This window comes from Flavobacterium sp. (genome assembly GCF_036782315.1).
GTDB lineage: Bacteria > Bacteroidota > Bacteroidia > Flavobacteriales > Flavobacteriaceae > Flavobacterium.
This window is the reverse complement of the sequence record NZ_DAIPZK010000006.1, coordinates 1-115343: the sequence shown is the minus strand read 5'-3', so window position 1 is coordinate 115343 and position 115343 is coordinate 1. Positions and strand designations below refer to the sequence as shown.

Here is a 115343-nt window from a genome sequence, read left to right as displayed (position 1 = left end):
CATGGTTATTGCCTTTAGAAACTCGGAATTTTCGATTTTTTGGAAACCAAATATCAAATTCTTTTTTATAATCAAAAGTGTAAGTAGCATTGATATTCACTACGCCATAAATTCTAAAATACGCTTTAGAAATAGCGAAGTTGATAGTGTCGATATATAACAAACCACGTAATCGATTTGTGTTTAGTTTTTTTGGTTCAAAATAGATGCGATAAGCAGTTCTTCCGTCAATTTTTACCGTATCAATTAACTTATAGTTGTAAAGTCTGCGACCAAAATTAGAAATTGGATTTTGTACCGGAATTTCTAAAATTTCAAAAGGATTTTCATAAACCGAGTAGGAAATTAATTTCAATCCCAAGTATTCATATATTGGTTTTTCAAAGCCCGCCATTCGGGTAGCAAGTATGGTTTCTTTGCTTTGTTTTTGGTTATATTGAATTAAATTAACTTTTTCCGTCTGATATAAATGTTGCTTTTCTGAGAATTTTTTGAACTTGTAGTTCGTAGAATCTAATTTCATTAATGGTTTTCTCAGTAATCTTTTCTTGTAAATCGTATCAATTTTAGAAGAAATACTATCTGGGTTTGCCGTTATTTGAACGTATTCATAGTTTTTATATTGAAAACTCGATAAACCTTTTTCAGGATCGTTTGACTTTCGGTTTTCAATTACTTTTTTGATGATATTATTGACTTCAATGTCGGTGTAAATTTCGGCTTTCTTTTCGTTTAAGTCGTTTACTAGTTTTATGGTAATAGTAACAACTTTTGGCTCAGGATAGGTTATTTTTTCATAATATCCTTTAAAGTTAACTTTTATAGGAAGTTTGTAATCTTTTATTTCGATTGTGAATTTTCCTTCCCAATCGGCATTGAATTTTGTATTGTTGTATGTAATAGCAGCAAAAGCGATTGGCACTTTTGAATCAAAGTCAATAACTTGTCCTTTAATTTTGGTTTGTGCCACAAAACTATTGGTTATAAAGAAGCACAAAAAAAGCCAAAAATATTTCATGTAAGTAATTTCAAGTATTTCTACAAATATATTGTTTTTTTAGTTCAATAATACGTTGTTTAACCTTGCATCTGTTGTAAAATAAAAAACTCCCAATTTTACATTGAGAGTTTAGATTATATTATAGCAGTTCTGTTGAAATTAGATTTTTGCAAAATTATACTTTCATGATTTCTGCTTCTTTCACCGCAAATAAATCATCAATTTTTTTGATGAAAGCATCCGTTAATTTCTGAACATCTTCTTCTGCTTTTTTGCAGATGTCCTCAGCAGTACCATTTTTTTCTTCTTTTTTGATATCGGTGTTTGCATCTTTTCTGTGATTTCTGATACCAATTTTTGCTTCTTCTGCCTCGTGTTTCGCTTGTTTTACTAAGTCGCGTCTTCTTTCTTCCGTTAAAGCAGGAATGTTAATGATGATGTTTTCACCATTATTCATTGGGTTTAACCCTAAATTAGCAATCATAATTGCTTTTTCAATTGGACCCAACATGTTTTTTTCCCAAGGTGTAACTGTCAACGTTCTTGCGTCAGGAGCATTGATATTAGCCACTTGAGAAATAGGTGTTTGAGAACCATAATAATCCACAAAAACACCACCTAACATTTGCGGTGAAGCTTTTCCAGCTCTAATATTTAAGAATTCTTTTTCTAAATGAGCAATAGAACCATTCATGGCTTCTTTTGCACTGTCTAAAATAAAGTTAATCTCTTCTGTCATATCTTTAAATTTTTACTTCGTACTTCTAATTTTGTACTTTGTGCTTATATTGTTACAGTTGTTCCTATTGTTTCACCTTCGCAAACTTTTAATAAGTTACCATCTTTATTCATATCAAATACAATAATAGGTAATTTATTTTCTTGACTTAGTGTGAAAGCTGTCGTATCCATTACATTTAACCCTTTTGCTAATACATCTTCAAACGAAATATAATCAAATTTCACCGCATCTGGATTTTTTTCTGGGTCAGCATTGTAAACACCATCTACGCGAGTTCCTTTTAAAATTACATCAGCTCCCACTTCAATTCCTCTTAAAACAGCAGCGGTATCCGTTGTAAAATATGGATTTCCTGTTCCAGCTCCAAAAATTACAATTCTTCCTTTTTCTAAATGACGTGTAGCTCTTCTTTTAATATATGGTTCAGCAATAGCTTCAATTTTTAATGCAGTTTGTAAGCGCGTTTGCATACCTGCTTCTTCTAAAGCCCCTTGTAAAGCCATTCCGTTGATTACTGTGGCTAACATTCCCATGTAATCTCCTTGCACTCTGTCCATACCATTACTAGCACCAGCAACTCCTCTAAAAATATTTCCACCGCCAATTACAATGGCAATTTCAATTCCTTTATCGTGAATTTGTTTGATTTCTTGAGCGTATTCTGCAAGACGTTTGGGATCAATACCATATTGTCTGTCGCCCATTAAAGCTTCACCGCTTAATTTTAGAAGAATTCTTTTATATTTCATTAGTTGAATCGTTTATCTGAAAACAGATTTAGTTTTACTTTTGTTCTTGAATTTGAAATTGTCCCGAAGCTTCGGGATTGAACTTTAATGGTGCAAATATAGTTAAATCGGTTTTTTCTAAAAAAAATGTTGGAACAATTATAAATTTAATTCTTGAAATGATTTTTTTGCGGCATTATATCCAATTTCAAAAATAGTATCCATCTTTGTTTTTCGGGTTTCAAATGTGCTATAATTTGTTAATTCTTTAGGCTCTATAACCCAATCACACAAATTGAATTTTTGATAATTAAAGTTGGCATATAACAAATCAAATGCTCTACTTGTAACCGCTTTTATTGATTTCAAATCTTTTGATTCAATGTTTTGAATTGGACTCACATAAACACCAATCAAATAATCGCACCTTCCTTGTAAAATATCTGTTGGAAAATGATTTAAAATACCGCCATCGCTATACAATTTCTTATTGATTTCGTAAGGCGATAACATTCCAGGAAATGATGAAGAAGCTAAAACTGCATCAATAAGTTTTGTTTCAGTATTAAAAATTTTGAGTTTTCCTTTAACTAAATCTGTAGCGGTGATGTAAGTAGGAATTTTTAAATCGCCAATAGTTGTTTCTCCCAATATATCTGCAAAATAACTTTTAAAGGATTCCGAATCAATCAATCCCGCTTTTTTGAAGGTGAAGTGTTTCCAGTGAAAAAAGTAAATTGACTTAAAGAATTCTAGAATTTCTTCGGGCGTTTTTCCAAAAGCAAATAATCCTCCAACAATAGCGCCTGCACTAGTTCCGGCAATACAAGAAGGTTGTATGCCTTGTTCTGTTAAAAATTGCAAAACTCCAGCATGAGCAATTCCTTTAGAACCGCCACCCGATAAAACAATTCCAGTAGATTTTGATGCTATTTTCATGTGTAACATTTCTTACAGATAATTATCAAAATTAGAATTAAATTTGCCAAATAAAGTTAAGAAGATGATAAATACTATAAAACAAGCATTAGAAAACAGCTTTTCGTATGCTGATTACCGAAAAAAAGTAACAAGTTTAATTGCTGAAGGGAAGTCTACTGGTCATACTCAAACAGAAGATTTATTGAAATATTCTGAATTAAATGAAACAAGAATGAATCGGTTGGAGAAAACTATTGAAATAACCCCAGAAACAAAAAATAAACTTGAAAACCTAGACAAAAAGTACATTTGGTTAGTATTAAGCGAAGGTTGGTGTGGCGATGCGGCTCAAATAGTTCCAGTGATACATAAAATGGCTGAAGTATCAGATAAAGTAGAATTAAAAATTGCTTTGCGCGATGATAACGATGCTTTAATGCAATATTTTTTAACGAATGGCGGAAAAGCAATTCCTAAATTAATCATTTTAGATGCGGAAAGTTTAGAAGTTATTGCAGATTGGGGACCAAGACCAGCAGGAGCTAAACAATTGATTTTAGATTACAAAGCTGCCCATGGAGTAGTTGATGAACCAGCCAAAATTGAATTGCAAAAATGGTATTTACACGATAAAGGAATTTCTATTCAGAATGAAATCGTGGAAATGCATGAGCAAGTTTTGAGTTAATTTTTTTTGGAACACAGATTAAAGAAATTTTAAAAATTATCTTATTTCCATAATCTGTGTTCCTGAAAATAAAAATTTATTTTACTGTTCCAATAATTTTTAATTTATCAGAAGTGGAAATTCCACCAGGGTTACAACCTAGTTGACCTTCTGGGATTTCCATTTTTAGTTTTTGGTAATAATCTGCCCAAACTTCAAAGAATTCGTTCGATTTGGGTGATTTAAAAGTCATTGGAAATAAATCAAACAATGGTTTTTTGTACGAATGCAAAAAAGCATCATATATCAATTCCGAACAGTAATATTTTCCATTGTCGTATAAATATTCATCATCATAAGGAACCCCAACTTGCTGCAACGAAAACAAAATGGCTTCTGGAATGTATTTGCGGAATTTTCTTTTTAATCTTCCTACATACATTTCTTCTTTTGTGTAAGTTTTGAAGATTTCGTAGGGTGTTACTTTTACCGCTTTTCCAGCAGCTTCAATTACAAAAATCGAATCGTTTTTGATGTAAACCATTCCTAAATGGCTAAAATCTTTTCCTTGATAACCTTCGGTAACTTCGTTTATAGCTTCGCAAAGTGGCCCGCAATTCATGGATTGAAACAATAAATCACCTGTTTTTAGTTTTACATTTTGTGAAAAACTAAAAAAAGAAATTAGAAGGAATAAATTGGAAAGTTTAATTTTCATTGTTTATTTCTTTTTCAAAAACTTCAGGTGTAACAGCATCTTCTACATTATAATTACCAATTTTCGTTCTTCGAAGTGCTGTTAAATGCCCTCCTGATTGTAAGGCTAAACCAAAATCATAAGCTAACGAACGAATGTAAGTGCCTTTACTACATTTGACTCTAAAATCGATTTCTGGTAATTGAACTCGGGTGATTTCAAATTCGTAAATTGTAGTTTTTCTCGATTGAATTTCGACTTCTTCACCTGCGCGTGCGTGTTCGTATAAACGTTTTCCATCTTTTTTAATAGCCGAAAAAACGGGTGGTTTTTGATCGATTTCCCCTAAAAACTGTTTTGTAGTTTCTAAAATCAAATCTTCAGTAATATGTTCGGTTGGGAAAGTGGCGTCGATTTCGGTTTCTAAATCATATGATGGAGTAGTGGCTCCTACAAAAATAGTTCCTGTATATTCTTTTTCTTGTGCTTGAATTTCGGTTATTTTCTTTGTGAATTTTCCCGTACAAATAATCAATAAACCTGAAGCTAAAGGATCTAGTGTGCCAGCGTGACCAATTTTGAATTTCTTAGGTAAATCGTATTGACGCTTTAAAATATATTTCAATTTATTCACCGCTTGAAACGATGACCAAGTTAATGGTTTGTCAATTAAAAGTACTTTTCCAGCTAAAAATTCTTCGGCACTCATTATTTGTATAAATTAAAGTACGCTAATAATAGAATTCCAGCTACAATTCTATACCAACCCCACGGTTTGAAACCGTATTTTTTGATGATTTCAATAAAAAACTTGATAGCTAAAACCGCTACAATAAAAGCCACAACATTTCCGACGATAAACATTTTTGTGTTTTCGGGTGTTTTTAAAATCAATTCGTACCCTTTTAAACCACTTGCTTCATATGATTTTAAAAAGATAGAATAACACGTAACAGCTAGCATAGTTGGTACTGCTAAAAAGAATGAAAATTCGGCCGCAGCTTGTCGGGTTAGTCCTTGTTGCATACCGCCAATAATACTTGCTGCACTTCGGCTCGTGCCTGGCATCATGGCTAAACATTGCCAAAAACCAATAGTTACCGCTTTTTTTATGGTAATATCTTCTTCTTTAAAAATAGTAGGATTCTTAAAAAATCTATCAACAAATAATAAAATGATTCCACCAATGATAAGTACAATTGCAATTGGTGTTGGGTGTTCTAAAACCGCTTCAATTTTATCGTCAAATAACTTTCCTAAGATTAAGGCTGGAATAACGGCAAAAGCTAATTTAATAAAGAATTGAAGTTTAGAGAAATCGAAAAACTTCTTCCAATACAAAACTACAACTGCTAAAATAGCCCCAAATTGAATAGAAACTTGAAACAGTTTGGTGAATTCTTCTTTTTCAATTCCAAAATAAGAACTCGTAAAAATCATGTGTCCCGTTGAAGAAACGGGTAAATATTCTGTTAAACCTTCAATGATAGCAATAATTATAGCTTGAAAAATATCCATAAAGTCTGTCTTACTTCTTCGGATTTTTTAAAATCGAATAAATCGTAATTCCGAATCCAATTAAAACTACCGTTGGAGCTAAACGAATTCTTCTGAAACTAAATAATTCTTCACTATTGAAAACGTTAGGATCTTCGCTTCCGCCACCACTCATTAGGATAAATCCAAGTGCAATCACAGCTAATCCCACTAAAAGAATTTTATAATTTACTTTGTCAAAAAGAAATTCGGGTTTGTTATTATTTTCCATTTTTATATTTTTTAAATTCACTGAACACCTTTTACGGAACACTGAATACTAATAAAGATCGTCTGTTTTTAAATTCAAGAAACGTTGTGTGGCAAAGAATGTACTAATCCAAGTAATTAGAATTCCAACTCCTAAAACACCTGTAATTACAATTCCAAGCGAAACATAGTCTTTTGCAATGCCTAAACTTGGGAATAAGCCATCTACATAAATAGCCAAAGCAATTATTCCGATAATAGCTAATCCAGAACCAATTAATCCTAATTTAATACTTCTCCAAATAAAAGGTTTTCTGATGAACGATTTTGTAGCGCCTACCATTTGCATGGTTTTAATAGTGAATCGGTGGGAGTAAATCGATAATCGCATAGAACTGTTGATTAATAACATCGCTACAACCGTTAAAATTCCACTGATGATTAAAATCCAAAAAGTAATTTTAGTAACGTTTTCGTTTACCATATCTACTAATTCTTTATCGTAGATAATCTCGGTAACCATTTCGTTTTTACGAATATTACGTTCTATTTTCTTAATGCTATCGGCATTAACGTAATCGCCTTTCAAGTGAATATCAAAAGAGTTTTGAAGCGGATTGAAGCCTAAAAACTCCATAAAATCTTTTCCTACGATATCTACATTGTTTTTAGCGGCACTGTCTTTATGAACAAATGCGTATTCTTTTATGAATTTTGCATTTTTCATTTCGGTATCAAAATTACTAATGATTGAATCGTTAGCGTCATTATCAAAGAAAACGGTCATAGGAATGTTTTCTTTAAAATCGTTGGTTATCTTTTTAGAATTAATTACAAAAAGTCCTAATGCTCCTAAAAGGAACAATACTAAAAAGATACTCAATACTACCGAAAAGTAGGATGAAATCAAACGTCGTTTGTTGTAATTTTCAAAAGATGATGCCATATAAATCTATTTAAGCCGTAAAAATAGTAAAGAAATTTTGTTTACATAGAATATAACAACAAAGTTTTAACTTTAGTATTTATAATCAGTAAATTTGAGACTTAAAAAATGATATAAATGACTTTACAAAATAAGATTTTAGTGCTTTCTTTCTTTTTTACATTAACAACATTGGCACAAGGAAAAATATTTCCTTATAGGGAAGGAAGTTCATGGGGATTGTGTGATGAAAATGCAAAAGTTTTAGTAGCTCCAAAATATGAAGCAATAAAGAATATTAGTGGTAAATCATATGATTTTTTTGAGGCAGTATTGGGTAAAAATGTTGGAGTTTATTTGGGTTCGAAAAATATTATTCCTATAGAATTTCAAGATTTAAGATATATTTCGCACAATTTAATAGTGGCTGTAAAGAAAGATTCTTTAAAAAAAGAAACACATTATTTATACAATACATACGGAGAATTCTTAATTGACCAACCACTTTCTTTTTTAAAAGGAATTAAAGGTAATGACAAACGTTATGATAATAGTTTTATTATTGGATTTTACATCAGGAATTTAGAAGGAAAAGAATCATTAGTAAATATAGATCATTATAATAACAATAAGTTAATTTACATTATAAAAGATGTTTTTTCAATAGAGTTAGACAATAAAAAATCAAAAGAAGAACTAGCAATTGCTTATGTAAAACAAACGGCAACAAGTGCGGTTGAAACTAAATATTTTAGAGTAGATGGAAGTCAAATCATTCTTTTAGATGAGAAAAAAGATAGTCAGTATATTTTAGATAATTCGGGTAAGAAGAAAAATAGATACGATGATTATGATACTAGTATTGTAGTTCCCAATATAGATAGTGAAATGGCTGTTGAAGAACCTAGAGCTTTTTCGAAAACTGGCTCAGGAAGTGGAGATGGGCCAGGAAGAGGGAATACTACGAGAAAAACGCCAAAAGGAACTTCTTACTACAAATATGTTTTAAAAGAAAACCAAATAGAAGTTGAGGTTTCAAACAATGTCAAAAAAAATGTAAAGCTTATAAAGTTTCCAATTAAAGCAGATAAAATAGAAATTTTTAAATCAAAAGGCCTTATAGTAGACGAAAAATCATTTTCTGATTCCACACAATCTTACTTTAATTATATTATTTACCAAAAGAAAAATAAATACGGTTTAGTCTATCAATTTCCATTTCAGAAAAGTATGGAATATGATTTCTTAGAACCTATGAAGTCTGAAAAAAAATTTAATTATAGTTTAAAAAATTATTTCAAAGTTGGAATTATAGACAAGAAGACCAAAACGATGAAATATGGCGTTATTGATACTAAACACAATGTTGTTTTACCATTTGAATATGAAGAAATAAAAGTCGGATATACCATAACTCCTATGGTAAAGGAACAAGTTTTTTTGGTAAAGAAAAACAATTTGTACGGATTAATTTCGGAAAAATTATTGGGAACAAATGCTGATGCAAAAGAAATAAAATTACCGATTGAGTTTGATAGCATCGAATTCAATTCAGAAAATCAAAGTTTCTTGAGAGTTAAAAAAGGGAACCAACATTCGGCTTACATCAGTTATTACAGTAATTCTGATTATGTTCTAACATTGTTACCTTCTTACTATCCTTATTTAGTTAAAGAAATTAGATATGCCATCGGAAGCGGAAAAAAAGGAATTTCATTGTTAGAATCTATAGATTATGTAGCTCTAGAAGACGAAAAAGGAAACTTCAAAGGTTACGCCAATCCAAACGGAATACTATATTTTAAAGATTAGTTTTATAAAAGTTTTATAAAATGTATTTTTGCACCGAAATTTTAGTTTCAAGGTCCAAGTTTAATAGAACTTTTTAACCTGAAACTTGAAACAATAACAAATGACTTGAGCTTGCGAAAGCATGAGACCTTAATAAAGAATAAAAACGTCGAATGAAATATTTCCATAACGAAATCGAAGCCAAATGGCAACAATATTGGGCAGAAAACCAAACTTTTGCCGCAAAAAACAATTCAGATAAACCTAAGTATTATGTATTAGATATGTTTCCGTATCCTTCTGGAGCTGGGTTACACGTAGGACATCCGCTAGGTTACATTGCTTCTGATATTGTGGCACGTTATAAAAGACATCAAGGATTTAATGTGTTGCATCCACAAGGTTACGATTCTTTTGGTTTGCCAGCGGAACAATATGCGATTCAAACGGGGCAACATCCAGAAAAAACAACTCGTGAAAACATTGCACGTTACCGTGAACAATTGGATAAAATCGGATTTTCGTTTGATTGGAGTCGTGAAGTGCGTACCTCAAATCCTGATTATTACAAACATACACAGTGGATTTTCATTCAATTATTCGAATCTTGGTACAATAAAACTACGGATAAAGCAGAAAGTATTTGTACGTTAATTCAAGAATTTGAGAAAAACGGAAATGCGAATGTAAATGCCGTTTGTGACGATAATATTGTGTCATTTTCAGCAGCAGAATGGAACTCATTTTCATCAAAACAACAACAAAAAATCTTATTACAATATAGATTAACTTATTTAGCCGAAACTGAAGTTAACTGGTGTCCAGCATTAGGAACCGTTTTAGCGAATGACGAAATTGTAAACGGTGTTTCAGAACGTGGCGGACATCCTGTAATTCGTAAAAAAATGACACAATGGTCAATGCGAATTTCAGCTTATGCCGAGCGTTTACTCCAAGGTTTAGAAACTATCGATTGGAGTGAATCTATCAAAGAATCACAAAGAAACTGGATTGGAAAATCAGTTGGTGCTGCTGTGACTTTCAATGTAAAAAATCATGATGCAGTAATCGAAGTATTTACAACGCGTCCTGATACCATTTTCGGAGTAACGTTTATGACGTTAGCACCCGAGCACGAATTGGTTGCTACAATCACAACTCCAGAACAAAAAGCAGCGGTGGATGCTTACATTGAAGCTACTGCAAAACGTTCGGAAAGAGAAAGAATGGCAGATGTTAAAACCATTTCAGGAGTTTTCACGGGAGCGTATGCCGAACATCCTTTTACGAAAGAACCAATTCCAGTTTGGATTGGCGATTATGTGTTAGCAGGTTACGGAACTGGAGCTGTTATGGCGGTTCCTTGTGGCGATGAGCGTGATTATGCTTTCGCGAATTTCTTCAAAGGAGTTCACGGTATGCCTGAAATTAAAAACATTTTCAACCAAGATATTTCAGAAGCGGCTTACGGAGAAAAAGGCGGTTTCGAATTAGTAAATTCTGATTTCTTAAACGGATTGGATTACAAAACCGGAACGAAAAAAGTAATCGAAGAATTAGAAAAAATTGGAGCAGGAAAAGCAAAAGTAAATTACCGTTTACGTGATGCTGTTTTCTCTCGCCAACGCTATTGGGGTGAACCTTTTCCAGTATATTATGTGAACGGTTTACCACAAATGATTGATAAAAAACATTTACCAATCGTACTTCCAGAAGTTGAGAAATATTTACCAACAGAAGACGGCCAACCACCATTAGGTAACGCAACGGTGTGGGCTTGGGATACTGAGAAAAATGAGGTGGTAAGCAATGATTTGATTGATAACGTAAAAGTTTTTCCATTAGAATTGAATACCATGCCAGGTTGGGCAGGTTCTTCTTGGTATTGGATGCGTTATATGGATTCTCAAAATGAAAGTGATTTTGCTAGCGAAGACGCATTAAAATATTGGGAAAGCGTAGATTTATACATAGGAGGAAGCGAGCACGCAACTGGACATTTATTGTATTCTCGTTTTTGGAACAAATTCTTAAAAGATAGAGGTTTCGCTCCAACAGAAGAACCATTCAAGAAATTGATCAATCAAGGAATGATTTTGGGAATGAGTGCTTTTGTTTACATTATGTATCAACATGTTCAAATTGTTGACACAAGTGAATTAGTTAAATCATTAAAAGTAAAAAAGAAAACTTATTTATTATCAAAAAAGATATATGGTGATTTAATTAATAAAATTAACAACTCAGAAATTGAGAGAATTAAAGAGGAAATTTTAAATGAGTATATAAAAATTGGAGTTAAAAGTGCTGTTTGGTTTGATGCAGAACCATTGGCTTTGCCTATTCATGTTGATTTGTCTTGTATCAATGACATCACCAACGAATTAGACATCGAAAAATTCAAAGCCCATCCATTATATTCAGATTATAAAGATGCGGAATTCATTTTAGAAGATGGTAAATACATTGTAGGTCGCGAAGTTGAAAAAATGTCAAAATCAAAATACAACGTAGTCAATCCAGATGATATTTGTAACGAATATGGTGCCGATACGTTGCGTTTGTACGAAATGTTTTTAGGGCCGTTAGAGCAAGCCAAACCTTGGAATACGGCTGGAATTACTGGAGTTTACGGCTTCTTGAAAAAATTATGGCGTTTGTATTTTGATGACAACGGTTTAAACATCACCAATGACGAACCAACAGCGGAAATGTACAAATCACTACATAAAACCATCAAAAAAGTTACTGAAGATATCGAGAATTTCTCTTTCAATACATCGGTTTCACAATTTATGATTTGTGTGAATGAGTTGGCGCAACAAAAATGCCATCACCGTGCGATTTTAGAACCGTTAGCAATTTTAGTTTCTCCTTATGCACCTCATATTGCGGAAGAATTATGGAGCGCTTTAGGTCACGAAGGTTCAATTGCAACTGTTGCTTTTCCAAAATTTGAAGAAAAATATTTAGTAGAATCAGAAAAAGAATATCCAGTTTCGTTCAATGGAAAAATGCGTTTCACGATCAAGTTGCCTTTAGATTTAACCGCAGCTCAAATCGAAGAAATCGTAATGGCTGATGAAAGAACACAAAATCAATTACAAGGAAGAACACCAAACAAAGTGATTATCGTTCCAGGTAAGATTATTAATTTGGTGGGATAATTTATGGAAACAATTCAAGAACAAAACAAAACTAAAGGATTAAAATTATATTCTCAAAGAGCTATTAGTATTGCAACTTTTTTAGGCGGCCCATTAGCGGCTGGATATTTGGTAAGAGAGAATTATTTGGAATTAAATAAACCTGATGAAGCTAAAAAAGCATTTATATATGGTTTACTAACTACAGTTGCTGTTTTTGGTTTTATATTCATAATGCCTGAAAGTATTATGGAGAAAGTACCAAATCAAATAATTCCATTAATTTACACAGCAATCATTTATTATGTTGTTGAGCAAACTCAAGGGGAAACATTAAAGTTGCATAAAGAATTAGGAAATGAGTTTTATTCTGGATGGAAAGCGGCTAGAATTGGTTTTGTGTCATTGTTGCTTTTAATTACACTTATTTTTGGTTATTTTTTTCTTTTTGAAAATGAAGGAAATCTTCTTGAGTATGATAAAAAGATGGAACTTTATTCTAAAAACGAAACAGCCTCTTTAGAATTTTATAGTTTCCTTGAAACAGAAAATCAAGAAAAACTTCTTATTAGGCTGAATAGAGATGTAATTCCAAAATGGGTTGAGAACAAGCAAATTATCAAAGAAGTATCAAATTTGGATGGATTGCCAAATGAAATTATTGATAAAAACAAAATACTTTTAAATTATACCGAGTTGAGATTGCAAGCTTTTGAATTATTTAAGAAAGCAATCCAAGAAAACACCGATAATTATAATAATGAATTAGATAAAATTCATGTTCAAATAGAACAAGAATTAAATAAACTAAACGAATAAAATTTCAAAACCCAAACTCAAAAAGTTTGGGTTTTTTGTAACATTTTACATTTTTTACGTATAACTAATAAATTACAATGTCAACTTGTCATTAGAGATAATTTGGCTTAGAATTTGTTTGTAATAAAAAATAAAAAGAAAAGTTATGTTAGGATATTATGTTATGCTTGGAGCAATAGCTCTAGTAAGTTGGATTGTAAGCTCTCGTTTGAAGAGCAAGTTTGAATACTATTCAAAAATTTCTTTACGCAATGGAATGAGCGGTGCAGAAATAGCAGAGAAAATGCTTCACGACCACGGAATTTTTGATGTAAAAGTCATTTCAACACCAGGAAGATTAACGGATCACTACAATCCATTGGATAAAACTGTAAACTTATCAGAAGCAGTTTACAATCAAAGAAATGCAGCTGCGGCTGCAGTTGCGGCTCACGAAGTTGGGCATGCAGTACAACATGCTCATGCTTATAGTTGGTTAACAATGCGTTCTAAAATGGTGCCGATAGTGAATATTTCGTCAAGTATGTCGCAATGGTTAATTATGGGTGGTATTATTTTAGGTTTAGCTTCAAAATCTCCTATTGGTTTTTATGTAGCGGTTGCTGGTTTAATTTTAATGGCAATTGCAACATCATTCAGTTTTATTACACTTCCAGTAGAGTACGATGCAAGTAACAGAGCTTTAGCTTGGTTAAAAAATAAAAACATGGTAAGCCAGCAAGAGTATGCAGGTGCCGAAGATTCATTAAAATGGGCAGCAAGAACGTATGTAGTTGCCGCTTTAGGAGCTTTAGCGTCTTTATTATATTGGGCTTTCCAGATTTTAGGTTCGAGAGAGTAATTAGTTTGCTAGATATTATATTTTAAAACCCAAATTCGTTTAGAGTTTGGGTTTTTATTTGTTCTTGATTTTTAAATTTGAAATTACAATTGTATTTGTCTTTCAATTTGTTGTTCTAAAGAAATGTAGGTTTCTGTTCTCGAAACCCCATCAATAGGTTGGATTTTCTTGTTGAGTAATTGCATCAAATGTTCGTTATCGCGACAAATGATTTTTATTAAAATACTCCAATTTCCAGTAGTATAATGACATTCCAAAACTTCTGGAATCTTCTTCAATTCTTTCACCACTTCTGGATTACTTGATGCTTTTTCTAGATATATCCCGATAAAAGCCATCGTGCTATAACCCAAAACTTTCGTATCCACAATAAATTTTGAACCCGAAATCACTCCAGCTTGTTCTAGTTTTCTTAGTCGTTGATGAATCGCAGCGCCCGAAATCCCAATTTTATTCGCAATCTGTAAAATAGGTTTACGCGCATCTTCCATCAAATCACGAAGAATTTCTTTGTCAATTCCATCGATTTCAATTTGTAATTGATTTATTTTCATATGGTGTGAATTTGAAAGTAAAAATACAAAATTGATTTCAAAAGGAATAAAAAAATCCGAAACCAATTACGATTTCGGATTTTCTATTTTGAATTATAATTACTTAATTCTTTATATTTAGTGGATTGTAACCTAAATAGGGAACTTCAGTTTCTTTGAAAATTACGCCGTAATCTTCTAATTCTTTCAAGATTGGATTGTATACTTCTTTTGTAATTGGGAGTTGTACGCCTGGTGTTGTAATTTCCTTGTTTAAGATTTTTAATGTTGCTATAGCCACTGGAAGTCCAACAGTTTTTGCCATTGCTGTATACGTTTGATCGTCACCAATGCAAACCATGGTAGAATCAATTTGTTTTTTCTCGCCGTTTAATTCGTAACCAAATTTGTGATACATCACAATCATATCTTTATCATTTGGTTCTAAAGCCCATTTTTCTGACAAGATTTTTTCTAAAATTTGTGCCGGAGTTGCTTTTACTAAACCAATTTTTTTGTTTGGATTGAATAAATCGATTTCAACTAGTTTATCCCAAATAATATCATCTTGGTCAATTTTTTGCGCGTGACGTAATTTAATTTCAACAGTATCAGTCGGGTGATAAGGTAAAAACGAATTCGTAAATTCACGATACGTCATGTTTTCCGAATTGTCAATTGTGTATGAATCGTCTGTCATGCCTAATTGCACTAAAATATCCCAAGCTCTTGAATACCCAACTCTTCTGATAGTTCCTCGGTAACAAGTTAAAGCATCATCTAATCCGTAAACGCTTCTGTATTTTAAAGAATCACGATTAGCGTAAGCTTCGAATCTTCCGTAACCTTCAACTTCTAAAAACTCGGTTCTTCTGAATAATTTGGTGTAAGGGATGTATTTGTAAGTTCCTTCTTGAATAAATTTTGCAGCGCCACCTTGTCCAGCTAATACTACATTTCTAGGGTTCCAAGTAAATTTGTAATTCCATAAATTGTTGTCGCTTTCAGGAGCCACTAATCCGCCACAGAATGATTCAAATAAAATGATGTTTCCGCCTTTTTCACGAATTTCATCCAATACTTTCATTGCACTCATATGATCGATTCCTGGGTCAAGCCCAATTTCATTCATAAAGACTAACCCGTTTTCTTTAGCTGCAGCATCTAATTCTTGCATCGCTGGGCTGATATAAGATGCGGTTACCATATGTTTTTTGTAGGTAATACAATCTTTTGCAACTTCTAAATGTAAATGCGCTGGCAACATTGAAACTACAACATCTGCTTTTTGAATTTCTTCTTTTCGTTGTGCTTCATTAAAAATATCAAAAGCAATCGCTCTAGCATTTTTGTGATTTTTGGTCTTTTGTTTTGCCAATTCTTCCGACAAATCGCCAATAGTAACCTGAAGATTTTGTGCTTCGGAATGGTCTAATAAATATTTTATAAGAGATGAAGCAGAACGCCCTGCTCCAATGACTAAAATGTGTCTCATTTGGTAAAATCTGAAAATATCACACGAAGATAGTAAAATGTTATATTTATAAAAATAAATTCTTGATTTATGACATAATTTAACATAAAAACTTTTGCTATCTTTGGTCACAAATTATACAAAATGGATAAGAAAATACTGTTGGTTGCTGCTTTTTTGGGAGTTACAGCAATAATTTTAGGAGCTTTTGGTGCTCATGGTTTAAAAAAAGTACTTTCGATGGAGCAATTGGCAACATTTGAGGTAGGAGTGCGTTATCAAATGTATCATGCTTTGTTTCTTTTGTTTGTTGGAACATTTGCCTTTCTTGGAGAAAAAGAACGTACAATTATTTTTTATTTGACAATCACAGGGGTTTTGTTTTTTTCAGGTTCCATTTATTTTTTGGCAACTAATACCATCACTAATTTGAAGACAAAATTTTTAGGACCCATAACACCAATTGGAGGTTTATTCTTGGTTGCTGCTTGGGCGTACTTATTTTATACTGTTTTGTCTAAAAAACAATAATTTAAAACGGTATCTCAAATTTAATTTATAATTTTGCACTTTATTTAAAACACAACATAACCTAATTTTATGGATACGAATGCTCAAACTACGAAATCGATTTCGTTAGAAAAGTACGGAATCGTTAATGTATCAGAAATCATATACAATCCTTCATACGATTATTTATATAATGAAGAATTAAACCCAACTTTAGAAGGGTTTGAAAGAGGTCAGTTGTCAGAACTTGGCGCGGTAAACGTAATGACAGGTGAATTCACAGGTCGTTCTCCTAAAGATAAATATATTGTTAAAGATAGCGTTACAGAAAACACAATTTGGTGGAATTCTGATAAAGCAGCTAACGATAACAAACCTATTTCTCAAGATACTTGGAATGCTTTAAAAGAAACTACAGTAAAGCAATTATCGAATAAAAAATTATACGTTGTTGACGCTTTTTGTGGTGCAAACGAAAATACAAGATTGAAAGTTCGTTTCATCATGGAAGTTGCATGGCAAGCTCACTTTGTAAAAAATATGTTCATTCGTCCAACAGAAGCTGAATTAGAAAACTTTGGCGAGCCAGATTTCGTAGTAATGAACGGTTCAAAAACAAGTTTCAAAGATTACGCTGCTCACGGATTAAATTCGGAAGTATATATCGCGTTCAACTTAACTGAGAAAATCCAATTAATTGGAGGGACTTGGTACGGTGGAGAAATGAAAAAAGGATTGTTCGCTATGATGAACTATTACTTACCATTACAAGGAATTGCTTCTATGCACTGTTCTGCTAACAAAGGAAAAGATGGTGATGTAGCTGTTTTCTTCGGATTATCTGGAACAGGAAAAACTACTTTATCAACAGATCCAAAACGTGAATTAATCGGAGACGACGAACACGGATGGGATAATGATGGTGTTTTCAATTTCGAAGGTGGATGTTATGCAAAAACTATCGATTTAAGTAAAGAAAACGAGCCAGATATCTTTGGAGCAATCAAAAGAGATGCGTTGTTAGAAAACGTAACCATTGATGCAAACGGAAAAATTGATTTTAAAGATGGTTCAGTTACACAAAACACTCGTGTTTCTTATCCAATTTATCATATTGAAAATATTGTAAGACCAGTTTCTAAAGCAGGTCATGCTACTAAAGTTATTTTCTTAACGGCAGATGCATTCGGAGTAATGCCTCCTGTTTCTAAACTAACTCCTGAGCAAACAAAATATTACTTCTTATCAGGATTTACTGCTAAATTAGCAGGAACTGAAAGAGGAGTAACACAACCAGAACCAACATTCTCAGCTTGTTTTGGAAAAGCATTTTTAACATTGCATCCAACCAAATACGGTGAAGAATTAGTTAAGAAAATGGAGCAACACAATGCTACAGCTTATATGGTTAACACAGGTTGGAACGGAACTGGAAAACGTATTTCAATTAAGGATACTCGTGCCATCATTGATGCTATTTTAGATGGTTCAATTGAGAACGCAGAAACTAAAACAGTTCCAGTATTTAATTTTGTAGTTCCTACAGCTTTACCAAATGTTGATACAAATATTTTAGATCCAAGAAATACCTATCCAGATGCTGCTGAATGGCAAACAAAAGCAGAAGATTTAGCTTCAAGATTTATCAAAAACTTCGTTCAATATACAGATAACGAAGAAGGTAAATCACTAGTAGCAGCTGGTCCTCAATTGTAATCTAATGAAATTTATATAGAAAAGTCCCGAAAATTTCGGGACTTTTTTTGTTTCATATTATAAAAAACCCCAAATTCATTATTGAATTTGGGGTTTTAAGTATTTCTGAGGGGGTGATTTTATTTTCCTTTATTTGCTTCCGTAATATATTTCTCTAAAGCTCCAGTCATTGATGGAGTTCCAGGGCTAGGTGCCATAATGTCAACTCGTAAACCGTGCTCTAAAGCTTCTTTTTGAGTAGTACTACCAAAAACTGCAATACGAGTATTATTTTGTTTGAAATCAGGGAAGTTTTTAAATAATGATTTGATTCCAGTAGGACTAAAGAAGGCTAAAACATCGTAATACACATCTTTTAAATCCGATAGATCACTCATTACTGTTCTATAGAAAGTACCTTTTGTCCAATCAACTTTCAAAGCATCCAATGTAGGTGGTACATCAGCATTTAATTGATCAGAAGAAGGTAATAAGAACTTCTCGTCTTTATATTTTTTAATAAGTGGCGACAAATCAGCAAAGTCTTTTTGACCAACATAAATTTTTCTTTTTCTATAAACCACATAACGTTGTAAGTAGAAAGCTACGGCTTCAGACTGACAAAAATACTTCAAGTCCTCAGGAACTTTGTAGCGCATTTCATCTGCTACTCTGAAAAAATGATCAACAGAGTTTCTACTGGTTAATATGATAGCGGTATAGTTGTTTAAATCGATTTTTTGAGCGCGAACTTCTTTAGCAGGAACACCTTCTACGTGGATGAAAGGTCTAAAATCTATTTTGACTTTCAGTTTATTTTGAAGCTCAAAATAAGGAGAATTTTCTACTTTAGGCTCTGGTTGTGAAACTAATATTGTTTTCACTTTCAAATTTGACATATTTCTCTCTAATTTTTTGTAAACCAATTATAAATAAAATAGTAAGGTGCTATTTCAAGGGTGCAAAGATACAAAATAAAATAAAATATTTTACGTAATAGTAAATTTTGATATAATTTCAATGCAACCAAGTAAGTAGTAACGTTTATAGTGATTAGTATAATCAATAATGTCCAAAAGAACCAATTAGCATTTAATGAATTGTAAAACAAAATGATGTTTACAGGCAATAAAATGAATCCAAAATAGGCTCTATAATTGACTTTTAACAAGTTGAATTGTTCGTTGAACTCTTCAATTTTAAATGCGGTTGCAATAATTTTTTCTATTAAAAACTTAGAAAGGATAAATACCGTTAAAAAAGTAAAGATTTGGATGTAAATAATTAAATTGGTCTTTTCGGCTCTATCAAATTGATCGAGTACTAATAAAGTAAAGAAAGAAAACGAAATCAGTTGCAATACAAACATCGAAATGGTAAAACCGCTCATTAAATTACTGCTATCACGATAAATTTTAGTGTATTTATCGGAATATGCTAATCGAACAAACTCATTAAATCTTACCGATGATATGGTTTTATTAATCGCAATTATAGCCACACAAATAACAAACAAGATGGTCGCCCAGTCTTTGCTTTCAATAATTCGATCGTGTAATTGAATTGCTAACATATGAGCGCAAAATTACAAAAAATAGTGTCATTTTCATTATTATAAAATTATTAAGAATTGTCAACTAGAAATAGCTTATTTTTGCAATTAAAATATACGATTTTTTATGGCTCAAGGTGTTGTTATAATTCCTACGTTTAACGAAATTGAAAATATTGAAGCGATCATAAAGGCAGTTTTGGCTTTGCCTTCTCAGTTTCATGTTTTAATAGTAGATGATAATTCACCTGATGGTACAGCTGTAAAAGTGAAAGAAATGCAACAGGAATTTCCTTCGCAACTTCATTTAGAAGTCCGATTGAAAAAAGCAGGACTAGGCACAGCCTATGTGCATGGATTCAAATGGGCGCTTTCAAAGGGTTATACATATATTTTTGAGATGGATGCCGATTTTTCACACAACCCAAATGATTTAGAAAAATTACTAGTTGCTTGTAAAAATGGTGCTGATGTAGCTATTGGATCAAGATATTCAAACGGAGTAAATGTGGTAAATTGGCCATTAAGCCGTGTTTTGTTATCTTACTTTGCATCGGTTTATGTAAGAATGATTACTGGTATGAAAATTGCTGATGCCACAGCAGGATTCAAATGTTATAGAAGAATAGTTTTAGAAACCATTAACCTCGATAGAATTAAATTTGTGGGTTATGCGTTTCAAATAGAAATGAAATATCGTGCTTTTGTTAAGAATTTTAAGATTGTAGAAGTGCCAATCATTTTTACAGATAGAACAAAAGGACAATCAAAAATGAGCAGCGGAATTATTCGTGAAGCCGTTGTTGGAGTGATAATGCTTAGATTACGTAAAATATTTAATAGATTATAATGAGTACTTTTTTAATTCGAAATGCCAAAATTGTAAACGAAGGAGTTGTTTTTGAAGGGGATATATTAATTGAAAACGAATTTATAAAAGAAATAGCCGAAAAAATAAGTCCAAAATCCTCTGATTGTGTTATTATTGATGCAGAGGGGAGTTATGTAATGCCTGGAGCTATTGATGATCAAGTGCATTTTAGAGAGCCAGGTCTTACCCATAAAGGAACTATCGAAACAGAAAGTAGAGCAGCTATTGCAGGAGGAATCACTTCTTTTATAGAACAGCCAAATACAGTCCCAAATGCTGTTACACAAGAACTTTTAGAAGATAAATACCAAATTGCTTCTCAAACATCATATGCAAATTATTCGTTTATGATGGGAGGAACTAATGATAATCTCGAAGAAATCTTAAAAACGAATCCAAGAAATGTAGCAGGATTAAAACTTTTTTTGGGTTCTTCCACGGGAGATATGCTCGTAGATAGTTCTGCTTCATTAGAGAAAATATTTTCAAGTACTAAATTATTGATTGCTGTACATAGTGAAGACGAAACTATAGTAAAAAATAATTTAGCGAAGTACAAAGAAATTTACGGAGATGATATTCCAGTAGAAAAACATCCCGAAATTAGAAGTGTTGAAGCATGTTATAAATCAACAGAAAGAATTATTGATTTAGCTAAAAAAACTGGAGCCAGACTTCACGTTTTTCATATTTCAACCGCAAAAGAACTCGATTTATTTACCAATAAAATTCCATTAGAACAAAAACAAATTACTGCAGAAGTGTGTATTCACCATTTATGGTTTACAGATGCAGATTATGATACTAAAGGGTCTTTAATTAAATGGAATCCAGCTGTAAAAACGCAAGCAGATAAAGATGCTTTATGGAAAGCACTATTAGATGATAGAATTGATGTAGTTGCAACTGATCATGCACCTCATACTCTGGAAGAAAAATGCAATCCTTATTTGACTTGTCCTTCTGGTGGACCATTGGTTCAGCATGCTGTTGTGGCAATGTTTGAGGCACATCATCAAGGAAAAATTTCGGTAGAAAAGATTGTAGAAAAAATGTGTCACAATCCGGCCAAAATTTTCAAAATCGAAAAACGTGGTTTCATTAAAGAAGGATATTATGCTGATATTGCTATTGTAAATGCCTACTTGCCATGGAACGTGAAGAAAGAAAATATTTTATACAAATGTGGTTGGTCTCCGTTTGAAGGGTATAATTTCAAATCAAGAGTAACACATACTTTTGTTAATGGAAAATTAGTTTATCACAATGGTAAAGTAAAAGAAATTAAAGCAGGACAACGTTTATTATTTGAAAGAGAAGCATAATGAAGCAACTACTTTTTTTATGGGTTAGTTTATTGTTGTTTTCTTGTTCTAAGAACCCAGCACCTAATCCCGATAATTTATTGGATGAGGAAGTAATGGTAGATATTATTTACGATATTTCAATACTTCAAGCAATTGATGGCTCAATGCCCTACAAGCTAAATGAGTATAATATTGAAATGGATAAATATATTTTTGAAAAATATAAAATTGATAGTGTAACATACCGACAAAATCAACGCTATTATGCAGCTAATCCTCGAAAATATAAAAAAATTTATAAAAAAGTAATGGAGAGATTAGAACAAGAAAAGGCTAAAATGGATGTAGATTTAAACAAAAAAGCGGTTGAAGAAGGGAAAGCTATTTATGAGCCTGTAGAATAGTTTTTAAATAACTTTCTTTTTTTTGAAAAGTAATTTGTAATTCTGATTCAATTTTGAAAGTATCAAAAGTGGTTCTTGAATAAGAGGCAATAGCTGTATTTCGAGTTAATTTTCTTTTTCGATTTGCTATTTTTGAAATTAACCAATCCAAACGCCATGCAATTGCCATCATAGGCTTTTTTGCTTCAATGCTTGGTTTTTTTACGTTCAATTCTGCTGCAATAAAATCGAGCAATTCTTTTGTAGAAATGTTTTCGCCCACTAAAGTATAACGTTCTCCATTAACATTACTTTTCATTAATTGAATCATACATTTCACAACATCTTCAACTGAAATAATTCCAATATTACCTTTAGTATAAAATGATAATCCTTTTTTAACGGATTGAATAATTACATCACTTCCTTTTTTTGGAAAGCCATATCCAAAAATTACACCCGGATTCACAATTACGACTTCTAAACCTTCTTGATGTCCACGCCAAACTTCCATTTCAGCACCGTATTTCGTAATAGCATAATCACTGTGCAATTCTTCTGGATTCCATTCGGTTTCTTCTGTGATAGTAGTTTCGTGTTCTTTGGGGTTTCCTAAAGCTGCAATTGAACTTACGTGACAAAGTTTTTTGATGCCAAAATCAATACAACAATTCACTACGTTAGCAGTTCCTTCAATGTTAATTTTTCGAAGTTCGTCTTCGTCGCTCGGGTCAAACGAAATCAAAGCAGCACAATGATAAACATGAGTGACATTTTCAAAAGCAATTTCTAGCGAAGGAATATCCGTAATGTCGCCTTTTGCCCAATGAATTTTATCAAAAAGCGCGGTTTGATTATGAAAAGCAAAAACATTTTTGACTTTTTCAATTTGTTTATCCGAACGAAATAATGCTTTTACTTCCTCATTTTCTTGAAGAAGTTGCACTAATAAATGCGAACCTACTAATCCTGTTGCTCCTGTGACTAAAATCATGTTGTAAAAATAGCAATTCTTTTAAAAACGGACTAACTTTTAAACCTTCAAACTTTTAAACTTTTAAACTAAAAACTATCTTTGCCCAAATTATTTTAAAATCATGAAAAATTTTATTGAAGAAGTGACTTGGAGAGGAATGCTCCACGACGTAATGCCAGGCACAGAAGAACATTTGATGGAGCAGATGCGTGTGGCGTATGTGGGTATTGATCCAACCGCCGATTCATTGCATATAGGACATTTAGTTGGAGTAATGTTGTTGAAACATTTCCAATTGAGTGGTCATAAACCATTGGCTTTAGTTGGTGGAGCAACCGGAATGATTGGTGATCCATCAGGGAAATCTAATGAAAGAAATTTATTAGACGAAGCTACTTTGCGTCACAATCAAGAAGCGATTAAAGCACAATTGGCTCGCTTTTTAGATTTTACTTCTGCGGAAGCAAACGCTGCCGAGTTAGTAAACAACTATGATTGGATGAAAGAATTTTCTTTTCTAGATTTCATTCGCGATGTAGGAAAACACATTACTGTGAACTACATGATGGCGAAAGATTCGGTTAAAAAACGTTTAACTGGAGAAACTTCAGAAGGAATGTCGTTTACAGAATTTACATACCAATTAGTGCAAGGTTACGACTTTTTACATTTATACCGTGCTAAAAAATGTACGCTGCAAATGGGAGGAAGTGATCAATGGGGGAACATTACTACCGGAACCGAATTAGTTCGTAGAATTGAATCAGGTAAGGCATATGCGTTAACTTGTCCGTTGATTACAAAAGCAGACGGAACAAAATTCGGAAAATCTGAAGGCGGAAATATTTGGTTAGATGCAGAAAGAACTTCGCCTTATAAATTTTACCAATACTGGTTGAACACTTCAGATGTTGATGCTGAAAAGTACATTAAGATTTTCACCTTCTTAGATAAAGAAACCATTGAAAAACTAATTGCAGAACATAACGAAGCGCCTCATTTAAGAGCGTTACAAAAACGTTTAGCAGAAGAAATTACTGTAATGGTACATTCTAGAGAAGATTTAGAAAATGCAATTGCTGCTTCCAATGCTTTTTTTAGTCCATCAATGGAGGAATTGAAAAAGTTAGATGAGAAAACCTTTTTAGAAGTGTTTGATGGCGTTCCTCAAGCTGAAATTTCAATGGAAGATTTGAATGCTGGTTTGGATATGATTGCAGCTTTAGCAGCAAAAACCAACTTCTTAGCTTCTAATAGTGATGCTCGTAGAGAATTGAAACAAAACTCGATTTCTTTAAATAAAGAAAAAGTGGGTGAAGATAAAATCATTACTAAAGAAGATTTAATCAATAATCAATTCTTGTTATTACAAAAAGGAAAGAAAAATTATTACGTAATAAAGGTTAAATAACCATCAAATTACAACCACGAATATCAGAATGATCAAAACGTCCCAACACTTCGAAAGAATGGTTGGGATGTTTTTTGCCCAAATCTTGAGTAGCAATAAACGAACACGAATTGATATTGGCTAAATCAATAACGTTAATTCCGCCTGTTTTTCCTTCGGAAACATAAGTTAAGGCATCTTCGGTATCGCGAATAAGAATTTGCATCCATGGCGGACATTCGAAAACACCATCACCAAGAGAATACGCTTGCGAAAGTAATTCCGTCATACCATATTCGGAGTGAATTTTAGAAACTCCAAATCCATTGCATAAAAGCGAATGCAATTCTTCACGAATCATTTCTTTTCGTTTGCCTTTCATACCACCAGTTTCCATGATGATGAGGTTGCCTCCTAATTCCGTAAGCGGAAATGAAGTAGCTTGCGCATATTCGATTAGGTCTAATAAAGCATAAGTTACTCCGATAAGAATCGTGTTTTGTCCTTCTTTGTTTAGTTTTTCTATTTTCTGCAAAAGTTCATTATGGTTATGCAAATAAAACCCAGAATCTGTATGATTACTGCTTTGAATTAAATCTTCCACCATATAAATCAAGGAAGAACCTTCGCGCTCTAAATAGGAAGGAAGTAAAGCTAAAACGCAATAATCTTCAATATTTCCGTAGAATTCTGAAAAGCCTAAGCGATAACTCATTTCATACCAACTTACATCGGTAACTAAATGTTTGCTGGTTTGCATTCCGGTTGTACCACTACTTGTAAAAATTTGTTCTACTGGTTCAGATGAACTTAAAACGTTATGACTTTTAAAAAACTGAATCGGTAAAAATGGGATTTCGGTTAACGATTTCACATTTGTTTTGTTTTTCTTTAAGAAGTTGCAAAATTGTTGGTACACCAAATTAGTATCGTACTGATGACGAAATACTTTTAAAGTAATTTTTTCAAATTCTTTTTTTGAGCCAATTTGGAAAATATCTTCTTGTGAAATCATATTGCAAAAATAACAAACAAATTGGTCATAATTAAAAAAGCACCAACTTTCGTTGATGCTTTTCTCTATTCTTATCATGCTGTCCCGAAGCTTCGGGATATTTCAGCATCTAAATTATTTAATAACTAATTTTCTTGTAGCAGTTTTTCCTTCTTCGGTGATTTTAACCATATATACACCTGAAGCTAGATTACTAACATCAACTGCAGTATTGTTAACTTTTGTTGATAATACTTCTTTGCCTAAAACATTATAGATTTTTACATTCATTTCTGCATTAGCATTTGAAGAAATAAATAATGTATTTCCTGATAATGGGTTTGGATACATTGTTAAACCTTCAATTTGGTTTGAATTTGTGCTAAGTGTAGAATACTTTACTGCTACATTATCAAAGTACCATTTACCATTGCTTCCGTTGTACCCACCACCTTGAACTTGCTCGTATTGTGTTCCTCCATTTGGGTTAAAAATAGATACCACTCTAAATGCAAAGTTAGGATTGTTGTCACAGGTTGCAGGAAATGTTAAAGTAACAGGTAAAAAGCTTGATGTTAATCCGCCGTTATTGTTTCCTAAAATTAACCAATTTGTTCCGTCAATGGTATATTGATATTGTTGCCATTTTGAAGATTGATTGTGGCCATAAGTGTCGAAAGTTACTGTAATTCCAATATAACCAACTGTGCTAGTTGCAAATTGAATTCCTGCTGTACCAGAACCAGCATTTACCAAAGGGAAATCTGCGAATCCTAGAGCTTGAGTTCCTGCATTGTTAACGTAAATAGGGCTTCCGCATCCACCTACAAAACTCAAAGTTCCTGTTCCTGAAGAAGGGTTTAATGTGCTTAAGTCAAAATTCCAACCCGCAAAGGAAGTTTGTGCTTGAGATACTATTGTTGAAAATAATAATGTCAATAGTAAAAGAGAGTAGTTTTTTTTCATTTTTTTGTTATTAGATTATTTTTCTTGCAAATTTATAATGTTTTGTAAGAAAAGACAGAATTTTTTTAGTTTTTCGATGAAGTGTTTGATATTTCCGATAAATAAAAAAGCACTAACATTTGTTAGTGCTTTTTATGTGTCTTGTGAGATTATTTTATTTAATAACTAATTTTCTAGTAGCAGTTTTACCTTCTTCTGTTATTTTAACCATATATACACCTGAAGCTAAATTGCTTACATCAACTGTAGTATTGTTAACTTTTGTTGATAACACTTCTTTACCTAACACATTATAGATTTTCACATTCATTTCTGCATTAGCAGTTGAAGTAATAAATAATGTATTTCCTGATAATGGGTTTGGATACATTGTTAAACCTGGAATTGAATTTGAATTTGTGCTAGCTACTGCTTGCGGAGTAACAGCAGCCCAAGTATTAGCTACTCTAATTTCGTCGATTTCAATATTACCAGTACCAGCTGTAGCATTACCACCTTGACGAATCACAAATCCAGCAATTTGAGCTGGCGCAGCGGTTGTTCCTGTAACGTTAGTTACTGTTGCAGCAGGTTCGGTAGATCCTGGTGTTGGATTAACAAATAGGCTTGCTGTGTTTGTTGCTAAATCATATTTTACAACAAAAAGATAAGTTGTGTTGATTGATAAATCTGTTGATATAAATGTTGGAGTTGCAGTTCCTCCACTATTATTCAAAACACCAACTAAAAAAGTACCTGTAGTAGATCCTTTTTTGAAGTAAATTCTTCCTTGAAAAGCTGTTGTTGATGCGCTTGCTACTGAAGTAAGAGCTAAACCGTAGTCTCCTGTTGTAGCATTTGCCGTTAATTGAGTGTCATCTAATACTTTTACCAAACTCGAAAAGTAAATAGTTCCTGTTAAAGAAGATGTTAAAGGGAAATTCACATCCTCTCCATTGCCTGCAACCATTGACGTTCTATTTCCTGTTGAAGCTAACAAACCGGGATATGCTAAACTACTTCCATTATCACTTGGAGTTGTAAGAATCGTTAATTGTCCAGCAGTTCCACTATGTGTTGTCCATCCATTTGCATTTAAAGCTCCAGTTCCAGAAAAAGGAATATACGTTTGTCCAAAGCTTATTAAAGAAATGAATGCAATAGATAAAGTGTAAAGTTTTTTCATTTTGTCATTTTTTAATTTATGGTACAAAGATACAAAACAAATTAATTTTCTTACTAAGAAAAATATGTTAAGTTTAAATTAATTTTTTTACTTAATGGTAAATAACTAGTTGATTATGAGTTTTCTGGTAGCTGTGGCGTCGCCTTCTTTAATTTTGATAATATAAACACCAGCAGCTAAGCTACTCACATTTACTTCTTTTGAAGTAATGGCGGTTTCTAGTACTTTTTTACCTAAAACATTAAAAATTTCTACCTTTTTGTCTAACGAAGATTTTGAGGTAATGTAAATCTTACCAGTATTAACAGGGTTTGGGTAAATGGATAAGCCTTCAATTGTAGGTTCTTGAATTTTGGTTGCAACAGAAGATTTGTTTTCTTGAGCCTGAAGACTAAAAGAAAACAAAAACATTAGAATAAAAATATATAAGTAATTTTTTTTCATGTTCAACCTAAATACAATTACAAAGATATAAAAAATATACCAATTATGGTGCCAAATAAAAAATCCCTCAGGTAGAGGGATTTAATTGATTTTAAAAGTACTTATTGTAATAAAGACATACCTCCAACAGTAGACCATGCGCCGTTAGTAATAGTTGCTCCAGTAGCAGCATTACTAGTGGTATATTGTCCAGAAGGGAAGGATACACTTACCGAACCAGCTCCTGCAAATTCTGATGTGCCATCATTAATCTTAACTGTTGTTAATTTAATTTTATTTCCAGTAACTTGATCGGTGCTTGTAGCTGCGTCTTGAATTCTTACTGCTGTAGCGCCAGCAGTGGTATAACCAGAAATTACAATGTTTGTAAAATCTCCATTACCTTGCTTTTTAAATTGGATTGCATCATATTCAGCAGCTGAAGAACCTCCTTCTGTGTTTGTACCTGCTGCTCTTTTTAAGGTAATATTAGCTACAACAGGCCAATATGCGTTGTTGTTATTTGAAGCTTCGATTTCCATTCCAAAGTTTCCAGTCCCTGTTTGGTAAGCATACCAATTGGAATTGTTTTGACCTCTCCATCCATCTTGCCAGTCAAAAGAGTCATCATAGTTTCCGTAAGAAATTAGGTTAGAAGCGCTAACAGTTCCGCCATAAAATTCAAATCCGTCATCAGCACCTTTATATGCTACTAAGTTTTCTAAAATTGTTCCAGTTCCAACAGAATAAAATGAAAAAGCATTCATTTCACTTGTTCCATCTGTAATTTTTTTACCTGCAAACTCTACTCTTACATAACGTAAAATACCACCATTATGAGCAGCATTTGTTCCTCCATATGTTAAGTTTAATCCGTCTTCTGAAGTTTTAGTCGAAGTTCCCCCTGCACCATTAATTGGAGCATCTCCATACATAATAATACCACCCCAAGATCCAGGAGTTTGAGAACTTTCTGTTAAAACAATTGGTTGAGAAGCAGTACCATTCATTATTAATTTACCGCCATTTTTTACTAATATAGCATCAACGCCATTGGCTCCGTTTGCAGTAATTGTAGAACCAGCATCAAAAGTTACTGTTACTCCGTTCTCAATTGTGTAGATTCCATTTAAAGTATAGTTACCAAATGCAAATGTTCTGTTTGTTGTTGCAGAACCCGATATTTCTCCCTCTACAGGTTGAACAGTTCCTTCATCATCACTTGTTGAGCAACTAGTGAATATTGTAGCTAAAATTGATAAGCTTAATAAAATTTTTTTCATAATCTTAATAGTTTTGTTGTTTTAAATATTTGATACAAACTTACTATCGCTTTGTTTTCTGAACGTTTCGGTTGTATTATTTAATAATTATTTTAATATCACAAAAAAGTAAATGAAATGTTGATTAAATGTAAACAAGAAGAGCAGCTTATGCTGCTCTATCTTTTAGAATTTATAAGAGGCTCCTAATGAGAATCCAGTTCCGCGTTTGTAGCTTTGTACTGTTAAAGAATTTTCAGATACAGGAATTTGACTTTCATCACCCAATACTCTCTCGTATGTTGGATTCAATAAGTTATCGATTGATAATTTTACATCCCATGCTTTGTTTATATTTTGACTCCAAATCAAATCTAATTTATGAAAAGGTTTTTCATAAACATGATCTAATCCCGCGATTCCTACTGCGTAAATTCTCTCTCCATATACTCCATAAACTAGAGTTGCAGTATTTGTCCATTTCTCAGAAAATTTAAAATCATATTTCAAGTCGGCATTCACTAACCAGTTGGATGCTCCTTGTAATTGACGTTTTTCAAATGTGTCAAAGTAAGCACCATTTTCTCCTCTATTTGTTTCAGCAATAGCTTCTGTGTGCATAATAGAAGTATTGAATCCAAAAGACGCTCCTTTTAAATTGTAATTTAATCTGCTTAATTGAAGAATAGTTTCAAATTCTAAACCTAAAAGAGTAGCTGATTTGTTATTGTAATATGCAACTTGTTGACTACTTGAAGCATTATCAAATGTACGCTCAATTGGATTTTCAATGTATTTACCAAAAGCTGTTACTGCGAATATTTCATCTTTTGTTGGAAAGACTTCAAATTTTAAATCAACATTGTTGTTTGTACTATTTACAAGTAATTCATTTCCTCTTTCTGACGTACCATCTGCGTTTATATAGGTAATTGGTAAAGATTCGAAAAGTACAGGACGTGTTATTGTTCTACTTGCTGCGAATCTTATATTTTTTGTTTCACTTACAGCATATTTTAAGTTTAATGAAGGTAGAATGTCTAACTGGTTTGTTTCAATTTTTCTGTAAGGACTCCCGATTGGATCAATGATTTTTCTGTATTTCAAATCTCTAATTGTGTTTTCGGCTCTTAGTCCAACATTAAGTTCTAGTTTAGGAGCAATATTATAAGTGATATTCCCATAAAAACCATCTACTCGGTTGTTAATTTTAGTTTTATATTCTCCACCTGTTTCTTCTCTAAATGAAATCTCATTATTGGCTATTGCATTTTGAACAAAAGAATCAATATTATTTACATTAACAATACTAGCGGGTAAATTTGCATTGTTTGGCAAACCAGCAATAAAGCGATAGGAAGTTTTCATGTATTCTGCATATCCGTTATAACCGAATGCAATTTTGTTTTGTTTGTCTTCGTTTTTACCAAATTTATAGTTGTATTCCATTAAACCAGACATGTGAAAATTGTTTTCAACATCTAAAAATTGACGTATAAAATTATTACTTCCAAAACGCACTTCAATATCTTCTTCATTAACTATTGTTCCGTTGATAAATTTTCTGTCAGGTTGATTAAATTTTGTTCTTGTATACGATAAACCACCTTTTAATGAGTGTTTACCATCTTTAGATAATTTATATTCCGATTGAATTTGATTTGCAAAATAATTTGATTCGTCGTATTGGTTTAATCTTATAAGTTCATTGTTTTGAACTAAACCTCCAGTAAAACCTCTTTGATCTTGAATTAGGTTTTCTGTAGCTTTTATAAATAAAGAATTAGTAGTTATCTTTAATCTATCTGATTTAAAGTTTAGTGAAAATAAAGCAGAAGCTTGTGTTCCAAATTTGTATTGAGATTTTCTTAAATCATTTTGATATATACCTTGACCGTTTTGAAATATTCTGTCAATTCCCTCTCTATATTGATATTTATTATCAAAATTAGCAGAAATAAAATAATACATTCGGTAAGGTTTTTTTCCGACATCAAATTTATTAGCGTGTGTTACTCCAAAGCTAGTGTTTAGAGGAGAACTAATTTTATTTACATTCCATGTCGATTCAAAATTGTTATTGATTTGTCCGTTTGGTATTGATCCAAATCCAGAAGGTAACGCTCTTTCTTGCCCACCAAATCCAAAAAAACTTTTAGAATTATCAGCATCAGAAGATATTAAAAAATCGCGCATATTATTGTTAGTTACATAACCCACTCCATAACTGATCTTAGTATAACTTTCTGTGGGTTGTGTTGTATTAATATCGATAGTGGCTCCAGCAAAATCTCCATAGACATTTGGATTAAATGTTTTGAAAATATCCATATATCCTACAATATCAGTTGGAAATAAATCTAAAGGGATGATTTTCTTAAACGGACTATTTGAAGGAACTGCTAAGTTATTAATCAATAAATTATTATAACGATCTTCTAAACCTCTAATGAAAAGCCCTCTCGATTCTACTTTTGTAATTCCAGTCACTTTTGTTAAACCGGTTTCAACATTGCTAATCCCTTTTCTAGACATTTCCTGAGCTCCAATGCTTTGTTTAATTTCAACCGCTTTTAATTGTTCTTGTAATAAAGCGCTTTCTTTTTCTTTTGAAACCACTTGAACAATTTCAACATCGTTTAATTGCACTCCACTTGGTTCTAGTGTGTAATTAATTACTTTTTTCTCATTTGCTTTAATTGTAAATGGTATTTCTTTTGTTTCATATCCTAAATATCCAATTACTAATGTATAGCTTCCTGGTTTTAATGAAATAGAATATTTTCCATTTACATCTGTAGAAGTTCCTTGTTTGGTTCCTTTAACTATTATGTTAGCAAAAGCTAAAGGTTCGTTGTTAAATTCTTTGTCTAAAATAGTTCCAGTTACAGTTCCATTTTGAGCAAACATTGCTACCGAAAAGAATAATGACAATAATAAAAAACGTAGTTTCATGTTATGTTGTTAAATTTTGGTGCAAAGGAACTGCTGAAGTGTTATAGTAAAGTTACTTGCCTGTTATGAATTAGTTGCTAATGCGTTACCGAATTGTTAATAGATTAAATAATTGTAAACTCCTTTGAACATTTTATTTTATCTTTACCTTTACAAACCAAAACATAACAAATTTTGTAATGAAGAAAAAAGACATTAAGATCTTATTGGTTGATGATGAGCAAGATATCTTAGAGATTGTAGGGTATAATCTTTCTCAAGAAGGCTATCAAATTGTAACGGCTTCAAATGGAAAGGAAGCTATAACAAAAGCAAAAAAAGAACAGCCGCACTTAATTATTATGGATGTCATGATGCCCGAAATGGACGGAATGGAAGCCTGTGAAAACATCAGGAAAATTCCAGAACTTCAAGATACAATCATTACTTTTTTAACTGCTCGTTCTGAAGATTATTCGCAAGTAGCTGGTTTTGACGCTGGAGCTGACGATTACATTGCAAAACCCATCAAGCCAAAAGTTTTGGTAAGTAAAGTACAAGCATTATTAAGAAGATTAAAAGGTGTTGAAGGTGTTTCGTCAACGACAACTTTAACGGTAGGAAATATCGAAATCAACAGAGAGGAATACAAAATTATCAAAGATGGTGAAGAAATCATTTTGCCTCGCAAAGAATTTGAATTGTTCTATTTATTAGCTACAAAACCTGGGAAAGTATTCACTCGCGAAGAAATCTTAGACAAAGTTTGGGGTAACGAAGTTGTAGTTGGAGGAAGAACTATCGATGTTCACATTAGAAAATTAAGAGAAAAAATTGGAGATAACTTCTTTAAAACCATTAAAGGAGTAGGATATAAAATCGAGTTTTAATGCAATTAAAATTTAAAAAATCTTATAAGTTCGCTTTAAAGTCATCGTTATATGTAACCTTGTTCTTTTTAGCGACTATTTTTTTATATCATTTTTTTATTCAATCTTTAAATTTAGTTTTTGTAACAGCTTTTTCGATAATTTTTTATGTAGCCACTTTTTTTCTAATTCAATTTAGAGTAGAACATTTCATTTATAAGCAAGTAAAGAAAATATATGATGATGTTTCGTTGTTGGAAAATACTTCTTATGTAAACCAACCCGTAACTACTGATATGGCAACTTTAACAAGAGAAGTGAAAAAATTTGCTCGAGATAAAAAATTAGAAATTGAAACCTTAAAAATCAAAGAAGAATACCGAAAAGAATTCTTGGGAAACGTTTCGCACGAATTAAAAACACCTCTTTTTACCATTCAAGGCTATTTATTAACACTTTTAGATGGCGCAATGGATGACAAAAATATTCGGAAAAAGTATTTAGAACGTGCAGAAAAAGGAGTAGAACGCCTAATTTATATCGTGAAAGATTTGGATATGATTACCAAATTAGAAGTAGGCGAAATCAATCTAGAAGTAACTCGTTTTAATATTGTTGAGGTAATTCAAAACGTGTTTGATTTGTTTGAAATGAAAGCTGCAAACAAGAATATTACATTGACTTTTGATATGAAATATCCCAAACCTATTTGGGTAATGGCGGATCAAGAAAAAATCCAACAGGTAGTAACGAACTTAGTAGTAAATTCCATCAAATACGGTAAAAAAGGAGGAACTACCGAAGTAGGTATCGAAGATTTAACCAAAAATAAAGTAATCGTTAGAATTACCGATAACGGAGAAGGAATTGCCAAACAAAATATTCCACGATTGTTTGAACGTTTTTACCGTGTAGATAAAAGTGGAGCAAGAAGCGAAGGCGGTTCTGGTTTGGGATTAGCAATTGTGAAGCACATCATCGAAGGTCACGATGAAAAAATCTATGTAGAAAGCCAAATTGGAATAGGTTCAGAATTTTCATTTACTTTAGAAAAGACGAAATAATTCATTCCAATTCGGGTTTACCGAAAAATCTTTAAATCCTTTATAAAAATGAATTTTTTCCAGTTTGGAAGCTTTGAATTTCTCTTGTTTGCAACTAGGTGCTACAATTTCCGATTTAAATTTTTTAGCCAAATATTCTTGTTCGTATTGCCCTGGCGTCGGAATAAAAAACGCTTTTTTCTCCAATTTTGCCAAATCCATGACCGTTGTATAACCTGAACGGCAAACCACAAATTCACTTTCGTTAAAAGCAGTGCTTAACTGTTCCGAATTCATGAAATTGTAATAGGTAATCGAATTTACTTTCTCAATTTGTTGTTGTGATTCTACAATTCCTTTTACGAAAAGAATTTCTTTGTTACTGCTTTCTAATTCTTTGATGAGTTTCTCTTCCATTAAAGTGCGTTGTGGTTCTGGTCCAGACAATAAGACCATAATGTCATATTTAATTGGTAGTGATTTTTTTTCAATGCGACTTAATGGACCTATATAAGAAACGTTATCCATCATTGTTACAGGATGACCTAATTTTCCAGATAAATTTTCTGCACCAGAAACATCAGGAACCCAGCAAGCATCAAATTTTGAAATATAACGCGAATGTAATCTAGTTGTTAACCAAGAGGTTTTTCCTGAAAGTACATTCAATTGATGCGTAATAAAAATAGAAGGTACTTTTGATGAGTATACTCCTAACCGATTATCACTAATTACACCATCAATTTCGTAATTTTCAACAATCTTATTAATTTTTGATTTTTCTTTTTTAATAGCCAAAATCATTTTTGGGATTTGAAGTGCCAATTTCCATTTGAAGTTTTTGCCTTTTTCAGCATATTTAATGTTATATGCTGGCAATTCAATATTAATTAGTTTTGGAAATTCTTTTTTTAATAAAGCTAAAGCTACTCCGTCAGAAGCAATAATGGGTTCAAAACCATTTTCTTCTAATGCTTTTATAATTGGAATACATCGTGTGGCATGTCCTAAACCCCAGTTTAATGGCGCTATGAGTATTTTTTTCTTCATTTATTTTTTCAAAACCGCAATGAATTGTTCAGCTAATTTATTTTCATCTTCAAAATTATATTCATTTTCATTCGAATTATAGCTTCTATCATGTTGGTATAATTTCCATTTTTTGTTATTGTATTCTAATGCGGTTAAATTTTCAACCCAATCTCCTGAATTCAAATAAAATGTTTGTCCTTTTTCATTTTCCATAAACTCAATTTTAGGTTCATGAATATGACCACAAATTACATAATCGTAGCCGTTTTCTATTGCCAAATCCACACAAACATTTTCAAAGTTAGTAATAAATTTAACAGCAGATTTCACATTATTTTTAATTTTCTTGGAAAGTGAATAGGGTTCTTTGTTAAATCGGGCTAAAACCCAATTGATAAATCGGTTAATTAAAATAAGCATATCGTAACCCCAACCACCTAATTTTGCTAACCATTTTGCTTGTGTTATGGAAGCATCAAAAACATCACCATGAAAAATCCAAGCTCTTTTATGGTCTAACTCCAATACGAGTTTGTCAATTAAACTGATGTTTCCCATATGTAAATCGGTAAATTTTCTAAGAAATTCATCATGATTTCCTGTAATGTAATAAACTTTTGTCCCTTTGGTACTCATCGAAATAATCTTCTTAACCACCTCTAAATGTTTCGAGGGAAAATAAGATTTTCTAAATTGCCAAATATCAATAATATCGCCATTCAGCACTAAAGTTTTAGGTTTTATCGAAGACAAATAATCTAATAATTCTTTGGCATGGCAACCATAAGTTCCAAGATGAACATCAGAAATAACAGCCACTTCAACTTTACGCTTCTTCAAAATATAAATTTTAAGCAAAAGACTAAAACGTATCTAATGTTAAGGTTATTGAAACATTATTAAAAGTTTATTTGTGGTCCTAATTATTTGCTTAATTTTGCCCAAAATAAATTTAGAAGTGGGAAGTAAAAACAAATTAAAGCGATTTAAAGAAAACGAAACGTTTACTAATGTGTTCCAACCAACAAGAGAAGAAGTGGTAGGAGATCAATTTCCGTTGAAAGGAAAATGGAGTAGCGATTTCTTTAAAAATGATAATCCAATTGTATTAGAACTAGGTTGTGGAAAAGGAGAATACTCTGTTGGATTAGCCGAAAGATTTCCTGAAAAAAACTTCATTGGAATTGATATCAAAGGTGCAAGATTTTGGCGTGGTGCGAAAACAGCCGTTGAAACTGGTATGAATAATGTGGCTTTTGTGAGAACACAAATTGAGTTAATCCATCATATTTTTACTGAAAATGAAGTGTCTGAAATTTGGATTACTTTCCCAGATCCGCAAATCAAATACAAAAGAACGAAGCACAGAATGACGAATGCTGACTTCTTAGAACGATACAAAAAAATCCTAAAACCAAACGGATTGATGCATTTAAAAACAGATTCAGAATTTATGCATGGTTATACATTAGGATTATTACATGGTTTAGGTCATGAAGTAATTTATGCCAACCATAACATTTACAAAAACGAAGGAGCACCAGCAGAAGTAACAGGAATTCAAACGTTTTACGAAAGTCAATATTTAGAAGTAAACAAGCCAATTACCTATATTAAATTCAGAATTAAGTAATTTTTGTTACATTCATTTCAATATTCTTCCTTACTTTTGGTAAAAATCAAGTTATGACATTTCTTTTGGCTATTTTTTTAGGGTTGATAATTTCTATTGTAGGAATCATCATTCCGGGTATGTTGAATATGACAATTGCAAAAATCAGTATTAAAGAAAGTCAAAAACAAGCTTTAAATTTTGCTTTTGGAGCCGTAGTTGTGGTTTTTATTCAAAGTTTTTTAGGAACTTATTTTGCTAAATTTTTAGATGCCAACCCAATTTTTAGTGAAGGATTAAAAAAAATAGGAACAATTATTTTTATTGGATTAACTGTTGCTTTTTTCATCATGGGATTAAATGCCAAAAAGAAAAAAGAAATTGAAGTGAAGATTGATAAAAAAAGAAATCGTTTTCTTTACGGAATGGCATTATCTTCTTTTAATATGTTTGCAATTCCATGGTATGCTCTAACTAGCTTAATGATGGCTTCAAAAGAATTATTTCAATATGATATCATTTCAATTCTTTTATTTGCCTTTTCGGCAGCTTTAGGAACCTATTTTGTGTTTTATTTGTATGCCAAATTCTTCAAGAAAATTGAACATAAGCTTACTTTTATAGTCCAAAATATCAATTTCTTAATTGCGGCATTAACTGGAATTGTTGCTATTTCTTCCTTGTATAAGATGTTTTTTTAATATTTGAAAAATTCAACTTCAAATAACGACAACTTTTTTGAACGTGTTTACGAGATCGTTCGCCAAATTCCAGAAGGGAAAGTAACTTCTTATGGAGCTATTGCAAAAGCACTTGGAGCCGCTCGTTCTGCCCGAATGGTGGGTTGGGCCATGAATGCATCTCATAACTTAGAAGATGTACCTGCGCATCGAGTTGTCAATAGAATTGGAATGCTTTCTGGTAAACATCACTTTGAAGGCACAAATCTGATGCAACAACTTTTAGAAAATGAAGGTATCAAAATAATTGATAATCAAATTGTTAATTTTGATACCCATTTTTGGGAACCTAAACCTAATAAATAACGATTATTTTTAGTTTTTTGTCTTCTATTCTAAAGTTCAGCCTTTCTTAAAATAATACTAAACTTTTCAATTAAACGTGACAATTGTCATGTTGCACGTTTTTTTTTCGTCCGAAATTTGTCCTATAAAATTAATACAATTAATAGTTCGATAAAATTTTGGTATTATGAGCAAATTAAAAACACAGTTCGGAGCATTACTTACACTTTTACTAGTGATAAGTTATTCTAACACATTAGTCGCTCAAGAGTCTAAAGTAATCTTACCCGAGAGTAAATTAACCGTATTTGGAACTTCAAATCTTCATGACTGGGAAATAGAAGCTAAAGCAATGAGTGGAAAAGCTGCTTTTGTAATTGATGGAGCAGATTTAACAGCAATAAAAAGTTTAGATTTTGCAGTTGAAGTAGAACAATTAAAAAGCGGTAAAAGCGGAATGGATGAAAATACATTTAAAGCTTTAAAAAGCAAAACGTACAAAACCATTAATTACAAATTAGTAAATGTTGCAAAAATTAGTGAAACAGCAGCAGGTAGTTTTGTGGTGGAAACACAAGGTGACTTAACAATAGCCGGTGTTACTAAAAGAATTAATCAAACATTTACAGTTAAAATCGTAGGGAAAAAAGCCATTTTTTCTGGAAAAACAAAAATTGACATGACCGTCTTTGAGATTAAACCCCCTACAGCATTAATGGGTACTATAAAAACAGGAAAAGAAGTAACAATTGATTTTAAAGTAACATACAATTAAACACAAATAAGAACTTATAACTAAAACAAATATTAAAAAATTAAGTCATGAGAACATTTATTAAATTTTCGTTAGTAATAGCGGCCTTAGGTCTTGGAACAGGCATTCAGGCTCAAAATAGAGATTTAGACAATTTCAGACAACCCGATAAAAGAGGGATTAATGTTTTTGAAAGTCCAAAAGATACAGCATCTACTTTTGATGGTGTAAAAGTAAGAGTGGGAGGAGCTTCAACATTGCAATATCAAGCAATTGATCATGAAAATGCTACTGGAGCCGCTGCTTTAATTCCAATTACAAATAATTTTAATTTGGCTACTGCTAATTTGGATTTAGATGTCGCTTTAGCAAAAGGACTTAGAATGCATTTAAGAACATATCTATCTTCTCGTCACCATCCAGAACCTTATGTAAAAGGTGGTTATTTCCAAATTGACAACTTAGATTTCATTAAAGAAGGTTTGGCTTCTGATTTAATGAAAAATGTAACGATTATGTTTGGACATATGGAGACTAATTATGGTGATGCACACTTTAGAAGAACAGATAATGCACAAGCTTTATACAATCCTTTTGTAGGGAATTATATTATGGATTCTTTTACAACTGAGGTAGGGGCAGAAGTTTATTACAGAAAAAATGGTTTTTTAGCAATGTTAGGAACAACTAACACTAAATTAAATCAAGATGTAAAAGACGATGTAGTAAATGGAAATCCAAGTCCTTCTGTTGTTGCTAAATTAGGTTACGACAAACAAATTAATACTGATTTAAGAGTTAGATTTACAGGATCATTATATAATACAGCTTGGGCAACACGAACTTATTTATATGCTGGAGATAGAGCCGGATCAAGATATTACTTTGTAATGGCACCACCAACAACAGGAACACCACCTGTGGCAACAACTGGAGCAAATGTATTTACTACAGGACGTTATAACCCTAATTTTAATAATAAATTAACTGCAATTATGTTTAACCCATTTGTTAAATATAAAGGTTTAGAGTTCTTTGGAATGTTAGAATTAACAAACGGTAAAAACATTAACGAAACTGATAGAAGAAAAGCATCTCAATACGGAGCGGAATTGTTATATAGATTTGGAAATAATGAGAATTTCTACTTCGGAGGTCGTTACAACACAGTATCAGCTGAAGATGTTTCAGGTAAAGATATCGATATTACAAGATTCAACATTGGTGGCGGTTGGTTTATGACAAAAAACATTTTAGCTAAAGTGGAATATGTAACTCAAAAATATGAAGGATTTGCAACTGGAAATATTTTAGATGGAGGTAAATTTAGTGGATTTGTTGCTGAGGCAGTGATTAGTTTCTAAAATAAAATAAGTAAACTTAAAAGCGGAAGGCTAAATTGCTTTTCGCTTTTATTTTCAGATTATGAAAACAATAGGTATAATAGCAGTTTTTATTCTTTTGAGTTTTGGTTTCTCTAAAAATCAGTCTAAGGTTAAAATAACCAATAAAAGTGAAGTAATTATTAAGGGAAAATCAAATGTTAATAGTTTTGAATGTAAATACGATTCTGATTTTATCGAGAATGATTTACAAGTTTCAATTTCTAGAAACAACTCAAAAATTCAGTTAGAAGGAGCTAAATTAGCTATTAAAAGCGCAGGTTTTGATTGTGCTCACAAAATGATAACAAAAGACTTTAAATCATTATTAAAAGTAGAAGAATATCCTCATATTGTACTTAATGTAAAAGAAATTAACATGTTGAAAGAAGATTTGATTGCAAAATTAAATGTAAAAATGGCAGGAGTAGAAAAAGATTATTTGGTTCCTGTTACTTTCAACCCAAACAGCGGCAACGTAAAAGGGATTTTAAAACTAAACATCAAAGATTTTCAATTAAAATCTCCAAAAAAATTATTAGGTATGGTAGTCGTAAATGACAACGTTGAAATCAATTTTAATCTGTTTTTACAATATTAATAAATCAATTTTCAGTTAGTTTAAAAAAGCAATCTCTAATTAAAGGTTGCTTTTTTTGTTTCAATAGATTCTAACTATCAAATTATAAAAACTTTAAACTTTTAAACTTTTAAACTGATAAAGTTCTTATTATCTTTGCAATTCATATTCAGTTTAAATAAAAAGTGAAATGCTTTAAAATATTAAACTAATAAACTTAAAAAAAATGAAACTAGATAGAAAAGAAATTTTAGCTGCATTAGAAACCATTTCGATTGCTGGTGAAGGGAAAAATATGGTAGAAAGTGGTGCAGTTCAAAATGTTATTACTTTTGGAGATGAGGTTGTGGTGGATTTGGTATTAGCAACTCCGGCTTTACATATTAAAAAGCGTGCAGAAGTTGATATCCTAAAAGTAATTCACGAAAAAGTATATGAAAAAGCTAAAGTAAAGGTAAACATAAAAGTTGAAGCACCAGAAAAACCTGAGAATCCTAATTTGATTCGTGGAAAACAAATCCCTGGAATTTCAAATATTATTGCAGTTGCTTCTGGAAAAGGTGGTGTAGGTAAATCTACAATTACAGCCAATTTAGCCGTTTCATTAGCTAAAATGGGATTCAAGGTTGGGGTTTTAGATGCTGATATTTACGGACCTTCAATGCCAATTATGTTTGATGTTGAAAATGCAAAACCTATTTCAGTTGAGGTGGACGGAAAATCAAAAATGCAACCTGTTGCAAGTTATGGAGTAGAAATTCTGTCTATCGGATTTTTTACAAAGCCAGATCAAGCGGTGATTTGGAGAGGACCAATGGCTGCCAAAGCATTAAACCAAATGATTTTTGATGCCAATTGGGGCGAATTAGATTTCATGCTAATCGATTTACCACCAGGAACTGGCGATATTCATTTATCAATTATGCAATCGTTGCCAATTACTGGAGCGGTTGTAGTAAGTACACCACAAGCTGTGGCTTTAGCCGATGCTAAAAAAGGAGTTTCCATGTTTATGTCGGAATCTATCAATGTTCCGGTTTTAGGAATTATCGAAAATATGGCGTATTTCACTCCAGAAGAACTTCCTGAAAATAAATATTATATCTTTGGTAAAGAAGGAGCTAAAAATTTAGCAGAAGATTTACAAGTGCCTCTTTTAGGAGAAGTGCCATTAGTACAAAGTATTCGTGAAGCAGGTGATTATGGTCGTCCAGCAGCATTGCAAACGGCTTCAGTTTTAGAAGGTGTTTTTGAAAATATTACAAGAAATGTAGTGCAAGAAACGGTAAATCGTAACGAAACTTTACCGCCAACAGAAGCGATCAAAATAACAACAATGGCAGGTTGTTCTGCTGTAAAAAAATAATTATCAATTAGCACATGTGTCAATTAGCCAATTTAAAAATTGAAACATATTGACACATCGACACATTGAAAAATTGACACATTAAAAATATGACTACACTAGAAATAAAGGAGAATGTTGAAAAAGCATTAGATGAAATTCGTCCATTTTTGAATTCCGATGGTGGCAACATTTCATTAATAGAAATTATTGAAGACAAACATGTTAAAGTTCGTTTAGAAGGAGCATGTACAAATTGTAGCTTAAGCATCAGTACCATGAAAGCTGGTGTGGAAACCACAATTAAAAAGTATGTTCCTCAAATTGAAACCGTAGAAAATATTGCCTAGTAAAGCAATAGTATGATATAAATCATATTTCTACACTTTACGAGTTTGTTACTTTGCTACTTTCAAAATTAAAAAAATGATTCAAACAGATATTCTTATAATAGGTGCTGGTCCTACGGGACTTTTTGCCGTTTTCGAAGCCGGACTTTTACAATTAAAATGTCATATTATTGATGCTTTGCCACAACCAGGTGGACAATTAGCAGAATTATATCCTAAAAAACCAATCTTCGATATTCCCGGTTATCCTTCAGTTTTAGCTGGAGAACTAGTCAATAATTTAATGGAACAAATCAAACAGTTTCAACCTGGATTTACATTAGGCGAAACCGCTGAAACCATTAAAAAATTAGAAGACGGAACTTTTATAGTAACTACAAATGAAGGAACAGAACACCATGCAAAAGCAGTTGCTATCGCCGGTGGTTTAGGAACTTTCGAACCAAGAAAACCTATTTTAAAAGATATCGAATTCTACGAAAAAGAAGATCGTGGGGTAGATTACTTTGTAAAAGATCCAGAAAAATATCGTGGAAAAAATATTGTAATTGCAGGTGGCGGTGACTCAGCTTTAGATTGGAGTATTTTCTTGTCGAATGTTGCTAATTCCGTGACTTTAGTTCATAGAAGAAACGAATTCCGTGGTGCTTTAGATTCGGTTGAAAAAGTACAAGAATTAAAGAATGCGGGTAAAATTAAATTAGTTACTCCGGCTGAGGTTGTTGGATTTAATGGTAGTGAAAGAATTACCGCTGTTGATATTGAAGTGAACGGAGCCAGAATGAAAGCAGAATGTGATTATTTTATTCCACTTTTTGGATTAACACCAAAGTTAGGACCAATTGCTAACTGGGGATTGGAAATCGAAAAGAACGCTATCAAAGTAAATAACGCATTAGATTATCAAACCAATATTGACGGAATTTACGCTATTGGTGACGTAAATACTTATCCAGGAAAATTAAAACTAATTTTGTGCGGATTCCACGAAGCCACTTTAATGTGCCAAAGTGTGTACAACAGAATCAATCCAGGAAAACGTTACGTATTAAAATATACCACAGTTTCTGGAGTAGATGGTTTTGATGGAACTAGAAAAGAAGCTGAAAAAGCCGTTGTAAAATCGATTGATTAATTCAGTAACTTTGGAATAACAAAGTAATTATGAACCAATATAAAATGATAAGAACAGTAGTTTCAAAGTCAAGCTTTAAAGAAGCTGATGACCATGTTACTTATTATGTTGAAAAATCTCCTTTGGAAAGATTAAATGCAGCATGCTTCATAATTTATTCTATTTTTAATACTTCTGAAAGAACAAAAGTTGATAGATTAAAAACTTCGTCAAGAAAAAATGCCAAACTTATTTAATTACGATTTTCTCGAATTTTTAGAACTTCTCGGAAAACATGAAGTTGAATACTTGTTGGTTGGAGGTTACGCTGTTATATTAAATGGCTATGTAAGAAGTACAGGTGATTTAGATTTATGGGTAAATAAAACAGATAATAATTATTCAAAACTATCTAAAGTTTATACTGATTTTGGTGCTCCAATGTTTTCAAACGAGGAATTCAATAGTGATAAATTTGATGTTTGGAGCATTGGTACGGAACCAACAAAAATTGAAATACTAACTCATGTTGACGGATTAAACTTTTTAGAAAGTTATAAAAATTGTAAGTTTTTAAACACCCAAAATTTTCAAGTGCCTTATATTAATTATGATGATTTATTAAAGAATAAGGAAGCTTCTGGCAGATATAAAGATTTAGCAGATATTGAACAACTAAAAAAAAATAGAAAAGAATAATGCCACAAGACGTAACCATTTTCATAACTGACAGAAACGGAGTACGACACGAAGTGTTAGCACCAACCGACATGAACATGAACATTATGGAGTTAATTCGTTCCTATGAATTAGCCGAAGAAGGAACTATTGGCGTTTGTGGCGGAATGGCAATGTGCGCTTCTTGTCAGTGTTATATTTTAAATGATGTTGTTTCTTTAGAACGCAATCCTGATGAGGAAGCAATGCTTTGGGAAGCTTATCACGTAAAGGATAATTCGAGGTTAGGTTGTCAAATTCCAATCACAGAAGATTTAGAAGGCTTAGAAATTGAAATAGCACCAGAACAATAAAAAAAGCGAGAAGAAATTCTCGCTTTTCATTTTATACTAATTCATGTTTGTGTTCCATTTGCTCTTCAATGGCATTCCAAAGTCCGATTCTTTTTTCTAAAGCTAAAACTGAAACTTCTTGTACTTCTTTCCATTTTTGTTCCGAAGTTCCACAAAGTTCAGTTATCATTTGCATTGCCATTGGACCGTGCTCGTCGGCATCTAATTCAATATGTCTTTCGAAATAATAAATGAGTTTTGATAAATCTGTTTCTGGGAAGTTTTGCTGAAAGTTTCTCAAGATTTCCGTAAACATATTCGGAATCAAATCTTCTCTCCCAAAAGTAAAAGCAGCCGCAATTTCATGAGGTTTTCCTTGTTCAATTACTCTAAAAGTGAAATCCAAAAACGCTTTCACATTCGGATGCAAATCACTTTGTTTTATAGATACGAAAATGTTTTTCGTTTCTTCTACATTCTTCAAAAACGCATTGATTTGAGTTGTCGAAGCACCACATTGCGTCATCGCATCTAAATACATTTCAAAATGACTTTGACGCGTTCCATCTAGGGTTAAATCAGTTTCTTCGGCTACAACTATTTCGTTAATTAAATAACGAATTTCAGGATTTCCAATTGGCAACCAAGGTGTAGTAGTACAAGTTAACTTATTTTGCAAGGCTTTTAATAACGACATAAAATCCCAAACCGCATAAATGTGGTTTTCTAAAAAACAATGTAAATCATCAATCGTTTTTACTTTATTATATAACGAGTGATTTAACAACTGTTCTTTTTGGTTTTGAATCGATTGATTTATAGTTTGAATATTCATAGTACAATTTTTATTTCTATATACGAATTTGATAAATCATTTGGATTTCATTCGTACAATACAAAAGTAAAAATGCTTCTCTAAAAAGAGAAGCATTTTGTATCAATTTTATCTATTGTTTAATTACTTAAATGCAGGGAAACCAGTAATATCCATACCTGTAATTAACAAGTGAATATCGTGAGTTCCTTCGTAAGTAACTACAGATTCTAAGTTCATCATGTGTCTCATGATAGAATATTCACCTGTAATTCCCATTCCGCCTAACATTTGACGTGCATCACGAGCAATTGTTAACGCCATGTCAACATTGTTTCTTTTTGCCATCGAAATTTGAGCTGAAGTAGCTTTTCCTTCGTTTCTTAAAACACCCAATCTCCAAGTTAATAATTGTGCTTTCGTGATTTCAGTAATCATTTCAGCTAATTTCTTTTGTTGTAATTGTGTTGCTCCAATTGGTTTGTCAAACTGAATACGTTCTTTTGAATAACGTAAAGCCGTATCATAACAATCCATTGCTGCTCCAATCGCTCCCCAAGCAATTCCATAACGTGCCGAATCTAAACATCCTAGCGGTGCTCCTAATCCAGATTTGTTTGGTAATAAGTTTTCTTTTGGAACTTTTACGTTGTCAAAAATAAGCTCTCCAGTAGCAGAAGCTCTTAACGACCATTTGTTGTGTGTTTCAGGAGTTGTAAATCCTTCCATTCCTCTTTCAACGATTAAACCGTGAATTCTTCCTTCTTCGTTTTTAGCCCAAACTACTGCAATATCAGCAAAAGGCGCATTCGAAATCCACATTTTAGCACCATTTAAAAGATAATGATCGCCCATATCTTTAAAATTAGTTACCATTCCACCTGGATTTGAACCGTAATCTGGCTCAGTTAAACCAAAACAACCGATCATTTCTCCTGTGGCTAATTTTGGCAAATATTTCATTCTTTGTTCTTCGTTTCCGTATTTCCAAATAGGATACATCACTAATGAAGATTGAACCGATGAAGTCGAACGTACACCTGAATCTCCTCTTTCAATTTCCTGCATGATTAATCCGTACGAAATTTGATCTAATCCAGCACCACCATATTCTACAGGAATGTAAGGACCAAATCCACCAATTTCTCCTAAACCTTTTACGATTTGTTTTGGAAATTCTGCTCTTTGTGCGTATTCTTCAATAATTGGAGATACTTCTTTTTTTACCCAAGCACGTGCAGCATCACGCACCATTTTATGTTCGTCAGATAATAATTCGTCTAATAAATAATAATCTGGAGATTGAAATAAGTCTGGTCTCATAGTTTTTGATTTGAAAGTCACAAAAGTAAGTAAAGATTTTTAACAAATCAATGAACAAGTGTTATAATTTTTTAAGAAGCTTTTTACTTCGTCAGTTCGCTCATTTAGGAGCTCGTGTCCAGCTGTCCGCTATATTCCCGATAGTTATCGGGAGATGCCGCTATTATCTGGGCTAGGGTTACATCTTCAAATAGAAATCTTTCGTCAATTCGATGTATTCAGAAGTATAATTATGTCTTGAAATTTCAATGACTAACTCATCAATTAACGGAGTTTGTTCCATTCTGCAAAAAGCCAATAAACTTCTTTTAATTTCCGATGTTGGAGTGCCTTTTACACGAGTAATTTTTAATGGAAACAAATCCAATTCTTTACACATAGCAACAAATCGCTCTTCTTCTTTATAAGGAATAATCACAGAAAAAATCCCATTATCCGAAAGTAATAAAGCAGCCGCTTCAATTAATTCTTCAAAAGGCAAAGCGTCTTCAAAACGCGCTAAATCTCTCGAAGTGTTGTCTGATTTATAATCATCGGTGTAAAAAGGCGGATTGGAAATAATTAAATCGTATTCATCTTCAGGTTCATCAACAAATTCATCCAAACCCGCATGGAAACAAAATAATTTGTCACCCCAAGGCGAAGTTTCAAAGTTTTCAACGCATTGTTCGTAAGCATCTTCGTCAATTTCAATGGCATCAATTTGTTCTGCGTTACTTCTTTGGGCTAGCATTAAAGATAAAATTCCAGTTCCCGCACCAATATCTAAAACATTGTAAGGATTATTAATTAATGGAGTCCAAGCACCGAGCAAAACACCATCTGTGCCAATTTTCATAGCGCAACGATCTTGATTTACGTGAAATTGTTTGAATTTGAACAAAATGAATAAGGATTGAATTTAAACAATTTAAAAAGTTGTAAACTGTGACTGCGACTGTAAACTATCGCAAGTACAAATCAACCAACCCTTCAGGAGTTTCTAAAGTAATGGTTTTGTTTGCTCTGTCAAGTGCAATGATGAAATCATCAATAAGCGGAATTAAAATTTCAGTTCCGTTTTTATCAATTTCAAAAAGAGGTTGAGCGCCACTATCATTAATTCCAGTTATTTTTCCAATATTGCCTAAACGAGTATCTAATACATCAAAACCAATAACTTCGTGATAGTAAAATTGGGTTCCTTCTAATTTTGGCAACATAGAAAGCGGAAGATATAATTCACTTCCCATGATTTCGTCTGCTTCTTCTTCAGTTTGAATATCTTCAAAACGGATGCGCAAGAATTTATCTTTATGAAGCGAACTACTTTCAATAAAAAATGGAACCAGACTTTTGTTGATTTCAACAAAAACTGATTCCAAATTTTGATACAATTCGGGTTCGTCGGTGTCTAAATACGCCAATACTTCCCCTTTGAAACTAAATTTTTTCGCGATTTTACCTAAATAGAAACAATCTTCTTTACGCATGGAATCGCTGTAAAATTATGCTTGAGTTTCTTCGTTGTTTTCTTCAACAGCTGGAGCTTCTTCTGTAGCAGCTTCAACTACTTCTTCTGTTACTTCTTCAGCAACTTCTTCTGTAGCTTCAGCAGCTTTTGCAGCTTCTGCTTGAGCAGCAATACGCTTAGCGTTTGCTTCTTGTTCTGCTTTTAAAGCTTTAGCTTTAGCATCAGCTTCTGCTTTTGATAAACCAGCTTTTTTAGCATCAACTTTGTTTGCTTTTTCTTCTAACCAAGCTGCTAATTTAGCATCTGCTTGCTCTTGAGTTAAAGCACCTTTGCGAACTCCTCCATCTAAATGGTGTTTTAATAAAGCACCTTTGTAAGATAAAATTGCTCTTGCAGTGTCAGTTGGCTGAGCACCGTTGTGTAACCATTGTGCAGCTTTCTCGATGTTTAAATCGATAGTTGCAGGGTTAGTGTTTGGATTGTAAGTTCCTAATTTTTCTAAGAATCTACCATCTCTTTTTGATCTTGCATCTGCTGCAACAACCCAATAAAAAGGTTTCCCTTTTTTTCCGTGTCTTTGTAATCTAATTTTTACTGACATAATCTTGTGATTAATTTGAGGTTCTCGACCTCGGTTATTTAAGGGTGCAAATATATAAAACTTTGCAATACAAATGTATAAGTTGATTAAAAAAAATTTTTCATCTAACATGTATTTATTTCAATAAAAAAGTTATTTTTGTTACCTACATATAATATATAGGACTAATTAAAATGAAAAAATTACTTTCTTTAATAGCTGCAACAGTTTTATTTACTTCTTGCCAAGAAGATATTAGAACTAATACTCCTGCTTTTCAAGCAAATTTTAATAATGCTTTTTGGCGAGCTAATGATGCAAGAGTTTCTATTGATGAAACGGGAGCAGTTACCATTACAGCTTTAACTCAATTTGAAACAATAACATTAGAAACAAGTAGTTCTAATCCAGGAACCTATATTTTAGGTACAGATGATACAAGTAACTTCGCTATGTATGATTTTGATTCTCCAGACTTTTCAAATTCATATGATACAAGAGTTTTTTCAGGTCCTGCATTTAAATTATCAACTGTGTTAAACGGAGGAACAGGTTATGTTGACAATGCTACTGGAGCACAAACTACAGGTGGTTCTGGTTCTGGATTACGTGTTGCAACAAGAACAACAAATGGTAGAGTAACTGCAATTACTTTGGTTTCTAGAGGAAATGGATATAGAGCAGGTGATTTAATTACAATTGTGGGAGGTAATAATAATGCTAGATTTAAAGTAATTAACGTTCAGCAAAGTAATGGAGAAATCACAATTACAGAAGTTGTGGATGGTAAATACTCAGGAAAATTTAAATTTAATGCTGTAGATGAAGATGGTGAAGTAGTTACTTTCTCTGAAGGATGGTTTTACAAAGTACCATTATCAAGTTTTTAATTAAACCTAAAATAAAATAACTAAAACCACCTGAATTATCAGGTGGTTTTTTGTTTTGTTGATAACTTAAATTGGCATTCACTAACTTAAAATGTATTTTTGTTTTTATTCAAAATCAGCCTTTGTATTTTTCTTTAGCTTAATTATCAGATAGATGTACTTAATTTTCGATACAGAAACCACAGGATTACCTCGCAGTTGGTCGGCACCTATAACCGATACCGATAACTGGCCTCGTTGTATTCAAATTGCATGGCAATTACACGACGAAATGGGAAATTTAATCGAGCACCAAGATTACTTGGTTAAGCCCGAAGGTTTCAATATTCCGTATGATGCGGAACGCGTGCATGGTATTTCTACCGAATTGGCTATGGAGCAAGGGATTTCAATGGTAGAAGTTTTGGAAAAATTCAACATCGCACTTTCCAAAACAAAATATATTGTGGGGCAAAACGTTGGTTTTGATGTGAATATCATGGGTTGCGAATTCCACCGATTTAACATTGGAACGGATTTAACCAAAATGCCCGTTTTAGATACGTGTACTGAAACTACAGCAGAATTATTAAAATTACCCGGTGGTCGTGGTGGAAAATTCAAATTACCAACACTTACCGAATTACATCAATACCTTTTCAATCAACCTTTCGCAGAAGCCCACAATGCTACTGCCGACGTGGAAGCAACTACTCGTTGTTTTTTGGAATTAATCAAAAGAGAAGTTTTTACCAAAGAAGAATTAGACGTAACACCAGAATATTTTAGACGTTTTCGTGAAAATAATCCGGGCGAAATTCAGCTTATCGGTTTAAAACACATCAATCTCAAAAAAGCTTCGGATGAAATTAGAGCGCGATTGCAAAAAATCCAAAGCGAAGAAGAGCAAGCCACTATTTCAGATGCAACAAAAGCCGATTTAAAAGACGCTGCTTTTGCGCATTTGCACAATCACACCCAATTTTCGGTATTACAATCCACCATTGCAATTAATGATTTGGTAAAAGCTTCAGCAAAGTTCAAAATGCCTGCAGTTGCCATGACCGATACGGGAAATATGATGGGTGCTTTTCATTTTGTAAGCGCCGTTTTAAATCATAACAAAGCAGCTGAAACCAAAAACAAAGAGTTAATTGAAAATGGTGAAGAACCAACCGAAACCGTAATCAAGCCGATTGTTGGTTGCGAGTTCAATATCTGCGATGATCATAAAGATAAGACTAAAAAGGACAATGGTTATCAAGTTGTACTATTGGCAAAAAATAAAAAAGGCTATCACAATTTAGCCAAAATGTCTTCGATTGCTTATACCGATGGTTTTTATTACGTTCCTCGTATTGACAGAAGTATTGTTGAAAAATACAAAGAAGACATCATTGTTCTTTCTGGAAATTTATATGGTGAAATTCCAAGTAAAATTCTAAATGTTGGAGAAAGTCAAGCTGAAGAGGCTTTAATTTGGTGGAAAGAGCAATTTGGTTCCGATTTCTATTTGGAAGTCATGCGTCACAAACAAGAAGACGAAAATCGTGTAAACCAAACATTGATAGCTTTCTCAAAAAAGCATAATGTGAAGTTAGTTGCGACCAACAATACGTATTACGTTAATAAAGAAGATGCTAACGCCCACGATATTTTATTGTGTGTAAAAGATGGTGAAAAACAAGCAACACCAATTGGTCGCGGACGCGGTTATCGATACGGATTGCCTAATCAGGAATATTATTTCAAATCGGGTGACGAAATGAAGCAACTTTTTGCTGATTTACCCGAAGCAATTATCAACATTCAAGAAATTATTGATAAAACCGAACCGTATTCTTTATATCGTGATGTTTTACTTCCAAAATTCAAAATTCCTGATGAGTTTGAAGTAGAGGAAGATAAAATTGATGGTGGCGTTCGTGGTGAAAATGCGTATTTGAAACATCTCACCATGGAAGGTGCTAAAAAACGCTATGGCGAAATCACACCTGAAATTCAAGAACGTTTGGATTTCGAATTACTTACGATTTCCAATTCGGGTTATCCGGGTTATTTCTTAATTGTACAAGATTTCATAGCCGAAGCAAGAAAAATGGATGTTTCCGTTGGTCCAGGCCGTGGATCGGCTGCGGGTTCGGCCGTAGCGTATTGTTTAGGAATTACGAATATCGATCCGATTAAATACGATTTGCTTTTTGAGCGTTTCCTAAATCCTGACCGTGTTTCCATGCCCGATATCGATATCGACTTCGATGATGAAGGTCGTGGTCGTGTAATGGATTATGTAATCAATAAATATGGAGCAAACCAAGTAGCGCAAATTATTACTTATGGTAAAATGGCTACGAAATCTGCTATTCGAGATACTGCTCGTGTGTTGGATTTGCCGCTTTTTGAAGCCGATAGAATTGCAAAGTTAATTCCAGGTATGATGCCGTCGAAATGGAATTTAGCGCGATTTCTTGCTGAAGATGAGGGTGAAGTCAAAAAAGCATTACGTTCAGAAGAATTTGACCGAGTAAAAGAATTAATCGAAATTGCCAATTCCGAAGACTTAGCAGGTGAAACTATCCAACAAGCAAAAGTGTTAGAAGGGTCAATGCGAAATACTGGAATTCACGCTTGTGGAGTGATTATTACGCCTGATGATATTACGAATTTCGTTCCGGTTACAACTGCAAAAGATTCAGATTTATATGTGACCCAATTTGACAACTCGGTAGCGGAAAGTGCTGGTTTGTTGAAGATGGACTTCTTGGGATTAAAAACCCTAACCTTAATTAAAGACACGGTAAAATTGGTAAAATATCGCACGGGAATCGAATTGAATCCTGACGAATTTCCAATTGATGATGTTAAAACATATGAGTTGTTCCAAAGAGGTGAAACCGTTGGTATTTTTCAATACGAATCACCCGGAATGCAAAAATACATGAAAGAACTGAAGCCAACAGTCTTTGGAGATTTAATTGCCATGAATGCGTTATATCGACCTGGACCATTGGAGTATATTCCGTCTTTCATTCGTAGAAAAAATGGCGAAGAACCAATTACATACGATTTAGATGCTTGCGAAGAATATTTAGGAGAAACTTACGGAATTACCGTATATCAAGAGCAGGTGATGCTTTTGTCGCAAAAATTAGCGAATTTCTCTAAAGGTGACGCCGATGTACTTCGTAAAGCGATGGGTAAAAAGCAAAAAGATGTCTTGGATAAAATGAAATCTAAGTTCATCGATCAAGCGAAAGCCAATGGACATGACGAACAAAAATTAGATAAAATTTGGACCGACTGGGAAGCGTTTGCGAGTTATGCCTTCAATAAATCGCACTCTACTTGTTATGCTTGGATTGCGTATCAAACAGCTTATTTAAAAGCACATTATCCAGCGGAATATATGGCTGCGGTGCTTTCGAATAACATGAACGATATCAAACAAGTGTCGTTCTTTATGGAAGAATGTAAGCGAATGGGATTAGCGGTTTTGGGTCCAGATGTGAATGAATCTTATTATAAATTTACGGTTAATGAAGATTATGCGGTTCGTTTTGGAATGGGAGCCATCAAAGGTGTTGGAGCAGGAGCCGTTCAAACCATTATTGATAATCGAAAAGACGGGAAATATAAATCTATTTTTGATTTAGCTAAGCGAATTGATTTGCGCGCTGCCAATAAAAAAGCGTTTGAAAACTTAGCATTAGCGGGTGGTTTCGATGGTTTTACCGAAACACATCGAGCGCAATATTTTCATCATGATGGTGACGGAATTACGTTTTTAGAAAAGGCAATGCGTTATGGCTCGAAGTTTCAAGAAAACGAAAACTCGGCTCAAGTAAGTTTATTTGGTGATGCTTCGGAAGTGCAAATTGCAGAACCACAAGTGCCACCATGTGAAGAATGGAGCACAATGGAGAAATTAGCCAAAGAAAAAGAGGTTGTTGGAATTTACATTTCGGGTCATCCTTTAGATGATTATAAATTTGAAATGAAATATTTCTGTAATACCAATTTAGAAGGTCTAAAAAACTTAGAACAACAAGTTGGGAAAAACCTTTCTTTTGGAGGCATCGTAACCAATGTCCAACATCGAACAGCTAAAAACGGAAAAGGTTGGGCAACATTTGTAGTGGAAGGTTATGATGAAAGTTTCGAATTCCGAATTTTTGATGAAGAGTATCTGAAGTTCCGTCATTTTTTACTGCAAAATCAGTTTGCTTATTTTAAAATTACAGTGAAAGAAGGTTGGGTGAATCGAGAAACAGGGAAAAAATCCGATCCGAGAATTCAATTTATTGATGTGAAAATGCTAGCCGATGTGTTGCCTACATTTGCCAAAAAACTCGTGCTTCAATTAGCTATTAATGAAGTAAAAGAAGGTGTTATTTCAGAATTGAACCAAATTTTCACCAAATATAAGGGCGATCATAATGTAACTTTTGAAGTGATGGAGTTGGAGAAAATCAAGCGAATGGTAGAAGAAAAACCAGTTGCCATAATTCCTACGGATTCAGAAGACGAAATGGAAGAGAATTTTGATGAAATGGAAGAAATGGATATTACTGTTCAAACAGAAAAAGAGGAAATTATAGTAAAAACTAAATTGGTGATGCCAAGTAGAAAACTAAAAGTTAAAATTTCATCGGAATTATTGCAAGAATTAGAACGCATGCAATTAAGTTTTAAGTTGAATTAGTATCAATTTTTAAAATAAAACTATAACAAAAACTAATTTTTATAAAACACTACATTCCAATTTAATTCCTAAATTTGCATATCAATAAAGTAAAAACATAAAGTAAAATAATATGGCATTAGCAATTACAGATGCTACTTTTGAAGAAGTAGTTTTAAAATCAGATAAACCGGTAGTAGTTGATTTTTGGGCAGCTTGGTGTGGTCCATGTAGAATGGTTGGTCCAGTTATCGACGAAATTTCTGCTGAATACGAAGGAAAAGCAGTAGTAGGAAAAGTTGATGTTGACGCAAACCAAGAATTTGCTGCAAAATACGGAGTTAGAAATATCCCAACTGTTTTAGTATTCCAAAATGGAGAAGTTGTAGGAAGACAAGTTGGTGTTGCTCCAAAGAAAACATATACTGATGCAATTGATGCATTACTATAATATTTGAAAAAGAAATTCAAGGCTCAACGAAAGTTGGGCCTTTTTTTTATCACAACCTTTCACCCTTCACCTTTGACCAATAAAATAAAATCTTTTTCTATCTTTACGATATGAATTTAGAACAGCAAATAGAAAAAATTTCCAGTTTTGAGCATTTAGAGCTTTTAGCCAACCAAATTGTGGAAGGTTTTATTTCTGGAATGCACAAATCGCCTTTTCATGGATTTTCGGCAGAGTTTGCGGAACATAAAATCTACAATCCAGGAGAAAGCACAAAACATATCGATTGGAAATTATACGCTAAAACAGATAGATTATATACAAAACGCTATGAAGAAGAAACTAATTTACGTTGTCATTTGATATTAGATAATTCTTCTTCGATGCATTATCCTAAATTAAAGGAGAATCAGCCATTTTATGAGAGTAAAATAGGATTTTCGGTACTAGCTTCTGCAGTTTTGATGAATTTACTTAAAAAGCAACGTGATGCGGTTGGATTGAGTGTTTATTCGGATGCGTATGAATATTATTCTCCAGAAAAAGGAAGCGAGCGTCATCATCGCATGATCTTGAATAAGCTAGAGGAAGTGTTATCGCAAAACAAGACCACTCGAAAAACGGATACCGTAACATTTTTACATCAAATTGCAGAAAATATTCACCGTCGTTCAATGGTGATTTTATTTAGCGATATGTTTCATTCCGAAGGTTCGGAAGAAGATAACGATAAAATTTTCAAAGCACTTCAACATTTAAAACACAACAAACATAAAGTAGTCGTTTTTCATGTGTTTGATGAAAAAACGGAGTTGAATTTCAGTTTTGATAATGCACCACGTAAATTTATTGATGTAGAATCAGGAGAAGAAATCAATTTATTTGCTGAAAACACACAAGAATCGTATCAAAAAGTAGTTCAAAAATATTTCAAAACGATAGAAGCAACGTGTATGCAGTATCAAATTCGCTATGTACCCGTTTCTGTAGGCGAAAATTTTGAAAAAATTTTACTGACCTATTTAGTTGAAAAACAAAAGTTTGGTTGATATTGCTGAAAAAAGTTTAATTTTTTTTGCAAAAATATTTGCAGGAATAAAAAACCGTAGTATATTTGCACTCGCAATCAAGCACTGGTTTGGTAGTTCAGTTGGTTAGAATACATGCCTGTCACGCATGGGGTCGCGGGTTCGAGTCCCGTCCAGACCGCCAGTAAAGAGGAAGCCTTTCGTAAAAGAAAGGCTTTTTTGCCCTCTTAAAATATTTAAAATAGTTGTGTTGTTTAGGTACGAAAGTACCAAAAGGTTTAGTAGTTAGACCAATGGAAAGCTTTGCATTTTATGCAGGGCTTTTTTGATTTTATATCACCATCAAAACCAAATTCCTCTATTCTGCCAAACTACAACAAAGAAAACTCCTAAGAAAAGTAAACTCACTAAAAACTTAATAAACGTTCCCGCTAAGAAACCTAAGAACGAACCAGTAGCGGCTTTAAAAGCGCGTTTTCCTTCGTTGGAATTGTAAATGAGTTCGCCTATCAAAGCACCTAAAAATGGGCCAATCAAAAATCCAAAAGGAGGGAAAAACAAGCCGATAACTAAACCGATATTCGTTCCCCAAATTCCATATTTACTTCCGCCAAAATATTTTGTACCTTGTGCTGGAATCACATAATCTAAAATCCCAATCACAACTGCAATAACTAAAGTAATACCTAGTAACCAATAATTGGTTTCCATTCCGGGACAAAAATAAAGCAATAAAATTCCAATCCAACTAATTGGCGGACCTGGTAAAGCAGGAAGTAAACTACCTATAATTCCCACTACCATTAAAAGCAAACCTAGAATCAGTAAAAAGTATTCCATAAGATTTTAGTTATTGTCTAACAAATTTATAACTTTGTTTCTTTACGATGCATTAAAAATCAAATAATGAAATTATTTTCGGGTTTATTTCTTTTAATTTTTATGGTTTCCTGTCAGTACTTTGAAAAAGAAGTGCCTGATGAAAAAGAATTATTAGAACAAGAATTGAAAAAAATCAATTGGGACGAAGTGGATGAATTTCCATCGGTTTTGCAATGTGATACGATTAAAGATGCGGAAATAAAAAGACAATGTTTCTTCGATTATATAGCACAAACTATACAAGAAAGAATTGGTATTGACACCTTGCGTATTGAGTATCCTGATATCGATACTATAAATGTAAAAATCACCGTGAATCCCGATTCGAGCTTACAATTTGAAACGCAATACCCAAACGACAGTATTGCTTTAGCAGATAAAACAAAAATCGATAGTATTTTAACTTCAAGATTATCCGATTTTCCAAAGGTAGAACCCGCGATTAAAAGAGGTGTGAAAGTAAAAACGCAATTTGTGCTTCCGGTGATTATTAAAATGGAGAAGTAAACAATCAAAAAATCAATCCCGAAGCTTCGAGACAAGTTCAATTTCGAATTAGGAACACAGATTTAAGATATTTCAATAATTTTTAAAATCTTAAATGAACTTAATTCGAAAAAATGTCTATTTCAAAAAACTTACATGACTTATATGTTAAAATAATTCGTGCTAATTTTTATTATTTTGTCAAATCGAGCGTAGTAGAGATTTTTTTTAATTTCTTAAATTTTTTAAATCTGTGTTCCAAAAACTTTGCGACATTTCGTAATTGCAAACTTATTATTTTCTAAAGTTTCTCCCTTTCCAGCTATATTTTCCAAATAATGAATATACTGCCACCGAAACACTAAAAAACGGGTACAACAAACTACTTGCTAAAATATACTGCAATTTTGATTCGAAGAAATTCGCTGTTTTATAAATTAATATAAAATCGATTAGAAATTTTAAAGCGACAAAAAGCATGAAAATGTTTTGATCCAATAAACCTACCAACCAAAGTAGAAAACTTAAAATCCAAACCAAATTCCCGCCAAAAACGACAAGCGCTAATAATTTTCCATAAATAGAAGAGTAACCTGTACTTTTAGAAGCCCAGCGAACCCTTTGCTGAAATAAATCAGACCAAGTTTCTACTTGTTTTGTTGCGACAATACTTTCTTTAGCCAATAAAAACCTAACTTTCTTCGGCGTAACTGAAACCGCTTTTTGAAGTAGAAATACATCGTCACCACTAGCAATTGAATTATTCCCTTGAAAACCGTTTAATTCCTTAAAAAATTGTTTGGAATAAGCAAAATTAGCGCCGTTACACATAAAAGGTTGATTGATTCCAAAACTTCCAATCGTAGCGCCTTGTAAACTCAAAAAATCTAAATTCTGGAAAGCAGATAAAAAGCCACTTTTTGGAACATAACAAACGCCAGAAGCCACCATTTCCACTTCATTTTCCTGAATATATTGATCGAAAGTCGTTAACCAATTTTTCTGAACCAAACAATCGGCATCGGTAGTAATGATCCAATCGTTTTTGGCAATTTGAATCGCTGTTTCAATGGCATCTTTCTTGGGGGAATTAGATTTACGAACATTCTTTACTATTTGAATTCTAAATTCTAAATTCTGAATTCTAAATTCATCATCAGAATCATCATCCACCAAAATCACTTCTACTAATTCTTTCGGATAATTCAACAACGAAATCGTATGCAATAAATTCGGAAGATTCTTTTTTTCATTTCGGAAAGGAACTACAATGGTGAAAGATGTTTTTGGAATCAATTCCTTTTTAGAAAATCGTTTTATTCGGTTAAACCCATAAATCAGTTGCCCAATAAATAGGGTATAAAGAAGAAAAACGGTTCCAAGAATTAATTCCAGCATAATTAAAAATTAGTTCTATGTGAGTTATGTTTAGTCAAACGTCCGAAGCTTCGATCCGATATTTCGGATTAAAATCAACACAGTCAAAATCTATTGTGACTATGTGTTAAATTTTAAAACACATAGAAACATAGTAAAAGTGGGAAAAAATATTGAGAAGACAAAGAAAACTTCGTTTTTGCACAAAGAAAATTGCTTACACTTTGCTGTCATTTAGTTTTAAATCGAAATACATAATAACTTCCAATCACTACGGGTAAAACTACGTTCAAAAACCACATCAGCGTACTAATGAAAATTACAATCCATTCGTTAATGCCGTATTTTCCAAAGAAAAACATCGCTACACTTCCTTTTACGGCGAAATCTAAAAATTGAAAACTTGGTAACGAAGAAGCTAAAAAGTAAACGGCTGCAATCGAACTAATCAAAGTTAGATAAGGCAAATCAACATCAAAAACCAAAAACAAAACGTAATATTGATGCGAGAAAACTAAGTAACGACAAATACCTAGGAAAATATTTTTTCGATGAATCTTCTTTGGAATTTCGTTTATTTTATGCAATAATTTTTGAATCGAATACCCTTTTATGGTGATGTTTTTCGAAAGAACAGAAGCAAAAAATAATACAATCGCAATTACAATTATTGTTAAAGCCCATTTCCAATAACCAATTAAAATCAATCCAATAATTCCGAAAATAATGGTCAAAATCATTTGAATTCCGTTACAAATCAGGTTTAAAAACACCACTTTTTTAGTTTGTTCTTTTTTGAAAAATAGGGCTTTTCCGGCATATTCTCCTAAACCATTTGGCGTGAAAATTCCAGCAGTTAATGCGCCCAAAACTTGTTTGCTTGCCTCACCAACTGAAATTGGTTTAATAAAACTCACTAAATTCTGCCACTTTAAAATTTCGAAATAACGATTCGCAACACTAAACAGTAAAATGAAAATAATGGTCGTTATCGAAGTTTTTTCTAATACCAAAGTTTGGAATTTACTCCATTCTAACTTTGAATTACTAGCAATTTGGTCGTAAATAAAATAAAACGCACCAATTACAATCAAAAGTTTGATGGTAAAAACAAGGAATTGCTTAGCTTTGTGAGGAATTGAAATCATTGGTGCAAAGAAACGAAAACTTTGAACTTGAAACTTGAAACTTGAAACAAAATTTTGGCAAACGAACGCATCATATTAGGAATTGACCCGGGAACGACGATTATGGGTTTTGGATTGATTAAAGTAGTCAACAAGAAAATGGAATTTCTGCAGTTGAACGAACTTATTTTGTCCAAATATGATAATCATTATCAGAAATTAAGAGTCATTTTTGAACGTACTATTGAATTAATCGACACTCACAATCCAGATGAAATTGCGATTGAAGCTCCTTTCTTTGGAAAAAACGTACAATCGATGCTTAAATTAGGAAGAGCACAAGGCGTTGCTATGGCAGCAGGACTTTCGAGAGATATTCCTATTACAGAATACGAACCCAAGAAAATAAAAATGGCCATCACCGGAAACGGAAACGCCAGCAAAGAACAGGTAGCCAAAATGCTCCAACAATTATTAGGTTTAAAAGAGTTACCAAAAAACCTTGATTCAACAGATGGTTTGGCTGCAGCAGTTTGTCATTTTTTCAATTCAGGACGAGTGGAAGTTGGGAAAAGTTATTCGGGTTGGGACGCATTTGTGAAACAGAATGAAGATAGAATAAAAAAATAATTGTAAAAAAATATATCTTAAATATTATTTTTTTACATTTGAGAATTAACTATAATTTATATAAAATGAGAATTTTTAATTTTTTTTTATTCTTGGCAATAATACCATTGTTTTTCTCTTGTTCATCAGAGGATAGTTCTTCAAATTCAGTTCCAGATGGTTTTACTTTAGTAATTGATGGTGAAACAATAAATGTTACTTCTGTTCAGGCGTTCAGATTTGATAAATGGATTGAAGTTGCAGGATATGGTGCTAATGGAAAATCTATTGACTTTAAATTTAGTATAACTGGGAGTTTATACGATGCTTTTGTTTTTTCAACAAATTCTAACAATCCTTTTGGTCCAAAATCAACTTTTGAATATTATAATGAGAATACTTTCAATTTTGATTTAGTGAGTTACGATTCAAACACAAGACGTGTATCAGTTAATTTTAGTGGAAAAGTGTATGACGATGAATACGATCATACTTCTGATTTTTCAATTGTATCAGGATCTTTCAATGTAGAATTTATTGTTCAAGATGCTTTATTACCTGGGTATGGTACAACGGCTAAGATTAATGGGAACGATTGGTATGGAATGAGTTTTGATTCATCTGATGATAATACTGTAACTGAATTACACGTTTTAAGTAGTGGAAAATATTTCTTTGATATTGCTTATGAATCAGGAAACCCTATTGTAGGGAATTATTCATTCTCAAACAATACTGCTATTCGAGGAATTCGTTTTTATGAATATGATGTAAATACTCATGAAATAATAAATTATAATGTTTCAGGATCAGTAAATTTTACAGAATGTACAAATAATTATGTAAAAGGGACTTTTAGCTTGACAGCTACGCATCCAATATCGGGCTCAACTATTAATGTTACTCAAGGTACATTTAAAGAAGCATTGTAATTTTATAGCATATAAAAAAAGCCAGAAATTTTCTGGCTTTTTTTATAAATATTAATCTTCATACTTATATCTAAATGTACCATCTGTTACAGTCATATTAACCACAGGAACAGGATTTTCAGTATCATCAGAAGTTGTAAATTGAAATGTACCTTTAACAATTTTTGAAGAAGTATTTACTTCTGTAATTGTTATTGTACCACCTATTGTGATTTCCATTTCTTCATTACTATTGTCAATTAAGTCAATAAAGTGTGATGGAGGGGTGTTAAAAGTTTCTGAACCAAAAGCATATGTTCCTAAAGCAATATCAGTTCTCTTTAACCAAATATTGATTTCTGGATTTCCAAATGGTCCACCTTGTCTTCCTTGTAATAAAACAAAATCTTCTATTGGAAAATAACTCCATATATTTGTAGATGAATAAAGATTTGTTCCAAACGGATTGTTGGCTTCGAATGTTGTGCCGTTGATTTTAGCAGTCATTGCAAATTGGCTGTTGCTGCTGCTTTCACTATTGTCGTCAGAAGAACAAGAAAGCATAATGAAGGGGAGAGTAAATAATAAGAATTTAAGTTTTTTCATGTTAAAAAATTTTTATGCAACAAATGTAGAATAAAAAAAAATAACAACTAAGTTAATGTCAGGAATCTACATCCACATACCCTTTTGCAAGCAAGCTTGCCACTATTGCGATTTTCATTTTTCTACTAATTTGAAGAAGAAAGACGAAATGGTTTTAGCGTTGGCTAAAGAAATTGAAATGCGTAAAAACGAGTTTCAAGATGAGATAGTAGAGACAATTTATTTTGGTGGTGGAACGCCTTCGATATTGTCGATTGAGGATTTAAAATTTTTGATTGATGAAGTGTATAGAAACTATAAAGTAGTCGAAAATCCTGAAATCACAGTTGAGGCTAATCCAGATGATTTAACTGAGAATCGAATAATTGAACTCTCAAAAAATAAAGTCAACCGTTTATCAATCGGAATTCAATCTTTTTTTGAAGACGATTTGAAACTCATGAATCGTGCGCATAATGCTGAAGAAGCTAAGAAGTGTTTGGAAACAGCGACTCAATATTTTGATAATATTTCAATCGATTTGATTTACGGTGTTCCCGAAATGAGTAATGAAAAATGGTTGCAAAATATCGAAACAGCTTTGTCTTTTGGTGTGCCTCATATTTCGAGTTACGCCTTAACGGTTGAACCTAAAACGGCTTTGCATTCATTCATTCAAAAAGGAATTATTCCGCAACCAGATGATGAAGTCGCACAAGAGCATTTTCATATTTTAGTCGACAAACTTTCGGAAAACGGATTCATTCATTACGAATTATCCAATTTTGGAAAAGAGAATTATTTCTCAAAAAACAATTCGAGTTATTGGTTAGGTAAAAAATACATTGGAATTGGTCCGTCAGCACATAGTTATGATGGAAAAAATAGAGGTTGGAATGTTTCTAATAATTCGCTTTATATCAAATCGATTCAAGAAAATAAATTACCTATCGAAATCGAAACGTTAACAAAAACCGATCGTTACAACGAATATATCATGACGGGTTTGCGCACGATTTGGGGTGTTTCGTTAGAGCGAATCGAACAAGAATTTGGAAAAATCTATTTGGATTATCTGAACCAACAAGCAACAAAATTCATCGAAGACCATTTGTTATTTATTGATAATAATATCCTAAGAACTACAAAAAAAGGAAAGTTTTTGAGTGATGGGATTGCGAGTGATTTGTTTTTATTAAATTTGGAATGATTATGAACCACTAAGAACACAAAGAAAGCACAATGATACACAAAGCTTTGTGAACTTAGTGTAAAAACTTTGTGACCTTTGTGGTTAAATTATTATGCTAGCAAAAATTAACAACATAGAAATCGACTTATCAAAACCTCTTGATATTTCCATCCCATTAACCAATAATGAACAAAATCCAATTGCTTGGTATCAAAATGCTCCTGAAATTGAACCTGTAAAAATGGGCGATTGGATTGGAAAAGTTTCGGAAGGAAAATCGTCAACGAATTTTAATAATATTTTCTTCAATCCACACGCGCATGGTACTCATACAGAATGTTTAGGACATATTACCCGCGATTTTTATTCTATAAATCAATGTTTAAAGCAGTTTTTCTTTACTGCAGAATTGATTTCGGTTGAACCAAAAGCTGTTGGAGAAGATTTAGTTATTACAAAAGAGCAAATTGAATCAGCATTGAGAGATAATTCGCCAGGAGCAATCATCATCAGAACTTTACCAAATCCAAAAAGCAAAAAGCATTTGAATTATTCCAATACGAATCCACCTTATTTAGAAGAAGCGGCTGCCATTTTTATCAGAGAAAAAGGGATTCAGCATTTATTAATCGATTTGCCTAGTGTTGACAAAGAGCACGACGAAGGGAAATTGTTAGCACACAAAGCGTTTTGGAATCTAAAAGATGTGAATCAAGTTAATGAAGATGCTCGTTTTAATTGTACAATTACAGAAATGATTTACGTTAATGAAGAAATTCAAGATGGGAGTTATTTATTGAATTTACAATTTGCGTCGTTTGAAAATGATGCTAGTCCAAGTAAACCAGTTTTGTATAGTTTGGAGTAGGGAGTTTTTAGTTTGGAGATTATAGAGTAATTAGTTTTAAAATTGTAATATGGATTATAAAGATTTATTAGCTTATAAAAAATCATTCGCCTTAGCTATGTTGATTTTTGATGTGTCTAAGGCTTTTCCAAAAGAAGAAAAGTATTCTTTAACAGATCAAATTAGAAGAAGTTCCAGAAGCGTAACAGTAACAATTACAGAATCATATAGAAAAAGAGTTTATCCAAAAAATTTCTTGAGTAAACTTACTGATGCTGAAGCAGAAAATTCTGAAACTCAAGTGTGGTTAGATTTTTCATTAGCATGTGGTTATTTGGAAGAAATAAAATACAACGAACTCACTGCTCTGAATACAGAAGTTGGGAAACTAATTTATTATATGATTAATAATCCAGATAAATTCGGTTCAAGTAAAATATAAATTAAACGATATAAAACTCCCAACTAAAAACTCCTTACTCCCAACTTTTAATTATGGATATTCAGCAATTATATGAGTTCTGTTTGAACAAAAAAGGCGTCACCGAACATTTTCCGTTTGATGAAGATACTTTGGTGTTTAAAGTAGGCGGGAAAATGTTTTGCTTAACCTCATTATCCGAATGGGAAAAAGGAACACCATCGTTAAATTTAAAATGCGATCCAGAACGCGCTTTAGAACTTCGAGCAGAATATGAAGCAATTCAACCGGGCTATCACATGAGTAAAGTACATTGGAATACGATTCGTTTTCATGGTGATGTTTCCGATAAAATGATGTGCGAATTGATTAATCATTCTTACGAACTTGTTTTCAAAAGTTTAACGAAAAAAGTACAAAAAGAAATTCAAGAATTAGAAAATTAGGCATTACTTTTGTGCCAATATATGAAAATTTCAAAGTAACTATCATGATAGACAACTTAAAAAAAATATTAAACGAAGATCAAGATCCAAAAGCAATTGAGAAAATCACAGCTAAATTGGAGAATCTTTTAATGTCTAACGAAGAAGTAGGCTATATTGCTGTTCAAAAGAAACCAGCGGTAACTATTTTTCCAGATAGCATTGTGGTAACGAACAAACGTATCATTTTATGTAAGCCTAAAAACTTAGGGCTATCAATGGAATTCATTGATTACGATTGGGATGATATTTCAGGTTCGTTTGTAAAAGAAGGTATTTTAGGTGCCGATTTTACTTTTACAACTAATTCCGATTTAACGCATACAGTTGATTATTTGCCAAAAAATCAAGCACGAAAATTGTATACTTATGCCAAAGAACAATTGGATTTATTAAAAAATCCAAAAGTAGCTACATCAGTTGTAGAGGAAGTTAAAGTGGAAACACCAATTGTTGAAACAGTTGAAGAAGTTCCTACTGAAGAAGTAACGCATTTTGCTGAATTGATTCCGGCATCAAATGATATTATTCAAGATACAGAAGTTGAAGCTTCTAATTCAGAGGATAAAGGATTGGCGCATTTATCGCAAGATGAATTGTTTGCAAAACTTCAGAACTATAAAAAATTATTAGATAATGGTTTAATTCTTCAAGGAGAATACGATCGATTGAAATCGGAGATTTTAAAATATCTATAACATTTAGTAATGTCATTAAGAGCCTGAAATTAACGTTTCAGGCTTTTTTGTTTGTGTAACTTTTGTGACAGATAATGTTTTGATTATGAGGTAACTTTACACTATAAAATTAAAACAAAATGACAACAACAGTAGTTATAGGAGGAAGTTTTGCAGGTATGACTGCAGCCTTAGAGATAAAGAGAAAAGGTAAAGACCAACATAAAGTTATTTTAATTGATAAATCACCTTTATTTTTGTTTATTCCGTCATTAATTTGGGTACCTTTTGGAAGACGAGATATTAAAGATATTTCTTTTAGAAAAGATGCAATTTTAGCTAAAAAAGGAGTTGATTTTGTAAACGCAGAAGCTTTAAAAGTAGATGTGAAAAACCAAGTAGTTGCCACTGATAAAGGCGATTATAAATATGATCATTTAGTAGTAGCAACGGGTCCAAAAGTAAAATACGATGTAGCGCCAGGTGTTGCCGAACATACGCATTATATTGGAACTCCAAACGGAGCTATGAAAGCTAGAAAAGCATTAGAAGAATTTAAGAAAAATCCAGGTCCAATTGTAATTGGTGCGACTCAAAATGCGGGTTGTATGGGTGCGGCTTACGAGTTTTTATTCAATGTAGAGAAATGGCTTCGCGAGCAAAATATTCGTAAAAAAGTTGATTTATATTGGATTACACCTGAAGATTATTTGGGACACTTTGGAATCGATGGAATGCCAATGGGAGAAACCATGCTAAAATCCTTCATGAATATGTTTAATATTCATTATAAAACACAAGTTGGAGTTGAAGAAGTTACCGAAGATAAAATCAAGTTGACAAATGGTGAAGAGTTACCATATAAATTCTCAATGTTGATGCCACCATTTATTGGTGTTGAGTTTGTGACGAATTCTCCTGAATTACATGCGACACCAACAGGTTATATTCCAGTCAAAGACAGTTACCAACACGTAGATTATCCAAATGTTTGGGCGGCTGGAATTGCCGTTAATGTTCCGCTTCCATTTACACCTGGAAAAGTGCCTTTCGCTTCTCCAAAAACAGGTTACCCAAGTGATGAAACGGGTAAAATCGTAGCCGAAAACATCATCAGAGTTACCGAAGGTAAAACCAAACTTAAAGAAAAAGCTTGGGGCAGAATTCCTGGATTATGTGTTATGGATGCTGGTAAAAAAGAAGTATTGTTATTATCAACAAGTCTTTTTAAACCAAGAACTTTTGCTATTATGATTCCAAATGTAATTTATGATTTCAATAAGGTAATTTTAGAAAAATATTTCCTTTGGAAAAGTAGAAACGGTTATTCTTATTTACCATAGTTTTAAACCACTAAGACACGAAGTTTTTACCACAAAGTTCACAATGTTTTTTATTCACAAAAACCCAACATATAATTAAAATGTTGGGTTTTCCTTTGTGTTCTTAGTGCAACTCTTAGCGAACTTTGTGGTTAAATTTTACATTGACTTCTTCTGTTTCTCTACAAATCCATCGGCTTGGAGTTTAAGTAATTCCGTAGCACTTTTCTTTTTGTAGTTGTACAGTTCTTTATCTTCTTTGATGTCGGCGTAGACTTTATCATAAATTTCGGCATCGGTTTGTTTTTGTAATTCGCTTTGATAACGATTTTGTGCTAACATATTTTTGATGCCCATTTCGTTATCTTCTTGTTTGAAATCGTATTCGCTTTTTGGTGATAATAATTTGGCAATAATTGGTGAAGTTTCAATCGCTAAAAACAACAACATGATAAAAAACGATGGTAAGAAAGGTAATTTATTTAAGGCGTTAATTCGAGCCATTAATCCGTCGAAACCTTCAATAATGGGTTGGGTTTCGGTGACTTTTTTGTCTAAATCGGCTTGTAAGGTTTTAGCTTTCGTTTCTAAATCGGTGATTTTTGCTTGATTAGTTGTTTTTAAGGTAGCTAAATCTTGCAAAGCAGCATCGTGTTTTTCACGCTTTTCTTTATAAACAGGTCCTTTGCCTAACTTCTTAGTTCCGGCAGTTCCTTCAGCTTCGGTGATGTAAACCGAATATAAATCATTTACTTCTTTCTCTTTTTTAAGAATTTCTGATTTTAAGCTATCAATTTGTGCTTTGTTTTTATCTAAATCCGATTGAAAATAATTGGTCACTTGTTTTTTGTTGGCCAACATCATTTCGTTCTTTTCTTTCAGTAAAACCGTATTAATTTCCTTTTCAAAGATTTTAATTTCCAAAGGTTTTGAAATTACGATAGCAATAATAATCGCTAAAGCAATTCGCGGAGTAGCCTGAATAAATTCGTCTAGAAAACTATCTCTTTTTTTAATGGTAGAAACAATAAATCGGTCCAAATTAAAAATTAGCAAACCCCAAACTAATCCGAAAGCTATGGCAATAAAAGCATTGTCGAAAACAGTAAAAAGCGCATAAGCACTCGCAATAAAAGCCATTACGGCAGTGAAGAAAACGGTAGCTCCAATTCCGGCATATTTGTTTTGCTCGCCATTGGAACAGCCATTAATTATGTCGGAATCTACGCCCGAACATAACATAAAAAAACGTTTTAACATGATGATTGATTTTGATTGATGATGATTAGTACAAATTTAACGCCAAAAGTTTCAAGTTGTTGCTAATTTGTTGAAAAATAGTTGGTAAAAGAAAAAACCCTCACATTGCTGTAAGGGTTCTATATAATTTGTGACTTTTTACTATTAACTAAAAATTAGTATCTGTAGTACTCAGGTTTAAATGGACCTTGAACATCAACTCCAATATAAGCAGCTTGCTCTGGATTTAAAGTTTCTAATTCAACACCTAATTTAGCTAAGTGAAGTGCTGCTACTTTTTCATCTAAATGTTTAGGTAACATATATACTTCATTTTTATAAGCCGCACTATTTGTCCATAATTCGATTTGAGCTAACGTTTGGTTAGTAAATGAATTTGACATTACAAAACTTGGGTGTCCAGTAGCACAACCTAAGTTTACTAAACGTCCTTCAGCTAAAATAATAACTTCTTTACCGTTTACGTTGTAAATATCAACTTGAGGTTTAACTTCTTGTTTAGTATTGCCATAGTTTTTGTTTAACCAAGCCATATCGATTTCGTTATCAAAGTGCCCAATGTTACAAACGATAGTTTTATCTTTCATAGCTTCGAAATGACGACCTACTACGATATCTTTATTTCCAGTTGTAGTAATTACAATATCAGCATTAGCAATAACAGTGTCTAATTTTTTAACTTCAAAACCATCCATAGCAGCTTGTAAAGCACATATTGGATCAATTTCAGTAACCGTTACAATAGAACCAGCACCACGGAAAGAAGCTGCAGTTCCTTTTCCTACGTCTCCGTATCCACAAACAACTACTCTTTTTCCTGCTAACATTACGTCAGTAGCTCTACGAACTGCATCTACAGCAGATTCTTTACATCCGTATTTGTTATCAAATTTAGATTTAGTAACGGAGTCATTAACGTTAATAGCTGGCATATATAAAGTTCCAGCTTTCATTCTTTCGTATAAACGGTGAACTCCAGTTGTAGTTTCTTCAGATAAACCTTTAATTCCAGAAACTAATTCAGTATATCTATCGAAAACCATGTTAGTTAAATCACCACCATCATCTAAAATCATGTTTAATGGTTGACGCTCTTCACCAAAGAATAAAGTTTGCTCAATACACCAATCAAATTCTTCTTCATTCATTCCTTTCCATGCATAAACTGGAATTCCAGCAGCAGCAATTGCAGCAGCAGCATGATCTTGAGTTGAGAAAATGTTACATGAAGACCAAGTAACATCAGCACCTAAAGCAACTAATGTTTCAATTAACACCGCTGTTTGAATCGTCATGTGTAAACATCCAGCAATACGAGCTCCTTTTAAAGGTTGGCTTGCACCATATTCTGCTCTTAAAGCCATTAAACCAGGCATTTCAGCTTCTGCTAATTGAATTTCTTTTCTTCCCCATGCTGCTAAAGAAATATCTTTAACTTTGTATGGTACATATGGAATTGTTTTTGTACTCATTATGTTTATCAATTTATTTTTAAATTTGAGGAGGCAAAGTTACAACATAAGTTTTTATTTTCTAAATAATGTTTTAAATTTTGTGAATTGTTTATCATGCTAATCATTTGAATCACAATTAAATATCCATGCCTTTTTATAAATCCATACAAATTAACGCAACCACAACAGCATACTTTTGGCATATAACCGAAGATGTAACTTCGTTATTTAGAGCAGTTTCGCTCAAAGATGTTTCCTTATTTCGCTTAGAAGGAATGAAATCAGAAGAACATCAAAAAGGATTTTTGGCCGTACGAATGTTGTTGCAACATTTAGGTTACACGGATTATGATTTAACATATGATGAAGCTGGAAAACCACATTTGAATTACGAAGTACGAAGTACTAAGTATAAAAATGAAAATCCATCACCCATTACCCATCACCCAACATCCATCCTGAAACATATCTCTATTTCGCATTCACACGAATTTTCTTGTATCTGCATAAGTGATGAATTAATGGGGATTGATTTAGAAAAACTTAAAGAAAAAACGTTGAAAATTGCGCCGAGATTCATGGAAGTAAAACATTTAGAAAATCTTTCTGTTTCCGAACAAATTGAGAAAGCGACTGTGGTTTGGGGTGTAAAAGAATCTATTTTTAAAATCAAGAACGAAAAAGGAATCAGTTTTCCAGAACATATTTTTGAAGATAAATTTTGTTTGTCAGACGGAAAATGTGCAGCCGAATTGCATTTTAATAGCAAAATAGAAAAGTTTAAAATTCACTTTTATAAAGTAGAAGATTATATCTTTGTGTGTGCTTTCCCAAATAATTAAAATGCAAAATCTGTATCAAAATATACTTCAAGCTAAAAAAGACAATCAAAAATTGTTGGCTATTTTAATCGATCCTGAAAAGGTTTCAATTGAACAAGTTGGAATATTGTGTGAAAAAATTAAAACTTCTCCTGCCACACATATTTTTGTAGGCGGAAGCACTTTTAGTGGGACTCATTTAGATTTATTGATAGCAACTTTAAAAAAGGAAGCACAATTACCTGTTTTAATTTTTCCTGGGCATCCATCCCAAATTTCTAGTGAAGCCGATGGTATTTTATTTCTCAGTTTGCTTTCCGGAAGAAACCCACAATATTTGATTGAACATCACATTAATTCGGTAGAGGTATTGGAAAAGTCTAATTTAGAAATTATTCCAACAGGTTATTTGCTAATTGATGGCGGAAAAGAGACCGCTGTGCAACGCGTAAGTCAAACACAACCGATTGAAAATAATAATATTGAATTAGCTTATAAAACAGCAAAGGCAGGTGAATTTTTAGGTAAAAAGTTGATTTATTTAGAAGCGGGAAGTGGGGCTAATCAACACGTTTCTTTAAAAATGATTTGCTATGTAGCTCAAAATATAAAAATTCCGTTGATAGTAGGTGGCGGCATTCGTTCTATGAAAACGATTCAAGAAGTGTATGAGGCTGGAGCTGATTTGGTCGTTATTGGAACTGCTTTTGAAAACGACAGTAATTTCTTTTTATTATGATAGAGTTGCTATTTTCTCAATATAAAGATTATCCCGATTATTTAATTGCATTAGAATTAATTGCTGTTGTCTTTGGTATCATCAGTGTTTTATTTGCACGAAAAAATAATATTTTGGTTTATCCAACCGGTTTGGTTAGCACCATCATATATGTTTATATTTTGTTTGAATTTGAATTGTATGGTGATTTAATCATCAATTTCTATTATACGTTGATGAGTATTTTAGGCTGGTATTTGTGGTCTAAAAAAAAAGGTGATCAGGAGGAATTTCCAATATCAACTGTAAATCGGAAAGAATTTCTAATTTCAACGCTAATTTTTATATTAACCTTGTTGTTTGTTGCTTTAGTTTATCATTTTTTTGATAAATTTACAGATTGGACAGCTTATATTGATACCCTTACAACAGCTTTATTTTTTGTTGGAATGTGGCTTATGGCCAAACGAAAAATTGAAAACTGGATTATTTGGATTGTTGCCGATGTTATTTCGGTGCCTTTATATTTTTATAAAGGTTTAACGTTTTCTAGTATGCAGTTCTTATTATTTACAATTATTGCTATTTTAGGCTATTTAGAATGGAAAAAATTTTTACAGAAACAGATATAAAATACATAAAGGAAAGAGGAAATTCTCTTGAAAAAGTACAACAGCAATTGGATTTTTTTATCAGCGGAATCCCTAAAGTTAACTTGGTAAAGTCGGCTACAATTGGCGATGGAATTTGGCGCTTTAATGAAGAAGAAATTAAATCATTTGTTTCCTATTTTGATCATCATAAAAGCAAGTATACAATTGAGAAATTTGTACCTGCTTCGGGTGCAGCTACTCGAATGTTTAAATTTTTGAATGAATTTTTGAATGAATTTGATTCAGAAAATGATACAATTAATAGTTACATTAATAAAAAGAAAGCAAATGATGTTTCAATTTTTATTTTAGGTTTAAAAAATTTCCCTTTTTACAAAGAATTAAAAGAAAAAACATTAAGTCTCTTTCCAGAATATTATTCTTTTACTACCGACAAGAAACAATTTGCACTTATTAAAACTTTATTAAGTGAAGAAGGTTTAAGTTTTTCTCAAAAACCAAAAGGTATTTTACCATTTCATATTAGAGATGGAAAAATTATTACACCTATTGAAGAAAATATTTTTGAAGCTGATTTTTTTAAGAGTGAAGGTGCTAAAACTAAAATTCATTTTACCATTACAAAAGAATTTCAATCTGATTTTGAAAAGATAACGAGTCAGTATACAGATTTTGAAATCAGTTTTTCATATCAAGATCAGTCCTCTGATACACTCGCTGTTAATGAAGACAATACGCCATTTCGAATAGAAGACAACAAACTGTTTTTTAGACCAGGCGGGCATGGCGCTTTAATTGATAATTTGAATTCCTTAAGTTCCGATGTTATATTTATTAAAAACATTGATAATGTATCGCAAAATCATAAAATAGTTATTGCAACCTATAAAAAGCTTTTAGGAGGCATTTTAATGCGAATGCAATTTCAAATTTTTAATTATCTTAAAAAACTATCCAATGGGAATGTAACCGATGCAGAAATTCAAGAAATAAAAGAATTTGCTGAAAGGAAAATGTCTTTCCCATTACCAGAAGAATTCAATTTTTTTCTAACAGAATATAAGATTGAATATTTAATAAAAGTATTGAATCGTCCTATTCGAGTTTGTGGAATGGTTAAAAATGAAGGCGAACCTGGCGGTGGACCATTTTGGGTACAAGATGAGAAAGGGCGTCAAACCTTGCAAATTGTTGAGTCATCTCAAATAGATTTGAATAACAAAACACAAAAAAATATTGCGAAGGAAGCTACACACTTTAATCCTGTAGATATAGTATGTGGTGTTAAAAACTTCAAAGGAGAAAAGTTTGATTTAGAGCAATTTATAGATCCAAAAGCAGCTTTTATTACTGAAAAAACAAAAAACGGTAAACCAATTAAAGCTTTTGAACTTCCAGGTTTATGGAATGGCGCAATGGCAAAATGGACTACTATTTTTGTTGAGGTTCCATTAGAAACATTCAATCCCGTTAAAACCGTAAATGATTTATTAAAAGCTTCACATCAACCTGATAATGGATAAATCTACAATTACATCTGAATTTTCATTTAAAGCTGTAAGAAGCAGCGGTGCAGGAGGCCAAAATGTAAATAAAGTATCCTCTAAAGTGGTGTTAACTTTCGATTTGAATAATTCAAAAGGATTAACTGATGACGAAAAAATGTTACTTCAAACCAAACTTGCAACCAAACTTACACAAGATGGAATCCTAATTTTAACTAGTGAAGAAGATAGAAGTCAACTTAAAAACAAAGAGAAAGTCATTAAGAAATGTTTTAAGTTGCTAGAAAACGCTTTGGTTGTTCCAAAAGAAAGAAAAGAAACAAAAATTCCAAGAGCTGTAAAAGAAAAACGCCTAAATGCTAAAAAAGTAATGAGCGTTTTAAAACAAAACAGAAAAAAGCCAAATTTTTAGTATCAAGTATTAAGATTGGAGTATTAAGATTTTTACTTCTCAAAAAAATCTTAATACTTAATACATTCATCTTAATACTTTTTATATCTTTGCCATGTCTCAAAGGGGTGCTCTAAATAACGAGCTGAGATCATACCCATAGAACCTAGAACAGATAATGCTGTTTAGGGAATTGACAAAAATAAATGTGCACGTTTATTGGCGTCAAAGAGTATCAAATTTAATTTTTAACAAAGGAATAATTGCCCCTTTTATTCGTATTTATTTTACGAATGAAAACTTTATTCAAAAAAGATTGCCACAAAGGCACAAAGACGCAAATTTATTTGAGTCTATTTTCTATTTTCTTTTCTCTTTTTTCTTTCTCTCAAGAAATCAAGAAAGATACCACAAAAGTTACCGAACTTAAAGAAGTAACCGTTTCGTCTGTTAGAGCAAAAGATAAAAATCCAATTACGTACACTAATGTTTCTGCAGCAGAGATTGCGCCTCGAAATTTAGGACAAGATATTCCTGTTTTGTTGCAATATTTGCCTTCTGTAGTTAGTACAACTGATGCTGGAAATGGAGTGGGTTATACTTATATGAGAGTTCGCGGTTCGGATGGTTCTCGAATCAATGTAACTTTAAACGGAATTCCTTTTAACGACAGTGAAAGTCAAGGAACGTTCTTTGTGAATTTACCCGATTTTGCTTCTTCATTAGAGAGTGTTCAGTTGCAGCGAGGTGTAGGAACTTCAACGAATGGAGCTGGAGCTTTTGGTGCAAGTTTAAATATGGCTACCAAATCATATCAAGAAAAAGCCTATGCCGAAATTTCAAATTCTTTTGGAAGCTTTAATACAAGAAAAAATTCTCTTTCTTTTGGAACCGGTTTGCATAATAATTTTGAAATGAACGGAAGAGTTTCAAGCATTGCTTCTGATGGATTCATCGATAGAGCTACATCAAATATGTTTGGTTATTTTTTTAATGCCAATTATGTAAAGGAATCTACTTTAATAAAATTACTGGCATTTGGAGGAAAAGAAAAAACCTATCAAGCTTGGTACGGAATAGAAGATTTAGATGGAGATAGAACCTTTAATCCGGCTGGAATGTATTTCGATGAAAACGGTAATATGCAATTCTACAGTAATGAAACCGATAATTACTGGCAAAATCATTTTCAATTACATTGGACAGAAAAATGGAGTACTAATTGGATTTCAAATGCAGCATTGCATTATACAATTGGAAAAGGATATTTTGAACAATACAAAGAGGATTCTGATTTATCTGATTATAATTTACCTGCTTTTAACGGAAGTTTTATTTCTGATTTGGTAAGAAAACGTTGGCTAGATAATGATTTTTTTGGCGCCATTTTTTCTTTAAATTATAAAAAAGCAAAAACCGATGTGTTATTTGGAGGAGCAGCAAATCGTTATTTAGGATTACATTATGGAGAAGTGGTTTGGACGCAAAACTACATTCCAGAACCTAATCGTTACTATGATAATTATGGTAATAAAGACGATGTAAATTTCTACACAAAAGCATCATACAATGTTACAAACAAGTTGAATTTATTTGCTGATTTACAATACAGAATGGTGTTTTATGATGCAACCAGTACAAAATTTGATGATGTTAATGATACTTTCCGATTTTTTAATCCAAAAGCAGGAGTGAATTATCAATTGAATGAGAAAAATGCTTTTTATGGTTATTTCGGAATTGCTAATAAAGAGCCAAGACGTGATGACTACGAAAGTGGAGCCATTAAGCCAGAGCGTTTGTTCGATTATGAGCTTGGTTGGAAATATAATTCTAAAAAAGTGAAGCTATCAGCAAATGCTTTTTACATGAGATATAACGATCAATTAGTTTTAACAGGAGATTTAAATGATGTTGGAGCTCCTATTTTCACAAATAGTGGAAAGAGTTACCGTCTAGGTTTAGAAGTAGAATCGGCTATTGCTTTGACTGATAAGTTAATTTTAAGTCCAAATGTAACGTTGAGTCAAAATAAGAATGAAGACTTTTATTACGAAATTAATGGAACAGTTCAAAATTTAGGCAATACTAATATTGCATATTCTCCTAGTATTATTGCAGGAAACAGATTTTCTTATTTACCAGTTAAAGGATTACAGTTGTCATTATTATCAAAGTTTGTTGGAGAACAATACATGGGAAATATTGATTCTGATGTTTCAAAATTAGACAGTTATTTTGTAAATGATTTGAATGTTTCTTACGATTGGAAAATTAATAAAGGTATCAAGTCAATTGTTTTTTCAGCATTAGTAAATAATATTTTTGATGTAGAGTATGAATCAAATGGTTATTTCTATACCTATGATGATGATTCTTCTGGAAGTACAATTACCTATGGAGGAGCAGGTTATTATCCGCAAGCGGGAATTAATTTCCTACTTGGATTGAATTTAAAATTTTAGTTAAATTGAGTTAAGTTAAAAAAAGCCTGAAATTATAATTTTCAGGCTTTTTTGTTAATTGTAAACTCGTATTGAAACATCGCTAATTTGTTCTACACGATAACGTTTCATAGGATATTGCATACCTTGTGCTTGTCCTGAAAATAAGCTATAACGTTTGTCATCACACGGACAAATTGCATCAATACCACTTAATGTCATGGTAGAACAAGAACTTAGAGCTTGATTCGGACATGCCGCATCATAGGCTACATATCCACTTCCGGTATTAAAAACAATAATTCCTCTGATACCTTGCCCAGCCGAATTAATATACACTGCGTTTGCGGGACTCAACAAATTACTATATTGTGGTAAACTCATGTTAATATTTAAATTTACCGGATAATTAGGTAAATACGGATTGTTATTTTGAAACTCTTCTTTGTCACATCCAAAAAATAAAGGAATCAGGAGAAGAAAAATATATTTTTTCATAAGGTTTTTTACTTTCATTTGTAAAACAAATTTAATTAATTACTTTTGACTAAACATTACGTTATTACTTAAATTAATATTAAAAATATTTACTATCTTTGTGAAAAGGAATCCCATGCAGGTGGGATTCTTTCTATTTATATAAACAATGAAGTTATGAGTACAGTATCTTATTACACCGCAGAAGGATTAAAAAAATTAAGAGAAGAATTAGATCAACTTAAAAGTATAGAGCGTCCAAAAGCCTCACAAGCTATTGCCGAAGCTAGAGATAAAGGAGATTTATCTGAAAATGCAGAATATGACGCTGCTAAAGAAGCTCAAGGCTTATTGGAAATGAGAATTGCTAAAATGGAAGAATTAGTAGCAAACGCTCGTTTAATTGATGAATCACAATTAGATGTATCAAAGGTCTTGGTATTATCAACTGTGAAGATAAAAAATCAAGCTAATGGTATGGAAATGAAATACACATTAGTGGCAGAAAGTGAAGCAGATTTAAAATCGGGTAAAATATCGGTAACTTCTCCAATTGGAAAAGGGTTACTTGGTAAGTCGGTTGGTGAAATTGCCGAAATCAGTGTTCCAAATGGAGTTTTAAAAGTAGAGATTTTAGAGATTTCAAGAGATTAAATTAATTAGTCGATTTGTCAATGTGGCAATATGACAATTAAAAATATATTAATAACAATTTTCTTGAAGTTAATCATTGAAAATTGGCTAATTGAAAATCATCAAAATGGGTTCAATATTCACAAAAATAGTAAACGGAGAAATTCCATGTTATAAAATTGCTGAAGACGAAAATTATTTGGCTTTTTTAGATGTTAATCCAAACGCAAAAGGACATACGTTGTGTATTCCAAAGCAAGAAATCAACAAAATCTTTGATATGGAAGAAGAACATTATCTGGGTTTAATGAAGTTTTCTCGAAAAGTTGCCAAAGCTCTTGAAAAATCAGTAGCATGTAAACGAATTGGTGTAGCCGTTGTTGGATTAGAAGTACCACACGTTCATGTACACCTAATTCCGCTTCAAGATATGGACGATATGCGTTTTCAAAGAAAAACTAGCTTAACTGCAGAAGAGTTTCAGGAATTAGCACAAAAAATTACAACTTATTTATAAAATCTAATACCACAAACTTTAAAGTTTGTGGTTTTTTATATGAAAAAAGTACTACTATTTTTATTTTACTCAAACCTTATTTTTTCTCAAGATTTATCTTCTGAGAATTTTTACTGGCCTTTTTATCATAGTCAAAATACCGAAGGGGTAATAGGAGTAAAAAAATGTTATATTAGACAAGAACCTTCTTTAAATGGAAAATTATTAGATTCATTAAACATAGGCTTTAAAGTCAATGTTCTTAATAACACAACTGAAACATCAACCATAAATGGGCTAAATTTATCATGGGTTGAAGTTGAATATTACCAAAACAATCAGTCTAAGAAAGGTTTTGTTTGGAAAGGTTTCATTGCTTTAGGAAGTTCGAAAAAAAATAATATTCTTTTTTTAACAACAATTGATTCTAAATTCACTAAGAAAATCAAAGAAGGTGGTTCTGTATATAATACAGTTTTTTGTAATGTTTCTGTCAAAGCAGTTAATGAACATCATCAAATTTTAGATACTTTTACAATGCCTAAGCAGTTAGATGAGAGCCAATTTTTTGAAAATTCTACTATCAATGGATGGGGATTGAAAAATGTAAACTCAATTTATAGAATTTCTTTAAGCGGTGAAGCTTGTGGTATACCAACGTACCATTATTATTTTGGCTGGACTGGAAAAAGATTTCTACTGCTACCTCAAAAATATCAAGTTGGTGATGCGGGAGTTTTTTATCATACAGAAGAATTTATTTTTCCCAATGAGAAAAAAGGAGAGCAAAACACAATAATTAAACAAATTATTGAAGCTGAAATTATAGATGAAAATGCAGAGGATAATAAATTTTTAGTAAAAAAAGAGTTTAAGTATTATTCTTGGGATGGTTCTACTTTTAAACTATTTAAAACAAAAAAAGTTAAACCCTATATTCAAATAGAGAATTAATCTATTGTTTTATAACTAATCTGCATCGTAGTTCCTTTTCCTATTTCAGAATGTGCAACTTTAATTTTTCCTTTGTGATATTCTTGAACAATTCGTTTCGTTAATGACAATCCTAATCCCCAACCTCGCTTTTTGGTTGTAAATCCAGGTTCAAAAACTTTGGTGAATTGGTTTTTTGGAATTCCTTTTCCTGTATCAGTAATGCTAATTTTTACAATATCTTCTAATACAGTAATTACAATATTCAAACTGCCTTTTCCTTTCATAGCATCAATGGCATTTTTAACCAAATTTTCAATAGTCCAACTATGTAAAGCAGGATTAATTTCAACAAAAACAGGATGTTTAGGTGCTTTAAAATGAAAGTTCACTTGTTGAGAAACCCTAGTTTGTAGGTATTCAACCGTGTTTTTTGTATCCTCAATAATATTGCGTTTCTCTAAAACGGGTTCACTTCCAATTTTTGAAAAACGATCGGTAATGGTTTGTAATCGGTTGATGTCTTTTTCGATCTCAAGAAGTGTACTTTCTTCAATGTTTTCCATTTTTAAAATTTCCAACCAACCTATTAATGATGAAAGTGGAGTTCCTATTTGATGTGCGGTTTCCTTTGCCATTCCTGCCCAAAGTTTATTTTGTGTCGCCATTTTGGTTGCACGATAAAAATTGTAAACCACAGCGCCAAACAAAATGATGATTAATAATAAAGCAATAGGATAATATTTCAACTTATTCAATAAAGGCGAACTTCCATAATAAACCAATTGATAATTGTTTTCAGAAAGCTCCATTTTAATGGGTTGATTGTTGTTTTTTATCGAATTGAAATATTTCTTTAAGGCTGAGGAATCTTTTGCAACTTCTTCGTCAATGTTATTATGACTTATAATTGAATCTTTGCTATCCGTAACAATCATTGGAATTGAAGTGTTATTACGTATAATCTGAAAAGGTAATTCAATATCTGTATATTCGTTAGCATTTGCTAGTGTTTTTTGAGCGCTTGCCCAATACTCAATTTTTGCTCTTTCTTCATTTTTGAAAATTTGGAAAAAGTTGTAAGTATTCCAAAGTATTAAAATTACGATGAAAAAAGAGGCTAATATTATGAACCAGCGGGTTAGATTTCGTTTTTCTGAAAACTGCATGTACTCGTATTTGAAGTAAAAATACTAAAATCCTTTTAATTTGGTGTTTATTCTTGTAATTGAACTTGCAATTGTTTGTTATCTTTGTAAAAAATAGTTGCAACATGTTAAGCATTGATCCAAAAGAAATAGCACCAGCAAAATTACAAGGATATTTACAAAGTGCGGTAGCGCCTCGTCCTATTGCGTTTGCCAGTACTATTGATAGTAATGGAAATCCAAATTTATCACCATTTAGTTTCTTTAATGTATTTAGTTCTAATCCACCAATTTTAATTTTTTCGCCTGCAAGACGTGTGCGAGATAATACTACAAAACACACTTTAATCAATGCTCAAAATACAAGAGAAGTTGTGGTTAATGTGGTAAATTACGATATCGTAGAACAAATGTCATTATCTAGTACAGAATATCCTGATGGCGTGAATGAGTTTGAAAAAGCTGGATTTACGATGCTAAAATCAGATAAAGTAAAACCATTTCGTGTAGCGGAAAGTCCGGTGCAATTTGAATGTAAGATTAATGATGTAATCGCATTAGGAGACCAAGGTGGAGCAGGTAATTTAGTGATTTGTGAAGTTGTAAAAATTCACATTAACGAAGCTATTTTAGATGCAAACGGCATGATTGATCAACACAAAATTGATTTGGTGGCCAGAATGGGAGGTAATTGGTACAGTCGTTCTAATGTAGGTATGTTTGAAGTAGAAAAACCTTTGACAACTTTAGGAATCGGAGTAGATATGATTCCAGATTTTATAAAAGAAAGTGGCTATTTTACTGGGAATGATTTAGCACGATTAGGAAATATAGAAAATGTGCCAACCGAAGAAGAAATTGCTATATTTGTAAAAGAAAATTTTGAAGTTAAAGCGGTTTTAAGTGCCGATGATATGGATACAAAATTTCAAAAAGCAAAAGAGTATGTAGATAATGGAAGAGCGGTTGATGCTTGGAAGTTGTTATTAGCAAAAAAATAAATTTTAGTATTATGGAAGTTTTAGGAAGAGTGAAAGTTATTAATTCAGTACAACAAGTAAGCGCATCTTTCAAAAAAAGAGAACTTGTAGTGACTACAGAAGAGCAATATCCACAACATATTTTAATCGAGTTTACACAAGATAAAACCGATTTATTAAACAGTTATAATGTTGGTGAACAAGTAAAAGTTTCAATCAATTTAAGAGGTAGAGAATGGGTAAATCCACAAGGAGAAACTAAATATTTTAACTCTATTCAAGGTTGGAGAATTGAAAAAGTTCAAGCGGAAGCTCCAGCGACGGCAACACCTCAAATGCCACCTATGCCACCCGCAGCAGCTTTTGAACCAGCAACCAACTTTAACGAAGAAGAACACGACGATTTACCTTTTTAACAAAGAGTAAAGAGAATAGAGCATAGAAAAAAGAGTCATTCAAAATTTGCATTTTGAATGGCTTTTTAATTTCTCGATAATTAGGTCTATTTTCTTTTTTCTCTTCTCTATTTTCTTAAAAGATGTATTTTCTAACTAAAGAATTATATTTCCCACCAGTTGAAACCGCTTCTCCAGAAGGAATAGTTGCGGTAGGAGGTGATTTGTCTCCAGAGCGATTGGTTTTGGCTTATAATTCCGGAATTTTTCCATGGTTTGAAGATGATGAGCCAATATTATGGTGGAGTCCACCAGAACGCATGGTTTTGTTTTTTGAAGATTTAAAGATTTCAAAAAGCATGCGAAACGTTATCAATCAAAGGAAATTTAAAGTTACGTTCAATACCGCTTTTAGAGATGTAATTCTAAACTGTAAAAAGATTTCTCGAAAAGACCAGCCTGGCACTTGGATTACTGACAATATGGTAGAAGCGTATTGCAAACTTCATGAATTAGGTATAGCCAAAAGTGTTGAGGTTTGGCAAGATAATGAATTAGTTGGTGGCTTATATGGTGTAGATTTAGGTCACGTTTTTTGTGGCGAAAGTATGTTTTCTAAAGTTTCTAATGCTAGTAAAATAGCTTTTATTGCCTTAGCTAAACAATTAGAATTGGCAAATTATCGTTTGCTAGATTGCCAAGTTTATAATGACCATTTAGCTAGTTTAGGCTGTGTGGAAATTGAAAGAGAGGATTTTTTGATGGTGTTGAAAAGTTAAAACTTCGGCAAAGTTCTAACATACAATTCCTCCACTTTTTTCCTTGCCCAATCGGTTTTTCTCAAGAATTTCAAACTTGAATTTACAGACGGGTTTTCTTTAAAACAATTGATGTTTATAAGTTCTGCCAAAGTATCAAAACCATAAAAATCTACTAATTGCTCGACAATAGTTTTTAATGATTTTCCGTGAAGTGGGTCGTTACTCATAATCTTATTTTCTAGTCCAGCAATCCATTACATGATCATTTACCATACCAGTGGCTTGCATGTGTGCGTAGATAACGGTTGAACCAACAAATTTGAATCCGCGTTTTTTTAAATCTTTGCTTAAAGCATCTGAAATTGGAGTAGTTGCTTTTACTTCACTTAAGGTTTTAGGTTGATTGTCTATGGGTTTTCCATCTACAAATCCCCAAATATATTTAGAGAATGTTCCAAATTCTTCTTGCACTTTTATAAATGCTTGTGCATTGGTAACCGTAGCTCTAATTTTTAATTTGTTTCGAATAATTCCTGTATTTTCAGCTAATTCTGCCATTTTATCTTCTGAATAGTTGGCAATTTTTATTAAATCAAAATTATCAAACGCTTTTCTGAAGTTTTCTCTTTTCGCTAAAACAGTGTACCAACTCAAGCCTGCTTGAAAGGTTTCTAAAATTAGAAATTCGAAAATAGTTTCATCATCATAAACTGGTTTTCCCCATTCGTTATCGTGATAATTTCGATACAAATCGTCTTTTTCACACCAAGCGCATCGCTGTTTAGTTTCCATGTTTTTCTGCTCCTAAATAGTTGTCAATTAAGTAATGTCCGAGATAAATTAAGGGTGTTAAGCAAATTGCAATCCCTAGTTTAACAGAATATCCTGTAAATGCGGATACTACAAATGTTTCGCCATTTATTTTTCCAGGTAACCAAAAGGCAATTCCCAGTACGATAAAACTATCGAATAATTGTGAAATGACTGTTGAACCCGTACTTCTTAACCAAAGCATTTTTTTGCCTGTTCTGTTTTTTACAAAATGAAATATAGATACATCAATTAATTGTGAAACTAAAAAAGCCGTTATACTTCCTACAATAATCCACATACTCTGACCAAAAACCGCATTAAACTGCTCATCCGAAATTAATCCTTCGCCTTTTACTGCTGGAATTTGAAGTCCAATCAGTAAGAGAAAAAACGTGTATGCAATTAAACCTGCTGTTATGAAAGACAGTTTTTTTACTCCTTTTTCTCCAAAATATTCGTTTATTAAATCGGTAGTGATGAAAACAATCGGCCAAGGTAAAATACCTAAACTCATAACAGTATTCCCTATGTAGATTAGTTTTCCTCCTATTAATTCAGCCACTAATGCATTGGTAATGAAAATCCCAGCTAAAATAACGTAGATAATGTCTTTTTTTCTTTGAAACATATTAATAGTCTTCTAAATCAGAAAATATATTATTAGTTGTATTTTTTTTACCATAAGTAGCTCTTTTGTGATTGTCGTTTAACGATTCGTCAATCATGCTTTTTATGATAGTTTCTATTTCTTTTTCTTCTAAAAATACTCTAGCATTTAATTTACAATATTCTTTAATATTAATTTTCCCATTATCTGTAATAAATGCAATACCGGTTATTTTTTGTTGGTTTGTATTATATGAATTTTCTTCAATATTGATTTTCTTGAAGAAGAAATATATTATTTTTTCTCCATTAAATCGAATTTCTTTTGTGTCATAGAATTCTAGAGAATCTTTCTTCTTGTTGATTTCATCTGCATAAATTATGGCTGCCTTAGCAAGTGATTTACCGTCATATTTGCTTAAAAAAGAATTTTGTTTCATGTGGTACATCATCAAAAATCCAATGAACTGAATTTTTTCATTCTTCATAATTCGTTCTAAGGTTTGAGAATCTACTTGGTTTGTTTTTTCGAGCTGTACTTCTGCGAAAGCTAAATCTAATTCATCAATATTTAAATCGGTTGCCTTTTTAAAGAGTTGAGCTATATCTTTTTCGGTTCTAAATGGATATAAAATAGTATAATAACTGATGAAATCCTCTATTGGAGCTTCTTCGTCTTCATAGTATTCGTCATCTTCTTGATTTTTAATGTTTTGTTTGTTTTTCCAACTTGCTAATCGTTTGTATTCTAGTCTTGCATTGGTTAAAATCATTTTTTTGTATGATTTTAATTTTTTTGCATTACCATGATTTTTAATTAAAAGTTTATGTGTAAAGGATACAATAGGAGCATGATATTCTTTTATACTGTAGTATTGAAAGATATTGGGGAACAAAACTTGACTGTTTTCTAAATCTTCTTCAAAATGATTAAAAAGCCCAATTATTTCATATTCATTATCTGAAATAGGTAAATCATATTCTAATAATTCTAAGATTTTCTTGTAAGCTTCTTTGTTTTTTTGAAAGGTTAACGCTTTTAAAACCGCAAATTGAATAACCGTATTAGTGTTTTCTTTCTTGTAAGCATTTTCTAAATAGGTTATAACTTCTGGAGCTTTAATTTGACCCAGTTTTTCATATAACTTTCCTAAGATTTCAGTTTCATCCTCTCTAAATTTAAAAGTGTTTAAAAAGGTTTTAAATTTTGGTAAATCTTCTTTTTCAACTGTTAAATATTCTGTAGATTTTAGAGCAGAATAACGAATGCTGTCGTGTTTGCTTCTTACATCATTTAAAAATAAATCCATTTTGTTTTCTAAAATAGTTTCTGTGGATTTGTTTTCTAAAGTAATAGAATTAAAAGTTTTTTCTACAAATGAATCTGTTTTGTCATAATTTTTACCCACTAATGTTGATAGTTCGTAAATAGTATTTCCGTTAAGTAATAATTTGTATTTAATGGCTTGTTTTGAGCTAGGTTTAGAAACCATTGCTTCAAAAGTGTGAATATTTTTTTCTTTATCGAAATCTATTTTTTCATCAATTATTTTTAATTTTTCATCTTTTGGGAATAATTTTTTGTCCCAATTTGAAACGATATATTCAGAGGCTAGATTAAAATCGTCTTGCGGAATAGTGGTTTCAATTAATTCATTGTCACTTTCTATATCTGCTGAAGTTTCATTTACAGAAAGTGTTCCTGTAATTTGTTTGCGATAATTTTTCCAAATAGAATCTATTGATTTTTCTGATTCGTAACGATGGTATTTATAATAGTTAAGTTGTATGATAGAACCATTACTTCCTAAGAATTGATAACTTTTTGATTTTGCAGTAAAATGATTTTTCTTCTTATTACCGTTTTTAGGTTCTCTTTCTACTAAAAAGTCCAAGTGTTCATTTTGTTTTTCAGGAATTTCAATACTAAAATGATTTATTGAATCTCTAAAAGTTGTGTAGTTTTCAGAATCTAAAGAAGGTTTAATCTCAAACGATTCAAAAAAACGTTTGGTGTCTAAATCTTCTGCATTAACGGTTCCTAAAAGGTAATATTTATTACCATTTAATTGCGATTTCAATTGAATTTCTCTGTTTTCAATATTCGATTTCGAGAAGAAAGCAATTCGTTCTTTATTGAATTTTGTATGAGTAGAATCTAATTCGTGTTGGGCATAAAATTCTTGGTGAATTCGCTTCAATTCATATTCTGAATTTTCTAAATTATCGATTTCAGAAAGTGTTTTTTCAATTAAAAAATAATAACTTTTTTTCTTTTCATCAAAAGCCGTTATGGTAATATCAGAATTGTCTTTACTGTTGTTTTTATTTCCTGTGTAAGTATTGTAAGCTGGTATTTCAATTTCAAAACTTCCTTTTCTTGGACTGATTTTTTCCCAATGATTCTTGCTTTCTTTTAATTCAATTTTAGAAAAAATATCTTCTTCAAAACGTCTTACATAATCGCCTTCACCACCCATAATTACCGTAATAATTTCTAGTGGTGTAATATAATATCGATAGCGTTGTGCATTACCTGTTTTAGTTTTGCTTTTGATGTCGTAAACCCAATAATTTTTTTCTTGAAATGATTTTTTATCCAAGATTTCTCCGGGGATATTTTCATAAAATAAACTGTCTAATGTTTTGATGTTAAATGTTTTGTTTTTCTTATTCAAAAAATCATTTAATGGTTTTCTTTTAACGTTTATAAAACCTCCATTTACTAAATCTGGAGATTCCAAATCTTCTCCGTTTTCTAAAACAATTTCAAATAATGGCAATGAAATCATACCATCGGCAGTTGCTCTATTTTTTAATTCTGGTTTTGTGAAATATTCTTCAATTCTTTTTTTTGCGGCTTTTCCTTTTTCGGTATAATTACCAAAAACAGGAGTTACTTTATATCCTTTTGCACGAAGTAGTTCGATAACACCTTTTGGTCCAGGTAAGTGAGCAGCACCAATAGCACTGAATAAACTTCCTGTTTTCATAATAGAATCCATGTTTTTAACCATTTCAATATTTCGGTCAAAAAGCATGGCTTTTAAAAATGATTTTGGCGAACTCAGCATGGTTAACGAATCAATCATATCTAAGTCTTTTTCTCTATAATAATCGTTCAGTGCTTGGTCGTAAGATTTGTTTTTTAATATTTTTAAAATAGATTGACGGTTTTTATCAACTTCGCTTTCATCCATTTTGGCTTGTGCCATCATAATGTTTAAGGTGGATTTTTTTACATCCTCCAAGCCAACTGTTCTTTTGTTAAATTTTCTACCCGTTCTGTAGATGAACATATCCAAATAGGTTTCTTCTTGATATTCTTTTTGAGCTTCATTTGTTCGGGTAAGCAAGCTTATCAAATTGTAATTACTACTTCTGAAAAGTTGATATAAATTATCTTTCTCAATTGGTTTGATGTAGAAATTGGTATAAAATTTACCTTGATTAGCATACTGACTATAAAAGCTAAATAAGTCGAAGAGTGTTGTCCAAGTTCTTGGTTCGCTTTCATTTGCTATGATATCAGCCTCTTGAAGATGTTTAAAAAAATTATCAGATAAATGATAGGAAACCTTATCGCTTACATGCATAGAGCCATAAACATAAGATTTCTTTTTTAAACCATTTCCACTAATTTCCCATAATAAACTTTGGTATTTTTTTTCTTGAGCAAATAAGGAAACTGATACAAGGGCTAATAGAAAAGCAATTTTTTTCAAGACTATTTTATTTTTTTCGTTTACCCCAAATATACAGTATTTTAAAAAGAAAAAAACCTTAACTCTTGTTAAAGAATTAAGGTTTTGTATTTATGAGTTTAGAATATGATTATCCTAAAGCAACTCTTTTGAATCCAGTAACAGTTAAGTTAGCGTCTACAGATTTGATGTAGTTAGCAACACTCATAGAACTGTCTTTGATGAAATCTTGGTTTACTAAAGTATTATCTTTGTAGAAACGTTGGATTTTTCCTTTAGAAATGTTGTCTAACATTGCTTCTGGTTTACCTTCAGCTCTTAATTGTTCTTTAGCGATTTCGATTTCTTTTTCAATGATTGCAGCATCAACACCTGCTTCGTTTAAAGCAATTGGGTTCATAGCAGCAGCTTGCATTGCAACATTTTTAGCAGCTTCGTCAGCACCTGCAACGTTAGCAGATAACGCAACTAAAGTAGCAATTTTACCAGCGTGGATGTAAGATCCTACGAAAGCACCTTCTAATCTTTCGAAAGCACCGATTTCGATTTTCTCACCGATAACACCAGTTTGCTCGATTAATTTCTCAGCTACAGTGATTCCGTTGAAATCAGAAGCTAATAATTCTTCTTTAGTAGCATAGTTTAAAGCTTGGTTAGCTAAATCATTTGCTAATTTTACGAAAGATTCGTTTTTACCTACGAAGTCAGTTTCACAATTTAAAGTGATTGCAACTCCAGCAGTGTTGTCAGCATTGATAACAGCAACAGCAGCTCCTTCAGTAGATTCTCTATCTGAACGGTTTGCAGCTACTTTTTGACCTTTTTTTCTTAAGTTTTCGATAGCTAAATCGAAATCTCCTTCAGCCTCCACTAATGCTTTTTTACAATCCATCATTCCAGCACCAGTGATAGTTCTTAATTTATTTACGTCTGCAGCAGTAATATTTGCCATTTTGTATTTTTTTTATTTGTTGTTTATAAAAGTAAAAATTCCAATTACTAAATCCCAAATTCCAATTTTACTAAATTGCTAACGAAAAGTTAGAACAAGTTTGGAATTTGGAATTTAATTCTTGGAATTAATTGATTTATGCTTCAGTTTCAGTAGCAGGAGCTTCAGTAGCTTCTACTTCTTTAGCTGGTAATTCATCTTTTTCAACTTTTCTATCAGAAAGACCTTCAACGATAGCAGAAGAAACTAATGATAAAACTTTTTCAATTGATTTAGAAGCATCGTCATTTGCAGGAATTACGAAATCAATTGGACGTGGATCCGAATTCGTATCTACCATTGCGAACACTGGAATGTTTAATTTTTGAGCTTCTTTAACAGCGATATGCTCAGCTTTTACGTCAACTACGAATAAAGCAGCTGGTAATCTTGACATATCTGCAATTGAACCTAAGTTTTTCTCTAACTTAGCTCTTAAACGATCAATTTGTAATTTTTCTTTTTTAGATAAAGTATTGAAAGTACCGTCTTTCTTCATTCTATCAATAGAAGCCATTTTTTTAACCGCTTTACGGATAGTTACGAAGTTAGTTAACATACCACCTGGCCATCTTTCAGTGATGTAAGGCATGTTACAAGCTGCTGCTTTTTCAGCAACGATATCTTTCGCTTGTTTTTTGGTAGCAACGAATAATACTTTTCTACCAGAAGCAGCAATTTTTTTCAAAGCTTCGTTAGCTTCTTCAATTTTAGCTGCAGTTTTATATAGGTTAATGATATGAATACCATTACGCTCCATATAAATGTAAGGAGCCATGTTTGGATCCCATTTACGAGTCATGTGTCCGAAGTGTACACCTGCTTCTAATAACTCTTTAACGTCAATTTTGTTTGCCATTGTGTAATAGTTTACGTTCCGTGATTAGCAATTTTCAAGTAGTCACTTGCGTTAGTCTTGAAAATTTAGATGCTAAACTAATTCCCTTTTTACAAGGAATATCGACAACTTTGTTTTTAATTCAATTTTAATTGTAAAAATAAATCTGAAAATATATTCTGATAAATACCGAATATTAACGTTTTGAGAATTGGAATCTCTTACGTGCTTTTTTCTGACCGAATTTTTTACGTTCTACCATTCTAGGATCTCTTGTTAATAATCCTTCTGGTTTAAGGATAGCTCTGTTTTCAGCTTCTACCTCACACATTGCGCGAGCGATAGCCATTCTTACAGCTTCTGCTTGTCCTGTAGTACCACCACCATAAACGTTTACTTTAACGTCAAAGTTTGATGCATTTTCAGTCATTGCTAAAGGTTGCATTACTTTGTACTGTAAAGTAGCAGTTGGGAAGTAGTTACTGAATTCTCTTTTGTTTACAGTGATTTTTCCTGTTCCTTCAGAAACATAAACACGTGCAACAGCGCATTTTCTTCTACCGATTTTGTGAATAACTCCCATTACTTAAGATCGTTTAGGTTAACGGTTTTAGGTGATTGAGCCGCATGTTTGTGCTCAGGACCTACATATACATTTAAATTACGGAATAATTCAGCACCTAATTTATTTTTAGGTAACATTCCTTTGATAGCTTTTTCTACTAATAATGCAGGATTTTTTTGTTGCATTACTTTAGCAGTTAAAGTTCTTTGTCCTCCTGGGTAACCTGTGTGACGAACGTAAGTTTTGTCATCTAACTTGTTACCAGTAAGGTTGATTTTTTCTGCATTGATAACAATTACGTTATCTCCACAGTCAACGTGCGGTGTATAACTTGGTTTGTATTTACCTCTTAAAAGCATCGCTACTTTTGTAGATAAACGACCTAAGTTATGACCTTCAGCGTCTACAACAATCCACTGCTTGTCTGCAGTAGCTTTGTTAGCTGATACTGTCTTGTAGCTTAATGTGTTCACAATAATTAATTTAAATTAAACATTCCATTCCCAATAAAGGGAGTGCAAAAGTACAATTATTTATTAGAATTGCAAACCCGTTTTCGAAAATATTATTTTTTCTAAATAGTTATGTGTCATCTTCTTAATCAAAAATCGGTATAAGTTGTTTTTTAAAATTGAAGAAATTATACTATTTTTACCTCTTAACATAAGTATATGAAAGCAAAAGCAACTCTAAAACAAATTGCATTAGAATTTGGCGTGTCTATTTCAACGGTTTCTAAAGCACTTAGCGATAGTCCTGAAATTAGCGAAACAACTAAAATCAAAATTCAAGAGTACGCCGCTTTGCAGAATTACAAACCAAATAGTATTGCGAAGAATTTAAAAAATCAACGTACCAATACTATAGGTGTAATCATTCCAAATATTCTCAATCCTTTTTTTGCTAAAGTGTTCAGTGGAATTGAAAAGATTGCGTTGGAAAAGGGATATAATGTGATTACAGGGATTTCTAATGAATCCTTAGATAAAGAAAAGCAAGTGATGGATATGCTAAATAGCGGAACTATTGATGGCTTTATTGTTTCGGTGGCAGAAGAAACGCAATCATTAAGAGAATACAAACATTTTAAAGATATCATAAACAGCGGAACCCCTATCGTAATGTTTGATAGAGTAGCCGATGGTATCAATTGCGATAAAGTAGTAGTAGATGATTTTGATTCAGCCTATGATGCTACTACGCATTTGATTAAATTAGGAAGTAAAAAGATTGCCTTGCTTTCTACGGTTAATAATTTGAGTGTTGGGAAATTGAGATTAGAAGGATACAAACAAGCCTTACTTGATGCTAACATGCTCATTGATGAAGATTTGATTATTCTTGAAACTTCTATTGAAGATTTTGACGTTAAATTACAAAGCTTAATTTGCTCTAAAAAAATGGATGCGATTTTTGCCCTAGACGAGCACAGTTCCACCATGACGATGCGAATGGCGCTCAAACAAGGAATCAAAATACCAGAAGAGTTAAACATTATTGGTTTTGCCGATGGTGTTTGGTCAAGACGATTAACTCCTAGTTTGTCAACCGTGAGTCAACATGCACCAGAAATTGGAGCAAAAGCAGCTGAATTATTGATTCATAAGCTAAATTCTAAAGACGAGTTTTACCAACCGCAAACCGTGGTGATTAAAACAGAATTGCGTCAGAGAGAATCTACGAGGAAGTTATAATTGTTTCGCTTTATCATCCTTCCAAGTGATATAACCCAAAATCGCATTGAACATATAAAACACATATTTTGCGGTGTTGGCAATGTTCATGAGCATTACATTTTGTACAATTTTAAGTAAATTATACACTTGCCAATTGATCCAATTGTCGGGATACATTCTTCCTATATTAAAGGTGCCACCAAAACTAATTCCGGCTGGAATAGCAATCGCGAAAAACAATTTCCAATCAATCGCTTTGTCTGAAAATGTTGTAAAAGCAATGTAATTTAATACTAACGAAAGCAGTAAACCTATTGCCATGTTTCGGAAAAAGATAGCATCAATTGCATTTAAATATTGTTTCTTTTTCCAAATTCGGAAAGCAAAATAGTTTCCAAAAAACGAAACAGGATAGGTCAAAATCGCACCAATATTTCCTAAAAGATAATCGATACTTCCGCTTAATAAAGTATTGCAAGTACTAATTAAATTTCCAATGTTGTTTTTCTTAGTTACCAATCGAGTTGCCATCATCGATAAGCAAGTGTTTAAAATGGAAAAATAACCTAAGTAAAAGGAATAACTTTTTCCATCAAAACTAAAATCGTACGTAGTTTTGTAATATTCTAAATACACCGAAACGCCCACTACCAAAACCACTCCAATGATATCGAGATATTTACTATTGGTAATGCTTTTGATGGTGGCGATGGTGTTTTGCATCTTTATTCTTTTGTAAAGTTGAATTTCATACCGCCTTGATTCAATACAAAGGAGTTCTCTCCAAATACCATTTCAATTCCGGCAGGTGCAAAAACAAAAGTAGTTTCTTCTTTAAATGTCAATGGAAAAGCGCCTTGTCCAGTAGCTTGTGCTGATAATTCGCCATTTTTTTCAGAAACCGTAATTTTTAAAGGTAAATCTTTAGAAGCATAAGTTCCTGTGAATTTTGCTAATTCCGCTTTATCCATTTTCATGAACTTTGGAAATGGGAACGGCATTTTGTAATAAATACTCAAAATTCCAATGATAATATCGTTTTGCTCAAAATTATTGCCATTAGATATTAAAGAAAAACTCAATTTTTCGGTCGGATAATAACCTAACATGGAACTGAATTCCTCAATTTTTCCACCATGACCATAAAATCTTCTTTCTCCAAACGGAAACTGAATTAATGCTTTTCCATAGCCTTCTTTAATTTCTTTCATTTGGTCTAAAGAAGCTTGACTGACTAATTTCCCATTGAAAAGTGCTTGGATAAACTTCGTTAAATCAGCAGTAGTTGAAGTAATACCGCCAGAAGCAAAAGCAACAGAATTGTTGTTTTCTAACGACTTCACCCAATTCGTTCCATCAAAATAATAAGAATAACTTTCTTTGTTTGCTGTATTCGTAGCTTCTTCTTTATAATATGTGGTTGGAACAAAAACTTTTTTAGTCACAGCACCTTTGTCCGTCATTTCGGTTTTGTTTTCAAATGTTCCCAATTCCGCTTTTTTAACGATTCTATTTTGTAAATTTTCCTCGTATGATTTTTTGGTCAATTTTTCGATAATACAACCTAAAATAAAGAAGTTTGAATTGCTGTACTCGTATTTACTTCCAGGTTCAAAATTAGATTTAAATGAAGTGATTACTTTTAAAATATCTTCTTTTGAGTGTTTTTTGTCCAAAGAAGTATGAAAACTAGCATCCTGATTTACATAATCTACAATTCCCGTTCTGTGATGCAATAAATCGTAAATCGAAATCTTTTCTGCATTTGGTATTTTTGGGTAAAAACGATTCAATTTGGTTTGCAAGGTTAGTTTTTTCTCTTCAATCAATTGCATTACCATTACAGCTGTGAAAGTTTTGGAAATCGAACCTATTTTATAACGTGTCAAACGATCAGCTTTGATTTTTTTTTCAAAATCAGCAAAACCATACGCTTTATTAAAAACCACATTTTCGCCTTCACGAATGGTTAACGAACCCATGAATTTGTTGTTTTCATTTAAATAGTTCAGTAAACTATCAATTCGTTTAAATTTATCTTGAGCAAAAGTGAAAGTAGAAAAGGCAAATACAAAAAGAAGTAATTTTTTCATAATAGTCTGTTTTTCTAATTAGTAGTTAGGATTTTATTTTGTTACTGATTTTTGATTTTTTTGAATTCCAGATACGAATATACAACCGGAACAATACTAATAACGATAGTAATTCCTAAAAAAGTATACAATTGGATTTCATTTGGTAATACAAAAGTCAACGCCATTAAAAGTCCGCCAACGAACCATAGTTTTCCGCCCATCAAATGTGTTTTTTTCCAAACTTCCTCGTTTTCTAATGTCCATGGTGTTCTAATTCCAATGAAATAATTTGGTTTTATGGTTTTGAAATAATTACCAAGGAAAGCAAAAAGCAAGCCAATCAATGGAAATATCAAAACAGGATTACTTGTTTTTTGTTGCACACTATATAAAATGTAAATCGCTAATGCTGACATGAATAATCCTAAAATCAGGCGTAAATTATTCAATTTATTGCCCATGTTTTGCAATTTCTGCTTCGGATCGATGTATGGAATTATCAAGAATACGAAATAGGTAATTCCTGTTAGCATGAAAAGCATCATGAAAAGTTCGCTCTTATCGCCCCAACGGTCAATTTCTCCTGAAGCATTCCAATGCATTGGAACTTCTTTGGGTAATTCATTCCAAATATAGGCCAAGTAAACAAAAGGCAACAAAGCCACAGCAATAAACGGAATTTCTTTTTTAAACTTTTCCATATTCTATTTTTTTAGGGTAATAATCCATTGTAAAATATCGTCAACAATTGTAGTGTTTAAAGAATAGACTACAAATTGTCCTTTTTTCTCGCTCGTGACCAAATCGGCACGTTTTAAAATATCCAAATGATGCGAAATACTGGGTTTTGAAATATGAAATTGGTCTGCAATATCGCCAGCCGTCATTTCCTGTTTGCGCAGCAATTCCAGAATATCTCTTCTGGTTTCGTCGTTTAAGGCTTTGAAAATTGCGTTCATATGAATTTATATATTTAGACAAATATCTAAATATTATTTGAAATGGCAAAATGTTTTCAAAAAATAAACCCGATAGGTTTCAAAACCTATCGGGTTTGACATTAAACTATGTGATTTCTCCTTCGTCGAAATGACAAAACTAATTCAACTGCCAACTGATCACTTTCCTAATGCGCTTCCAACCAATTTTTACCCAATCCAATTTCCACATCTAACGGAACAGCCATTTTGAAAGCATTTTCCATTTCGTGTTTGATCATTGGTTGAATTTTTTCTAATTCGGAGTTGTGCACATCAAATACTAATTCGTCATGTACTTGCAATAGCATTTTTGATTTCCAATTTTCAGAAGACAGTTTCTTATGAATGTTAATCATCGCAATTTTTATAATATCCGCAGCCGAACCTTGAATTGGAGCATTTACAGCATTTCGTTCTGCCCCACCACGAACAATTGCATTGGCTGAGTTGATGTCTTTCAAATAACGTCTTCTTCCTGAAATGGTTTCTACATAACCGTGTTCTCTAGCAAAATCTACTTGCTCTTGAATGAATGATTTTAATCTAGGATATGTTTTGTAATACGCTTCAATTAATTCAGCACTTTCTTTTCTTGATAAGTTGGTTTGGTTGCTCAATCCAAAAGCCGAAACCCCATAAATAATTCCAAAGTTTACGGTTTTGGCGTGACTTCTTTGCTCTTTTGTTACTTCGTCTAAAGGCACATTGAACACTTTGGCAGCCGTACTTTTGTGAATGTCTTCGTGATTTTGAAACGCTTTAATCATATTTTCTTCACCACACAAAGCCGCAATAATGCGCAATTCAATTTGAGAATAATCGGCTGAAAGTAGTGTGTAATTTTCATCACGAGCAATGAAGGCTTTTCTAATTTGTCTTCCTCTTTCGGTACGAATTGGAATGTTTTGTAAATTTGGATTATTCGAACTCAAACGACCTGTAGCCGCCACCGTTTGCATATAATCAGTATGCACTCGACCTGTTTTTTTATCGACTTGATTTGGTAAAGCGTCAATATAGGTACTTTGCAATTTCACCATTTGACGCCATTCTAAAATATCGCGCACAATTTGATGTTCGTTTGCCAAATAGCTCAACACTTCTTCGCCAGTTGCATATTGACCGGTTTTGGTTTTCTTTTGTTTTGCACCACCAATTTTTAGTTTGTCGAATAAAATATCGCCCAACTGTTTTGGAGAAGCCAAGTTGAATTTTTCCCCAGCGGTTTCATATATTTTGTGCTCTAATTCGTGGATTTCTTTTTGCATATCAACCGACATGCTTTTTAGAAACTCCACATCCAAACGAATTCCTTCTTTTTCCATATCGGCTAAAACAGGAACTAACGGAATTTCGATTTCGTCAAACAATTTTTTGGTGCCTACTTTTTCTAAAATCGGTTGGAAATGTGCTGCCAATTGAAAGGTAATATCGGCATCTTCAGTTGCATATTCTTTGATGTCTTCCAAAGGAACATCGCGCATCGACAATTGATTTTTTCCTTTTTTGCCAATTAACGTTTCAATGGATTTTGGCGAATATTTCAAATAGGTTTCCGACAAAACATCCATATTATGTCGCATATCAGGATTAATCAGATAATGCGCAATCATGGTGTCGAATAATTTTCCTTTAACTTGAATGTTATAATTCGAAAGAATTTTCAAGTCGTATTTCATGTTCTGACCAATTTTTTCGATATTCTCATTTTCGAAGAATGGGCGGAATTTTTCAATTAAATTTTGAGCTTCTTCCTGATTTTCGGGAAACGGAACATAAAATCCTTTTCCTTTTTCGAAAGAGAAGGACATTCCTACTAATTCTGCATTCAAAGCGTCAATTCCAGTAGTTTCGGTGTCAAAACAAACTGAAGTTTGATTCAATAAATTCTGCATTAATAATTTTACGGGTAAATCGCCTTGAATTATTTGATAGAAATGCGTTGTATTTTCTAAAGTTGCATAATACGAATGATTCGCTGTTGGTTCATCCGATTCATCGCTAAAACCGAACAAATCGAATTGATCTTCGTTTGATTTTTTTGCAACAGGTTTTTTAGTTGTAGTAGGTTCTTGATTTTCAATTTCGTTACCATTCCCATTTGTGTTGATTTCATCATATTCTTTTCCTGTTCCAAACCATTTATCAAACTGTGCTTTCATTTGGCGGAATTCTAGTTCTTGAAAAATCGCATCCGTTTTTTCTACATCAGGTTTTGATAATTCGAAATCAGTTGCATCAAAAGTAACTGGACAATCGAGTAGGATAGTAGCTAACTTTTTCGATAAAAGCCCTAGTTCTTTGTTTGCCTCGATTTTTTCTTTCATTGCACCTTTTAGTTGATGCGTGTTGGCTAATAAATTTTCTAAAGTGCCAAATTCAGCCAAGAATTTTTTTGCTGTTTTTTCACCCACGCCTGGTAATCCTGGAATGTTATCGGCAGAATCGCCCATCATTCCTAAGAAATCAATTACTTGTTCTGGACGCTCGATTTCAAATTTTTCTAAGACTTCAGGAATTCCCCAGATTTCAATATCATTACCCATTCGGGCCGGTTTGTACATGAAAATATTTTCCGAAACCAATTGTGCAAAATCCTTATCTGGTGTTACCATAAATACTTGATAACCTTCTTTTTCGGCTTGTTTGGCTAGTGTTCCAATCAAATCATCAGCTTCGTAACCCGCTTTTTCAATGATAGGAATGTGCATTGCTTTCAGTAATTCTTGAATATAAGGAACAGCAATTTTAATCGCTTCTGGTGTTTCGTCACGGTGCGCTTTGTATTCTTGATACATTTCATAACGGTAATCGCTTCCACCTTTATCAAACGCTACAGCTAAATGGTCAGGTTTTTCACGCTTAATTACATCCATCAAAGAATTCATAAATCCCATAATGGCAGAAGTATCCATTCCTTTCGAATTGATACGAGGATTTTTGATAAAAGCGTAATAACCTCTAAAAATTAAGGCGTAAGCATCGAGTAAAAAAAGGCGTTTTTGTGACATAATAATGGTGTTCTATAATTTTTCAAAGTTATAAAAATATATGTCTTTTTGGTCTTTTTTGTTTTGTTAGGAAAAAAATCGGTTGGAATTAAAACCATGATTTCATGTTTTTCGTAAGTGAAGAAAAACAAATTAATTATGAGAAAAAATTTATTCCCTCTGAAATCAGTTTTACTGATGAGTCTTTTGACGATTTTTGTAGCATGTTCTGATGACGATGCTGCTGCACCAATGCCTCAACCAGAACCAATTCCAATGCCTGAAGTAGCACCACTTGTTGAGTTTACAGCATTAAGTAATGACAATAGAGTTATATATTTCAACGCTAGAAATTTAAATTCTCCTATTCGAAATTTAGCAATTACTGGCTTACAATCTGGCGAAAATATTATTAGTATTGATTATCGTCCAGCAACGGGTCAATTGTATGGATTAGGTTCAACAAGTCGCTTGTACATTATTAATGAAACTTCGGGATTAGCTACGCCCATTGGAACTGCACCATTCTCGCCTTTAATTGCAGGAACTTCTAGTTCAATTGATTTTAATCCAACGGTAGATAGAATTCGTTTGGTTTCCAATAATGGTCAAAATTTAAGATTACACCCAGAATTAGGAACCGTTGTGGCTACAGATGGAACTATTAATGGTGTTGCAAATACCAAAATTGAAGCTATTGGATACACAAATAGTTTTGCTGGAAGTACAGCAACTATGTTGTATGACATTGACTATACTACTGATAAAGTGTATGTTCAAAACCCACCAAATGATGGAGCGTTGCAACTTGTTGGTGCTTTAGAAGTAGATTTTGAAGGTGTTGGAGGATTAGATATTTTACCAGATTCAAATTACGCAATGGCGGTAAACAACAAGAACAACGAATCAAGATTGTACACAATCAGTTTGATGACTGGAAAAGCTACTTGGATTGGAACTTTTTCACAGCAAATTGTAGAAGTTGCATTTAAATCAAAGCCTATTGCTTATGCAACATCATCTTCTAACATGTTGTATAGAATTCATCCAATTTTAGGTTCTTCAAATTCAATTGCTTTAACAGGAATGAATGCTAACGAACAAATTGTTGGATTAGATTTTAGACCAGCAAATGGTGCTTTGTATGCAGTTACTAATCAAAGTAGATTATTAACAATTAATACAGCTAATGGTCAAGTTACAGCTGTAGGTTCAGGATTAACTCCGGCGCTTTCTGGTACAGATTTTGGTTTTGATTTTAACCCCACAGTTGATAGAATTCGATTAGTAAGCAATACTGGACAAAATCTACGTTTACACCCAGATTTAGGAACAGTTGTAGCAACAGATGGTAACTTAAATCCAGGAACGCCTTCGATTACAGCAGCAGCATATACAAATAATTTTGCGCAGTCTACCACAACTCAATTGTTTGTAATTGATACTAGCAATAACAATTTGTATTTGCAAAACCCACCTAATAACGGAACATTAGTATTAGTAGGAAGTTTAGGAGTAACAGCTTCATCTATGAATGGATTTGATATTGGCGGTAATAGCAACGAAGCATTTTCAATTTTAACGGTAAACGGTACACAAGCTGTTTATAGAATTAACTTAACAACAGGTGCGGCTACTAGAGTGGTAAACTTTTCTCCAAGCATAACAGCAATGGCTGTAGGATTAGGATTTTAAAGAGTTTTAGTTATTTTTTTAAAAGCTGTAAATAGTAACATATTTGCAGCTTTTATTTTATCGTTAAAATTTTAACAAATACATTTTCAATTAGCTAAGATGTAGTTACTTTGCAAAAAAAAAGAGCTAATGATTCGTTGGATTATTTTTTTAGTATTTGTAATCATTCTTGAAATTTATGCTTTTCAGGCGTTTAAGACTTTAATTAAGTCAAAGTGGTTTTTTATTTTCTATTATGTAACTTCTGCAATTGCATTAGCTTACATTGTTTATCAATTATATCATTTTGATAGAAGTGTTGGGCAAACTCCACAAACCATGACAACTTTTGGTTTGTTGTTATTGCTATATGTGCCAAAGTTATTGGTAACGTTTATTTTATTTGGTGAAGATATTGTTCGATTTTTATCTGGATTGTTTTCATTGGTAATTCAAAGTGATAAGGAAAGTTTTTTACCAGAAAGAAGGAAGTTTGTGAGTCAAATTGCATTAGGAATTGCAGCTATTCCGTTTGCTTCTTTTTTATACGGAATTACCATTGGAAAGTACAATTATAAAGTAATTAGACAAACTTTGTTTTTCCCAGATTTACCCGATGCTTTTGATGGAACAACAATTACTCATATTTCAGATGTTCATAGTGGAAGTTTTGATGACGCAGAGAAAATCCAATATGCAATAGACCTAATCAATGAACAAAATTCAGATTTGGTATTATTTACGGGTGATATTGTGAATACTCATGCTACTGAAATGGATCCTTGGATTGAAACCTTCAAAGGAATTCATAATCCTAGATTTGGTAAGTACTCCATTTTAGGAAATCATGATTATGGAGAATATGTAGATTGGAAATCACAAACTGCCAAAAAAGCTAATTTTGAAGCTATTAAAGATATTCATCGTAAAATTGATTTCAAGTTATTGTTGAATGAACATGTGAAAATTAAAAAAGATAATCAAGAATTAGCCATCATAGGTGTTGAAAACTGGGGGAGAAAATTTGGAGAACGAGGCGATTTAACTTTAGCTTCAAAAGGGTTAACCAAAGAGGATTTTAAAATAGTAATGAGTCATGATCCAAGTCATTGGGATGAAAAAATTCAGCACCATGAAAATCATTTTCATTTAACACTTTCTGGCCATACTCATGGTTTTCAATTTGGGATAGAAATTCCGGGTTGGATTAAATGGAGTCCAGTACAATACGTTTACAAACAATGGGCTGGATTGTATGAAAATGCTGGAAAATATATTTATGTCAATCGTGGTTTTGGATTTCATGCTTACCCTGGTAGGGTAGGAATTATGCCCGAAATAACGGTTATTGAACTAAAAAAAGGAGAAAAAGTAGCGTAATTCAGTAAAAATGCTACATTTGTATATTGTTTTCTTGTGAAAAAGAATTATTTTTGATACTAATAAATTCAATTTATGTCAAAATTTGGAGAACTTATCGATGCTCAAGTACCTGTGCTAATCGATTTTTTTACAGAGTGGAATGAACCTTCAGTAGCTATGAATGAAGTAATTCGTCATGTTGCAGCTGCTTTAGGTGACAAGGCGCGCGTAATTAAAATTGATGTAGATAAAAATCAGGAATTAGCTGAAGCACTTCGTATCAAAGGTTTGCCTACTTTAATGATTTATAAAGAAGGTCAAATGGTATGGAGACAAAGCGGTGAACTTGATGCAAACACTTTAATTTCCTTGGTGCAAGAGCAAGCTTAACTCTTCAACTGCGCTCAGGATACAAGTTGTAGTAAATTTACTTTATTACATCAAAAGTAAACCCCTTATCTTTTAAAACTTGTATTGCCCCAGGCAAAGCAAACCTCAGATTTTTTTCTGATTTAATACTATCGTGAAATACGATAATACTTCCTTGTACCGTATTTGAAATTACGTTTTCTAAACATTTCTCACCTGAAATAGTCGAATCAAAATCATAACTTAATACATCCCACATAATGATTTTATAGCCTAATTGCCTAATTAATTTTGATTGGCTTGGCTTTATTTTTCCATATGGAGGACGAAATAAAAATGAGTTTTCAGTATTCAGTTTTAGGTGTTCAGACTCACATAACTTTAAATTTTCTATATATTGGCTACTCTTAGTTTTCCAGCCATTTAAATGGTTGAAAGTGTGGTTTCCTGTTTGATGTCCTTCAGCAAGTATTCTTTTATAAACTTCGGGATGTTTTTTGATGTTATCACCAATACAAAAGAAAGTGGCTTTAATTCCTTCTGATTTTAAGAGATCTAAAACCCATTCTGTTACTTGAGGAATTGGTCCATCATCAAATGTTAAATAGATTTTTTTATCCGAATTTGATATATCCCAAATCAGATTATTGAAAATCTTTTTAACCCATTTATTTGTTTTTACCCAATTGAAGTTCATCTTGTAAAATTAGTATAAAAAAAATGTTCCAAACGAAATTTCTTTCACTTGGAACATTTTATTCTTTCAAAACTGTTTATTCCATTTTTCTACCAAAACGTTGAAACATTTTATTGAAATTATTGAATTTCATTTTCTCTCTATTGTAAAATTCTAAATCATTTGCTGATTCAGCAATTTGAAGGAATCCACGGTACTGCTCTATGTCGGTAACAATATCCATTGCGCCAAAATTTTGTTCGCTAGGTTTCCAACTATTGTAAAAAGTTAAATTCTCTTGATATTTTTTAATCACTTCAGAAATTATAGCTCTAGCTTTTTCTTTTTTACCCACTTCATAATAACCCATTGCAAATGGTTCTAACATAGAGTAATATTCAAAATACTCAATAGGCATTTTTTCCATTGCTAAGTTAATCACTTTTTCCGCCTTGTCTAATTTACCTTCATTAATTAAGGCTTCCATTAAACGTGCTAAATTAGTTCGGTAACTAATACTGTTTTTACGAGTTTCTACATCGTGATAAATAATTGGTTTTCCACTATTACCCCAATCCCATTTCATAACAATGTCGTACATTTTATCTGAATCGATAGTTCCCATTTTCATTGGATTTGGTGTATCTACAACAGTTTTAACTGGAACAAGTTTGAAACACATACCGTCTAATTGCAGATAGTTTTTCATCCAAATGTAATCGTCTTCTCCAAAACTTCCACCTGTAAAATAAATAGGACGTTTCCAATTGTTTTGATTAATGATATCTAGCATCATTAAACGGTTTTTATAAAGAGCATTGTCCTTAATTTCAAACTCAATTGCAGGAACAATAGAATCATAAAATTTTTCAGATACTACCTTGTTTTTTATAACCGCAGCTTTATCTATTGGATAAATTACTTTTTTAGATGGGAAATAATTAATTTTTCGCCCATTATTCAGTTCTATTTTTGCGCGTTCATCATCTAAAGAAATGAACTTAATCATTTCGTCTAATATTAAAGGTTCTTTAGTTCTCTCAACATACAAACTATAATCTCTTCTACTACCTTTGTATTGTTCTCTATTAAAAGAACTTGGAATAGGCTCTGAGGTATGTGTTTTCATTTTCATTTGGTCAATATACCAATCCGTCATAAATAAACTTGTATTTACAATACGAATATCGGTTCTGTAACCTTCAATTTCTTGCATATACCATAATGGAAAAGTATCATTATCCCCAATTGTGAATAATATAGCATTAGGTTCGCAAGAATCTAAATAAGCTTTAGCCATTGTTAAAGCAGTGTCTTTATTAGAACGATCATGATCATCCCAGTTTTCAGCAGCTAATAAAACTGGTGAAGCTAATAATGAAGAAACTAGTACAACAGGAATCGCAATTTTTGGTTGAATGTAATTTTTCAATGTATCAAAAATGGCATAAATTCCGTACCCTATCCACATAGCAAACACATAGAACGAGCCTACTAAAGCATAATCACGTTCTCTTGGCTCAAAAGGTCTTTCATTTAAATAGATTTTTAATGCTAAACCAGTAAATAAGAATAAAACTAATAATACATAAAAACTTTTAATATCTCTTTTTGCATGAAATATCATTCCAATAATGGCTAATATGAAAGGTAAAAAGAAATAAGTATTTCTACCTTTATTATTTTGCATATCAGAAGGAAGATTTTTTTGTGTTCCGATGAATAATTCATCAATAAAATCGATTCCACTTAACCAATTTCCATTTGTGTTGTCATATTTTCCTTGAACATCACTTTGTCTGCCCACAAAATTCCAAAGTAAATAACGTAGGTACATATATCCAAATTGATATTGCACCATAAATTTCATATTGTTAAAGAAAGTTGGTTTATCAACAATTAGATATTCACCATATCCTTTTAAGAATTTATCATAATCTTTTTCGTCAACTTCACCAGCCTCATATGCTTTTCTAAATTGGGTTACAATTTGTACCAATTCATCTTCGTGTGCATATTCTGGATTAATTCTGAACTCTAATGGTTCAGTAAAAATCATGTAATTTTCATTATGGTCATTACTCCACATTCTAGGCAAGAATGCTTTATGCGCATCATCTGTATTTTGTTTGGCGTTTTTGAAATCGTTTGTAATTACATATTTTTTTGTTTTGTAATCACGTTCGTAGTTAGGTTTTTCGTCTAAATAAGGCGTGTCAGGATCTAAGCCAGAATAAGTGTCAGAAAATTGTGGTCCATAAAACAGTTTTTGTTCGCCATACTGCTCACGATTGTAGTAAGCTAAAACCTCTGCAGCATCCGATGGTTTGTTTTCGTTAATTGGAGTATTAGCATTTGCACGAATAGGTAGCATCATCCAAGTTGAAAAACCAATCAAGATAAAAAGTGTTGATAGTATTAAAGTATTATAAAAAACATGCCCTTTTTTCTTAGTATAATTTAAGCCTAAATAAAAAGCGGCTATGATTAATATAAAAGCAAAGATAGTTCCTGAGTTAAATGGCATTCCAAGACTGTTTACCATGAAAATTTCCGTTTTACCAAAGAAAGCCAATGTGTAAGGAAGTAAAAGCTTAAAGATGAAAAGTAAAATAGCTACAATTACTACGTTAGCAATTAGGAAACTTTTTACTGTAATATTATTGTATTTTTTAAAGAAATATAGAAATCCAATTGCAGGGAAAGTTAACAAAGCCATAAAGTGAACTCCAAAAGATAGTCCAATTACTAATGAAATTATTAATAACCATTTGTTTCCTCTAGGCGTGTTGATTTCTTGTTCCCAGCGTAATCCTAACCAAAATAATAAGGCAATTAAAAAAGTGGCCATTGCGTAAACTTCCGCTTCCACTGCATTATACCAAAAACTGTCAGTAAAAGTAAAAGATAAACTAGCCACAGCAGCACTACCTAAAATCATGATAGCATTGTTAGTTGAAAGTTCTTTTTCTCCAACAATTAGTTTTTTCATTAATATAGTTAATGACCAAAACATAAATAGCACTGTAAAAGCACTTGAGAATACAGAAAGGTAGTTTACCATTAGTGCAATCTTATCTGGACTAAAAGCAAACATGGCAAAGAATGCTCCTAACATCTGAAACAATGGAGCTCCTGGAGGATGTCCTACTTCAAGGTTTGCTGAAGTTGCGATATACTCACCACAATCCCAAAAACTAAGTGTAGGTTCTACCGTTAATGAATAAGTAATTAAAGCTACTAGAAAAGTAGACCATCCTAAAATGGTATTCCACTTTTTAAAGTTGAATGAATTCATATTGTATTTTGGTTTTTCTATATTCTCCTACAAAGAAACTATTTTTTTGTTTATGATTTCTGTTAAATAAAATTTTTAATATTTTTTTTAGAAAAATTTGTAGAATAAAAAATATGTCTTACATTTGCACTCGCAATCGAAAAGGTTGTTAGGTATTGGCCTATGGTGTAATGGTAACACTCCGGTTTTTGGTACCGTCATTCAAGGTTCGAGTCCTTGTGGGCCAACAAAACTCCGCTTAAAATAAGCGGAGTTTTTTTATGTTTATACTCGATTGATTTGAAGCAATATAGCGCAAAAAAAAGACCACAATTTGTGGTCTTTTTTTATGATAAAAATCTTGAAAATTAGATTTTAAATGTAATAACTGGTCTTTTAGCGTGATTTACTAAATCTTCGCTAATACTTCCGTTGAAAAAGTGAGATAAACCTTTTCTTCCATGTGTACTCATTCCAATAATGTCGGCATCAATACTTTTAGCAAAATGTAAAATTCCTTTTTCTACATTTACATCATTATAAATATGAGTAGAATAATTGTCAATTTTAAAATTAGCAACAAATTCATCCATTTGTTTTTGAGCTACTTTAGTAGATTTGAAATTATTTGGAGTGTTAATGTTTGCTAAGTAAAGATGCGATCCAAATTTATTTGCAAATTCAACTACTTTTTCAAATGGTTTTTTTATTTCATCAGAAAAATCAGATGCAAAAACAAATTTCGAAGCATTAAATAAATTTTCTTCTCTTTTAATTACTAATACAGGAACATCAGAATTTCTAACTACTTTTTCTGTGTTTGAACCAATAAACATTTCTTGGAATCCATTAGCGCCGTGAGATCCCATTACAATTAAATCAACATCATGAGCTTTTCCGTTTTTAATAATACCGTCAAAAGCCATTTCAAATTGAATAATTCTTGAGATTTTAACGCCTTCTAAATAATCAGCATCCATTAGACTGTCAAGTTTTGCAACAGCAGCATTTTTGAAAAACATTAATTCTGGTAATTCATGAGCTGTATTTATAGCGTCGTTACCTGATGTTGGTAACTCTAACATGTGAACTAAAAATATTTCGCCATCATTTTTTTTTGCAATTTGAGCGGCAACTTTTAATGCGTATTCTGCGTGTTTTGAAAAATCGGTTGGTACTAAAATTCGTTTCATAAGTTTGTTTTAGGTTATTTTTAATAATGTAAAATAAATTACACTATAAAAGTACAAAAAATATCCAAACTGACAATCTTTTTTTTAATTCAAAAAAATTTGTATATTTGCTGCGATATTTAAGGATTAAGGATTATGAGGCACGCACAGCGTGCCTCTTTTTATAAAAACATGACATTTAAAAACAAAGTTCAAGAAGCATTGGATGCTGCGTTAATGCAGCGTGAACATCTTTTTTTGATTGACTTGTCTATTAATGATGCTAATAAAATTAGTATTATCTTAGATGGAGATTTTGGTGTAAATTTGCAAGATTGTATTGATATAAGTAGAGCAGTTGAAACTAATTTAGATCGTGAAGAACAAGATTTTTCTTTAGAAGTGGCTTCGGCGGGTGTGTCAAGTCCGTTGAAATTAGTAAGGCAGTTCAAAAAGAATATTGGAAGAACATTAAAAGTTAAAACAATCTCATCAGAAGAAAATGAAGCGCAATTAACTGCGGCAGATGATGAGAAAATAACTTTAGAATGGCAGGCAAGAGAGCCTAAAAAAATTGGTAAAGGAAAAGAAACGGTAAATAAAAAAGTAGAACTTCCTTACGAAAGTATAAAAGAAGCAATTGTTATAATATCATTTTAAATAAAGAGTTGACATGGAGAATATTGCATTAATAGAATCGTTTTCAGAATTTAAAGACGATAAACTCATCGATAGAGTTACACTAATGGCAATTTTAGAGGATGTATTTAGAAGTGCATTAAAGAAGAAATACGGTTCAGACGATAATTTCGATATTATCATTAACCCAGATAAGGGAGATATGGAAATTTGGAGAAATCGCGTGGTGGTAGAAGATGGTGAGGTAGAAGATCCAAATTCTGAAATTTCTTTGTCTGAGGCACGTAGAATTGAGCCTGATTTTGAAGTGGGTGAAGATGTTTCTGAAGAAGTAAAATTAATTCAACTTGGAAGAAGAGCTATTTTAGCCTTACGTCAAAACTTGATTTCTAAAATTCATGAACACGACAATACAAATCTTTACAAGCAGTTTAAAGATTTAATAGGTGATATTTACACGGCTGAAGTTCATCATGTTCGTCCAAAAGCAGTAATTTTGATGGACGATGAAGGTAACGAAATTGTATTGCCAAAAGAAAAGCAAATTCCAAACGATTATTTCAAAAAAGGAGATAACGTTAGGGGTGTAATTGAAAATGTTGAATTGAAAGGCAATAAACCTCAAATCATCATGTCAAGAACAGCTCCTGAATTCCTTGAGAAATTATTTGAGCAAGAAATTCCAGAAGTATTCGATGGTTTAATTACAATCAAAAAAGTAGTTCGTATTCCTGGTGAAAAAGCTAAAGTAGCAGTAGATTCTTATGATGATAGAATTGATCCTGTGGGAGCTTGTGTAGGTATGAAAGGTTCTCGTATTCACGGAATTGTTCGTGAGTTAGGAAACGAAAATATCGACGTTATCAATTATACGACGAATGCTCAGTTATACATTACAAGAGCTTTAAGTCCTGCAAAAGTATCTTCGGTTAAAATTAATGAAGAGGCTAAAACAGCTGAAGTTTTCTTAAAAATTGAAGAAGTTTCTAAAGCAATTGGTAGAGGTGGTAATAATATCAAATTAGCTAGTTTATTAACAGGTTACGAAATTGATGTTATCCGTGAAGGAATTGCTGAAGAAGAAGATGATGTAGAATTAAGAGAATTCTCAGATGAAATTGAAGCTTGGGTAATCGAGGAATTTGAAAAAATCGGTTTAGATACAGCTAGAAGCGTATTAAATCAAGATGTTGCAGACTTGGTAAGAAGAACAGATCTTGAAGAGGAAACTATTTTAGATGTAATCAATATATTGAAAGAAGAATTAGAAGGATAATTCTTTAGCCAAACAACACAACAACATACAAAGAATTTTAAAAAGATTATATGTCTGAAGAAAGAGTAATAAGAATAAACAAAGTTTTAAGGGAGTTAAATATTTCTCTTGATAGAGCTGTGGATTTTTTAAAAGAAAAGGGTCATGAAATTGAGTCGAGTCCAAATGCTAAAATATCACAAGAGGAATACAAAGTCTTATGTGGTCAATTTTCTGCTGACAAAGGAAATAAGGTTGCCTCTCTTGAAGTAAGCGAAGAAAAAAGAAAAGAGAAAGAGGCGCTTAAACGTGAACTTGAAAAAGAAAATGAAGCTAAGCGTTTGCAGGAAGAAGAAAGACAAAGACAAGAAATTATCAAAGCTAGAGCCGTATTATCTACTCCAAAAGCTGTTGGTAAAATCGATTTAGAGCCTAAAAAACCAGAAGTTAAGTCTGAAAAACCTGTTTCTGAAGAAAAACCTGTTGAGACAGTTGAAAAGGTGGTTGAGCAAAAAGTTTCAGAACCAATTAAAGTGGAATCTAAAGAAGAAGCGCCAGTAGCTAAAAAACCTGAAATTGCCAAACCAGCTAAACCAGTAGAAGTTAAGCCAGAAGTTTCGTCTGACGAAGGAGTTGAGGAGAAAATCGAAACACAATATCAAAAATTATCTGGAGCTACTTTTACAGGTCAAAAAATTGATTTATCTCAATTTGAAAAGCCTAAAAAGAAAAAAGAAGATCCTAAGAAAGATTTCAAAAAACCAGGAACGCCTCAGGCTCAAAATGCAGGTGGTGCTAATGCGGCTAATAACAATAAAAATAAGCGTAAGCGTATTGTTAAGCCAGGTACTCCTGGAGCGCCAGGAGCAAATAATGCTGCTGGAGGTCCTAAAAAAGAGTTTGTTAAGGGTGGTGCTGCAGGCGGTTTCAATAAAGGAAAAAAACCAATTATTCAAAAGGTTGAGCCTTCTGAAGAAGATGTAAAGAACCAAATTAAAGAAACTCTTGAAAGACTTCAAGGGAAAGGAAATAAATCAAAATCTGCTAAATATCGTAGAGATAAAAGAGATTCTCACCGCCAACGTGTTGATGACGAATTACAAGCACAAGAAGAAGGTAGTAAAATTTTAAAAGTAACAGAGTTTGTTACCGTAGGTGAAATTGCTGCTTTAATGGATGTGCCTATTACTAAGGTAATCGGAACTTGTATGTCATTAGGAATTATGGTAACCATGAACCAACGTTTGGATGCTGAAACCTTATCTATTGTTGCAGATGAATTTGGATATGAAGTAGAGTTCATTACAACAGATATTGAAGAAGCTGCTGTGGTTGTAGAAGATAATCCAGAAGATTTAGTTCACAGAGCGCCTATCGTTACAGTAATGGGTCACGTTGACCACGGTAAAACATCTTTGTTAGATTATATTCGTAAAGCAAACGTTATTGCGGGTGAATCTGGAGGTATTACACAGCATATTGGTGCTTATGGAGTAATTTTAGAAAACGGTGAAAAAATCACATTCTTAGATACACCAGGTCACGAAGCGTTTACCGCGATGCGTGCACGTGGGGCTCAAGTTACCGATATTGCTATTATCGTAGTAGCGGCCGATGATGAAATCATGCCACAAACAAAAGAGGCAATAAGTCATGCACAAGCTGCAGGTGTACCAATGATTTTTGCTATTAATAAAGTGGATAAACCAACGGCGAATCCAGAAAAAATCAAAGAACAACTTGCGGGTATGAACTTATTAGTTGAAGATTGGGGTGGAAAATATCAATCACAAGATATTTCAGCTAAGTTTGGTCAAGGAGTTCCAGAATTATTAGAAAAAGTATTGTTAGAGGCTGAAATTTTAGAATTAAAAGCCAATCCAAATAAACCTGCTTTAGGAACTGTAGTAGAAGCTCAGTTAGATAAAGGTAGAGGATATGTTTCCACAATTTTAGTTCAAGCGGGAACTTTAAAAGTTGGAGATTATGTATTAGCTGGAAAAAATCATGGTAAAATTAGAGCCATGTTTGACGAAAGAGGTCACCAAATTAAAACGGCTGGACCATCAACTCCAGTTTCGGTATTAGGTTTAGATGGTGCTCCTACAGCGGGGGATAAATTTAATGTTTATGAAGACGAAAGAGAAGCAAAACAAATTGCTGCTAAACGTACTCAATTACAACGTGAGCAATCAGTTCGTACTCAAAAACATATTACGCTTGCCGAAATTGGTCGTCGTATTGCGTTAGGACAATTTAAAGAATTGAATATTATACTTAAAGGAGATGTAGATGGTTCAGTGGAAGCATTGTCAGATTCATTCTCTAAACTATCAACAGAAGAAATTCAAATCAATATAATTCACAAAGGTGTTGGGGCTATTACAGAATCTGATGTATTGTTGGCTTCTGCTTCTGATGCAATTATTATTGGATTTAATGTTCGTCCACAAGGAAATGCTAAACAATTAGCAGAAAAAGAAGAAATCGATATCCGTAACTATTCAATTATTTACGATGCAATTGATGACTTAAAAGACGCTATGGAAGGAATGTTATCTCCAGAAATGAAAGAAGAGATTACAGGTACTGCCGAAATTAGAGAATTGTTTAAAGTGTCTAAAGTGGGAACAATTGCAGGATGTATGGTTACCGATGGAAAAATCTTTAGAAATTCTAAGATTCGTTTAATTAGAGAAGGAGTTGTAATTTACACAGGTGAATTAGCTACTTTAAAACGTTTCAAAGATGATGTTAAAGAAGTTGCTAAAGGTTATGACTGTGGTATGCAAATTAAGAATTACAACGACATTCGTGAGTATGATTTAATCGAAGGATTCCACGAAGTAGAAGTGAAGAAAAAACTAAAATAGTTTTTATTTAAATATTAAAAAAGCCATTCGTACGAATGGCTTTTTTATTGCGTTTTATCCTTTTTAATTAGATGGTTTTATAATTAAGGCGGTTGGATAGCGTTTTTTAATATCAATCATTACACGTTCCACTTCAATTCTCGATTTAAAGTTTCCAATCCATACTTTATAGTTAGGACTATTGAAAACAATGGTGCCATCTAAAGTTTTAAATTCTCTTTTAAATTCTTGTAATTTCTTTTTTGATTCTTCGCTATTGCCGTAAAAAATTTGAATTTTATAACCTTCGTTTAAAAACAAACCAGTGTTTAATTTTCTTTTCTCTTTTAGCAATTGATCAATTTTCGGATCTACACTTAAGGTTGTTTTTTCATTTTGAGATAGCATTTTTGAGCAAAAAAATGAAGATAGAACAAAGAAGAACAATAAGTTATGTTTTGATAAGTTTTTCATATACAAATGATTTTAATACAAAAATACAATTTATGATGATAATCGGGCGCTTAAATATTATTTAGAACAAATATAAATTACATTTTAAGATAAAATTAAGGTTTTAATAATAGTTCGAATATTGTATTTTTGTCGGAGTTTTGAAAAAATAACGTGTTGTTTTTAGATAAAGGTATATCTAAAAGTATACCAAATTAAGTCGATAATCATTTTAAATATGAAAAAGGTGGGTAACCATAAATCGTTTTCAAAGATTTTCTTCAGTGTAGCATTCGTGCTAGTAACTTCTTTATCTGCATTTTCTCAAGATGCAGCAAAAGGTAAAGAATTATTTAATGCCAATTGTGCAGCATGTCATAAATTAGATGCTAAAGCTACGGGTCCAGCACTTCGTGGAGTTGAGGCTAAATATGACAAAGAATGGTTGTACAAATGGATTAAGAATAGTGGAGAATTAATCAAGTCAGGAGATGCGCAAGCTGTTAAAGTTTTCGAAGAAAACAACAAAGTAGCCATGACGGCATTTCCACAATTGTCAAATGAGGATATTGACAATATTTTAGCTTACACATCTGAGCCTGCTCCTGCTGCGCCAGCCGCAGTTCCTGGGGCTCCAGTAGCTGCTGGTGATACTGCTAATGATTCTGGTGTTTCTAACAATGTAATTTTAGGAGTGCTTTCTTTAGTAATGATGATGTTAGTTGTTATGTTGTTCTTGGTGAACAATATGTTAACTAAGATTGCAAGCGCTAAAGGGTTAGAAGTAGAGCAAAAAGACCGTTCAGTAATGAATCTTTTCAGAGCATATGCTAAAAATCAATTTTTAGTATTAGTTTCTGTAATAGTATTACTGTTAGTTTCTGCTTATTTTGCTTACGGATGGATGATGCAAATTGGTGTGGACCAAGGATATGAGCCAGTACAACCTATTCATTATTCACACAGAATTCATGCTGGTGAAAACGGAATTGATTGTAAATACTGTCACTCAGCTGCAAGAGTTAGTAAGCATTCTAATATTCCATCTTTAAATGTTTGTATGAACTGTCATAAAAATATTAGTGAGGTAGCTGAAACTACTGCTACTGAAGAGCATTCTAAAGCTTTCTATGATGGAGAAATCGCTAAGTTATACGATGCTGTAGGATGGGATAAATCATTACAAAAATATACAGGTAAAACTAAACCAGTGAAATGGGTTAGAATTCATAATTTACCAGATCACGTTTATTTCAATCACTCACAACACGTAACGGTTGCGGGAGTTGAGTGTCAAACTTGTCACGGTCCAGTTGAAGAAATGGAAATCATGAGACAACATGCTCCATTAACAATGGGATGGTGTATCAACTGTCACAGAGAAACAAAAGTGAAAGTAGAAGATAATGCTTACTACAAAAAAATTCATGAAGAACTTTCTAAAAAATATGGAGTATCTCAGTTAACTGCTGCTCAAATGGGAGGTTTAGAATGTGGTAAATGTCACTATTAATAAAATAATTTAAGAAGCTAATATACTATACAATGGCATCAAACAAAAAATACTGGAAAAGTGTTGAAGAACTAAACGAAAATAGTTCTATTGTTGAGACGCTAAGAAACAACGAGTTTGTGGAACCAATTCCGGTTGATCAGTTTTTAGGAGATAAGGAAACTTTGTCTGCTTCGTCAACTACTCGTCGTGACTTTTTAAAATATGTTGGATTTAGCACAGCTGCAGCTTCATTAGCAGCTTGTGAAGGTCCTGTTGTAAAGTCAATTCCTTACGTAGTTCAACCAGAAGAAATTATTCCTGGGGTTGCGGATTATTATGCAACAACAATGGCTGATGGTTTTGATTTTGCTAATATTTTAATCAAAACTCGTGAGGGTCGTCCTATTAAAGTAGAAAACAATAATTTAGAAGGAGCAAAAACTGGAGCAAATGCAAGAGTTCATGCTTCTGTTCTTTCTTTATATGATAGCTTACGTTTAAAACAACCTAAAATTGCAGGTAAAGATGCAACTTGGGCTGATGTAAACACTAAAGTTAAGGCTAGTTTAGAAGAAGCAAAAGCAAACGGAGGAAATGTTGTGGTGTTAACAAACACTATGGCAAGCCCATCTACTGACGCTTTAATTGCTTCTTTAGTTGCTAAATATCCAACTACTAAACATGTTGTTTATGATGCAGTTTCTGAATCAAACGCTTTAGATGCTTTCCAAGCGGTTTATGGTGTAAGAGCTTTAGCAAATTATGATTTTTCAAAAGCAGATGTTATCGTTTCTGTTGGTGCAGATTTCTTAGGAGATTGGCAAGGAGGAGGCTTTGATGCAGGATATGCACAAGGTCGTATTCCTAAAAACGGAATGATGTCTAAACATATTCAGATTGAGGCTAACATGTCTTTAGCTGGTGCTAATGCAGATGTTAGAATTCCAATGACAGTTGCACAACAAAAACAAGCTTTAGCTGATTTATATTACGCAGTAGTTAATGGTGCACAACCTAAGAACGCTCAAATTGCTAAAGCAGCTAAACAACTTGCAGCTGCTAAAAACAAAGGAGTTGTTGTAACTGGTTTAGATGATGTAAATGCACAATTAGTAGTTTTAGCTATCAACAATGCATTGCAATCTGAAGCATTCAATCCTTCTGATGCTATCCTTACTAGAAAAGGAGATGCAAAAGCAGTTGCTCAATTAGTAGCAGATATGAAAGCAGGAAAAGTTCATACATTAATTATGAATGGAGTTAATCCGGCTTATACTTTAGCGAATTCTAAAGATTTCGTTGCGGCTTTAAAATCTGTTAAACTTTCAGTTGCTTTCTCTATGAAAGAAGATGAAACTTCAAGTTTGGCTACAATTGCTGCTGCAGCTCCTCATTATTTAGAGTCTTGGGGTGATGTTACAATTACTAGAAGTAATTACAGCATTATGCAACCAACGATTCGTCCTTTATTCAATACAAAACAATTCCAAGAAGCTTTATTAACTTGGACAGACAATACAGTTGCTTACTATGATTTCTTAAAATCTTTCTCTGCTACTTATTTAGCTGGAAAATCTTGGAATCAAGCAGTACATGACGGTTTTGTTGCTTCTGTAGCAAATCCTTTAAGTGCGGCTTCTGCTGACTTTGCTTCTGCTGCTTCAGCATTAGCGCAAGCAAAATCCTCTAATTTTGATTTAGTATTGTATACTAAAGTAGGAATGGGAGATGGGCAACAAGCAAACAACCCTTGGCTACAAGAATTCCCAGATCCTATTACAAGAGTTTCTTGGGATAACTATGTTACTATGTCTAAAGCAGATGCTGAAGCAAATGGGTTTAAAAACTGGAATGTAGCTAATGGAGGTTTAAACGGAAGTTATGCTACTATTAAAGTAGGAAATGCTACTTTAGAAAATGTACCAGTTATTATTCAACCAGGTCAAGCAAAAGGAACTTTAGGTTTGGCTTTCGGATATGGTAAAAAATTAGGTTTAAAAGAAGAGATGCAAGTAGGTGTAAATGCATATGCTTTATACACAAACTTAAACTCTAATCAGTCTGCTACTATTTCAGTTGCTGACGGTGAGCATGAATTTGCTTGTGTTCAGTTACAGAAAACATTAATGGGTAGAGGTGATATTATTAAAGAAACTACATTAGAAATTTTCAATACTAAAGATGCTAAAGTATGGAACCCAGTTCCTATGGTATCTTTAGATCATAAGCCAACTGCAACTACTGAGGTTGATTTATGGGATTCTTTTGATAGAAGCGTAGGTCATCACTTTAATTTATCTATTGACTTAAATGCTTGTACTGGTTGTGGAGCATGTGTTATCGCATGTCATGCAGAAAACAACGTTCCAGTTGTAGGTAAATCTGAAGTAAGAAGAAGTAGAGATATGCACTGGTTGCGTATTGATAGATACTATTCTTCTAAAGAAACTTTTGCTGGTGATGTAGAATTAAAAGAATCTACAGGTGGATTAATGAATTCTATCGATACTTTCGCAGGTATGGAAGACCCTTCAGAAAATCCTCAAGTAGCTTTCCAACCAGTAATGTGTCAGCACTGTAACCACGCTCCTTGTGAGACTGTATGTCCAGTAGCTGCAACATCTCATGGTAGAGAAGGTCAAAACCACATGGCATATAACAGATGTGTTGGTACTCGTTACTGTGCAAACAACTGTCCATACAAAGTAAGACGTTTCAACTGGTTCTTATATAACAAAAATAGCGAGTTTGATTATCATATGAATGATGATTTAGGTCGTATGGTTATTAATCCAGATGTTAATGTACGTTCTCGTGGAGTTATGGAGAAATGTTCTATGTGTATCCAAATGACTCAAGCCGTTAAATTAAAAGCTAAACGTGAGGGTAGACCAGTTGGTAAGGATGAATTCCAAACAGCTTGTTCTGCGGCTTGTACTAGTGGGGCAATGAAATTTGGTGATATTAATGATGCAACATCAGATGTGGCTAAATTAGTAGAGTCTGATAGAATGTACCATTTATTAGAGCACATCGGAACAAAACCAAACGTGATGTACCACGTGAAAGTTAGAAACGATAAATAAGTATTAATTAAAGAAACAATATAAAGGATTATGTCGTCTCATTACGAAGCACCCATTAGAAAACCTTTAGT

111 protein-coding genes and 2 tRNA genes (1 of these 113 running past the window's edge) are annotated in these 115343 nt (G+C 32.5%); 61 read left to right on the top strand and 52 right to left on the bottom strand.

What is annotated here, in order from left to right; all coding sequences use genetic code 11:
* The 4 genes from V7P59_RS07120 to V7P59_RS07105 all read right to left on the bottom strand — a co-directional run.
* Positions 1-970: the start of a DUF5686 family protein gene (locus tag V7P59_RS07120; RefSeq protein WP_333809464.1), read on the bottom strand. The gene continues 1466 nt to the left of window position 1, outside the view; 970 of the gene's 2436 nt are visible here — the first part of the coding sequence; it begins with the start codon at positions 968-970; its stop codon lies off the left edge, out of view.
* 205 nt (positions 971-1175) lie between these two features.
* On the bottom strand, positions 1176-1739 hold the full coding sequence (gene frr, locus V7P59_RS07115; protein ID WP_333809463.1) for a ribosome recycling factor: 564 nt from the start codon (positions 1737-1739) through the stop codon (positions 1176-1178).
* 44 nt (positions 1740-1783) lie between these two features.
* The gene (pyrH, locus tag V7P59_RS07110) at positions 1784-2491 is read right to left on the bottom strand and encodes a UMP kinase (RefSeq protein WP_333809462.1); all 708 of its coding nucleotides are present in this window, start codon (positions 2489-2491) and stop codon (positions 1784-1786) included.
* A gap of 138 nt (positions 2492-2629) precedes the next feature.
* Positions 2630-3409: a patatin-like phospholipase family protein gene (locus V7P59_RS07105; protein ID WP_333809461.1), complete on the bottom strand. Its 780-nt coding sequence runs from the start codon at positions 3407-3409 to the stop codon at positions 2630-2632.
* 64 nt (positions 3410-3473) lie between these two features.
* On the opposite strand from V7P59_RS07105, the gene V7P59_RS07100 reads away from it, so the two are divergent.
* Positions 3474-4079, top strand: coding sequence for a thioredoxin family protein (locus V7P59_RS07100; RefSeq protein WP_333809460.1), 606 nt, complete (start codon positions 3474-3476; stop codon positions 4077-4079).
* Between the two features lie 76 nt (positions 4080-4155).
* Here the strand turns inward: V7P59_RS07100 and V7P59_RS07095 are convergent, their stop codons facing one another.
* Genes V7P59_RS07095 through V7P59_RS07075 form a run of 5 tightly spaced genes read right to left on the bottom strand, consistent with a single transcriptional unit; the run spans position 4156 to position 7447 of the window.
* Positions 4156-4776: a YiiX/YebB-like N1pC/P60 family cysteine hydrolase gene (locus V7P59_RS07095; RefSeq protein WP_333809459.1), complete on the bottom strand. Its 621-nt coding sequence runs from the start codon at positions 4774-4776 to the stop codon at positions 4156-4158.
* Positions 4766-5464, bottom strand: coding sequence for a tRNA pseudouridine(55) synthase TruB (truB, locus tag V7P59_RS07090; RefSeq protein ID WP_333809458.1), 699 nt, complete (start codon positions 5462-5464; stop codon positions 4766-4768). Before truB ends, V7P59_RS07095 begins: the two co-directional genes overlap by 11 nt.
* Positions 5464-6273 (bottom strand): undecaprenyl-diphosphate phosphatase, encoded by an 810-nt coding sequence (locus V7P59_RS07085; RefSeq protein ID WP_333809457.1) that lies wholly within the window; start codon positions 6271-6273, stop codon positions 5464-5466. The genes truB and V7P59_RS07085 overlap by 1 nt, the downstream gene beginning before the upstream one ends.
* Positions 6274-6283: 10 nt before the next feature.
* Positions 6284-6523 (bottom strand): DUF3098 domain-containing protein, encoded by a 240-nt coding sequence (locus V7P59_RS07080; RefSeq protein WP_333809456.1) that lies wholly within the window; start codon positions 6521-6523, stop codon positions 6284-6286.
* 48 nt (positions 6524-6571) lie between these two features.
* Complete coding sequence (locus V7P59_RS07075; RefSeq protein WP_333809455.1) at positions 6572-7447, bottom strand: cell division protein FtsX; 876 nt, start codon at positions 7445-7447, stop codon at positions 6572-6574.
* 117 nt (positions 7448-7564) lie between these two features.
* On the opposite strand from V7P59_RS07075, the gene V7P59_RS07070 reads away from it, so the two are divergent.
* From V7P59_RS07070 to V7P59_RS07055, 4 genes are all read left to right on the top strand, one after another.
* A complete protein-coding gene (locus tag V7P59_RS07070; protein WP_333809454.1) occupies positions 7565-9238 on the top strand; it encodes a WG repeat-containing protein in 1674 nt (557 codons plus the stop codon).
* A 152-nt stretch (positions 9239-9390) separates the two neighbouring features.
* Positions 9391-12384: a leucine--tRNA ligase gene (locus V7P59_RS07065; RefSeq protein ID WP_333809453.1), complete on the top strand. Its 2994-nt coding sequence runs from the start codon at positions 9391-9393 to the stop codon at positions 12382-12384.
* A 3-nt stretch (positions 12385-12387) separates the two neighbouring features.
* On the top strand, positions 12388-13182 hold the full coding sequence (locus V7P59_RS07060) for a hypothetical protein (RefSeq protein ID WP_333809452.1): 795 nt from the start codon (positions 12388-12390) through the stop codon (positions 13180-13182).
* Between the two features lie 145 nt (positions 13183-13327).
* Entirely contained in the window at positions 13328-14023 is a 696-nt protein-coding gene (locus V7P59_RS07055; RefSeq protein WP_333809450.1) for a zinc metallopeptidase, read from the top strand.
* 83 nt (positions 14024-14106) lie between these two features.
* Here the strand turns inward: V7P59_RS07055 and V7P59_RS07050 are convergent, their stop codons facing one another.
* Together V7P59_RS07050 and V7P59_RS07045 are read right to left on the bottom strand one after the other, a co-directional pair.
* Positions 14107-14577, bottom strand: coding sequence for an Lrp/AsnC family transcriptional regulator (locus V7P59_RS07050; RefSeq protein ID WP_333809449.1), 471 nt, complete (start codon positions 14575-14577; stop codon positions 14107-14109).
* A gap of 103 nt (positions 14578-14680) precedes the next feature.
* Positions 14681-16051, bottom strand: a complete 1371-nt coding sequence (locus V7P59_RS07045; protein WP_333809448.1) for a saccharopine dehydrogenase family protein — start codon at positions 16049-16051, stop codon at positions 14681-14683.
* Positions 16052-16174: 123 nt separating this feature from the next.
* Here V7P59_RS07045 and V7P59_RS07040 point away from each other — a divergent pair, with 123 nt between their 5' ends.
* Together V7P59_RS07040 and pckA are read left to right on the top strand one after the other, a co-directional pair.
* Complete coding sequence (locus V7P59_RS07040) at positions 16175-16561, top strand: DUF423 domain-containing protein (RefSeq protein ID WP_333809447.1); 387 nt, start codon at positions 16175-16177, stop codon at positions 16559-16561.
* Positions 16562-16630: 69 nt separating this feature from the next.
* Positions 16631-18256 carry a phosphoenolpyruvate carboxykinase (ATP) gene (pckA, locus tag V7P59_RS07035; protein WP_333809446.1) on the top strand — a complete coding sequence of 542 codons (1626 nt, stop codon included), beginning with the start codon at positions 16631-16633 and terminating at the stop codon, positions 18254-18256.
* 119 nt (positions 18257-18375) lie between these two features.
* Here the strand turns inward: pckA and V7P59_RS07030 are convergent, their stop codons facing one another.
* A complete protein-coding gene (locus V7P59_RS07030) occupies positions 18376-19125 on the bottom strand; it encodes a uroporphyrinogen-III synthase (RefSeq protein WP_333809498.1) in 750 nt (249 codons plus the stop codon).
* Positions 19126-19142: 17 nt separating this feature from the next.
* Complete coding sequence (locus V7P59_RS07025) at positions 19143-19808, bottom strand: DUF4271 domain-containing protein (RefSeq protein ID WP_333809445.1); 666 nt, start codon at positions 19806-19808, stop codon at positions 19143-19145.
* A 106-nt stretch (positions 19809-19914) separates the two neighbouring features.
* Between V7P59_RS07025 and V7P59_RS07020 the strand changes: the two genes are divergently transcribed.
* From V7P59_RS07020 to V7P59_RS07010, 3 genes are read left to right on the top strand one after another with little or no spacing between them, the layout of a single operon-like run.
* Complete coding sequence (locus V7P59_RS07020; RefSeq protein WP_333809444.1) at positions 19915-20637, top strand: polyprenol monophosphomannose synthase; 723 nt, start codon at positions 19915-19917, stop codon at positions 20635-20637.
* Positions 20637-21983: a dihydroorotase gene (locus V7P59_RS07015; RefSeq protein ID WP_333809443.1), complete on the top strand. Its 1347-nt coding sequence runs from the start codon at positions 20637-20639 to the stop codon at positions 21981-21983. The genes V7P59_RS07020 and V7P59_RS07015 overlap by 1 nt, the downstream gene beginning before the upstream one ends.
* The gene (locus tag V7P59_RS07010; protein ID WP_333809442.1) at positions 21983-22369 is read left to right on the top strand and encodes a DUF4296 domain-containing protein; all 387 of its coding nucleotides are present in this window, start codon (positions 21983-21985) and stop codon (positions 22367-22369) included. Before V7P59_RS07015 ends, V7P59_RS07010 begins: the two co-directional genes overlap by 1 nt.
* On the opposite strand, the gene V7P59_RS07005 is transcribed toward V7P59_RS07010, so the two are convergent.
* Positions 22347-23342: an NAD-dependent epimerase/dehydratase family protein gene (locus V7P59_RS07005; protein WP_333809441.1), complete on the bottom strand. Its 996-nt coding sequence runs from the start codon at positions 23340-23342 to the stop codon at positions 22347-22349. The two genes, V7P59_RS07010 and V7P59_RS07005, sit on opposite strands and share 23 nt — an antisense overlap.
* 103 nt (positions 23343-23445) lie before the next feature.
* On the opposite strand from V7P59_RS07005, the gene tyrS reads away from it, so the two are divergent.
* A complete protein-coding gene (gene tyrS / locus V7P59_RS07000) occupies positions 23446-24735 on the top strand; it encodes a tyrosine--tRNA ligase (RefSeq protein ID WP_333809440.1) in 1290 nt (429 codons plus the stop codon).
* Here the strand turns inward: tyrS and V7P59_RS06995 are convergent.
* The 6 genes from V7P59_RS06995 to V7P59_RS06970 form a co-directional block, all read right to left on the bottom strand.
* Positions 24728-25729: a LuxE/PaaK family acyltransferase gene (locus V7P59_RS06995; protein ID WP_333809439.1), complete on the bottom strand. Its 1002-nt coding sequence runs from the start codon at positions 25727-25729 to the stop codon at positions 24728-24730. The genes tyrS and V7P59_RS06995 overlap by 8 nt on opposite strands.
* Positions 25730-25843: 114 nt before the next feature.
* A complete protein-coding gene (locus tag V7P59_RS06990) occupies positions 25844-26674 on the bottom strand; it encodes a T9SS type A sorting domain-containing protein (protein WP_333809438.1) in 831 nt (276 codons plus the stop codon).
* Between the two features lie 154 nt (positions 26675-26828).
* Positions 26829-27839 (bottom strand): T9SS type A sorting domain-containing protein, encoded by a 1011-nt coding sequence (locus V7P59_RS06985; protein WP_333809437.1) that lies wholly within the window; start codon positions 27837-27839, stop codon positions 26829-26831.
* A gap of 105 nt (positions 27840-27944) precedes the next feature.
* A complete protein-coding gene (locus V7P59_RS06980) occupies positions 27945-28283 on the bottom strand; it encodes a T9SS type A sorting domain-containing protein (RefSeq protein ID WP_333809436.1) in 339 nt (112 codons plus the stop codon).
* Between the two features lie 101 nt (positions 28284-28384).
* Positions 28385-29545 carry a hypothetical protein gene (locus V7P59_RS06975; protein WP_333809435.1) on the bottom strand — a complete coding sequence of 387 codons (1161 nt, stop codon included), beginning with the start codon at positions 29543-29545 and terminating at the stop codon, positions 28385-28387.
* Between the two features lie 165 nt (positions 29546-29710).
* Positions 29711-32479, bottom strand: a complete 2769-nt coding sequence (locus tag V7P59_RS06970; protein ID WP_333809434.1) for a TonB-dependent receptor — start codon at positions 32477-32479, stop codon at positions 29711-29713.
* Positions 32480-32658: 179 nt separating this feature from the next.
* On the opposite strand from V7P59_RS06970, the gene V7P59_RS06965 reads away from it, so the two are divergent.
* A complete protein-coding gene (locus V7P59_RS06965) occupies positions 32659-33348 on the top strand; it encodes a response regulator transcription factor (RefSeq protein ID WP_333809433.1) in 690 nt (229 codons plus the stop codon).
* Complete coding sequence (locus V7P59_RS06960; RefSeq protein ID WP_333809432.1) at positions 33348-34391, top strand: sensor histidine kinase; 1044 nt, start codon at positions 33348-33350, stop codon at positions 34389-34391. Before V7P59_RS06965 ends, V7P59_RS06960 begins: the two co-directional genes overlap by 1 nt.
* On the opposite strand, the gene V7P59_RS06955 is transcribed toward V7P59_RS06960, so the two are convergent.
* Positions 34374-35420, bottom strand: a complete 1047-nt coding sequence (locus tag V7P59_RS06955) for a glycosyltransferase (protein ID WP_333809431.1) — start codon at positions 35418-35420, stop codon at positions 34374-34376. The two genes, V7P59_RS06960 and V7P59_RS06955, sit on opposite strands and share 18 nt — an antisense overlap.
* Complete coding sequence (locus V7P59_RS06950; RefSeq protein WP_333809430.1) at positions 35421-36242, bottom strand: UDP-2,3-diacylglucosamine diphosphatase; 822 nt, start codon at positions 36240-36242, stop codon at positions 35421-35423.
* Positions 36243-36360: 118 nt separating this feature from the next.
* On the opposite strand from V7P59_RS06950, the gene trmB reads away from it, so the two are divergent.
* The 12 genes from trmB to V7P59_RS06890 all read left to right on the top strand — a co-directional run bounded on the left by trmB (position 36361) and on the right by V7P59_RS06890 (position 44595).
* On the top strand, positions 36361-37035 hold the full coding sequence (gene trmB / locus V7P59_RS06945; protein ID WP_333809497.1) for a tRNA (guanosine(46)-N7)-methyltransferase TrmB: 675 nt from the start codon (positions 36361-36363) through the stop codon (positions 37033-37035).
* A 53-nt stretch (positions 37036-37088) separates the two neighbouring features.
* Positions 37089-37715 (top strand): LysE family transporter, encoded by a 627-nt coding sequence (locus V7P59_RS06940; protein ID WP_333809429.1) that lies wholly within the window; start codon positions 37089-37091, stop codon positions 37713-37715.
* A 3-nt stretch (positions 37716-37718) separates the two neighbouring features.
* Positions 37719-38060 (top strand): MGMT family protein, encoded by a 342-nt coding sequence (locus V7P59_RS06935; protein ID WP_333809428.1) that lies wholly within the window; start codon positions 37719-37721, stop codon positions 38058-38060.
* 166 nt (positions 38061-38226) lie between these two features.
* Positions 38227-38814: a YceI family protein gene (locus tag V7P59_RS06930; RefSeq protein WP_333809427.1), complete on the top strand. Its 588-nt coding sequence runs from the start codon at positions 38227-38229 to the stop codon at positions 38812-38814.
* 47 nt (positions 38815-38861) lie between these two features.
* Entirely contained in the window at positions 38862-40157 is a 1296-nt protein-coding gene (locus V7P59_RS06925; RefSeq protein WP_333809426.1) for a hypothetical protein, read from the top strand.
* 61 nt (positions 40158-40218) lie between these two features.
* A complete protein-coding gene (locus tag V7P59_RS06920) occupies positions 40219-40776 on the top strand; it encodes a YceI family protein (RefSeq protein ID WP_333809425.1) in 558 nt (185 codons plus the stop codon).
* Between the two features lie 205 nt (positions 40777-40981).
* Complete coding sequence (locus V7P59_RS06915) at positions 40982-42121, top strand: Mrp/NBP35 family ATP-binding protein (protein WP_333809424.1); 1140 nt, start codon at positions 40982-40984, stop codon at positions 42119-42121.
* An 89-nt stretch (positions 42122-42210) separates the two neighbouring features.
* Positions 42211-42450, top strand: coding sequence for a NifU family protein (locus V7P59_RS06910; protein ID WP_333809423.1), 240 nt, complete (start codon positions 42211-42213; stop codon positions 42448-42450).
* 76 nt (positions 42451-42526) lie between these two features.
* Complete coding sequence (locus tag V7P59_RS06905; RefSeq protein WP_333809422.1) at positions 42527-43585, top strand: NAD(P)/FAD-dependent oxidoreductase; 1059 nt, start codon at positions 42527-42529, stop codon at positions 43583-43585.
* A gap of 44 nt (positions 43586-43629) precedes the next feature.
* Positions 43630-43821, top strand: a complete 192-nt coding sequence (locus V7P59_RS06900) for a hypothetical protein (RefSeq protein ID WP_333809421.1) — start codon at positions 43630-43632, stop codon at positions 43819-43821.
* Entirely contained in the window at positions 43805-44263 is a 459-nt protein-coding gene (locus V7P59_RS06895; protein ID WP_333809420.1) for a hypothetical protein, read from the top strand. Before V7P59_RS06900 ends, V7P59_RS06895 begins: the two co-directional genes overlap by 17 nt.
* The gene (locus V7P59_RS06890; protein WP_333809419.1) at positions 44263-44595 is read left to right on the top strand and encodes a ferredoxin; all 333 of its coding nucleotides are present in this window, start codon (positions 44263-44265) and stop codon (positions 44593-44595) included. The genes V7P59_RS06895 and V7P59_RS06890 overlap by 1 nt, the downstream gene beginning before the upstream one ends.
* A gap of 31 nt (positions 44596-44626) precedes the next feature.
* On the opposite strand, the gene V7P59_RS06885 is transcribed toward V7P59_RS06890, so the two are convergent.
* The 5 genes from V7P59_RS06885 to V7P59_RS06865 form a co-directional block, all read right to left on the bottom strand.
* Positions 44627-45409 (bottom strand): DUF3050 domain-containing protein, encoded by a 783-nt coding sequence (locus V7P59_RS06885; RefSeq protein WP_333809418.1) that lies wholly within the window; start codon positions 45407-45409, stop codon positions 44627-44629.
* Positions 45410-45532: 123 nt separating this feature from the next.
* On the bottom strand, positions 45533-46711 hold the full coding sequence (locus V7P59_RS06880; protein ID WP_333809417.1) for an acyl-CoA dehydrogenase family protein: 1179 nt from the start codon (positions 46709-46711) through the stop codon (positions 45533-45535).
* A gap of 178 nt (positions 46712-46889) precedes the next feature.
* Complete coding sequence (locus V7P59_RS06875; RefSeq protein WP_333809416.1) at positions 46890-47594, bottom strand: tRNA1(Val) (adenine(37)-N6)-methyltransferase; 705 nt, start codon at positions 47592-47594, stop codon at positions 46890-46892.
* A gap of 61 nt (positions 47595-47655) precedes the next feature.
* Positions 47656-48183 (bottom strand): ribosome maturation factor RimM, encoded by a 528-nt coding sequence (rimM, locus tag V7P59_RS06870; protein ID WP_333809415.1) that lies wholly within the window; start codon positions 48181-48183, stop codon positions 47656-47658.
* 15 nt (positions 48184-48198) lie between these two features.
* A complete protein-coding gene (locus tag V7P59_RS06865) occupies positions 48199-48765 on the bottom strand; it encodes a 30S ribosomal protein S16 (RefSeq protein ID WP_333809414.1) in 567 nt (188 codons plus the stop codon).
* Positions 48766-48938: 173 nt separating this feature from the next.
* Between V7P59_RS06865 and V7P59_RS06860 the strand changes: the two genes are divergently transcribed.
* The 5 genes from V7P59_RS06860 (at position 48939) to V7P59_RS06840 (ending at position 55957) form a co-directional block, all read left to right on the top strand.
* Positions 48939-49634, top strand: coding sequence for a DUF6252 family protein (locus V7P59_RS06860; RefSeq protein ID WP_333809413.1), 696 nt, complete (start codon positions 48939-48941; stop codon positions 49632-49634).
* A gap of 154 nt (positions 49635-49788) precedes the next feature.
* Complete coding sequence (gene dnaE / locus V7P59_RS06855; RefSeq protein WP_333809412.1) at positions 49789-54315, top strand: DNA polymerase III subunit alpha; 4527 nt, start codon at positions 49789-49791, stop codon at positions 54313-54315.
* Positions 54316-54427: 112 nt separating this feature from the next.
* Positions 54428-54745: a thioredoxin gene (trxA, locus tag V7P59_RS06850; RefSeq protein WP_291106646.1), complete on the top strand. Its 318-nt coding sequence runs from the start codon at positions 54428-54430 to the stop codon at positions 54743-54745.
* A 110-nt stretch (positions 54746-54855) separates the two neighbouring features.
* Complete coding sequence (locus V7P59_RS06845) at positions 54856-55794, top strand: DUF58 domain-containing protein (RefSeq protein WP_333809411.1); 939 nt, start codon at positions 54856-54858, stop codon at positions 55792-55794.
* 86 nt (positions 55795-55880) lie between these two features.
* Positions 55881-55957 (top strand) — tRNA-Asp (locus V7P59_RS06840).
* A 158-nt stretch (positions 55958-56115) separates the two neighbouring features.
* On the opposite strand, the gene V7P59_RS06835 is transcribed toward V7P59_RS06840, so the two are convergent.
* Positions 56116-56613 (bottom strand): DUF456 domain-containing protein, encoded by a 498-nt coding sequence (locus V7P59_RS06835; RefSeq protein WP_333809410.1) that lies wholly within the window; start codon positions 56611-56613, stop codon positions 56116-56118.
* 66 nt (positions 56614-56679) lie between these two features.
* On the opposite strand from V7P59_RS06835, the gene V7P59_RS06830 reads away from it, so the two are divergent.
* Entirely contained in the window at positions 56680-57162 is a 483-nt protein-coding gene (locus V7P59_RS06830) for a hypothetical protein (protein ID WP_333809409.1), read from the top strand.
* 273 nt (positions 57163-57435) lie between these two features.
* Here V7P59_RS06830 and V7P59_RS06825 read toward each other — a convergent pair whose 3' ends face one another.
* Positions 57436-58539 (bottom strand): glycosyltransferase family 2 protein, encoded by a 1104-nt coding sequence (locus V7P59_RS06825; protein WP_333809408.1) that lies wholly within the window; start codon positions 58537-58539, stop codon positions 57436-57438.
* 209 nt (positions 58540-58748) lie between these two features.
* Positions 58749-59666: a hypothetical protein gene (locus V7P59_RS06820; RefSeq protein ID WP_333809407.1), complete on the bottom strand. Its 918-nt coding sequence runs from the start codon at positions 59664-59666 to the stop codon at positions 58749-58751.
* A gap of 54 nt (positions 59667-59720) precedes the next feature.
* Here V7P59_RS06820 and ruvC point away from each other — a divergent pair, with 54 nt between their 5' ends.
* Both ruvC and V7P59_RS06810 read left to right on the top strand, forming a co-directional pair.
* Positions 59721-60275, top strand: coding sequence for a crossover junction endodeoxyribonuclease RuvC (gene ruvC / locus V7P59_RS06815; RefSeq protein WP_333809406.1), 555 nt, complete (start codon positions 59721-59723; stop codon positions 60273-60275).
* A gap of 65 nt (positions 60276-60340) precedes the next feature.
* On the top strand, positions 60341-61186 hold the full coding sequence (locus V7P59_RS06810; protein ID WP_333809405.1) for a hypothetical protein: 846 nt from the start codon (positions 60341-60343) through the stop codon (positions 61184-61186).
* Positions 61187-61237: 51 nt separating this feature from the next.
* Here the strand turns inward: V7P59_RS06810 and V7P59_RS06805 are convergent, their stop codons facing one another.
* Positions 61238-61771 carry a hypothetical protein gene (locus V7P59_RS06805; protein WP_333809404.1) on the bottom strand — a complete coding sequence of 178 codons (534 nt, stop codon included), beginning with the start codon at positions 61769-61771 and terminating at the stop codon, positions 61238-61240.
* A 55-nt stretch (positions 61772-61826) separates the two neighbouring features.
* On the opposite strand from V7P59_RS06805, the gene hemW reads away from it, so the two are divergent.
* The 6 genes from hemW to V7P59_RS06775 all read left to right on the top strand — a co-directional run bounded on the left by hemW (position 61827) and on the right by V7P59_RS06775 (position 66715).
* Entirely contained in the window at positions 61827-62960 is a 1134-nt protein-coding gene (gene hemW / locus V7P59_RS06800; protein ID WP_333809403.1) for a radical SAM family heme chaperone HemW, read from the top strand.
* A 94-nt stretch (positions 62961-63054) separates the two neighbouring features.
* The gene (locus V7P59_RS06795; protein ID WP_333809402.1) at positions 63055-63810 is read left to right on the top strand and encodes a cyclase family protein; all 756 of its coding nucleotides are present in this window, start codon (positions 63055-63057) and stop codon (positions 63808-63810) included.
* A 49-nt stretch (positions 63811-63859) separates the two neighbouring features.
* Positions 63860-64231: a four helix bundle protein gene (locus V7P59_RS06790; RefSeq protein WP_333809401.1), complete on the top strand. Its 372-nt coding sequence runs from the start codon at positions 63860-63862 to the stop codon at positions 64229-64231.
* A gap of 53 nt (positions 64232-64284) precedes the next feature.
* Positions 64285-64656, top strand: a complete 372-nt coding sequence (locus tag V7P59_RS06785) for an MmcQ/YjbR family DNA-binding protein (protein WP_333809400.1) — start codon at positions 64285-64287, stop codon at positions 64654-64656.
* A 44-nt stretch (positions 64657-64700) separates the two neighbouring features.
* Positions 64701-65393, top strand: a complete 693-nt coding sequence (locus tag V7P59_RS06780) for a PH domain-containing protein (RefSeq protein ID WP_333809399.1) — start codon at positions 64701-64703, stop codon at positions 65391-65393.
* Between the two features lie 119 nt (positions 65394-65512).
* Positions 65513-66715: an NAD(P)/FAD-dependent oxidoreductase gene (locus V7P59_RS06775; RefSeq protein WP_333809398.1), complete on the top strand. Its 1203-nt coding sequence runs from the start codon at positions 65513-65515 to the stop codon at positions 66713-66715.
* Between the two features lie 138 nt (positions 66716-66853).
* Here the strand turns inward: V7P59_RS06775 and V7P59_RS06770 are convergent, their stop codons facing one another.
* Complete coding sequence (locus V7P59_RS06770) at positions 66854-67954, bottom strand: DUF4407 domain-containing protein (protein WP_333809397.1); 1101 nt, start codon at positions 67952-67954, stop codon at positions 66854-66856.
* 155 nt (positions 67955-68109) lie between these two features.
* Complete coding sequence (ahcY, locus tag V7P59_RS06765; RefSeq protein WP_333809396.1) at positions 68110-69426, bottom strand: adenosylhomocysteinase; 1317 nt, start codon at positions 69424-69426, stop codon at positions 68110-68112.
* A 128-nt stretch (positions 69427-69554) separates the two neighbouring features.
* Here ahcY and V7P59_RS06760 point away from each other — a divergent pair, with 128 nt between their 5' ends.
* From V7P59_RS06760 to V7P59_RS06735, 6 genes are all read left to right on the top strand, one after another.
* The gene (locus V7P59_RS06760) at positions 69555-70250 is read left to right on the top strand and encodes a 4'-phosphopantetheinyl transferase family protein (RefSeq protein ID WP_333809395.1); all 696 of its coding nucleotides are present in this window, start codon (positions 69555-69557) and stop codon (positions 70248-70250) included.
* 1 nt (position 70251) lies between these two features.
* Positions 70252-70968, top strand: coding sequence for a geranylgeranylglyceryl/heptaprenylglyceryl phosphate synthase (locus tag V7P59_RS06755; protein WP_333809394.1), 717 nt, complete (start codon positions 70252-70254; stop codon positions 70966-70968).
* The gene (pnuC, locus tag V7P59_RS06750) at positions 70965-71579 is read left to right on the top strand and encodes a nicotinamide riboside transporter PnuC (protein ID WP_333809393.1); all 615 of its coding nucleotides are present in this window, start codon (positions 70965-70967) and stop codon (positions 71577-71579) included. The genes V7P59_RS06755 and pnuC overlap by 4 nt, the downstream gene beginning before the upstream one ends.
* Positions 71549-73084, top strand: coding sequence for a DUF4301 family protein (locus V7P59_RS06745; protein WP_333809392.1), 1536 nt, complete (start codon positions 71549-71551; stop codon positions 73082-73084). Before pnuC ends, V7P59_RS06745 begins: the two co-directional genes overlap by 31 nt.
* Complete coding sequence (gene arfB / locus V7P59_RS06740) at positions 73077-73478, top strand: alternative ribosome rescue aminoacyl-tRNA hydrolase ArfB (protein WP_333809391.1); 402 nt, start codon at positions 73077-73079, stop codon at positions 73476-73478. The genes V7P59_RS06745 and arfB overlap by 8 nt, the downstream gene beginning before the upstream one ends.
* Before the next feature lie 272 nt (positions 73479-73750).
* Positions 73751-75922: a TonB-dependent receptor gene (locus tag V7P59_RS06735; RefSeq protein ID WP_333809390.1), complete on the top strand. Its 2172-nt coding sequence runs from the start codon at positions 73751-73753 to the stop codon at positions 75920-75922.
* 54 nt (positions 75923-75976) lie between these two features.
* Here the strand turns inward: V7P59_RS06735 and V7P59_RS06730 are convergent, their stop codons facing one another.
* Positions 75977-76399, bottom strand: coding sequence for a Rieske (2Fe-2S) protein (locus V7P59_RS06730; RefSeq protein WP_333809389.1), 423 nt, complete (start codon positions 76397-76399; stop codon positions 75977-75979).
* A gap of 156 nt (positions 76400-76555) precedes the next feature.
* Here V7P59_RS06730 and greA point away from each other — a divergent pair, with 156 nt between their 5' ends.
* From greA to V7P59_RS06715, 3 genes are all read left to right on the top strand, one after another.
* The gene (gene greA / locus V7P59_RS06725) at positions 76556-77032 is read left to right on the top strand and encodes a transcription elongation factor GreA (RefSeq protein WP_333809388.1); all 477 of its coding nucleotides are present in this window, start codon (positions 76556-76558) and stop codon (positions 77030-77032) included.
* A 106-nt stretch (positions 77033-77138) separates the two neighbouring features.
* A complete protein-coding gene (locus V7P59_RS06720; protein ID WP_333809387.1) occupies positions 77139-77528 on the top strand; it encodes an HIT family protein in 390 nt (129 codons plus the stop codon).
* Positions 77529-77567: 39 nt separating this feature from the next.
* Complete coding sequence (locus tag V7P59_RS06715) at positions 77568-78461, top strand: SH3 domain-containing protein (protein ID WP_333809385.1); 894 nt, start codon at positions 77568-77570, stop codon at positions 78459-78461.
* On the opposite strand, the gene V7P59_RS06710 is transcribed toward V7P59_RS06715, so the two are convergent.
* The gene (locus tag V7P59_RS06710; protein WP_333809384.1) at positions 78458-79609 is read right to left on the bottom strand and encodes a sensor histidine kinase; all 1152 of its coding nucleotides are present in this window, start codon (positions 79607-79609) and stop codon (positions 78458-78460) included. The two genes, V7P59_RS06715 and V7P59_RS06710, sit on opposite strands and share 4 nt — an antisense overlap.
* Before the next feature lie 104 nt (positions 79610-79713).
* On the opposite strand from V7P59_RS06710, the gene V7P59_RS06705 reads away from it, so the two are divergent.
* The 3 genes from V7P59_RS06705 (at position 79714) to aat (ending at position 81742) form a co-directional block, all read left to right on the top strand.
* On the top strand, positions 79714-80589 hold the full coding sequence (locus V7P59_RS06705; RefSeq protein ID WP_333809383.1) for a flavin reductase family protein: 876 nt from the start codon (positions 79714-79716) through the stop codon (positions 80587-80589).
* An 11-nt stretch (positions 80590-80600) separates the two neighbouring features.
* Positions 80601-80984 carry a DUF3127 domain-containing protein gene (locus V7P59_RS06700; protein ID WP_333809382.1) on the top strand — a complete coding sequence of 128 codons (384 nt, stop codon included), beginning with the start codon at positions 80601-80603 and terminating at the stop codon, positions 80982-80984.
* A gap of 122 nt (positions 80985-81106) precedes the next feature.
* On the top strand, positions 81107-81742 hold the full coding sequence (aat, locus tag V7P59_RS06695) for a leucyl/phenylalanyl-tRNA--protein transferase (RefSeq protein ID WP_333809381.1): 636 nt from the start codon (positions 81107-81109) through the stop codon (positions 81740-81742).
* Here the strand turns inward: aat and V7P59_RS06690 are convergent.
* From V7P59_RS06690 to rplM, 8 genes are all read right to left on the bottom strand, one after another.
* Positions 81739-81951, bottom strand: coding sequence for a VF530 family protein (locus V7P59_RS06690; RefSeq protein ID WP_333809380.1), 213 nt, complete (start codon positions 81949-81951; stop codon positions 81739-81741). The genes aat and V7P59_RS06690 overlap by 4 nt on opposite strands.
* Positions 81952-81955: 4 nt before the next feature.
* Entirely contained in the window at positions 81956-82516 is a 561-nt protein-coding gene (locus V7P59_RS06685) for a DNA-3-methyladenine glycosylase I (RefSeq protein ID WP_333809379.1), read from the bottom strand.
* Positions 82506-83165 (bottom strand): queuosine precursor transporter, encoded by a 660-nt coding sequence (locus V7P59_RS06680; protein WP_333809378.1) that lies wholly within the window; start codon positions 83163-83165, stop codon positions 82506-82508. Before V7P59_RS06680 ends, V7P59_RS06685 begins: the two co-directional genes overlap by 11 nt.
* A 1-nt stretch (position 83166) precedes the next feature.
* A complete protein-coding gene (locus V7P59_RS06675) occupies positions 83167-86868 on the bottom strand; it encodes a TraB/GumN family protein (RefSeq protein WP_333809377.1) in 3702 nt (1233 codons plus the stop codon).
* Between the two features lie 109 nt (positions 86869-86977).
* Entirely contained in the window at positions 86978-87799 is an 822-nt protein-coding gene (gene tsf, locus V7P59_RS06670; protein ID WP_333809376.1) for a translation elongation factor Ts, read from the bottom strand.
* 136 nt (positions 87800-87935) lie between these two features.
* Positions 87936-88697 carry a 30S ribosomal protein S2 gene (gene rpsB / locus V7P59_RS06665; RefSeq protein ID WP_231842970.1) on the bottom strand — a complete coding sequence of 254 codons (762 nt, stop codon included), beginning with the start codon at positions 88695-88697 and terminating at the stop codon, positions 87936-87938.
* 175 nt (positions 88698-88872) lie between these two features.
* Positions 88873-89259, bottom strand: coding sequence for a 30S ribosomal protein S9 (gene rpsI / locus V7P59_RS06660; RefSeq protein ID WP_333809375.1), 387 nt, complete (start codon positions 89257-89259; stop codon positions 88873-88875).
* The gene (gene rplM, locus V7P59_RS06655) at positions 89259-89714 is read right to left on the bottom strand and encodes a 50S ribosomal protein L13 (protein WP_194093365.1); all 456 of its coding nucleotides are present in this window, start codon (positions 89712-89714) and stop codon (positions 89259-89261) included. Before rplM ends, rpsI begins: the two co-directional genes overlap by 1 nt.
* A 198-nt stretch (positions 89715-89912) precedes the next feature.
* Here rplM and V7P59_RS06650 point away from each other — a divergent pair, with 198 nt between their 5' ends.
* A complete protein-coding gene (locus V7P59_RS06650) occupies positions 89913-90935 on the top strand; it encodes a LacI family DNA-binding transcriptional regulator (protein WP_333809374.1) in 1023 nt (340 codons plus the stop codon).
* Here the strand turns inward: V7P59_RS06650 and V7P59_RS06645 are convergent.
* The 5 genes from V7P59_RS06645 to polA all read right to left on the bottom strand — a co-directional run bounded on the left by V7P59_RS06645 (position 90930) and on the right by polA (position 96986).
* Positions 90930-91640 (bottom strand): nicotinamide mononucleotide transporter family protein, encoded by a 711-nt coding sequence (locus tag V7P59_RS06645; RefSeq protein WP_333809373.1) that lies wholly within the window; start codon positions 91638-91640, stop codon positions 90930-90932. The two genes, V7P59_RS06650 and V7P59_RS06645, sit on opposite strands and share 6 nt — an antisense overlap.
* Before the next feature lie 2 nt (positions 91641-91642).
* The gene (locus V7P59_RS06640; protein WP_333809372.1) at positions 91643-93010 is read right to left on the bottom strand and encodes a serine hydrolase domain-containing protein; all 1368 of its coding nucleotides are present in this window, start codon (positions 93008-93010) and stop codon (positions 91643-91645) included.
* A 41-nt stretch (positions 93011-93051) separates the two neighbouring features.
* Positions 93052-93693, bottom strand: a complete 642-nt coding sequence (locus tag V7P59_RS06635) for an SdpI family protein (protein WP_333809371.1) — start codon at positions 93691-93693, stop codon at positions 93052-93054.
* Positions 93694-93696: 3 nt separating this feature from the next.
* Positions 93697-93951, bottom strand: a complete 255-nt coding sequence (locus V7P59_RS06630) for an autorepressor SdpR family transcription factor (protein WP_008256034.1) — start codon at positions 93949-93951, stop codon at positions 93697-93699.
* A gap of 167 nt (positions 93952-94118) precedes the next feature.
* Positions 94119-96986 carry a DNA polymerase I gene (gene polA / locus V7P59_RS06625; protein ID WP_333809496.1) on the bottom strand — a complete coding sequence of 956 codons (2868 nt, stop codon included), beginning with the start codon at positions 96984-96986 and terminating at the stop codon, positions 94119-94121.
* Positions 96987-97121: 135 nt separating this feature from the next.
* On the opposite strand from polA, the gene V7P59_RS06620 reads away from it, so the two are divergent.
* From V7P59_RS06620 to V7P59_RS06610, 3 genes are all read left to right on the top strand, one after another.
* Positions 97122-98657 (top strand): DUF4394 domain-containing protein, encoded by a 1536-nt coding sequence (locus tag V7P59_RS06620; protein WP_333809370.1) that lies wholly within the window; start codon positions 97122-97124, stop codon positions 98655-98657.
* 129 nt (positions 98658-98786) lie between these two features.
* Positions 98787-100016, top strand: coding sequence for a metallophosphoesterase (locus V7P59_RS06615; RefSeq protein ID WP_333809369.1), 1230 nt, complete (start codon positions 98787-98789; stop codon positions 100014-100016).
* A gap of 75 nt (positions 100017-100091) precedes the next feature.
* Positions 100092-100388, top strand: a complete 297-nt coding sequence (locus tag V7P59_RS06610) for a thioredoxin family protein (protein ID WP_026724375.1) — start codon at positions 100092-100094, stop codon at positions 100386-100388.
* 37 nt (positions 100389-100425) lie between these two features.
* Here V7P59_RS06610 and V7P59_RS06605 read toward each other — a convergent pair whose 3' ends face one another.
* Together V7P59_RS06605 and V7P59_RS06600 are read right to left on the bottom strand one after the other, a co-directional pair.
* Complete coding sequence (locus V7P59_RS06605) at positions 100426-101064, bottom strand: polysaccharide deacetylase family protein (RefSeq protein WP_333809368.1); 639 nt, start codon at positions 101062-101064, stop codon at positions 100426-100428.
* A gap of 76 nt (positions 101065-101140) precedes the next feature.
* Entirely contained in the window at positions 101141-104341 is a 3201-nt protein-coding gene (locus V7P59_RS06600; protein WP_333809367.1) for a DUF2723 domain-containing protein, read from the bottom strand.
* Positions 104342-104497: 156 nt separating this feature from the next.
* Between V7P59_RS06600 and V7P59_RS06595 the strand changes: the two genes are divergently transcribed.
* Positions 104498-104568, top strand: a tRNA-Gln gene (locus V7P59_RS06595).
* A 120-nt stretch (positions 104569-104688) separates the two neighbouring features.
* On the opposite strand, the gene V7P59_RS06590 is transcribed toward V7P59_RS06595, so the two are convergent.
* Positions 104689-105513, bottom strand: a complete 825-nt coding sequence (locus V7P59_RS06590; protein WP_333809366.1) for a universal stress protein — start codon at positions 105511-105513, stop codon at positions 104689-104691.
* A 171-nt stretch (positions 105514-105684) separates the two neighbouring features.
* Here V7P59_RS06590 and rimP point away from each other — a divergent pair, with 171 nt between their 5' ends.
* Genes rimP through infB form a run of 3 tightly spaced genes read left to right on the top strand, consistent with a single transcriptional unit; the run spans position 105685 to position 110259 of the window.
* Entirely contained in the window at positions 105685-106152 is a 468-nt protein-coding gene (gene rimP, locus V7P59_RS06585) for a ribosome assembly cofactor RimP (RefSeq protein WP_333809365.1), read from the top strand.
* A 13-nt stretch (positions 106153-106165) separates the two neighbouring features.
* A complete protein-coding gene (gene nusA, locus V7P59_RS06580) occupies positions 106166-107407 on the top strand; it encodes a transcription termination factor NusA (RefSeq protein WP_333809364.1) in 1242 nt (413 codons plus the stop codon).
* A gap of 50 nt (positions 107408-107457) precedes the next feature.
* On the top strand, positions 107458-110259 hold the full coding sequence (gene infB, locus V7P59_RS06575) for a translation initiation factor IF-2 (RefSeq protein WP_333809363.1): 2802 nt from the start codon (positions 107458-107460) through the stop codon (positions 110257-110259).
* 63 nt (positions 110260-110322) lie between these two features.
* Here infB and V7P59_RS06570 read toward each other — a convergent pair whose 3' ends face one another.
* Entirely contained in the window at positions 110323-110712 is a 390-nt protein-coding gene (locus tag V7P59_RS06570) for an SPOR domain-containing protein (RefSeq protein ID WP_333809362.1), read from the bottom strand.
* A gap of 217 nt (positions 110713-110929) precedes the next feature.
* Here V7P59_RS06570 and V7P59_RS06565 point away from each other — a divergent pair, with 217 nt between their 5' ends.
* Positions 110930-112204, top strand: coding sequence for a c-type cytochrome (locus V7P59_RS06565; RefSeq protein WP_333809361.1), 1275 nt, complete (start codon positions 110930-110932; stop codon positions 112202-112204).
* A gap of 32 nt (positions 112205-112236) precedes the next feature.
* Positions 112237-115272, top strand: coding sequence for a TAT-variant-translocated molybdopterin oxidoreductase (locus V7P59_RS06560; RefSeq protein WP_333809360.1), 3036 nt, complete (start codon positions 112237-112239; stop codon positions 115270-115272).
* Positions 115273-115343 lie beyond the last annotated feature (71 nt).

Coding starts and splice junctions, on each gene's coding strand:
- V7P59_RS06920 (WP_333809425.1), top strand. CDS start 40,219: ATGAAAACAATAGGTATAATAGCAGTTTTTATTCTTTTGAGTTTTGGT.
- tsf (WP_333809376.1), bottom strand. CDS start 87,799: ATGGCAAATATTACTGCTGCAGACGTAAATAAATTAAGAACTATCACT.
- V7P59_RS06830 (WP_333809409.1), top strand. CDS start 56,680: ATGAAATTATTTTCGGGTTTATTTCTTTTAATTTTTATGGTTTCCTGT.
- infB (WP_333809363.1), top strand. CDS start 107,458: ATGTCTGAAGAAAGAGTAATAAGAATAAACAAAGTTTTAAGGGAGTTA.
- rpsI (WP_333809375.1), bottom strand. CDS start 89,259: ATGGGAGTTATTCACAAAATCGGTAGAAGAAAATGCGCTGTTGCACGT.
- V7P59_RS06720 (WP_333809387.1), top strand. CDS start 77,139: ATGGGTTCAATATTCACAAAAATAGTAAACGGAGAAATTCCATGTTAT.
- V7P59_RS06760 (WP_333809395.1), top strand. CDS start 69,555: ATGCCTTTTTATAAATCCATACAAATTAACGCAACCACAACAGCATAC.
- V7P59_RS06880 (WP_333809417.1), bottom strand. CDS start 46,711: ATGAGACCAGACTTATTTCAATCTCCAGATTATTATTTATTAGACGAA.
- V7P59_RS06755 (WP_333809394.1), top strand. CDS start 70,252: ATGCAAAATCTGTATCAAAATATACTTCAAGCTAAAAAAGACAATCAA.
- nusA (WP_333809364.1), top strand. CDS start 106,166: ATGGAGAATATTGCATTAATAGAATCGTTTTCAGAATTTAAAGACGAT.
- V7P59_RS07075 (WP_333809455.1), bottom strand. CDS start 7,447: ATGGCATCATCTTTTGAAAATTACAACAAACGACGTTTGATTTCATCC.
- V7P59_RS07100 (WP_333809460.1), top strand. CDS start 3,474: ATGATAAATACTATAAAACAAGCATTAGAAAACAGCTTTTCGTATGCT.
- V7P59_RS06970 (WP_333809434.1), bottom strand. CDS start 32,479: ATGAAACTACGTTTTTTATTATTGTCATTATTCTTTTCGGTAGCAATG.
- V7P59_RS07010 (WP_333809442.1), top strand. CDS start 21,983: ATGAAGCAACTACTTTTTTTATGGGTTAGTTTATTGTTGTTTTCTTGT.
- rimM (WP_333809415.1), bottom strand. CDS start 48,183: ATGCGTAAAGAAGATTGTTTCTATTTAGGTAAAATCGCGAAAAAATTT.
- V7P59_RS06820 (WP_333809407.1), bottom strand. CDS start 59,666: ATGATTTCAATTCCTCACAAAGCTAAGCAATTCCTTGTTTTTACCATC.
- V7P59_RS07055 (WP_333809450.1), top strand. CDS start 13,328: ATGTTAGGATATTATGTTATGCTTGGAGCAATAGCTCTAGTAAGTTGG.
- V7P59_RS07085 (WP_333809457.1), bottom strand. CDS start 6,273: ATGGATATTTTTCAAGCTATAATTATTGCTATCATTGAAGGTTTAACA.
- V7P59_RS06825 (WP_333809408.1), bottom strand. CDS start 58,539: ATGCTGGAATTAATTCTTGGAACCGTTTTTCTTCTTTATACCCTATTT.
- V7P59_RS06790 (WP_333809401.1), top strand. CDS start 63,860: ATGGATTATAAAGATTTATTAGCTTATAAAAAATCATTCGCCTTAGCT.
- trxA (WP_291106646.1), top strand. CDS start 54,428: ATGGCATTAGCAATTACAGATGCTACTTTTGAAGAAGTAGTTTTAAAA.
- V7P59_RS07025 (WP_333809445.1), bottom strand. CDS start 19,808: ATGTTAGCAATTCAATTACACGATCGAATTATTGAAAGCAAAGACTGG.
- V7P59_RS06570 (WP_333809362.1), bottom strand. CDS start 110,712: ATGAAAAACTTATCAAAACATAACTTATTGTTCTTCTTTGTTCTATCT.
- pnuC (WP_333809393.1), top strand. CDS start 70,965: ATGATAGAGTTGCTATTTTCTCAATATAAAGATTATCCCGATTATTTA.
- V7P59_RS06865 (WP_333809414.1), bottom strand. CDS start 48,765: ATGTCAGTAAAAATTAGATTACAAAGACACGGAAAAAAAGGGAAACCT.
- V7P59_RS06955 (WP_333809431.1), bottom strand. CDS start 35,420: ATGAAGAAAAAAATACTCATAGCGCCATTAAACTGGGGTTTAGGACAT.
- V7P59_RS06900 (WP_333809421.1), top strand. CDS start 43,630: ATGATAAGAACAGTAGTTTCAAAGTCAAGCTTTAAAGAAGCTGATGAC.
- V7P59_RS06745 (WP_333809392.1), top strand. CDS start 71,549: ATGGAAAAAATTTTTACAGAAACAGATATAAAATACATAAAGGAAAGA.
- V7P59_RS06650 (WP_333809374.1), top strand. CDS start 89,913: ATGAAAGCAAAAGCAACTCTAAAACAAATTGCATTAGAATTTGGCGTG.
- V7P59_RS06885 (WP_333809418.1), bottom strand. CDS start 45,409: ATGAATATTCAAACTATAAATCAATCGATTCAAAACCAAAAAGAACAG.
- V7P59_RS06630 (WP_008256034.1), bottom strand. CDS start 93,951: ATGAACGCAATTTTCAAAGCCTTAAACGACGAAACCAGAAGAGATATT.
- V7P59_RS06930 (WP_333809427.1), top strand. CDS start 38,227: ATGAGCAAATTAAAAACACAGTTCGGAGCATTACTTACACTTTTACTA.
- V7P59_RS06940 (WP_333809429.1), top strand. CDS start 37,089: ATGACATTTCTTTTGGCTATTTTTTTAGGGTTGATAATTTCTATTGTA.
- V7P59_RS06700 (WP_333809382.1), top strand. CDS start 80,601: ATGGAAGTTTTAGGAAGAGTGAAAGTTATTAATTCAGTACAACAAGTA.
- V7P59_RS06905 (WP_333809422.1), top strand. CDS start 42,527: ATGATTCAAACAGATATTCTTATAATAGGTGCTGGTCCTACGGGACTT.
- V7P59_RS06560 (WP_333809360.1), top strand. CDS start 112,237: ATGGCATCAAACAAAAAATACTGGAAAAGTGTTGAAGAACTAAACGAA.
- greA (WP_333809388.1), top strand. CDS start 76,556: ATGAGTACAGTATCTTATTACACCGCAGAAGGATTAAAAAAATTAAGA.
- V7P59_RS07095 (WP_333809459.1), bottom strand. CDS start 4,776: ATGAAAATTAAACTTTCCAATTTATTCCTTCTAATTTCTTTTTTTAGT.
- V7P59_RS07105 (WP_333809461.1), bottom strand. CDS start 3,409: ATGAAAATAGCATCAAAATCTACTGGAATTGTTTTATCGGGTGGCGGT.
- V7P59_RS07020 (WP_333809444.1), top strand. CDS start 19,915: ATGGCTCAAGGTGTTGTTATAATTCCTACGTTTAACGAAATTGAAAAT.
- V7P59_RS06620 (WP_333809370.1), top strand. CDS start 97,122: ATGAGAAAAAATTTATTCCCTCTGAAATCAGTTTTACTGATGAGTCTT.
- V7P59_RS06995 (WP_333809439.1), bottom strand. CDS start 25,729: ATGATTTCACAAGAAGATATTTTCCAAATTGGCTCAAAAAAAGAATTT.
- V7P59_RS07080 (WP_333809456.1), bottom strand. CDS start 6,523: ATGGAAAATAATAACAAACCCGAATTTCTTTTTGACAAAGTAAATTAT.
- V7P59_RS06795 (WP_333809402.1), top strand. CDS start 63,055: ATGCTAGCAAAAATTAACAACATAGAAATCGACTTATCAAAACCTCTT.
- V7P59_RS06680 (WP_333809378.1), bottom strand. CDS start 83,165: ATGTTTCAAAGAAAAAAAGACATTATCTACGTTATTTTAGCTGGGATT.
- V7P59_RS06635 (WP_333809371.1), bottom strand. CDS start 93,693: ATGGAAAAGTTTAAAAAAGAAATTCCGTTTATTGCTGTGGCTTTGTTG.
- V7P59_RS07040 (WP_333809447.1), top strand. CDS start 16,175: ATGGATAAGAAAATACTGTTGGTTGCTGCTTTTTTGGGAGTTACAGCA.
- V7P59_RS06710 (WP_333809384.1), bottom strand. CDS start 79,609: ATGCAGTTTTCAGAAAAACGAAATCTAACCCGCTGGTTCATAATATTA.
- V7P59_RS06805 (WP_333809404.1), bottom strand. CDS start 61,771: ATGAAAAAACTTAAATTCTTATTATTTACTCTCCCCTTCATTATGCTT.
- V7P59_RS06645 (WP_333809373.1), bottom strand. CDS start 91,640: ATGCAAAACACCATCGCCACCATCAAAAGCATTACCAATAGTAAATAT.
- V7P59_RS06615 (WP_333809369.1), top strand. CDS start 98,787: ATGATTCGTTGGATTATTTTTTTAGTATTTGTAATCATTCTTGAAATT.
- aat (WP_333809381.1), top strand. CDS start 81,107: ATGTATTTTCTAACTAAAGAATTATATTTCCCACCAGTTGAAACCGCT.
- V7P59_RS06705 (WP_333809383.1), top strand. CDS start 79,714: ATGTTAAGCATTGATCCAAAAGAAATAGCACCAGCAAAATTACAAGGA.
- V7P59_RS06590 (WP_333809366.1), bottom strand. CDS start 105,513: ATGAAACGAATTTTAGTACCAACCGATTTTTCAAAACACGCAGAATAC.
- V7P59_RS06985 (WP_333809437.1), bottom strand. CDS start 27,839: ATGAAAAAACTTTACACTTTATCTATTGCATTCATTTCTTTAATAAGC.
- V7P59_RS07045 (WP_333809448.1), bottom strand. CDS start 16,051: ATGAGACACATTTTAGTCATTGGAGCAGGGCGTTCTGCTTCATCTCTT.
- dnaE (WP_333809412.1), top strand. CDS start 49,789: ATGTACTTAATTTTCGATACAGAAACCACAGGATTACCTCGCAGTTGG.
- V7P59_RS06845 (WP_333809411.1), top strand. CDS start 54,856: ATGAATTTAGAACAGCAAATAGAAAAAATTTCCAGTTTTGAGCATTTA.
- V7P59_RS06890 (WP_333809419.1), top strand. CDS start 44,263: ATGCCACAAGACGTAACCATTTTCATAACTGACAGAAACGGAGTACGA.
- frr (WP_333809463.1), bottom strand. CDS start 1,739: ATGACAGAAGAGATTAACTTTATTTTAGACAGTGCAAAAGAAGCCATG.
- V7P59_RS07015 (WP_333809443.1), top strand. CDS start 20,637: ATGAGTACTTTTTTAATTCGAAATGCCAAAATTGTAAACGAAGGAGTT.
- V7P59_RS06715 (WP_333809385.1), top strand. CDS start 77,568: ATGAAAAAAGTACTACTATTTTTATTTTACTCAAACCTTATTTTTTCT.
- tyrS (WP_333809440.1), top strand. CDS start 23,446: ATGAAAAATTTTATTGAAGAAGTGACTTGGAGAGGAATGCTCCACGAC.
- V7P59_RS07005 (WP_333809441.1), bottom strand. CDS start 23,342: ATGATTTTAGTCACAGGAGCAACAGGATTAGTAGGTTCGCATTTATTA.
- hemW (WP_333809403.1), top strand. CDS start 61,827: ATGTCAGGAATCTACATCCACATACCCTTTTGCAAGCAAGCTTGCCAC.
- V7P59_RS06730 (WP_333809389.1), bottom strand. CDS start 76,399: ATGAAAAAATATATTTTTCTTCTCCTGATTCCTTTATTTTTTGGATGT.
- V7P59_RS06915 (WP_333809424.1), top strand. CDS start 40,982: ATGAAACTAGATAGAAAAGAAATTTTAGCTGCATTAGAAACCATTTCG.
- V7P59_RS06895 (WP_333809420.1), top strand. CDS start 43,805: ATGCCAAACTTATTTAATTACGATTTTCTCGAATTTTTAGAACTTCTC.
- V7P59_RS06925 (WP_333809426.1), top strand. CDS start 38,862: ATGAGAACATTTATTAAATTTTCGTTAGTAATAGCGGCCTTAGGTCTT.
- V7P59_RS07060 (WP_333809452.1), top strand. CDS start 12,388: ATGGAAACAATTCAAGAACAAAACAAAACTAAAGGATTAAAATTATAT.
- V7P59_RS06780 (WP_333809399.1), top strand. CDS start 64,701: ATGATAGACAACTTAAAAAAAATATTAAACGAAGATCAAGATCCAAAA.
- ahcY (WP_333809396.1), bottom strand. CDS start 69,426: ATGAGTACAAAAACAATTCCATATGTACCATACAAAGTTAAAGATATT.
- pckA (WP_333809446.1), top strand. CDS start 16,631: ATGGATACGAATGCTCAAACTACGAAATCGATTTCGTTAGAAAAGTAC.
- rimP (WP_333809365.1), top strand. CDS start 105,685: ATGACATTTAAAAACAAAGTTCAAGAAGCATTGGATGCTGCGTTAATG.
- V7P59_RS06690 (WP_333809380.1), bottom strand. CDS start 81,951: ATGAGTAACGACCCACTTCACGGAAAATCATTAAAAACTATTGTCGAG.
- V7P59_RS07050 (WP_333809449.1), bottom strand. CDS start 14,577: ATGAAAATAAATCAATTACAAATTGAAATCGATGGAATTGACAAAGAA.
- V7P59_RS06965 (WP_333809433.1), top strand. CDS start 32,659: ATGAAGAAAAAAGACATTAAGATCTTATTGGTTGATGATGAGCAAGAT.
- V7P59_RS06990 (WP_333809438.1), bottom strand. CDS start 26,674: ATGAAAAAAAACTACTCTCTTTTACTATTGACATTATTATTTTCAACA.
- V7P59_RS06810 (WP_333809405.1), top strand. CDS start 60,341: ATGAGAATTTTTAATTTTTTTTTATTCTTGGCAATAATACCATTGTTT.
- V7P59_RS07065 (WP_333809453.1), top strand. CDS start 9,391: ATGAAATATTTCCATAACGAAATCGAAGCCAAATGGCAACAATATTGG.
- truB (WP_333809458.1), bottom strand. CDS start 5,464: ATGAGTGCCGAAGAATTTTTAGCTGGAAAAGTACTTTTAATTGACAAA.
- V7P59_RS06770 (WP_333809397.1), bottom strand. CDS start 67,954: ATGTTAAAACGTTTTTTTATGTTATGTTCGGGCGTAGATTCCGACATA.
- V7P59_RS06600 (WP_333809367.1), bottom strand. CDS start 104,341: ATGAATTCATTCAACTTTAAAAAGTGGAATACCATTTTAGGATGGTCT.
- V7P59_RS06640 (WP_333809372.1), bottom strand. CDS start 93,010: ATGAAAAAATTACTTCTTTTTGTATTTGCCTTTTCTACTTTCACTTTT.
- V7P59_RS06960 (WP_333809432.1), top strand. CDS start 33,348: ATGCAATTAAAATTTAAAAAATCTTATAAGTTCGCTTTAAAGTCATCG.
- V7P59_RS06565 (WP_333809361.1), top strand. CDS start 110,930: ATGAAAAAGGTGGGTAACCATAAATCGTTTTCAAAGATTTTCTTCAGT.
- V7P59_RS06610 (WP_026724375.1), top strand. CDS start 100,092: ATGTCAAAATTTGGAGAACTTATCGATGCTCAAGTACCTGTGCTAATC.
- V7P59_RS06835 (WP_333809410.1), bottom strand. CDS start 56,613: ATGGAATACTTTTTACTGATTCTAGGTTTGCTTTTAATGGTAGTGGGA.
- V7P59_RS07070 (WP_333809454.1), top strand. CDS start 7,565: ATGACTTTACAAAATAAGATTTTAGTGCTTTCTTTCTTTTTTACATTA.
- V7P59_RS06605 (WP_333809368.1), bottom strand. CDS start 101,064: ATGAACTTCAATTGGGTAAAAACAAATAAATGGGTTAAAAAGATTTTC.
- V7P59_RS06685 (WP_333809379.1), bottom strand. CDS start 82,516: ATGGAAACTAAACAGCGATGCGCTTGGTGTGAAAAAGACGATTTGTAT.
- V7P59_RS06860 (WP_333809413.1), top strand. CDS start 48,939: ATGAAAAAATTACTTTCTTTAATAGCTGCAACAGTTTTATTTACTTCT.
- V7P59_RS06735 (WP_333809390.1), top strand. CDS start 73,751: ATGAAAACTTTATTCAAAAAAGATTGCCACAAAGGCACAAAGACGCAA.
- rpsB (WP_231842970.1), bottom strand. CDS start 88,697: ATGGCAAACAAAATTGACGTTAAAGAGTTATTAGAAGCAGGTGTACAC.
- V7P59_RS06785 (WP_333809400.1), top strand. CDS start 64,285: ATGGATATTCAGCAATTATATGAGTTCTGTTTGAACAAAAAAGGCGTC.
- pyrH (WP_333809462.1), bottom strand. CDS start 2,491: ATGAAATATAAAAGAATTCTTCTAAAATTAAGCGGTGAAGCTTTAATG.
- V7P59_RS06910 (WP_333809423.1), top strand. CDS start 42,211: ATGACTACACTAGAAATAAAGGAGAATGTTGAAAAAGCATTAGATGAA.
- V7P59_RS06980 (WP_333809436.1), bottom strand. CDS start 28,283: ATGAAAAAAAATTACTTATATATTTTTATTCTAATGTTTTTGTTTTCT.
- V7P59_RS06775 (WP_333809398.1), top strand. CDS start 65,513: ATGACAACAACAGTAGTTATAGGAGGAAGTTTTGCAGGTATGACTGCA.
- V7P59_RS06975 (WP_333809435.1), bottom strand. CDS start 29,545: ATGAAAAAAATTTTATTAAGCTTATCAATTTTAGCTACAATATTCACT.
- arfB (WP_333809391.1), top strand. CDS start 73,077: ATGGATAAATCTACAATTACATCTGAATTTTCATTTAAAGCTGTAAGA.